The following is a 95550-nucleotide window of genomic DNA, read 5'->3' as shown; positions in this document are numbered from 1 at the left end:
GAGCAGACCATCACCGGCACCCCTGATCGCTTCGACGGTGTGGAGGTTCTCGGCGTCGACGATTCCCCCGCGCGCTTCGCTCCCGTGCGGGAGGTGCCCCCTCTGTGTGGTGCCACACCAGGCGGGGCGACCGGTACGTCACCGTGGTCATTGACCTGACCCCCGGTACGCGACCGCAGTGGTCCGGCCCGGCTGCTGGACGTGGTCCCGGGCCGGTCCAAGAAGGTCTTCAAGACCTGGCTCTCCCAGCGCGACCAGGACTGGCGTGGGCGGGTCGAGGTGGTAGCCATGGACGGGTTCACCGGGTCCCGAGAGCGCCGCTGGCGAGGAGCTCCCACAGGCCCGGGCGGTCATGGACCCTTTTCATGTCGTGTCCCTAGCAGGAGACAAGCTCGATGAGTGCCGCCGCCGCATCCAGAGGGCGATCACAGGGCGGCGGGGCCGGGCGGGTGACCGGCTCTACCGGGCCAGGCGCACCCTGCACACCGGGGCCGGCCTGCTCACCGATGCTCAGGCCAGGCGTCTCGAGGCTCTGTTCGCTGATGATCGCCACGCTGCGGTCCAGGCCGCCTGGGGCGTCTACCAGCGTCTCATCCAGGCCTACAGGGTCGAGGACCCGGGCCTGGGAAAGTACCTGATGCAACGGCTCATCAACTCCCTGAAACAGACCATCCCCAACGGGCCCGAGGAGATCCAGACCCTGGCCAGAACCCTGACCAGCCGCAGCCAGGACATTCTGGCCTACTTCGACCAGCCCCGCACCTCCAACGGCCCCACGCCAGGCCATCAACGGACACCTGGAGCACCTACGCGGCATCGCCCTAGGATTCCGCAACCTCACCAACTACACCATCCGCAGCCTCATCCACACCGGACGCCTCAAAGACCACCTGACAACAACCACCTAAACCAGCCGACAAGCCCCACCTACCACACCCCCAAACACGAAGAGCCGCTTTCTGACCCCCGCCTCTGGGAGCGGCGTCGTTACGCCATTTCCAGGGGCTGGAGCGCCACCGGCTCCGCAAGCGCCCTGCGGGACCGGACGGCAGCGCTCCTATTTAAACACTTTTCGGCGTCCTGGCGTCAAGCGCCACCGACTCCACCTCAGGCACCTTCAGCCACCAGCTTCCAACGACGTCAAGCCAAAAGATCGACGTTCCCGCCTGTGACTGCGGGCACATCCTGGTGTGGTGGTGGAGGAGTCGGGCCCGTGCGACATCGGGAGCGCTTCCTCCGCCGAGCCGTCTGGCCGCTCAGCTCGTAAAGGAGATGAGGGTGGACTGTAAGTCCCGTCAATAGGCCTTCTGGTGCTGGGTGCTTTCTGACTGGATGTTTCTGGGACTCATCAATGCTGTTGAGGTGAGTCTTAATGCACCTTCTGGTGCTGGGTGCTTTCTGACCTCCTGAATGCAGCTCGTATTCACGAGCTGGAGGGTCTTAATGCACCTTCTGGTGCTGGGTGCTTTCTGACCCAACAAGCCGATCACTCGACTGAATCTCCACCACGTCTTAATGCACCTTCTGGTGCTGGGTGCTTTCTGACCTGGGCTTACCGCCCTGGCCGAGCGCCACGCCGACAAGTCTTAATGCACCTTCTGGTGCTGGGTGCTTTCTGACTCCAAGCGGATGCGCCTCATGTCCGCCGTCGAGCCGTCTTAATGCACCTTCTGGTGCTGGGTGCTTTCTGACCCCCTGCTTCTGGGAGTGGCGTCGTTGCGCCACTTCTAGGGGTTGGAGCGCCACCGGCTCCGCAAGCACCCCGCGGGACCGGCCGGCACCGCCCCTATTTAACCACCTTTCGGCGTCCTGACGCCAAGCGCCACCGACGCCCCCTTGAGTACCTTCAGCCACCAGCTTCCAACGACGTCAAGCCAAAAGGTCGACGTTCCCGGCTATGACTGCCGACACATTGTGCTTCCGTGGCTCGACCGGCGCGCCGCCGGCTCTCGTCCTCTCCGCCTCCTCCTGGCCGTCGATGCTGAAGAACGTCGACCTCTCGAACTCCCCGTACAGGCCGCCTCCCCTCCGGTAGTGTCGCCAGAAAGAATGAGGTAGACGGCCTTGCGCCGGCCTCCCGCCACCAGCCGGCGCCGCCGTCGGCCTGCCTGCCGCACCCACCACACATCACGCCGCAAAGGAGCCCCGTCGAGTGCCCGCCACCGTATTCGTCCGCTTCGATGCGCCCGGCCCGGTCGAGGCCACCCCCCGTCGCCTTCACGCCGCCTGGGGCAGAGTCCTCGACCTCCCCGAAGGAGTCAGCCCCGAGCGCGCCGCACGCCTGCCCGCCCTCGCCCACCGCCCACCCCACGGCCAGCCCGGCCCCAAGCCCTACTGCCTGGGCGACATGACCCAGACCCCGGACGGCCTCGGCGTCGAGTTGCGATTCCTCGACGACCGCCTCCTGGACACGCTCGACGCCTGGCTCGCCTGGGGCGGAGTCCTACCCATCGGCGACGGCGGCGAGACCACCACCATGCTCGCCGCCGTCGAGGCCCAGGTCCTCGAACAAGCCGACTGGGAGAACCTCGCCGCCCAGACCGCCTCCACCGCCTGGGACATCCGCCTGCTCACCCCCACCGTCTTCACCTCCCGCGGCCACCACGTCCCCGAGGTCACCGCCGCCTCCCTGGCCACCAGCCTCCACGCGCGCTGGCGCCGCTGGTGCCGCCCCCTGGCCCCCGAGCTCCCCGAGCGCGAGCGCCTCACCTCCGTCCTCATCACCCAAGACCGCACCCGCCGCACCGTCGTCGGCCTGGGCATGCCGCGTGCCGACCGCCGCGGACGCCTCTCCAGTCGCCGCATCCCCGCCAGCGTCGGCACCCTGCGCATCAGCGCCCCCGCCGCCGGCTCCATCACCGCCGTCTTCTCCCAGCTCATGGCCCTGGCCCGCTACACGAGCGTCGGCTCCCACAGCGCCTACGGGATGGGCGTCATCGACGTCGTCGCGGACGCACCATAGGGGGCGCGGGCGCACCTCCGGGCCGCAGTCCTCGGGCCCAACGGTGCGTCCTCGCGGCCGGGGAACCTCCAACCGGCCGGCACTCCCGGATCTTCCCGGCCACGCCCGGCGCGAACGTGAGCAAGCGCAATGGGACCTTTGCCGTGCTATCCGCTAACGTCTGAGGAATCAGTATGTTGAAGGGACCTACCGCACGATGAAAGATTCTGGGCGCGAGCCCGGCCGCAAGGACTCGGGGAAGCCGGGCAAGGCCGGTAAGAACGACCGCAGCAGGCGCGACCGCAAGCTCCGCGACACCCTGGGCAACCCGTTCCTGTGGTTGGTGCCCTTCCTTCTGGTCGTCATCCTCGGCTGGGCCGTCTTCTCCTCGATGTTCGGCTACCGCACCATCGACACCTCCGACGGCCTGACGCTCCTGCGGGACAAGCCGGACACGATCAAGTCGATCACCGTCATCGACGGCAACCAGCGCGTCGAGCTGGACCTCACCACCACCTACGTCCAGCCCAAGAAGAAGGGCATCGAGTCCCGCCCGGTGGGCAAGAAGGTCGAGTTCTCCTACACCGACGCCCAGGCCGAGCAGGTCGACCGCCTCGTGCAGGCCGCCGCCCCCAAGGAGGGCTTCAACTCCGTGGTGCCCACCACCAGCTGGTGGGCCTCCCTCATCCAGCTGCTCGTCCCCGCCCTGCTGCTGGGCGGCTTCATGTGGTGGCTCATCAGTCGCATGGGCGGCGGGCGCGGCGGCGCCATGGGCTTCGGCCGCTCCAAGGCCAGGGTCGGCTCCAAGGAGATCCCCGACGTCACCTTCGACGACGTCGCCGGCGAGGACGAGGCCGTCGAGGAGCTCCAGGAGATCCGCGAATTCCTCTCCGAGCCCGAGAAGTTCCGCGCCGTCGGCGCCAAGATCCCCAAGGGCGTCCTCCTGTACGGCCCGCCCGGAACCGGTAAGACCCTCCTGGCCAAGGCCGTCGCCGGCGAGGCCGGCGTGCCCTTCTTCTCCATGGCCGCCTCCGAGTTCGTTGAGATGTTCGTCGGCGTGGGCGCCTCGCGCGTGCGCGACCTGTTCGACCAGGCCAAGGAGAACGCCCCCGCCATCATCTTCGTCGACGAGATCGACGCCGTCGGCCGCCACCGCGGCTCGGGAACCGGCGGCGGGCACGACGAGCGCGAGCAGACCCTCAACCAGCTCCTGGTCGAGATGGACGGCTTCGACGCCAACACCAACGTCATCCTCATCGCCGCCACCAACCGCCCCGACGTCCTGGACCCGGCCCTCCTGCGCCCCGGCCGCTTCGACCGGCAGGTCAGCGTCGAGGCCCCCGACATGGCCGGGCGCGCCGCCATCCTCAAGGTCCACGCCCAGGGCAAGCCCCTCAACGACGACGTCGACCTCGACCTCGTGGCCAAGCGGACCCCCGGCTTCACCGGCGCGGACCTGGCCAACGTCCTCAACGAGGCCGCCCTGCTCACCGCCCGCTGCAACGCCCACCTCATCGACAACCGGGCCCTGGACGAGGCCATCGACCGCGTCATCGCCGGCCCGCAGAGGCACTCCCGGGTCATGCGCGAGCACGAGAAGCGCGTCACCGCCTACCACGAGGCCGGCCACGCCCTGTGCGCGGCCGCCGGCGCCTACTCCGACCCGGTCACCAAGGTGACGATCCTGCCGCGCGGGCGCGCCCTGGGCTACACGCAGGTCATGCCCCAGGACGACAAGTACTCCACCACCCGCAACGAGCTGCTCGACCAGCTCGTCTACGCCATGGGCGGGCGGGCCGCCGAGGAGATCATCTTCCGCGACCCCACCACCGGCGCCTCCAACGACATCGAGAAGGCCACCGCCACGGCCCGCAAGATGGTCACCGACTACGGCATGACCAGCGCGGTGGGCGCCGTCAAGCTCGGCACCACCGAGAGCGAGACGGTCCTGGGTCTCAACGCCACCAGCCGCGACTTCTCCGAGCAGGTCGCCGCCACCGTCGACGACGAGGTCCGCAACCTGCTGGACACCGCCCACCGGGAGGCCTGGGAGATCCTCACCCGCAACCGCGCCGTGCTCGACAAGCTGGCCGAGGAGCTCCTCACCCGCGAGACGCTCCTGGAGAAGGACCTGGAGAGGATCTTCGAGGGCGTCATCAAGCAGCCCGAGCGGCCCCTGTGGCGCAGCGACGAGTCGCTGCCCGTCGTCGAGGCCGCCTCCGCCGATGACGGAGCCGGCGAGGAGTCGGGCGACTCCCACAGCAGCGACTTCTGGGGCTACAACCGGTGAGCCGAACCGGGCCCCGGCGGGCCCGGCAGGCGCAGAGAGACAGGGGCTGACCATGAGCTACGACGCCGAGGGCGTGCGCCGCGCGGTGCGCGACCTGCTCGTCGCCATCGGGGAGGACCCCGAGCGCGACGGGCTGCGCGACACCCCCGAGCGCATGGCGCGCGCCTACGCGGAGATGTTCGCCGGCCTCGGCCAGGACCCGGCCGAGCACGTCGAGCGGGTCTTCGACGTCGGGCACGAGGAGATGGTCCTCGTGCGCGACATCCCCATGTACTCGGTGTGCGAGCACCACCTGCTGCCCTTCCACGGGGCGGCGCACGTGGGCTACATCCCCAGCGCGGACGGGCGCGTCACCGGTCTGTCCAAGGTGGCGCGCCTCGTGGACGGCTACGCCCGGCGACCCCAGGTTCAGGAGCGCCTCACCCGGCAGATCGCCGACGCTCTCGTCGAGCGCCTGGGGTGCCGGGGTGTGCTGGTGGTCGTCGAGGCCGAGCACCTGTGCATGTCCATGCGGGGCGTGCGCAAGCCCGGCTCCAACACGGTCACCTCCGCCGTGCGCGGCATCATGCGCAACGCCGCCACCCGCTCCGAGGCCATGAGCCTGGTCCTGGGCCGGCGGTCCTGAGCGCGGGCCGCAGCTATCGCCCCTCACTCTGGACGGTCTTGGGCCGCCGCCGGGAGTGCTGGGGGATGTACTGCTGAGATCTGAGAGTGTTCCTGGCCGGCACATGGCGCACTTCACTCGGGCTGGCGATTGCGCTGCGCGCTCGATCCCTGGTTGGCAGGGCCGGAGAACCGTGAAGTGAGGGGCTGAGGCTCTCGCCCAGCAGGCAGCACATCCTGAGTCTCTGTCTGCGGTCGAGGGCTACACTCCTAGAATATGATGAGGAGCGCTGATCGTGGTGAAGTCGATGTGGACGCCCGCGTGTACCGTTCTAAGGTGCGGATCGCTGAGGCGCTCTTTGAAAAGCTTGCGGTTTATGAGCTTGATGAGATCTCTGTATCAGAGGTAGTGGCCAAGGCGGGTGTATCTAGAAATACATACTATCGCCACTTCTCCACGAAGAGGTCCGTCTTGACATTCTATATTGAGGAGTTGTTGAGAGAGTATCTCCAAGGTGTTGAAGAGCGCGGCATATCGGATGTTGAGGGAATTCTCAACTATTATTTCTCCTTCTGGGGGGATCGCAAAGAGTATGTTATCCTATTGAGGAGGCGTCAGCTTTTGGATCTGGCGCTTGATGTGCAGCGAAAAAAGTTCCTAGAGGCGCTGCCGCACTCCGACCTTCCCTGGCATGGGGTCTCCGGAGTTGACGAAACTCTCGTGGATCTGCTGTTCGTTGGTGGAATGTGGAATATTCTCCTGCATTGGCTCGATCGTGGTATGGACCCGAAGGCTTCGGAGGTTGTCCGGACATTTCTCGAGGAATTGTCGGTTTACGCTGAATGCTTGCCATAGTCGACTCCATCCTGAGGTCTTGACGCCTGTGAGCGGCCCGCATTGAGAGGTGAGCTTGACATCCCTGTTATGTGGTACAGATTCTGCGAATCTGTACCACAAGTGCTGTGTGAGTGGAATGGGGCGTGATTCCCGCATACAGTCCTCATCGACTGATGGGTCATCACTGGGAGGAAGAATGTCGTTTCTGCTCGGCTACTGGGCGCTGCCGATCCTGTTTATTCTGCACGATTTTGAGGAGATGGTGTTTCTGCCTCTGTGGAAGCGGCGGTCGAAGTTTCGGGCGCTCCCCAATCAGGCAGATTATTTTGGGGAAACCAGAGATGGTTCGGCGTTTACGGTGGGGGTGCTGGAGGAGTTTGTTATTCTGTTGACTGTTTCTTATGTGTGTTCGTTGACGCGAGGTGACGAGTTGTACTTGTGCTTCTGTGTGGCGTACAGCCTTCACTTTCTTATCCACTATAGAATGTGTTTCCGGTTCAGGGGGTATGTTCCGGGGGTTGTGACTGTCACTCTTCAGGTTCCGCTGATGTGGTTTATTATCTCCCACTACTGGAGGGTCAATATATTGACAGTAGCATGTTTCATGCTGGTGATGGTGGTGGTCTACGGGAACCTGTACGTAATGCACCGTTTGATGCCGAGAATCGAGCGGCGCTTCGTCGGATACGCCCAGGGTTAGTCGACGAAAATGTCGCCACAATGTAGGGATGTATGTATGGGCTCCACGTATAAGAAATTGCTGGTGGCCGTCGATGCCGGGCTGCTGCTCTACTGGGCGGCCGTCTTCCTCAATCTCATTCCCGAGCACCTGCGTTTCAAGGACTACTCCAACCAGGTCATCCAGGCCTGGAACTGGTCCTTCTTCCCGCTCGACGTGGCCGCCGCGCTGACCGCCTTCCTCGGCGCCCACCTGACGCGGGTGGGCAGCAGGATCGGGGACCTGGTGCTGACGGTCGGACTCATGCTCACCTTCTGCGCCGGGTTCATGGCGATCTCCTTCTGGTCCTTCTACCGTGACTTCGACCCGCTGTGGTGGGGGCCCAACGCCCTGCTCATGATCGTCCCGGCGCTCGCCTTCGGCTCCATGGTCTGCCGGCGGCTCGAGACCGCGGAGAACCGGGCGTGACGGTCAAGGACGTGCTCTGCCCATCGACGTGGGGGAGCGTATGCCGCCCGGGCGCGCCCACAGGCCGGATGGTGCTCGGTGCGCTGAAGGAGCACCCGGGGACAGCGGGCCGTGGCGTGTGCGCCTGGCCGGCTCTCGGAGGCGCCATCGTCTCCGAGGTATTGGCGACCCTCGCCCTGCGCCAGGCCCTCAACCATCCGGGCTTCTACGTCATGGTTGGGATCGGGTACGCGCTGGCCTTCATCCTCCTGTCGCTGACGCTCAAGGCCGGCATGCCGCTCGGCGTCGCCTACGGGCTCTGGGGCGCCCTGGGTGTGGTGCTGACCGCCGTGCTGTCCATGCTTGTCTTCGGTGAGCCGATCACGGTGATCGTCGCCCTCAGCATTGCGCTCATCATGGCCGGAGTGCTCCTCGTTGAGGTCGGGGCGCAGCGAGCAGGCACGCAGGACAAGGACGGTGAGGCGTCATGAGCGGGGTCTACCTGGTGGCGGCTATCGCCTCCGAGACCACCGGCACACTCTCGCTCAAGCTCGCCTCCGACGGCAGAGGGCTGCGATGGTACGGCACCGTCATGGCCGGCTACCTGGGGGCCTTCGCCATGTTGACTCTGGCCCTCAAGGAGGGGCTGGGGCTCGGTGTCGCCTACGGGATCTGGTCGGCCGGGGGAGTGGCCGTCACGGCAATCGCCTCAAGGTATCTCTTCGGTGAGCCACTGACCCGCACCATAGTGGCCGGCATCGCGCTCATCATGGCCGGGGTGCTCCTCGTCGAGCTCGGCAGCGCGCACTGACAACGCACCGAAGGCGATCACGGGCCAGAATGTCCAAATCGGTGACAAAGGGCCGTCGGCACTCCTTGGCCGTCAATATGAACCGCGGAATCATGCGGTTTTCTTTCGTCAGTGTGTGTCCGTTCCGAGCCTTTGTCACCGATTTGGACACGATCGGCTCGTTCCTGTCCCGCGCGGACTGGCCGAGCAGCTCCTGAGGTACGTGGCGTGGGCAGAAGGCTCTCTCGGCCGGGGACACTCGACATCGATGGGCGCAGTCCACGCGTCCGGGGACAGGACGGTTGTCCCCGAACGCGTGACATGTCCTCGGCCGGAGTGGTTTGCACTCGGCCGCGCGGAACGTCCTCGCCGGTGCCTCAGTCGGTGGGCATTGGGGATGTGGGTTGGAGGGGGATGGAAAAGATGGTGGTCCAGCGGCCCCGCCCTGACTCACGCTCAGGCTGGCGCCCATGGCCTTCATACGGCGCTGCGTCCTCTCCATGCCCGGCTGAGGAGGCCACGGCAGCGACGAGGTCGGAGAAGTTCAGCGCCCTTGCGGGGCTAAGACGAATCCGAGCTGGTCAGTATCTTGCCAGATGCGAGTCGATGTTGAGAATGCTCTTGCGGATACGGCATGAAAAGGCAGTTCCCTTGATGTCGCCCAGTTTCATGTGGGCGACATCAAGGGAACGTCCTTGTGAGATGTTGGTCGCTATTGCATGTGGTTCGAAAACGAACGATGATCGACTAGTTGCGAATCGCCCCTACTTCTTAAAAAATGGGGTTTCGGCTAGTTGGTAATACGGGTCAGCATATGGAGTATATATTCAATATTTTTACGCAAGTAAGTTTCGTCGACATTTGAAAGGTGGTGGGTTGTTGATGGGCATGCGTGTAGGCGGGGGCTGCCTGTGAAGGCGAACACAAAAGCAAAGCTCCTCCGAGGATGGCGGCGGAGAGGATGGGGGAAACGATCTTACGCATACTCGACTCCTTGTGGTGGTGAGGTGATGGCTTGAGTATGGCCTGTCTTGCGAGGTTCCGGTATCCTTCTTATGGATGAAATCACATACGACTTTCTGTGGATGTCAGTCGCTCCGGTGCGCTTAAAGGTGGAGGAGGCTGGTGGGCCGGTCGGGGGCGATGGGTTTGGCACGCATGCGCTCGAGGGTGTTGTCGTCGGTCTCGATGATGAGGATGGTGGTGCTGGAGGGGTATGTGTTTGGCCGCGTTGTTGATGAGTTAGACAGTGAGGCTTATTCACAACATCCATCGAAAGTGCTGTGACCTGCGCGGATGCCAGCGTCGGCTAATGCTGTGAATAAGCCTCAGTGTGTGCGCGGGCGTGATGATGTCTACGGGGTCTGGAATGGCCAGGGCGATACAGCGCAGGATGAGGCTGGTAGCGCCGGACGTGGGGTAGCGTGAGGCGAGGGGGATGGGTGCGACCGTGGCGCCGGGCGGCCTTTCAGGAGACCGCCTGGAAGGGGACGCTGAAGACCGTGGTCCAGCGGCCCTCGCCCTGGCTCACGCTCAGGCTGCCGCCCAGGGCCTCGACGCGGCGCCGTGCCCCCTCCAGGCCCAGGCCCGAGGAGAAGGCGTCATAGCCCGGTACGCCACTGCCCGGCGCGCCGCCGCCGGCCCACACACCGCCCACCTGCCCCGGAAAACCGATGTCATTGCTCGCCATCGCCTCCAGGGAGCGCCCGTCGGACTCGATGACCAGCCGCGCCCGCCCCTGCGGGGCCGTGTACTTGGAGATGTTCGACACCAGCTCGCCCAGCACCCGCAGCAGCTGGAGGCGCACGCCCGGTGGAATTACGGGGATCCCGAGCAGCTCCAGGCCCTCGACCTCCAGACGCGCTCCCCGCTGCCCCAGGATGGCCGCGGCATCGGAGATGACCGCCTCCAGGGGGCGCGGCGCAGAGGTCGCCTCGATATCCAGCCGCTCGCCCCCGCGGATATCACTCATGGCACGCAGCGCGTGCCGCATTTGCTCCACCGCCGCGCGCACCGCCACCGTCATCGCGTCCAACTCGGGCGCCAGCGCCGCGTCCAGGGGATGCGCGAGCCGGGCCTGCTCAGCCGTCATCACCGCGTGGGTCAGGTCGCGCACCACCGTGTCATGCAGCTCGGTGACCACCAGGAGACGCTGGCGCTCCATGCTCTCGCGGTAGGTGTGCAAGGAGCGCTCGGCCTGGTCGCGCGGGCTGCGGATGAGCTCTGCCACAGTGATGGCCCCGCCCCCGATAAGGAGCGAGACCTGCAACAGCGAGTACCAGGTCGTGCTCGCTCCGTTCCACTGGATGTCGGCGATGACGATCACCAGCGAGAAGACCACCAGGCTGTAGGCGGGCATACGCGAGAATCCGCGGGCCACGAGGATCGCTGTGCACAGCCAAGGGATGATGCCCGGAGAGAAGGGAACGTCGGTCAGCACCACGGTGGCGGTCCAGGTCACCGCAGCCCCCAGCGCCGCCCCGGGCCACGGGAAGCGGCTACTCAGCGCCAGCGCCAGCCCCCCGGCGATCTCGAAGAGGACCGCGATGAAGGACAGCGGCCAGGTCATCGCGATCGAGAACAGAGTAATCAGCACGGCCAGGAAGGCGTGTGCCAGGTGCAGCCGCCAGGTCGGCCGCCACGTCGTGTACCGCGTGGGCTGCATCAGATTCGCTGCAACAGCGGACACCATCTCACCACCTTCCCCTGAGCTGATCCGGATAATATCCTTCCATGACGGTTCCCAACGTGACTGATGGTTCGGCTGCCCCCTCGCAGGTCCTGCGCGTCGCCATCGTCGACGACGACCCCTTCGTCCTGCAGGCGCTGCGGGCCTATCTCAGCTCGGACGAGCGCATCGAGGTGACCAGCACCTTCTCCCGCGCCGCCGATGCCCTGGCCTTCCTCCACAAGATCCGCGTGGACGTCCTGCTCACCGACGTGCGCATGCCCGAGATGGACGGCCTGGAGCTGCTCACCCGGGTGCGCCGCCAGTGGCCCCGCACGGCCGTCGTCGTGCTGACCTCCTTCGACGACGACGAGGCGATGGTGGCCGCGCTCGCCCAGCACGCCAACGGCTTCCTGCTCAAGGACGCCTCGCCCGAGGAGATCATCCGCGCCGTCATCGCCGCCAGCGCGGGCGGAACCACGATCTCCCCGGCCGCCACCTCTCGGCTCGTCACCCGCCACCTGCGTTCCCCGCAGACGGCCCAGGCCCCCGACGTCACCGAGGCCGAGCAGGCGGTCCTCACCCTCCTGTGCGAGGGCTACTCCAATGCCGAGATCGCCGAGCAGCTCATCGTCGCCGAGTCCACGGTCAAGACCCACGTCTCCCACCTCATGAAGAAGTACGACGTCCCGTCCCGCCTCAAGCTCGTCGTCGCCGTCCACAAGACCCAGGGGGCCTGAGTCCGCCGTCCCGGTCACTGGAGCAGCCCTCACCGCAGGTCTCCTCACTCCTCGGACAGGGCCATGACCGGCGGCACCGAGGCGGCTCTCCTGGCGGGCCTGAGTGAGGCTGTCATGCCGACGAGGAGGGTGATGATACTAATGCCGATTAGGGCGAAGTAGGGAATGCTTACTCGCACTCCATATGATTCGTCGATGACCGAAAGTGCTCCTGCTGCGCCGAGAGCAGTTCCTATGGTGAGCCCAAGTATTCCGCCGACGAATGCGAGCAGTGTTCCCTCGGTGACGATGAGGTTTCTGATCTCTGAACGAGGGCTGCCGGTGGCGCGCAGGACCCCGATCTCTCGAATGCGTTCCAGGACCGAGACGTCCGTGGTGTTGGCCAGACCGGACAGGGCGATGACCAGGGCAGCGCCCAGCACCAAGTAAATGACAAGGGATAATTTATTGAACATGGTTGACATCTGCTCGCTGGCGGCGGCGCTTCCACTCACCATCATTCCTTGACCGCGGATGGCCGCAGTGAGCGCGTGCTCGGTATCGGATGTCATGGAGTTGCCGGTGGAGCGAACCCACATGGTGGCGTTGGTGGGAGTGTCGCCATTGAGGCGATGGGCCACTGCCGGGCTGACCACGGCTCCCCACCCCTCCTGGACGCGAGCCTTCAGCTCAACACTTCCGGTTGCCCCAGTCAGGGTGACTGTGGAGCCATCTGGAATGTCATAGATACCGCCCACGATGAGGGTCTTGTCGTCGAGGCCCTCCAGGCCGCTGGTGGACCGTGCAATAGGCGCGATACTGCCGGTGTCGATGACGTCGACAGTGATGTCCTTCGATTCTCCGTCGACGGTCTGGGTCAGGTCGAGGGAGGGAACATAGGTGACATCCTTGATGCCGTTGACTGCTTTGACCTGCTTCGTCAGATGCGCGGTATCGGTTTGCGGTGTGACGCCTAAGATTCTGGCGTCCACGGGTGAGCTGTGGCCGAGGATGTCGTCGAAGGAGGCGTTCAAGGAGGACAGGCCGACGAAGAGCACTGACCCCACCAGGACGCAGACGAAGAGCGTGGCGGCGGTTGCGGCGGACCGTCCGGAGTTGCGGGCCAGATTGCGGGTAGCCAGCTGCAGCACCGAGAATCGAGTACCGCCACTGACTCTGCCGATGAAGCCGATGATGGCGGTAACGAGCAGAGGAAGGCTGAGGACAGTGCCAACGACGACGACGGCGCTTCCGATGGCCGTGATAAAAATTTCTGCGACGTGAATACCTAAGGTGACGATGGCCGCACCGATGATGGCAACGATGACTCCGACGACGGCGACCCATATCCTTCTGCGTCCGGCCTGCTTGGTGCTCGCGACCTGTCCTGTAAGCGCCACGAGCGGTGAGATGCGGGTTGCCTTGCGGGCGGGGCGGAGCACGGCGATGAGGGTGACTAGCGTCCCCAGGGCGACGGTGAGCCCGAGCGACACCGGCGAGATGGTGAGCTGATCCGCCTTGAGGTCCGCGAAGGTTCCCGAGGACACGGCGATGGCGCCGAGACCGGTCCCGAGCGCCGTGCCCAGGACGGAGCCAACCAGACCAGTCATGAGCCCGGTGCGCAACACGGCGAGCATCACCTGACGGCGACTTGATCCTATGCACCGCATGAGACCGATCGTGCGGGTCTGGCGCGCCACCAGCGTGCTGAAGGTGGTGGCGATGACGATGATGGAAACGGCCGCACAGGCCGGGGCCAAGAGATTGAGGATAGTTGAGATGTTCTCCCCACCTGCGGTCTCCGATTTAGTACGCTGGACGATTACTTCGTCGGCGCTCTGAATGATTGCAGATGGCTGGGTGGCCAAGATGGTGTTGGAGACGCTACTCATCAGGGAGCTGGTGTTGAATCCTGGTTTGGCGTTGATGTACAACCTATAGTAGTTAGTTTGCGCTCCCATGGCCTGGAGTTGCTCGGCGGTGGCGTAGAGGGCGCCGGTGCCGGTCTCCTTGCTGTCGGCCCCGGCGGAGATGATGCCGACGATCGTGGGGGATGAGTGGATGGCGTTATCCTTGTCGTTGTTCTTCATTTTGATGGTGTCGCCGACGCTCAGGCCCTGCTGCTCAGCGAGCATGGTGTCGATGGCCACCTCGCCGGTTGCTTTGGGGAGTCGGCCGCTGCTCAGGGTGGTGAACTTGGTGAGTGCAGGGACGTCCTGCGCGACGACCTGGGCCCCGTTTCGTAGTTGCTTGGGCACATCGAGCCAGAGTAGGTCCCAGTGGACACCGCGGACGGAGTCGACGCCGTCGAGGGCGGAGATCTTCTTGATAAGGGAATCGTCCAGAGCGCCTTCCGTATTATTCGCTCTACGACCGTTCTGGACAACGATGGCGGCGTCGCCTACGGATAGACGTGCGCTGGTCTGTAGCTGGGTGCGGAAGGAGTCGGAGATGATGAAGGCGAAGGCTATGAGGGCGGCGCTCATGGCCACGGCCACGAGGGCGGAGATGGTTCGCCGCAGGTCGAGGAGGGAGGGCATTAGCGGGCCTCCATTCCTGTGGCGTAGGGGCTGCCGAAGCCGAACATCTGGGTTGCGCTGGGAGCTGCGGCGTGGCGGGCGCTGTAGACCGCGGCGGGACGGGGCTCGGGGGCGACGGGGGTGGTGCTCACCCTGGAGGTGCGGCGGGGTTCTGGTGCGGTCGCCGGGGTGATGGCCCGGCGTGCCGGCACGGGGCCGGCCGGGGTCGTCACGGCGTCGAATCGTGCAGTGGGGTCGGGGTGGGTTGCTGGTGTCGTCATCGGTGGTGCGGGAGGAGCCGCCTGAGCGGGGGCGGCAGGGGCCTGCTGGGCCGGGCGGGTGGTTGGTGTGGTGTGGGTGCCGGGGGTGTGGTGGACGGTGTCGTCGTTGGTGATGCGTCCGTCGCGTAGGCGGATGATGCGGTTGGTGGTGGCTGCGGCTTGTTCGTCGTGGGTGACCATGACGACGGTCTGGCCTAGGTGTTCGCACATGTGGGCGAGGGTTTGTAGCAGGTTGGCGGCTGAGGCGGTGTCCAGGGCTCCGGTGGGCTCGTCGGCGAAGATGACTTTGGGGCGGCCTATGAGGGCGCGGGCCACGGCTACGCGCTGCTGCTGTCCGCCGGAGAGCTCGTGGGGCCGGTGGGACAGGCGGTCGCCGATACCCAGGGTGGAGATGATGGCGTCGTACCAGTCCCGGTCTGGTTTGCGGTGGGCCAGGCGCTGGGGCAGGAGGATGTTCTCCTCAGCGGTCAGGGTGGGCAGCAGGTTGAAGGACTGGAAGATGAAGCCGAGCTGGTCGCGGCGTACGGCGGTGAGCTGTTTGTCGTTCATGCCTGACAGGTCCTGTCCGGCGATGAGGACGTTGCCGGAGGTGGGGGTGTCCAGGCCGGCCAGGCAGTGTAGGAGGGTGGATTTGCCTGAGCCGGAGGGGCCCATGATGGCTACGAATTCGCCGCGTCCTACTACCAGGCTTGCTGAGTCCAGGGCGAGGACCTGGGCCTCGCCCTCGCCGTAGACCTTGGTCAGACCACGGGCCTCAACGACCCGCATCGGTGCGGTGGCCGCGGGAGTGATGGGCGCCGTCGGCGCTCCCGGGGTGGCCGGGGCCGCCTGGGGGAGCGGCGTGGGACGGGAGGGGTGGCCGAAGGCCTGAGGCTGGGATGGATACGTCATCTCATGACCCTTCTCGGTGACTGACTCGGGTGGCGGGCGGAGCCGACCACTGGTATCGCGCTGCGTCCCGCACCGCCCTGGTGATGTGAAGAAGCCTAGAAATGGCGCCATCGCGCCGGAATGCGTCGAAGGGACGGACTAGGGCCAGTGTCTCCACCTTTCGAGGGAGGCCCGCTGCCGCCGACAGTGGTGTGGCTCCGTCACTTCGACCAAAACTTCATCAACGACACGGCTCCGCGTCTTCTATGAAGTTTTGGTCGAAGTGAGCCGCCCTGACCCCGGCGGATCGTGTCTCGGCTCTCAGTGTGAGGTGGGTTGAAGATGTTTCGGTCCTCCCGCTGCGGCGGGCCAACCGTTAGCCTGGCCCCGTGACGATTCTTCCCGCCGCCGCCCCGGCCCCCCTGCCGGGGTGGGTGCCCCGTGACCGGACGCTCCTCATGGGCGTCCTCAACGTCACCCCTGACTCCTTCTCCGACGGCGGCCGCTGGGCCGACCCCGAGACGGCCGTCGCCCACGCCCGCGAGCTCATCGCCCAGGGCGCCGACATCATCGACGTCGGCGGGGAGTCCACCCGCCCCGGCGCCCACCGGGTCGACGTCGACACCGAGATCTCCCGGGTCCTGCCCGTGGTGCGTGCCCTCCTCGCCGACGGGGTCGGCGCTGCCGACGGGACAAGCCCCGCCGCCAGCGCCATCATCTCGGTGGACACCATCCACGCCGCCACCGCCGAGGCCGTCATCGACGCCGGCGCCCACATCATCAACGACGTCTCCGGGGGCCTGGCCGACCCCGCCATGCACGGCCTCATCGCCCGCACCGGCGTCGTCTACGTCTGCCAGCACTGGCGCGGCGACCCCGAGACCATGGACCGGCTCACCGACTACCCCGGCGGCGTCGTCGCCGGGGTCGAGGCCGAGCTGCGCGAGCGCCTGGGCGAGCTGGACGCCGCCGGGGTGGACCGCGCCCAGGTGGTCCTGGACCCCGGCCTCGGCTTCGCCAAGACCCACGCCCAGTCCTGGGAGCTGCTGGCGGCCACCTCCCGCCTCATCGCCGACCTGGGCCGGCCCCTCCTGGTCGGCTCCTCCCGCAAGCGCTTCCTCGCCCAGGCCGCCGAGGCCGAGGCCACCCCCGTCCAGCGCGACGCCGTCACCGCCGCCACCACCGCCCTGGCCGCCGCCTCCGGCGCCTGGGCCGTCAGAGTCCACGAGGTCCCGGCCAACCGGGCCGCCGTCCGCACCGCCTCCCTCTGGAAGGAACACCAGTGAGCACCACCGTCTCCGCGACCACCGACCGGATCAGCCTCATCGGCCTGTCCGCCCGCGGCCACCACGGCGTCCTGCCCTTCGAACGCGAGGAGGGCCAGCTCTTCACGGTCGACGTCATCCTCGACCTGGGGCAGCGCGGCACCGCCGTGGCCGCCGTCACCGACTCGGTGACCGACGCCGTCGACTACTCCCGCGTGGCCAACGGCATCGTGAGCATCATCGAGGGGGAACCGGTCAACCTCATCGAGTCCCTGGCGGACCGGATCGCCGAGCGGGTCCTGTCCTTCCCCCGCGTCGTGGCCGCCGAGGTCACCGTGCACAAGCCCGAGGCGCCCCTCGACGTCGCCTTCGAGGACGTCTCAGTGACCATCCACCGGGTGGCCGACGCCGCAGCCGGCCACGGCGGCGCCCCCGCCACCAGCCAGGCCGCCTGGGCCGCGCAGGCCGAGGCGCCGGTGGCCGTGTCCGCCCAGCCCTACGCCTCCCCCTCCTCCTCGGCCTCCCCGGTGGCCGCCGCCTCACCGGCAGCGCCCGCCTACGAGCCCCCCGCCGCTCCCGCGGCCCCCCTCGTGAAGGAGGTCCCGGACTTCTCTGGCGCCTCCTTCGCGGGTGGCGACGCCGTTCCGGTGGCGTCGACCCCCGAGCCTCCCATCACCCCGACGCCCTCGCCGGTCTCGCCGATGGAGGCTCCAGCCCGTTCGCCCTTCGCGGCTGCCGCGCCCTCGGTGCCCACGCCGATGCCGGCCGAGCCCGGCTCTGTCGGTGGGGGCGCCGAGTCGACCCAGCCGTGGGCTCCGGACTGGGCCACTGAGAGCGCGGACTCCTCCGTCTCATCGGCCCCCTCCTGGGCTCCGGAGGCTCCCCAGGCCCCGGAGGACTCCAGTCTGCCCTCCAGCGAGGCGGCCGGTTCCTATGCCGCGTCGAGCGCGCTGGACGCCCCCTCGACCAGCGCCCCCACCGCGGCCTCCGCAGGCAGGACCGCCGGCGCCGACGGGTTCGTGAGCCTGGCGGCCGACGCCCTGGGTGCGGCGCCCGCCCCCAGTGAGCCGGAGCCCAGTGCCCTCAGCTACGCCGAGGAGGTGGCCGCCGACGCCTCGGCAGCAGCCTCGTCCGAGCCGGCTCCCGCCGCCGGTGGCCTCGCTGTTCAGCTGCCCCGCGAAGGGCGCCACGTGGCCTCCTCCGAGGAGGGCGAGGACCAGTCCGCCCCCGCCGTCGAGGACTCCGCGGACCTGCTGAACGGGCCGGTCGCCTTCGACGAGTCCGGCTCCTACAGCGGAGTCGCCTCCAGCCAGGCCGGTGACGCCGGGGACGCCGCCCCCGAGACGGCGGGCGCCGACGCGCCCGGCTTCCCCTTCCCCCCGCTGGGCGCCGACGCCCCCGCCCCCGGGACCGCCGCTGACGGTTTCATTGACGCCTCCTCCGTCCCAGCCTCCCAGCCTCAGGGTGAGCCCGGGCTCAGCCCCTTCGCCGGCCCCGGTGAGGTCCCCGGGGCCGTGAGCCAGGAGGCAGCGGCACCGGCCTACTCCGACTCCTCCTACTCCCAGCCCTCCGTCTCTGAGGACTTCTCCCAGCCCGCTGAGCACTCCCTCGCCGCACCGTCGGCGCAGCCCGACGTCCAGGGCGCCGCACCGGCTCCCGCCGCGCCTGAGGCCCCGGCGGCGCCCGCCGCTCCGGCCGACCCGCTCGCCGAGCGGCCCACCCGCCCCGTGGGCGTCGTCTTCGGCCTGGGCGCCAACGTCGGCGGAGTCGTGGACTCCCTGCGCACGGCCGTCCAGAGCCTCAAGGCCACTGAGGGCATCGAGGTCACGCAGGTGGCGCCACTGGCCCGCACGCTCGCCGTCGTCGCCGAGGGCGCCGAACCCCAGCCCGACTACCTCAACACGGTGGTCACGGCCATGACGACCCTCTCCCCGCGAGAGCTCCTCGAGGTCTGCCAGTCCCTGGAGGTCGCGGCCGGGCGCGTGCGCACCGAGCCGTGGGGCGTGCGCACCCTGGACGTCGACCTGATCGACGTCGAGGGCGTCACCTCCTCCGACCCGGCCCTGACCCTGCCGCACCCGCGCGCCGCCGAGCGCGCCTTCGTCCTGGTGCCGTGGAGCCAGGCCGATCCCTTCGCCGAGCTGGCCGGGCACTCCGTGTCCGAGCTCGCCGAGAACGCCCCCGACCGCGGAGGCCTGCGCTGGCTGGCCTTCGACTGGCTGGACTCCGAGGCCCTGCCGGACAAGCCCACCGGCCCCTACGTGGAGCCCCCGGTGGCGCAGGACGCCGCAGGATCCGAGCCCGGGCTGGTCTACGACGCCACCCGAGACGAGTCCTCCGTGTCCTCCGTGGCCGACGCCTCCCTGTCCGCCGACTACGCCGGCAGCATCTCCGAGGCCTCATCTCCCGCCCCGCAGCCGGCCGCCCCCGCGCAGCCGCTCGGTGACCAGGTGCCGGCCGAGTCCTCCCCCTTCGGGCAGTCGCCCTTCGACACCTCTAACGAGGCGAGCCCCTGGGCCGAGCAGGCCCCGCAGATCGACTCGCCCTACCAGGCGGCCTCGGCCCCCGAGGCGGCCGGGCCGCAGGGCACCTACGCCCCCGGTCGCACGGCGGGGCCGGATGGGGGCTCCCACGGCCAGCAGGATGACGCCGCTGGGGGCGCCTGGAAGTCCCCGCTCCAGTGGAACGATGTCATCGGTGGTGGCGCCCAGGGGACAGGTCCCCGCCAGGACGCCTGATGCGGCGCACCCGCTGGACCAGTGCCGTCACCTGGTTCATAGCCGCCGCGGTGACCTCCTGGGTGGTCGGTGACCTCCTGCTGCGCCACGTCGGCTGGGTCCCGGTCCTCTCCCCCTGGGGGGCGGTGACCGCGCTGGTCATCGCCGGCATCGTCCTGGTGGCAGGTCTGGCGGTCAGGCGCCTGCGGGCGCGCGAGCGCACCTGGATCACCCCGACCGGCGCCGCCACCACGGCGGCCGCCGCCCAGGCCTCAGCCATCGTGGGGGCGGTCCTGGGCGGTGTCTACGGCGGCGGGATCATCCTGGCGCTGGTGACGCCGCGCTCGCCGGCCATGACTCACCTGGCCTGGACCTCGACCGGGTGCCTCCTGGCCTGCCTCCTGTGGTGCGTCGTCGGCTTCGTCGTCGAGCAGTGGTGCTCCATCTCCAGTGACGGCGACGACGACGGTTCGGCCGGTCCCTCCGGGCGGGCACCCGAAGGACCAGGAGCCCCCGCATGACCAGTTCCGGCCCTCTCCCCGGCGTCGTCCCGGCTGCACCTGCTGCACCTGTCCGCGCCGGTGAGCCGGCTGCGCGAACCGCCGGCGCCGACCCCTTCGCCCCTGACGGCGTCGTCTTCCACCCGGTCTCGCCCCGCCTCATCACCGCCCGCATCCTGGGGGTCGGTCTCTTCTGCGCCGTCGTCATCATCGGTTTCGCCGTCCCCGGGGTGCTCGTCTCCTCCGGATACTTCATCCCGGCGGGGATTTTCGCGGTGCTGTTCGTCTGGCAGCTCTGGCTCATTCCGCGCCAGGTGCGGGCCATGGGCTATGCCCTGGCGGACAACCACCTCCTGTGGCGCCACGGCGTCATGTTCCGCTCCATCACCGTCACCCCCTACGGGCGCATGCAGTTCGTGGACACCTCCCAGGGGCCGCTGGCCCGCTGGCTGGGCATCGCCGAGGTCAGGCTCCACACGGCCTCGGCCAGCACCGACGCCACGATCAACGGGCTACCGGTGGCCGAGGCGGAGCGCCTGCGCCAGGTCCTGTCCCAGCGCGGCGAGGAGAGGATGGCCGGGCTGTGAGCCCCGGCTGGGACAGCGGGACGGAGGCCGCCCGCAAGGCGAGGACGGACGCGCCGGGGGACAACGGGCCTGCCGCCTCCCGAGACCTCCCCCTTCCCGAGAACCTCACCTGGCACCGGGTCAGGCTCATCACGCCGCTGCTGGAGGGTTGGAAGATCGTCACCGGCGTCCTGGCCTTCGTCATGGCTCAGAACCTCGACGACCTGGAACGCGCCTACCGCTTCATCTCCGAGCAAGGCTTCTCCTTGGCCGGCCAGGTCGGCTACTACCTGCTCGGCCTGGTGGCGCTCCTCGCCTTGTGGGTGGGGCTCGGGCTACTCAGCTGGTGGTGGCGTGCCTACGCCGTGGACGCCGACGGCGTCTACCTGCGTTCGGGCATCCTCAGCCGCAGGCTGCGCACGGCCCGTCTGCCGCGCATCCAGTCCGTCGACGTCGTCCACCCCCTGCTCGGACGCGTCTTCGGCGTCGGGAGGCTGACCGTCGAGGTCGCCGGTGGCCGGGACTCGCGGGTCGTCATCGGGTTCCTCACCACCCGCGAGCTCCAGGCCCTGCGTGACCGCATCCTCGACCTGGCCGCTGGGCACATCGACCTGCCCGGTCCCGCTTCGGAGGAGGGCGCCGTCGGGGCGAGCGCAGCGGGCGACGACACCGGCAGCATCGGCGACGCCGTGTCCGCTTCCCGACCCGAGGGCCTCACGCCCGAAGGGGCCGCCGACTCAAAGGCCGCCTCCGCGCCGCGCTCCCCAGGCCTGTGGGCCTCCCACTTCCAGGAGCACCCGCTCTACAGCGTTGACGGTGCCACCCTCCTGGGATCCCTGCTGCGCAGCGTCCTCCTTTACATGTCTCTCATCCCGCCTATCACCCTGATCGTGGCCGGCATCGTCGCCTACGCCATCGGTGACCCGCCCAGGGGCGGGGTGCTCGCGATCGCGACCACCTTCGTCAGCACGGTCGCTGGTGTCGTGTCCCTGGCATGGTCCCGATTCAACAACGCCTGGAACTTCCAGGCCGCCGCCACTCCCAGCGGTATCCGCATGCGTTACGGGCTCACCTCCGACACCTCCCGCACGCTCCCGCCCGGGCGGGTCCACGGTGTCGGGATCGCTCAGCCGATCCTGTGGCGCGGCAAGGACTGGTGGAAGGTGAATGTCACCGTGGCCGGCCGCGAGGACCGGTCCCAGGACGGGCAGAACCGGCAGACCAGCAACCTGTTGCTGCCTGTGGGGACGCGCGACACCGCCCTGCGCGCGCTGTGGCTCGTGGTTCCCGACCTGGGCGTGCCCGACCCGGACAGGCTGCTCGCCCAGGCCCTCACCGGCCGCGACGATGACGGCGTCGGCGATCCGCAGGCCCCGGCGGGCTCGGCGGAGCGCGGCTTCGTGCGCATCAGCCGCCGCGGGCGGATCTTCCGCCCCCTGACCTGGCGGCGCGCGGCCGTCATCCTCACCGACACCTGCGTCATCATCCGCCACGGCCGCTGGCGGCGGCGAGTGGCCGTCTTCCCCTACGAGCGCATCCAGTCCCTGCGCGTGCGTCAGGGGCCGCTGGCGCGCCGGCGCAGCCTGGCCGCCATCGGCTTCGACATGGTCGCCCGTGAGGTTCCCGCCTCGATCACCAACCTCGATGCCGCCGACGCCAAGGCCCTGGCGGCGCGGATCAGTGAGTGCGCGCTGCGCCGCGCCCGTGCCGAGCAGCTCGACCGGTGGCTCGCGCGCGCCGTCGCCGCCACCCGGGCCGGGAAACCCTCATAGTCAGCCCTCGGCCTGCTCCGGGTCCAGGAGCTCGCGCAGACGCAGGGCCTGCTCGGCGGTCAGGCGCCCGGTGGCCTCGCAACGCTCAGTGGTAGCGGCGGCCAGCTGCCGGTAGGAGGCGACCACGTCGTCGAGACCCCGCCCCTGGCTGTCGCGCAGCGAGGAGAGTGCCTCCAGGTGGGCGGCCACCGTTCCGGCGTCCCCCCGGGAGACCGGCCCAGTCAGACCCGACTCGCCCTCGTGCAGGGCCCGGTCCAGGGCCGCCGTGAGCAGGGGGCCGAGCGTGGCCGCACCGTCCTCGACCCCTGCGGCCGCCAGCACCCGCACGGCCTGCGTCACCACGGTCAGCAGGTGGTTGGCGCCGTGGGCGAGGGCCGCGTGGTAGGCCGGGCGCGCCGACTCCTCCAGGACGAAGGGCTCCCCTCCGAGCTCGACCACCAGCGCCTGCGCGATCGGTAGCACCGCGGCCGGCGCGGTCACGGCCATCGGGCAGCCGACGAGCCGGGCCACATCCGTGGAGAACCCGGAGAAGGTCATCGCCGGGTGGATCGCCAGCGGGATCGCCCCGCAGCGCTGAGCCGGCGCGAGCACGGCGGCGCCGTAGCGCCCCGAGGTGTGGGCGACCAGCTGGCCCGGCTGCCAGCGCCCCAGGTCCGCCAGGCCCTGGACGAGCGGCTCGAGCGCGTCATCGGGGACGGCCAGCAGCACCAGCTCGGCGCGCTCGACGATCTCCTCGACCTCCAGGACCGGCACACCGGGCAGCAGCAGCTCGGCGCGCTCGCGCGACTCCTCCGAGACCGCGTGGACGCCGACGACCTGGTGCTCCACCGCCCGCAGCGCGCAGCCCAGGACCGCCCCGACACGCCCGGCGGAGATGATGCCGACGCCCAGCCGACCCGGCCTGCTCGGGCTGGCAGGGGCGGCCGGGACTCGGCCCGCGTGCTCGTCGCCGCCCGCACCTGGACCCGTGCCATCGATGTCGCTCATGCCCCGATGCTCTCATGCTCGCGCCCCTGGCGGCGCCGCGGGCAGCCGGGATCCGGTCAGTGGAGCGACGATCCTCGCCGGCTCTTGTAGTGGTGCAGGGCGGTGGGGGTCGGTGACTGCGTTCTCCCTCCAGGACGTACTTCTCCTACAGGCGGCGTGGTTCGGACTCCAGTCGTCTGTGGGATGACGCAGTCCTCGAAAGACAAGTACGTTCCCGTGCGGCTGTGCCGTTCGCCGTCTCCGGCCTTGAGGGAGCCATCAAGGCGAATCTGTCAATTTTGGCGACTTTTCCGCCGGCCGCGGGCAGCCTCTCCTTCAGGCCGGCCCCTCTGACCTGCGGAAACGCGAATCCAGACGGCTTCGGTTCTCGGATTCGGCTCGGAAAAGTCGCCACCGTGGACACTTTCACCTTCCCGTGCCAGCTTGCGACCGGCGGATTCGGTACCGCCCAGTGGGGCGACTAGCGTGGGGCACGTGAGCACTGAACCCGCACCGACGCCCGTTCCCGCCCCCCGATCCGCCAGCGCCGCAACCGTCCTGGCCCGCAGCCGCGCCGACCTCGCCGCCGCCCTGGCCGAGGCCCCCGACCCCCGGGCGGTCGTCATGACGATGGGCGCCCTTCACGAGGGCCACTTCGACCTCGTGCGCGAGGCCGCCCGTCGCGTCGGGCCGGCCGGCACCGTCGTGGTCACCATCTTCGTCAACCCCCTGCAGTTCGCCCCCACCGAGGACCTCGACGCCTACCCGCGCGACCTCGAGGGAGACCTGGCCGGACTGGCCCGCACCCTTACCGGCGCCGACGGCACCCTCGGTGTGGGACGGCTCATCGTCTTCGCCCCCACCCCGGAGGTCATCTACCCCTGCGGGCAGCCGGCGGTGCGCATCGACCCCGGCCCCATCGCCACCGTCCTGGAGGGGCGCACCCGCCCCACCCACTTCGCCGGCGTGTGCCAGGTGGTGCTCACCCTCATGCACCTGACCGCCCCGCGCTGGGCGCTGTTCGGCCGTAAGGATGCCCAGCAGCTGGCGATCATCGAGTCCATGGTGCGTGACCTCGCCGTCCCCTTGGAGATCGTGCCGGTCGACATCCGCCGCGAGAGCGACGGCCTGGCCATGAGCTCGCGCAATGCCTACCTCAGCCCCGAGCAGCGCCGCCAGGCCCTGGCCCTGTCCCGCGCGCTCCAGGCCGGCCGGGACGCCGCCGCGCAGGCCACCGGCTCTCGGCCCGACCCCGCCGCCATCCGCCAGGCCGCCCTGGCCTCCCTGGAGGCGGCCGACGGCGTTGAGATCGACTACGTGGCCCTCGTCGCCCCGGACAGCTTCGAGGACCTGACGGGCGCCGGCCTCGGCCTGCCGCGCAGCGAGCCTGCGGGGGAGGATGAGGGGAAGGAACTGCCCGCCGTGGGTCTGTTGGCCGTCGCCGCGCGCGTGGGCACCACTCGCCTCATCGACAACACCCTCATCGACCTGTGCCCCTGAACGGTCCTACTCAGACTCGCCCTGGGCGCCCGGCCCGTCCGGGCACTTGCGCGAGCCCTGGCGCCGCAAGCCGTTCCGGCCCCGCGCGAGGACGCACACGCGTCCCCGAGGACGCACCCTCAAGCGACAGACCCGGCGCCCGTCGGCGCGTTCTCGGGGACCGGCGGGCCGGCGCAGCTCCGCAGGGTCCTGAGCGCCCCGCGCAAGCCCGCCCCTGAGCGCGCCGGTCAGCCCAGCCTGTCAGGTCGCTCACCCTGTGCCGCACCGTACAGTGCGCCCGGCCCGGCGCCGTCTACGCTGTGCGGCGATGAGCTCCCGCACCCGGACGATGATGACGTCCAAGATTCACCGCGCCACCGTGACCCAGGCCGACCTCGACTACGTCGGCTCCATCACGGTGGACATCGCCCTGCTCGAGGCCGCCGACCTGCTGCCCGGCGAGCGCGTCGACATCTGCAACTGCACCAACGGCAACCGCCTGTCCACCTACGTCATCCCCGGCGAGCGCAGCGCCGGCGAGATCTGCGTCAACGGCGCCGCCGCCCACCTAGTCAGCCCCGGAGACGTCGTCATCCTCATCGCCTACTCCCAGATGTCCGACGCCGAGGCCCGCACCTACCTGCCCCGGGTCGTCTTCGTCGACGCGGCCAACCGGATCGTGGAGCGGGGCACCGACCCCGGCCAGATCCCAGCCGACTCCGACGTCGCCCGCCTCCAAGGCCTGCGGCCCACCGGCATCCCCCTGACCGACGCCCGCGCCTGACCTCTCCGCGCGCCGGGGCCGCCGCCCTACCAGGCCATCCCGAACCGCCCCCACACCGCCGTGCTCCGATAAAGTCCGGAAGCATGCTGGGGCAGATCAAGGACGAGGACATCTACGAGCTCTACACCACCCGAGAGCTGACGATCGAGGGCGTGCGCACGGCGCTGCCGGACCTCACCGTCGAGGGCAACGACGGGGACGGAACCCACCTCCGCCTCCGCGACGGTCGCCTGCTGGTCCTCGAGCTGGAGGAGACCTCTCTGGACGTGCAGCTCGACTTCGTCGACTACGTCAAGGAGGTCTCCGGCTACCCCGATCTGCCCTACTGCTACCGGCTCACCTGGCCCAAGAGCTGGTTCCGAGGCAGCTCGGCCACCAAGAGGGCCCTGGCGCCGGCGCAGACCCTCGCCCGCTGGAACGACGGCGTCGTGGCCCTGTTCTTCGAGCGCGTGGTGCGGCCGCAGGGAGCCCCGCCCGCACCCGACTTCAATCCCGACGTCTACGAGAAGGACTGGGAGCGGCTCGACGAGGACGTTCAGGTGGTCAAGATGCGGGCCTATGTGCGCGAGTCCGTCTGCCCCGATCCGGTCGAGGCCTGGATGCGCGCCATCTCCCGGGTGGCCCCGCACTGGAGCCCCACCGAGTACACTGGCCAGGCTCGCATGCTGCCACTGAACGAGGCCACGATCGAGGCCGCCGATGATCGCAGGTACGTCGACGACGTCGGGGTCTTCCTGACCGGACCTGCGCCGATCAGTACGGCGACATTTTTTGCCCGCGAGGAGGATCCTCACGGCATGTACATGGTTGAGTGGGTGGCCGGGCTGGCGCCCCTCAGCGTCAGTGACCTGGACCTCCTGCACGAGCTGCTGCTCGAGACCTGTGACGAGCTCGGCGCCGACCTGGCCTGGGCGCAGGTCCTCGATAGATGGAAGTACTCCTACGCCGGTGATGTCAGACCGCACTACTACAACGGTGAGCAGCCCCAGTCCTTGGCCGCCGACGGCGTCATCCTGAGCGGGCTTCCCTCCATCCCGGTCCCGTGGTGCTACCTCGGGCCCGACTACACCAGGCTGCTCTCCGCCTTCCTGACTCGCACACCACCCCAGTGGGAGCAGCGCCCCACGGCCCGCGGCACCGCCCTGCGCCTGAGCCGGGTTCCGGTCAAGGGCGAGGCCCTGGGCCCCGCCTGGTTCCCGGCCGAGTACTGCGTGTCTGTGCGCCGCGGCAGGAAGGGTGAGGAAACGGTGACCGGGGCCGCCGTCGTGCCCACCTGGACCTGACCTGAGGAACCGCCGCCCGGTGTGACCAGGATCGGAGGCGGATCGGGCGTCGTCGGGCCCCGGGGAGCGACCGGGGAGGGCGGGCGCCGTTAGACTCCTTCACGTGACAGACGAGAGCACCCCCAGTCCCGACCCGACCGCCACCGACGCTGCCGGCACCCAGCCGCAGAAGTCGGCTCAGCCCAAGCAGCCCAAGGCCGACCCGGGCCCGGGCGAGCAGTTCGAGGTCCGCGCCGGCAAGCGCGAGCGCCTGCGCAGCGAGGGTTGGGACCCCTACCCGGTCTCCGTGCCCGTCACCACCACCATCGCCGCTGTGCGCGAGGGCTACGCCCACCTCGAGGCCGGGCAGGAGACCGACGACGTCGTCGGCGTGGCCGGCCGTGTCGTCTTCCTGCGCAACACCGGCCGCCTGTGCTTCGTCACCCTTCAGGACGGGGCCGGCACCACCCTGCAGGCCATGCTCTCGGCCAAGGCCCTGCCCGCCGAGGGCCACACCGCGCTCGCGGCCTTCAAGGCCGACGTCGACCTGGGCGACCACCTCTTCGTCCACGGCCGCGTCATCTCCTCGCGCCGCGGCGAGCTGTCCGTCATGGCTGAGCCGGTCCTGCGCGAGGGCGCCGAGGCCGCCTCCGCCGGGGACGACGACGTCGAGATCCCCGCCTGGCGGATTGCCTCCAAGGCGCTGCGCCCCCTACCCAAGACCTGGACCAACGAGGCCGGCGAGGCGGTGACGCTCTCGGAGGAGCAGCGCGTGCGCCGTCGTGAGCTCGACCTGCTCACCCGGCCCGCCGCCCGCGACATGGTGCGCACCCGCGCCGCTGTTGTGCGCTCCATCCGCGAGAACTTTTTCCGCCGCGACTACCTGGAGTTGGAGACCCCCATGCTGCAGGTCATTCACGGCGGGGCGGCCGCGCGCCCGTTCATCACCCACATGAACGCCTTCGACATGGATCTCTACCTGCGTATCGCCACGGAGATCTACCTCAAGCGCGCCGTGGTCGGCGGCGTTGACCGCGTCTTCGAGATCAACCGCAACTTCCGCAACGAGGGCGCCGACTCCTCCCACTCCCCGGAGTTCACGGCCCTGGAGGCCTACGAGGCCTACTCCGACTACGACGGCATGGCCGAGCTGACCCGCAACCTCATTCAGCAGGCGGCCCGGGACGCCTTCGACCTGCCCGAGGGCGGGGAGGTCGTCACGCTGTCCGACGGCACCGAGTACGACCTGTCGGGCCAGTGGGACAAGATCGACCTCTACACCTCCGTCTCGGAGGCCCTCGGTGAGGAGATCACCGTGGAGACCCCGCGCGAGCAGCTGGTCGCCCACGCCGAGAAGATCGGCCTGGAGATCGACGACTACGCCGTGGCCGGCAAGGTCGTGGAGGACATCTTCGAGGAGCTCGTCGGCAACAAGCTGTGGGCGCCCACCTTCGTCTACGACTTCCCCGAGGACACCTCGCCGCTGACCCGCTACCACCGCAGCAAGCCGGGCCTGACCGAGAAGTGGGACCTCTACGTGCGCGGCTTCGAGACCGCCACCGCCTACTCCGAGCTCGCCGACCCCGTGGTCCAGCGCGAGCGCTTCGAGGCCCAGGCGCTCGCGGCCGCCAAGGGTGACCCCGAGGCCATGGTCCTGGACGAGGACTTCCTGGTGGCCATGGAGCAGGGCTTCCCGCCCAGCGGCGGCATGGGCATGGGCATCGACCGCCTCCTCATGGTGCTCACCGGTCAGGGCATCCGCGAGACCATCACCTTCCCCCTGGTCAAGCGGAACTGACCCTACTCGGCCTCCCGCAGCCTCCCGCTCCGGCCGGTCATCGCCGCCTTCGGGCCGACGGTGACCGGCCGGCGCTTCGTCATAGCAGCCCGGCTGCCTCAACCTCGGCGCTCGAATAGTGAGGTCAGGGCTATGAGCTTTGAGTTTTGGGAAAAAACTTCCCAAAACGAGTTGCTCGCACTAGGGTGACGGTATGTTGCTGGACTTCACCGTGGCGAACTACTGCTGCTACGCAGAAGAGGTGACCCTCGATCTCACTCGGAGCTCGCTCAAGACTCTGACGCCGCGCGGCGGCTCCTCCTGGCAGGAGCAGACGTGGCGTGTGGCGGCGATCTTCGGCGCCAACGCCTCAGGCAAGTCGACCCTCCTGGACGCGCTTGACTGCCTCCACCACGCCGTCGGGGGGCAGCGGGACATCCTGTACCAGCCCTTCAGCCTGGATCGCGACCATGTGACGCAGCCATCCCGTTTCTCCATTGGTTTCACTCACGAGAACGAACGCTACAGCTACAGCGTCGAGGCGCATCGCTGGGGAATCTCGCGTGAGGAGCTCTGGGCGGCGGGACAGCGCTGGCGCAAGGTCTTCGTGCGCACCCAGGGGCCCGAGGATGACAAGCCCGTGATCGAGGCCGGCACCACCCTCAAGGGCGCCACGACCGAGGTTGGTCGGATCACGACGCTCAAGGACCTCTTTCTCGCCGTGGCTCTGAGGTACGAGCACGCCACGCTCGCCCCGATCGCGCGCAGCCTGCGAGCCATGCGCTTCATCCACCACAGTGATGAGGAGCGCAGTTCGCGTCTGCGATGGGTGATGAGTCGTCTCGCAGAGGACCCCGCGCAGTGGGCTGGTATCGCGAACGCCATCGCTCAGGCCGCAGACCTTGGTGTTGTCGGTCTTGAGCTTGAGGAGCAGGAGGTTCCTCAAGAGGTGCTTGACCTCCTGCGACGGTTTCCGTGGAGCGAGGACGAGGATGCTGAGGTCCCCGCCGAGGTGCTCAAAGAGCTTCAGCGTCACCTCGTCCTCCGCCACCGCGGTGCCGACGGTGAGGAGTATTCATTGGCGAGTAGCCAGCAGAGTCAGGGCACTCTCACCTGGTTGGCGACGGTCGGTCCCGCCATGGACGCCTTGCGACTGGGCCAGGTGCTGTGTGTCGATGAGCTCGATGCGAGCCTCCATCCGACGCTGACCGCCACGCTGGTGGACATGTTCAAGGATCCGGATCTCAACACCCGGGGAGCCCAGATCGTCTTCACAACCCATGACACGGCGCTCCTGGACAATTCCCCCGTCCAGCTCCTGGAGGCGGGCGAGGTGTGGATGACGGAGAAGTCCCTCTTCGGTGCCAGTGAGCTCTTCTCGCTTGCGGACTTCCCCTCCAACCGCAAGGGCACGAACAAGCAGCGCCGCTACCTCGCCGGTGCTTTCGGTGCCATTCCTCGGGTGGACACCTCCAGCCTCCGCCGGTACCTCTTAATACCGGCGGAGGCGAAGTGAGATGACACCACCGAGAAGGAAGCAGCGCAGTCAACGAGCTGTACTGCGCACCGTTCTCCTCGTGACCAACGGGCGAGTCACTGAGTACGCCTATCTGAGTCAACTCTGCCGACGTGTGGACCATGGCAGGATCTCAGCCAAAGTGAAGGTCATCGAGGGTGACCCGCTCACCGTCATCAAGGAGCTCAGCGGCCCTCGGTCAGACCTCAGCGAATACAGGGAGGTGTGGGTCGTCGTCGACCACGATGGCCAGGACCGTCATGGCTTTCTGGCCGCATGCCGAAGACTGAGCAGCAAGCGGACCGTTGTGCACGGTGTTGTTTCCGTACCCTGCTTCGAGATCTGGCTCAACGCCCACTACGCCCCCGTGAAGAACTACCAGAACCAGGCAGACGCTCAGGCGCACTACCGGGAGCTGACGGGCCTGAGCAGTAAGGACGCCAAGACGCTACCGGACGACTTCCCCTGGGACAGGGGAGTGCAGGCCGCGGCCAGGTGCCATCTGCCGACGGACAGCCTCCCCGAGCCCGATACTCAGGGGCCTTGCCCATCGACAACGATGCCCCACCTGCTCCGCAGCCTCGGTCTCCTCTAGTACCCGGTGGTCCCCAGGCGGCGCTGGGCCGCCTCGAGCTCGGCGCGCAGGTAGGCGTTCTCCTGCTGGAGCTGGGCGATGTACTGGTCGCGCTGGGCGATCGCCTCGGCATACTGAGCGCCACCGGCTCCGGCGGCCCCCGGGGCGTACCCGGCCTGGGCCGGGTTCGTACCATAGGCTGCTCCGCCGTACGCCCCACCGGCGCCGGGCTGGCCGGCGGAGGAGCCGGCGTTCAGCTGCGCCTCAAGGGCCTCCATAGTCGAGACCACCTGAGTGAGGAAAGCATCAACCTGGTCGACGTGGTAGCCCGACCACCGGGTGGTCGAGAACCGGATGTTCCTGATGGCCTCGGACGTCAGGAGGCTCTCGGCCCGTCGGTGCGAGGGGTCCGAGGAACCTCGTGACGTGCCGAGCCGCTCCTCGAGCTCCCGCATCGTGGTGGTTATCTCGTCGAGGAACTCGTCGACCTCATCCTGGTCGTAGCCCTCCTTGAATGAGGAGACCTCGAACTTCACGTTGAGAACGTCGTCGGCTGTCAGTAACGTCATGCTCTTGTACTCCTTGTCGTCGCATGCTGTACATGGTCCCGGTCCTCGACCTGCAGTCCCAGCTGCTGCGCCAGGAGCGGCGCGAGCTCACTGAGCTGCCCGCTGCTGACGGTCGCCCCGGCCAGGGAACCGACGCCGCTGACCACTGTCATCTCCAGCCCGCGCAGGTCGACGTCTCTCAGGCTCCCGCCGTGCAGGCGCAGCGTGCCCACCCGGCAGTCCTCGAAGCGAACCCGCTGGGCGTCGATGCCGCTCAGGTCCAGCTCGTCGATCCGGGTGGCCCGGATGAGGAGGTCGCGCACAGCGGTCCCGGCGAGGTTCGTGAAGCCCAGGCGGCAGTCCTCAATGAGGACGGATTCGACGTCGGCGTCGTAGAGCTCCCAGGCCCCGATACGGGAGTCGAGCAGCTCCACCGTGCGCCAGGTGGAGCGTGGACTGTGAAGGTAGGTGGCGCTCAGGCGCTCCAGGCGGCAGTCGACCAGCCGCGCCGCGGCCAGGTCGGTGTCGTTGGCGAAGACCTCCGAGAACCGGCAGCTGAGCAGACTGATCGCAGACAGGTCGCCGCCGCTGAGGTCCGCTTCGACCAGCTCCAGGTCCTCGACCATCTCACCGGCGGTGAGCTCATCGGCCTCGCCGTCGCGCAGGCGACCCAGGTCCGGTGCCGCGAGGACCGGCGGCCTCGGTGCGACCAAGGGGGAGGCGTCCTCGGCCGTGTCGGTCCGTCCTGCGGTCATGGTCCTTTTCTACCGCAGATCACCTGGCGGGACCGGGGAATGCGCTCCCCGGTGCCCGGGTGCGCAGGAGGGGTGCGTGTCCAAATCTGAGACAAAGGGGCTGCGAGGCCGTCCGTCCGCCGAGAGGAACCGCGGAATCATGCGGTTTTCTTTTCTGCGACTGAGCCCGGTCAAGGCCTTTGTCACAGATTTGGACACTGTGGGCCGTTTCTACTCGAATCGGACGGTGGTGCCGGCCAGCATGCGCCGGCCGTAGCGGGCACTGGCCAGGGTCGCCGCCACCACCAGCGCCAGGCTCGCCCCCAGCACCAGCCAGTAGCCACCTCCGGGCCAGCCGATGCGGCGCCCCGAGACCCCACCGATCAGCGACCATGCGGTCAGCCAGCCCAGGCCGATGCTCATGACCAGGGCAGTGGCCGTCGGCAGCGCCGCCTCGTAGGCGACCATGGAGCGCAGCGTCGCCGCCGGCATGCCGACCAGCCTCAGCAGACCGAGGACCCGCCGACGCCCCAACAGCGCCGCCACCGTCGAGACCCCGAGCGAGACCGCGGAGATGCCCGCGGCGATGAGGATGCCGATGTAACCCAGCTGGGCGAACTGGTTCTCCATGGCGCTGCCCTGGAGGGCCTGGATCGAGCTGGGTGAGGTCGGGGCGGTCCCCAGGGTCAGCCCGGAGGTGGCCAGGGCGGTGCGGGCCCGATCGATGGCCCCGGGGCTGGTCGGGTCGGTGGCCGCCAGGATGATGGGCGCGCCGTGCTCACGGGCGCTCGCCAGCTCCTCGGCGCTGACCGGCGACGGCGAGGCGGCCGCGTTCTCGTACAGCCACCGGGCGCTGATGGCCACCGCTCCATCTGGGGCCGCCACGTGCGGTGCCCCGAGGGCCTCGGCCTTGTCGGCCTCGAGGATGACCTGACTGTCCTGCATGCTGTCCCCGCTGATCCTCCCCACGGCGACCGTCGTCACCCCGGGCACGGCGGCGAGCCGGTCGACGGCGCTGTGCAGGGTGCCCTCGTCGCTGACCGCCGGCGTCGCCCCGAGCGTCGTGGGGCTCAGGTGCCCACCGCCCTGTGTGACGTCGCGGGTCCCCGCGGCGGCCGTGATGGCGACGGCGAACACCGTCATGGCGTAGACGGCGATGACGACGCCAGCCACCGCCCGGAAGACCGCCCGGGGGTGCTGAGTGATCCGGTTGAAGCCGATGACCTGCGCCGCGGAACGGGCCAGGGCCCTGCCGCCTCGTGCCACCCACCAGGTCAGGACCGGTCCGGCCCACACCAGCCCCAGCATCGCGCACAGGAAGGAGGCGGGCAGCAGGTAGATGGTCAGGTCGGAGTCCTGGCGGGCCACCGTCGGGGTGCTGACCAGTCCCGCGGTCCCCAGGATCACGGGTGCCAGCGAGATGAGGCGGGGACGGCGCTCGGTGCGTTCACGGGAGCCGCCCAGCGGGCCGAGGTCGGCCCGTCGCGTGCGCCACCAGGCCACGGCCGCCGCCCCCGCCGTGGTCACGACGACGGCGAGGACCGCGTTGACCGGGGAGCGCAGCAGGTCGGAGTAGTAGAAGCGGCTGGTTCTCAGCGTGATCTGCGCGGCCAGCGGGATCAGGGCCAGGTAGAGGGCCACGCCCGCCAGGGCGCCGACGAAGGTGGTGGCCCCGATCTCCAGGGCCGCGGTGCGGGCGACCTGCTGGGGCGTGGCCCCGATGAGGCGCAGCGTGGCGAAGCGCTCGGCCCGCTGCGCCGCCCCCAGGTCGGTGACGATCCCGACGAGCAGCAGCGCGGGCACGAGCACCGCGATGGCGCCGATGAGCGTGGCGATCCGATACGCCTCGTTCTCGTAGGGGATGCCCTGGAAGGAGGTGACCACCTGGGGCGGGATGTAGAACTCGGAGGCGGCCACGGTCCCCAGGTCCGTCCCGACGACGGCCACCAGCGAGTCCGGACCCTCAACGGCGTCGGGTGACAGGACGCCTACCTGCTTGCCGTAGCGGTCACCGAGCTGGTCGGCGGGTAGGGAGGCGATGCGCTTGGCCAGGGCCGGTGAGGCCAGGTACTCGCCGCGCTTGGGGACGACGTCGGCCCCCGGGATTCTCACCGAGGTGGTGCCCGACTCCGGCAGGGCTACCCTCAGGATGGTGATCGGTTGGTTGTCGACGACGTCGAAGTTGCTGGCGACGGCCAGCTCGCCGTCGGTCAGGGCATGGTCGGGCTGGAGGTCGGCGTGGTTCGACTGCTCGGAGAGGCCGGGCATGAGGGCGGTGGACGCCCAGCTGGAGCGCATGCTGCGTTCGGGGAAGGCCTGGGCGGCGGCCAGCAGCATGAGGAACAGGGCCACCCCCACCATGACGCCGGCGACGATCCCGGCCAGGCGGCGCCGGGCGGAGCGGTCGTTGGCGACGAGCAGTCGGGTCAGGGCGATGCGGCTCATGACCGGCCCCTCTGACTGCCCGGACTGCCCGGACTTCCTGGGTGTCCCGGCTCGGCGTGCCTCGGTCGGTTCGGGCCGGTTGCGGCCTGCGTGGCCCCGGGACTGATGCGTCCGTCGCGCACGGTGACCTCCCGGTCGGCGTAGGCGGCGACGCGCGCGTCATGGGTGATGATGACCAGGCCGGCGCCTCGGGAGCGCACCGAGCTCAGGAGCACCTCCATGGTCCGTTCGGCGGCCAGGGAGTCCAGGGAGCCGGTGGGCTCGTCGGCGAAGAGGAGTCGCGGGTTGGTCACCAGTGCCCGCGCGACGGCGGCCCGCTGCGCCTGCCCGCCCGAGAGCTGGGTGGGGCGCTTGTCCAGGTGCTCGCTGAGCCCCAGCTCGCCCAGGGTCTCGCGGGCCTGGGCCAGTGCCCGCCGGCGCGGGGTGCCCGCCAGGAGCAGGGGGATGGTGACGTTGTCCAGGGCGGAGAGGTCCGGCAGGAGCTGGCCGAACTGGAAGATGAAGCCGAACTCTGTCAGGCGCAGGCGGCTGCGGGCCGCCTCGTCGAGGGCTGCGATGTCCTGCGTCGTGTCGCTTCCGTGGTAGTCGACGCGCCCGGTGTCGGGCACGAGGACCCCGGCCATGACGTGCAGGAGCGTGGACTTGCCCGAGCCCGACGGGCCGGTGACGGCCAGGACCTCACCGGTCAGGATGTCCAGGTCGACGCCGCGCAGCGCGTGGGTCTGCCCGAAGCTCATCTCCAGGCCGCGGGCGCGCATGATGACCTCGCCCGGCGGGTCAGTCTCGCCCCGACTGGGTGCGGGGTCGGCGCCGGCGGGGGTGACGCCGGCGGCCGTGACGGCGGTGGTGTTCATGAGCGCACCTCCTCGCGCAGCTCGCTCAGGCGGGCCGCGGTGGTTTCCATCCAGCGCAGGTCGGCCTCGATGTGGAACAGGGCGTGGTCAGCCAGCAGCACCGTGCGCAGGTCGCCGTCCTGCTTGAGGCGGGTCAGCTCGCGCATGCGCGCCATGTGCTCGGCGCGCTGGAGGTCGAGGAGGCGCCCGGCGTCGTCGTCGAGCATGAGGGCGATGACGGTCTTGGCGAAGATGTCGGCCTGGACGTCACCGGCCGGGGTGACCGGGGTCAGCAGCCACTGCTCGACGCTTTGGCGCCCGGCGTCGGTGACCTCGTAGCGCTTGCGCTCCGGGCCGGCGCCGGGCTCGGTTTCGACCTGCGTGATGAGCCCGTCGCGCACCAGGCGGGCGAGCGTGGCGTAGACCTGGCCGTAGGCCAGCGGTTTGGAGGCCGCGAACCAGTGGTCCCAGGAGCGTTTGAGGTCGTAGCCGTGCCCCGGCCCGGCGCTGAGCAACCCAAGAAGAGTGAGTCTGGATTCCATGCCAGCAACTATACGCTGAGTGTATACACTCGCGATATACTCCGCGAGGAGGAGAAACCGAGCCTTGTTCGTGAGGCTGTGTCGAGTCGCGCGTTCGTAGGGTAGCCCTCGCGTTCGTACCTTTACCCTACGAACCCGCGACTTAACCCACGAACTCGCGGCGCCCCAGCCGCGCCTAGTCCCGCACCGTGACCCCGACGTCGGCCATCTTCCGCTCCGTCCACGGGGCGACGATGAACAGGATGATGGCCACGGCGACCGTCACGGCCCCCAGGCCGTAGTAGTAGGTGGAGTTCGCGACGTTCTCCGTCCTGGAGATGATGAAGCCGGCCAGCCCCTGGCCGGTGGCCGTCGTCAGCAGCCACAGGCTCATCGTCTGGGAGGCGAAACTCTTGGGTGCCAGCGCCGACGTCGCGGACAGGCCCACCGGGGACAGGAAGAGCTCGGCGACGGTCTGGATGATGAAGACCACCGCTAGGAACCACCAAGGGGACAGCTTCGCGTTGCCCGGCCAGATCTGGAAGCCGTAACCCAGGATGAAGGCCGATCCCCCGATGATGAGCACCGAGATCGCGAACTTCATGATGGTGGAGGGGAACCTGCCCGCGCGCCGGGTGAAGAGCCAACCGATGAATGGTGCCAGGATGACGATCGTGGCCGGGTTGATGGACTGGTAGGTCTCGGGGGTGATGGCCCAGCCGAGCCACGGGATAGTGCCGTCGGTGTTGTCCTTGGCGAAGGTGGCCATCTTGCCGGCCGCCTGCTCGGAGATCATGAAGAACAGGACCGCGCCGATCCACAGGGGGATGTAGGCGCGCAGGTGGGTGCGCTCGCGGGCCGTGACCTTGGGGGAGCGGAACATGAGGATGAAGTAGCCCAGGGCGGCGCCGGCCGGGATGATGAGCATGGTCGTGGAGATGGCGTCGAGCAGGCTGCCGGTCAGGGCGCTGAGGACCGAGACGAGTGCGGCCGCGGCCACCACGGTCAGGAGCGAGGCGAGTACGAAGCTCCGGCGCTCCTGGGGGCGGATGGGGTTGGGGACGGTGAAGGCGAAGGCGGAGAGCTTGTGGCGGCCGTAGATGAAGGCGATCAGGGCCACCCCCATGCCGACGGCGGCTGAGAAGAAGCCGGCGTGGTAGCCGTAGTGCTCGCGCAGCCAGCCGGTCACCAGTGGAGACGCCAGTGATCCGAGGTTGACCGACATGTAGAAGAGCTGGAATCCGGCGTCGCGCCGCGGGTCGTCGTCATCGTAGAGACCCCCAACGATCGTGGACAGGTTCGGCTTGATGAAGCCGGTGCCCACAGCCACCAGCACGATCCCGGTCCAGGCGAGGGCGGGTGAGGGGATGGACAGGCAGATGTGGCCCGCCATGATGACGACGCCGCCGTAGAGGGTGGACAGCCACGGTCCGATGATGCGGTCGGCGAAGATGCCCCCGGGGATGGCCAGCAGGTAGACGGCCGCACTGTAGGAGGCCAGGATGACCTGCCCGGAGTTGGCGCTCAGGCCCAGGCCGCCTTCGGCCACGGTGTCGGTGATGAAGTAGAGCAGGATGGCGCGCATGCCGTAGTAGGAGAAGCGCTCCCACATCTCCACGTTGAGCATCCAGGGAAGTCCCCGGGGGTGGCCGAACAGCCCTTGGTCCTCCTTTGATGGCGTCGTGCGCAGGGTGGTGGGGCGCCACCGGCTGGTGATCATCCGACCGGTATCGAGACCGTCCTCGACGGGAGCCGGGGTCGTTGACATGAGACTCTCTCTTCCTGTGGTCGGGTGAGGTGTGCCGCCGGACCGTCAGTGTCCGGCAAGAACCGCAGGTACCTGTGCACCCTACCCTGACCGTGCGATTACTTCGGGAGGACGCGAGGGCGGCTGCGCTAAGCGACCAACGAGGTCGGTGAGTCCGGGATGATGCTCATGGACCCCCCTCTGGGCTCCGCTGGCGGTACCTTTACCCTACGAAGCCGAGGGCTAACCTACGAACTCGCGGCGCTCCAGGTACGGCTCGTCCAGCCGCGCCTAGTCCTGCGCGGTGAGCTCGACGTCGGCCATCTGCCGCTGGGTCCACGGGGCGACGGCGAACAGCACCAGGGCCATGAGCAGTGTGGCCACGCCCAGGCCGTAGTAGTAGGTGGCGTCGGAGGCGTCCTCGGTCTGGGCGATGACGAACCCGGCCACGCCCTGTCCGGTGGCGACGCTGAGCCACCACAGCCCCATCGCCTGGGAGGCGAAGCTCTTGGGGGCCAGGGCGGTCGTCGTGGCCAGCCCGACCGGGGTCAGGAAGAGCTCGGCGACGGTCTGGATGACGTAGACCAGCGCCAGGAACCACCAGGGGGACAGGTGCTGGCCTCTCGGCCAGACGGCGGCGGCCCCGGAGAGGTGGCCGCAGGGGGGGGCGCTTCTCCGGGGCCGCCGGGTGCCGCCGCGCTGGGCGGATGACGCGGACTCCTCCGACGCCGGGCGCAGGGATCGGGCCGGTAGGGTCTGCGCGGAGCGGGGCCCTCCCCTCAGCGGGCCAGGGCGTCGGCTGCGGCCTTGACGTTCGGGCGCACCGGGGTCAGGCGGGTCAGCTGGGTGACGTGGCGCGGCTCGAGCTCGTCCAGGCTGGAGACCCCCAGGAGCTTCATGGTGCGGATGACCTCGTCGGAGAGGATCTCGATCATGCGGTCCACGCCCTCGCGCCCGCCGGCCATGAGGCCGTAGAGGTAGGCGCGGCCCACGAGCCCGAACTTGGCGCCCAGGGCGACGGCGGCCACGACGTCGGCGCCGTTCATGATGCCGGTGTCCACCATGATCGTGGCATCCTTGCCGACCTCACGGACCACCTCGGGCAGGAGGCGGAAGGGGACGGGGGCGCGGTCGAGCTGGCGCCCGCCGTGGTTGGACAGCAGGACGCCGTCGACGCCCAGGTCGATGAGGCGCTTGGAGTCCTCAAGCGTCTGCACGCCCTTGATGACGATCTTGCCCGGCCACATGGAGCGGATGACCTTGAGGTCCTCGTCGCTGATGGTGGGGTCCATGGCGTTGTCGAGCAGCTCGCCCACGGTGCCGCCGGTCGACTTCAGGGAGGCGAACTCCAGCTTGGGCGTGGTCAGGAAGTCGAACCACCACCACGGGCGGGGGATCGCGTTGAGCACGGTGCCGGCCGTGATCTGGGGCGGGATGGAGAAGCCGTTGCGCTTGTCGCGCAGGCGGGCCCCGGCCACGGGGGTGTCCACGGTGAACATGAGGGTGTCGAAGCCGGCGGCCGCGGCGCGCTCGACCAGCCCGTAGGAGATCTCGCGCCGGCGCATGACGTAGAGCTGGAACCAGTTGCGCCCGTGAGGGTTGGCGGCCTTGACGTCCTCGATGGAGGCGGTGCCCAGCGTGGACAGGGTGAAGGGGATCCCGGCGGCGCCGGCGGCCCCGGCCCCGGCGACCTCGCCCTCGGTCTGCATGAGGCGGGTGAAGCCGGTGGGTGCGATGCCGAAGGGCATGGCCGAGCGTCCGCCCAGGATCTCGCAGGAGGTGTCGACGTCGATGGCCGGGTGCAGGATGTCGGGGTGGAACTCGATGTCGCGGAAGGCCTGGCGGGCACGGCGCAGGGAGATCTCGCCCTCTGCGGCGCCGTCGGTGTAGTCGAAGGCCGCGGCCGGAGTGCGGCGCTTGGCGATCTTGCGCAGGTCCCAGGTGGTCAGTGCGGCGTCGAGGCGTCGACGCCTGGGATTGAGCTCGGGTGTCTTGAAGTGGAGCAGCTCGAAGATCTCGCTCGGGTTGGGCAGCTGGCGCTTGACCATAGGAACCTCATCGGTGAGTCGGATTCTGGACGCTCCGCGCAGCGCGGAGTGCTCGTGGGGCGCGACCGGCACCCGTGGCCGGCCCTGAGGTCCACGAACCACCTCATGCTATGGGACAAAGGTCACTGAAGCAAGGTTAGCCTAAGCAACCTTGGTGGTGGGCGTAATCTCTGCGGAGCGTCAGTCTCCGGTGCAGCGGCGTCGGTTCGACGGCGGGGGACAATCCACGCGATGGGGTGCGCGTGGCTCCGACCGCAGGACGGCGGCCGGGGACGACAGTCCGGGCTAGGCCGCCCGGGTGCGGCCGGCCAGGGCGCGCAGACGCGCTCGCGCACCCTCACGCCGCAGGGCATCCAGCTCCTCGACGAAGGTGCGCCGGAAGCGCTCGTTGGTCGCCAGGTCCCCGAAGACGCCCTCGTGGGAGATGAAGGCCGTCTCGTGGCCGGACTTCTGCGCGGCAGCCAGAAGTAGCAGCTCGTCGGCCAGCGGGTCGTCGACGACGATCTCGCCGCCGTTGTCGTCGACGCCCTCATCGCCCAGCGCCCAGGCCGCCACCATCGCGGTCCCCAGACGGATCGGCCCGCCGGCGGTGAGGTTGTCGCGCACGGTGCCCAGGACGAACTTCGGCATCCGGCTGGAGGCGTCCTGGGCCAGGCGGAACAGCGTGTCTGCGATCGCCTCGTTGGTGAAGCGCTTGAAGAGCGTGCTGATGTAGTCGTCCAGGTCGATTCCCGGCACCGAGCGCAGTGTCGCGCGCGCCTCCCGCTCAAGATAGGCCCTCACCCAGGCGGCGATATCCGCATCGGCCGCGGCCTCGTGCGCGTACTCGATCCCCAGCAGCCGCCCCCAGTGGGCCAGCCCGTGGTGGGAGGCGTTGAGCAGACGAAGTTTCATGAGCTCGTAGGGGACGACGTCGTCGACCATGTGCACCCCGACCTCCTCCCATGGGGGCCGCCCGGTGGGGAAGTCGTCCTCGAGCACCCACTGGGTGAAGGGCTCGCAGACCACCGGCCAGGCGTCCTCAACACCGAGTGCCTGCCGCAGCTCGGCGATGTCGGCCTGCGTGGTGCGCGGGGTGATGCGGTCCACCATGCAGTTGGGGAAGGCGACGTTCCCGTCGATCCAGTCCGCCAGCTCAGGGTCGCTCATCGCGGCCTGGCAGACCACCGCCGTGCGGGCCACCTTCCCGTTACCGGGCAGGTTGTCGCAGCTCATGACCGTCAGCGGCGGGATCCCTGCCTCCCGACGACGCCGCAGCGCCTCAACGACGTAGCCGAAGGCGGTCGTCGGCTCGCCCGGGTGCTCGGCGTCGTGGGCGGCTCCGGGTGCCTCGGTGCGGAACGCGCCGGTGGCGTCGTCAACGTTGTAGCCGCCCTCGGTGACCGTCAGCGAGACGATCCGGGTGGTCGGCGCGCTCAGGAGGGCCAGGACGGCCTCGGGGTCGTCGGGGGCGAAGAGGTAGTCGTGGATCGAGCCGATGACCGCCGGATCGCGCAGCCCACCGGGGTGCTTGCGGATGAGGGTGTAGAGGTGGTCCTGAGCCGCCAACACGTCGCGCATCCGGGCGTCACCGGGCAACAGGCCGACGCCGCAGATCCCCCACTCCAGGCAGGAGCCGCCCGGTGCGGTGGCCCGCCCGCCGCCACGGGGACCGGACCCGGCGCGTCGGCGCATGAGCCTGTCGAGGTAGGCGGCCTCGTGGGCGCGGTGAAAGCCGCCCACACCGATGTGGACGATCCCGGTGGTCATGGCGGAGCGGTCGTAGTCGGGGGCCAGGGGCGACTCAGTCAGTGAGATGGTCAAGAAGAGGTCCTTTCCGCGCTGCCACCAGTGGCCTTCAGTCAACTACTCCTTCATGGAAAACTGATGTGCGTCTGCCCCGAGCGGCTTCACCCGCCCGTCCTGCTCCCCGCCTCAGCTCGCCGACATCCTTGCGGGGGCAGGGAAGAGCCGACAGGGCTCCGCGCCGCCCGAGCAGTGAGCAATCGGGCGACGCGGAGTGTGGGCGGGCTTGATGAACCTCAGTGGGCGATGACGACGCGCAGGTTGCGCGGGCCGTGCACGCCGTTGACGCGCACCAGCTCGATGTCGCTGGTGGCCGAGCCGCCGGCGATCCACGTCATCGGGCGCGTGGGGTGCTTGCCCAGGACGTCAACGGCCTGCGGCACCGTCGGCATGATCGACTCGCGCTCCAGGACCACGACGTGCTTGTCCGGCACCAGCGAGATGGCTCGGCGGCCCTGGTCCGGCTCGCCGTCGAGGATGATCGTCCCCGAGATCGAGATGCCCACACGCGAGCAGGTCAGCACGGCGTCGATCTCATTGAGGTCGAGGGTGGCGATGGCCTCCTGACGGGAGTCCTCCACCACGGTGCGGCCGTTGCGGGCCGCCGCCTCCTTGTAGGACTCAGGCAGTCCGGCGGGGACGACGACGGAGCGCGCCTCACCGAGCAGCTCATCGATGGCATCCAGGATCGCCGCGTCCTTGGGGGCGACGATGACCTCGGCCGAGTAGTCCTCGAGCTTCTCGATCATCTCGTCAACCACGGGCTTGGAGCCGGGGGGATTGTCCCCGGAGCGGATGTAGTTGCGCGGGATCGGCCCCACCGGTCGGGTCTGGGACCGCGAGATCGCGTCGCGGGCGCGGGCCAGGATCGCGGACTTCGCATCCATCACAGCTCCTCCTCGCTGGTCGAGCCGGCCGGGGCCTGGGGGGCGGATGCCTTCGGGGCGATCGGCTCAGGGTTGTTGATGGCCGAGCGTGCGTCCAGCGCGGCCGGGGTGGGCTCGCCGTCGGCGCTCGCGCTGCCGGACACCGGCTTTCCGGAAGACGGCGGCGCATCGGCCGGGAAGCCGTCCGCGTGACCGCGGCCGGTCTGGGCGCCGGCGACCTGGCTCAGAGGGGTCTCGCCCTCGGGGTGGGTGCGCCTCCACCACTGGCGGAAGGTCTCCGAGGGGGCCACCGGAAGGTCTCGCGCCCCGGTCCACAGGGAGGCCGGGAAGGGCAGGGCGCCGATCTTGCCGTCCTTGCCGCCCAGCAGCGCCGAGGCCTTGACCGTCTGCGAGGCGGCCTCCCACAGCGAGCTCTTCGACATCACCGGGGCCGAGACGTTCATGGCCACGTCCCACACGTCCGGCACCATGCGGCGCTTGACGTCCACGGAGCGGGCCCGCAGGTGGACCAGGATCGTGGGGATGTCGATCTTGACCGGGCACACCTCACCGCAGGCCCCGCACAGGGAGGAGGCGAAGGGCAGGGTGTGGACCGGGTCGTCGTCGGCCAGCCCCTGCGTGAGCTGAGGGGTGATGATCGAGCCGATCGGGCCGGGGTAGACCGAGCCGTAGGCGTGTCCACCGGTGTGCTGGTAGACGGGGCAGATGTTCATGCACGACCCGCAGCGGATGCAGGCCAGGGCCTGGCGGCCCACCGGGTCGGCCAGGGTCTTGGTGCGCCCGTTGTCCATGAGCACCAGGTGGAACTCCTTGGGGCCGTCGCCCTCGGTGACGCCCGTCCACATGGAGGTGTAGGGGTTCATGCGCTCACCGGTGGCCGAGCGCGGCAGGAGCTGGGAGAAGATCTCCACGTCCTGGAACCGGGGCACCAGCTTCTCGATCCCCATGAGGGTGATGAGCGTGTCCGGCAGGGTCAGGCACATGCGCCCGTTGCCCTCGGACTCGAAGATGGAGACCGTGCCGGTCTCTGCCACGCCCATGTTGGTGCCGGAGACGGCCACCGAGGCGTGCAGGAACTTGTTGCGCAGGTGCGAGCGGGCCGCGGCCGTGAGCTCCTTGGGGTCGTCGGACAGATCCGCGGGGGCGTCCTCCATGCGGTCCAGGAAGATGCCGCGCACCTCGGAGCGGTTGCGGTGGATGGCGGGGACCACAATGTGCGAGGGCATGTCATCGGCCAGCTGGACGATCATCTCGGCCAGGTCCGTCTCGTGGGCGGTGATGCCCCGGTCAGCCAGGTACTCGTTGAGGTTCGTCTCCTGGGTGGCCATCGACTTGACCTTGACGATGTCGTCGACGCCCTTGGAGGCGATGATGTCGGTGATGATCCGGTTGGCCTCGGCGGCGTCACGCGCCCAGTGGACGATGCCGCCGCGGGCGGTCACGTTGGCCTCGAACTGCTCCAGCAGCTCGGGCAGGCGCGAGGCCACCTCGAACTTGACGGCCTCGGCGGCGTTGCGCAGGTCCTCCCAGTCGGGCATCTCGGCCACGCGCTGGGCGCGCTTGGAGCGGATGGTACGCGTGGCGTGACCCAGGTTGCGGCGCATCTGGGTGTTGGCCAGCGTCTTGTGCGCGCCCTCGGGGAAGGTGGGCCCCCAGCGCAGCGTGTCCTCGGGCTGCTCGACCTCGGTGCGCCACCCGCCCGTGTGGGGCATGCCGAGAAATACCTGTGTCATCGTGCCACCGCCTGTGTGTGCTGAGAGTTACCGGTGTGCTGGACGTGCCTGGGGGCGAAGGAGATGTTGCCTTCGAAGGGCGCGTCCTTGGTGGAGGCCAGGATCTCGGCCAGGTGCATGATGCGCACCCCGGAGTTGACGCGGGACAGGCCACCGCCGATGTGCATGAGGCAGGAGTAGTCGCCGGCGCACAGGACCTCGGCGCGCGTGGACATCACGTTGCTCATCTTGTCGGCGAGCATCGCGGTGGAGGTCTCGGAGTTCTTCATGGAGAAGGTGCCGCCGAACCCGCAGCAGACCTCGGCGTCGGGCAGGTCGATGAGGGTGAGGGCCTCGACGGCCTTGAGGAGGCGGTAGGGGCGGTCGGCGACCTTGGCGATGCGCAGCGAGTGGCAGGTGGGGTGGTAGGTGACCGTGTGGGGGAAGTAGGCGCCCACGTCCTCGGTGCCCAGGACGTCGATGAGCAGCTCGGTGAGGTCGTAGGTGTGTGCGGCGATCTGCTCGACCCGCTTGGCCAGGGCCGTGTCACCCACGTGCTCGGCCACGAGCCCCTGCTCGTGACGGGCCGCGCCGGTGCACGAGCCCGAGGGGATGACGATGGCGTCCCACTCGCCGTCGAGCACGGGGGAGAAGGTCTCCACGTGGTTGCGGGTGATCTTGGCGGCCTGCTTGAAGTAGCCGGTGTTGGCGTGCATCTGGCCGCAGCAGACCTGTCCCTCGGGGAAGCAGACCTGGTGGCCGAGCCTCTCCAGGATGGTGACGGTTGCCTGTGCTGCCTGCGGGAACATGGTGTCCGCAAGACAGGTGGCGAAAAGGGCGATTCGCACGATATGCCTCCACGACGTCGTAGCTGAGACTGTCACGAGGACCGCCCTGACTCACCTGCGTCGTAGCAGGACGTGATGCGGCCTCGGCTGCGCCTCAGGCTACGGCCCGGAGGTGGCACTCATCTGACGACGACGCTCTCCCGGTCGGTTGGTTCCGCTCTCGGAGGTGGGTTTTCCCTTGAAGCGGTGCGGATCTGCGTGGGGTCAAGGTGAGCTGGGCGGGGGACGCCCTCGGCGTGTGGGAGGTAAGTCCTAGATGTAGATTGCGTCATGCATCACTGCCCTTATCCGTGGTGGGGGTCGGGGATGCCTCGGCGGGAGCGTGGCCGACGCCGTCGAGAGCACCTTCACCGCGAGGACGTACTTTCGCGGCGAGGACTGCGCTTGCCGCCAGAATGTGAGTGCTGGGGCGCAGTCGTCGGTGGGAGAACGCAGTCCTCGGGTGGGAAGGACGTCCTCGATCCGACGCCGCTGGCGCGGTTACACGCACGGCGCCCCCGGAATCGCGAAGAACCCGGGGGCGTCCACCGCGGTTGAGGCGATGGCCAGGTTCTGTGGGGAGACGATCTTGCCCAGGCCGCCTCCGATGGTGTTGGCGGCCAGCAGGATCTTCGGGTCGAGGCCGGCCCCTTGGGCGGCGGTGGCCTGCAGGTTGGCGAACAGGGCACCCGTGGCCGCCAGGGCCACACCTGGTGACGGCCCTCGTCAACGGGCTGGCCCTCGACCTGCTCAACGCTCCACCGACGGGGCCCGACGGCGTGATCGGCCGGCTGCGATCAGGGCCGGGCCTGGTACTGCGCGGTCTGTAGGACCTGCGATGCCCGCGAGGACGTCGGCGACTGCGTGAGATGCACGAGACCCAGAGGGAATGTGCAGGTACGCGGCCCGCAACTGCGGTAGGGCCGAGCTCAGGACGTCAGTGCCGGTTGGCATGATTGGGGCGCCTCCCTTCGGCTCCTTCCCCCGGAACGTTTGCAGTGTCCTGGCCGGGGAGGAGAGGAGCTGGGAAGGAGGTGAGGGCCGTGTCCAAGCCGAAAGGCCGGAACGCGAAAGTCCGCCGGGGCAAGGTAACGGCCCGGAAGGTGAGCGAAGCTTTGACCTCTATCGCTCGCCTGATCCGGGCCGTCGGTGTCCTGGTGAATGCCCTGAGCAAGTGGTTCAGCTGAGGCTGACTGCTTGCTAGGGGAGTCGCCCGGCTAGCACCCGGGTGGCTCCCTGCCATTATGACTGGCGCCGCTCCGCCCTGTCCACAGCGCGATGAGACTCATCAGGAGCGCCCGCGAAGGAGAATCGGTTCCTCACACAGAACTGCCCGCGACGTCCGTGGACCATGCTGGGTTCAGGCGAGGGGCCAGGCGTCGACCTCGAACTGTCCGTGGCTGTTGCTGCCGCTGCCACCGACATCGAGAACGTACTTTCGCGGCGAGGACTGCGTTTGCCTCCACAATGCGCGCGCTGGGGCGCAGTCGTCGGTGGGAGGACGCAGTCCTCGGGTGGGAAGGACGTCCCCGATCCGACGCCGCAGGCGCGGGTGCGCGCACGGCGCCCCCGGAACCGCGAAGGATCCGGGGGCGCCGCAGGTGAGAGCCAGGCTCCGGTGGCCTCAGATGCCCAGCCCCACCTGGGAGGCCAGGAACACGAGCGTGCCCAGCACCAGCAGCAGCCCGATGGAGTAGGGCGCCGCCTTCTTGAGGATCTCGGCGTCCGTGCCGGGGGCGTCCACCGCGGTCGAGGCGATGGCCAGGTTCTGCGGGGAGACGATCTTGCCCAGCCCGCCACCGATGGTGTTGGCGGCCAGCAGGATCTTCGGGTCGAGGCCGGCCCCTTGGGCGGCGGTGGCCTGCAGGTTGGCGAAAAGGGCGCCCGCGCTCGTCGCCGAGCCGGCCACGGCGGTCCCCACCCAGCCCAGGGCCGGGGAGAGGAAGGCGTAGGCGGCGCCCGTGGCGGCCAGGGCCGCACCGATCGCGGAGGTCTGGCCGGAGAAGTTCATGACGTAGGCCAGGGCCATGACGGCCGCGATCGTCAGGATCGCCATGCGCAGCGTGTAGCAGGTCTTGGCCAGCGTGGCGAAGCCCTTGCCCACGCTCATCTCGAACTTGCCCGGCACCGAGCGCGCCGCGTAGATGAAGGTGACGATGATGGCGGTCAGGAAGATCCAGGTGCCCGGGTTGGACAGGGTCTGAAGCGTGTAGATGGCGCTCTTGGAGGCCTCGCCCTTGGCGTTGAGGAGCTGGCCGTACACGCCGGGCCACTTCAGTGGCAGGTCGGTGGCCTTGAAGGCCTTGTCGAGGTTGACGCCCAGGGTCCACAGCTTGGTCGTGGCAATGATGACCACCACCAGGACGTAGGGCAGCAGGGCCAGGATGACGCGCTCGCGGTCGGGGGCGTCGTCGGCGGCCACCTGGGAGCGGTACTCGTCAGGGGTCGTGGGGGTCCACACCAGCAGCAAGATGTAGGAGGCGGCCAGGCCCAGCAGGGAGGCCAGCACGGCGGTGAGCTCGTAGGAGATCGAGGGGGTGAAGAAGTGACCCACCCCGGTGGCCAGCCCCGCCACGATCGCCAGCGGCCACAGCTGCTTGACGCCGCGCGCGCCGTCGAGGATGAACAGCAGCAGGAGCGGGATGAAGGCGCAGAACACCCAGGTCAGGTGCCCCATGGCGGTGGCGACGCTCACCGGGTCCTGCTTGCCGAGCTGGCCGGCGGTCGTGGTGGGGATGGCCATGGCGCCGAAACCCACGTTGATGGCGTTACCGACCATGACGACGACGGCCGCCTTGAGCTTGGGCAGGCCCAGGGTCGCCACCATGGCGGCGGCGATGGCCACCGGGGCGCCGAAGCCGGCCAGTCCCTCGAGCAGGCCGCAGAAGGAGAAGGCCACGATGAGGGCCTGGGCGCGCATGTCGCCCTTGCCGATCACGTTGAACACGGCCTTGAGGTCCTTGGAGCGCCCCGAGACGTCAGTGAGGTTGTAGAGCCACACGGCCGCGATGATGATGTAGATGATCGGGACGAATCCCAGCGCCATGCCCTGGGTGGCGCTCATGACCGTCATGCCCACCGGCATGTGGAACAGCGTGACCGCGGTGACGGCGGCGATCACCAGGGAGATGATGGCGCACCAGTGGGTGGCCACCTTGAACACGCCCATGAGGACGAAGAACACCACCAGCGGCAGCAGACCCACGGCGGCGGTGAGGTAGACATTACCTCCCACGGCGGTGGTCGACGGCGTGAAGGCGGCGGGCAGCCCCGCTAAGGCTGGGGCGAGCGGTGCCGGATGCATCGGCAGGGCTGACAGGACGGCTGGCGTCATGGCTACTCCACTGTGAGTACTAATGGGGTCGTCCAGGTCGCGAACAGGGCCGGGCTGGCAGCCGCGCTGCTGCGTCCTGGGTACTAAGGCCCAATGATCATGCCATGGAGACGGTGAGTTGTGCACTATATAGGCGGCCACGTGCCGTTTTCGCGCGGCCTTCCGGGTGAAAGCGGGCTGGTGCGGTGTGGCGCCCGGAGCAGCTCGGAGCGTCATGGTGCTCCAAGACGGGCGCACGAGGAGCCGACGTCGTGGACCGCGTCGGTGGCCGGCCGACTCAGCGCCTGCGGGTGCGGCGGGGCACCAGTCGGGCCGAGTTGAGGATGAAGGCCGATTCGGAGACGACGTGCACGAGGGCCGCGGCCACCGGCCCCAGCAGCCCCAGCCCGGCGGCGATCATGCCGACGACGTCGACCACCACTGTGCCCACGAAGTTCACCATGATGATGCGCCGGGCCCTGCGGGCCACCCGCACGGTCTCGACCAGGTCGGCCGGGGCTGAGCCCACGAGGACCACGTCCCCGGCCTCGCGGGCCACGTCCGTGCCGGTGCCCATGGCGATGCCGACGTCGGCGGCGCCCAGGGCGGGGGCGTCGTTGACGCCGTCGCCTACCATGGCCACCCGCTTGCCCGCCAGGCGCAGTGAGTCGATGACCTCCTCCTTGTCGGTGGGCAGCAGGTCGGCGCGCACCTGCTCCTCGCTCAGGCCGAGCAGACCGGCCACATGGCGCGCGGAGGCGGCCGAGTCACCGGTGAGCATGAGGATCTCCAGGCCCATATCACCCAGGTCCCGCACGGCGGTGGCCGCGCCTTGGCGCAGCCTGTCGGCCAGGGCGATGGTACCCAGGAGCTGTCCGTCGGCCCGCACCTCCACCACTGAGGTGGCCGACGGCGCCTCCGGGTCGGACTCGGTGCTCGCGGCGGCCTCGTCGCCGCAGCCGTCAGTGTCCCGCCCCGGTTGGTGCCCCTGCCCCCGGCAGCGCCCCACGGTGATCCGGCGCCCTTCGACGTGGGTGCTCACGCCGGCTCCGGGGGAGTAGGCGACGTCGCCGGGCACCGGCACTGTCAGGTCGCGCACGGCGGCCTCGGCGTAGATGGCCCGGCCGATGGGGTGCTCGGAGTTCCACTCCGCCGCGGCCGCCAGGGCCAGCACCTCGTCCTCCCCGGCGGCGGCCTCGGTGGGGCGGACGCTCACGACCCGGGGCTCCCCGACGGTGAGGGTCCCGGTCTTGTCCACCACCACCGTGTCCACCGCGGAAAGCTGCTCCAGGTGGGTGCCGTCCTTGACGAAGGCCCCGCAGCGGGCGGCGCGGGCGATGGCCGCCAGAACCGCCAGGGGAGTGCCCGCGGCCACCCCGCAGGCCCCGGCCACGATGATGACCGAGATCGTGGCCCGCACGTCCCGGGTGACCAGGAAGGTGACCAGGGCCGCCGCCAGGGCCAGGTAGACGATGCGGGCCGCCAGCCGGTCGGCCAGGCGCTGGACCGGCGCGCGCGATGACTGGGCGTGACGCACCGCTGCCACGATCCGCCCGTAGGAGGACTCCTCGCCGACCCGCTCCACCTCGAGCTCCAGGGCGCCGCGGGTGATGGAGCCGGCCGGGACCCGGTCACCCGGCCCGACCGGCACGGGCAGCGCCTCCCCGGTGATCCGGGACTGGTCGACGTCGGCCCGGCCGCTGCGCACGACGCCGTCGACCGGTACCCGGCCCCCGGGACTCAGGGCGATGACCTGCCCCAGGCGCACCTCGTCCAGGGGGACCTCAGTGACCCCGGAGGACTGCGAGGACTCGGCGGAATCAGCGGCCTCAGCGGCCTCGGGGGCTCCCACCACCCGCGCGGTCTGCGGCAGGAAGGACATGAGGTCGGTCAGGGCATCGCGCCCCCGATCCATGGACAGCTCCTCCAGGACCTCGGCGCACAGCGCGAAGACGGTCACGGCCAGGGCGGTCACCCACTCGCCGATGGCGGCGGCCGCCACGATGGCCAGCAGCATTGAGAGCTCCATGCTCATGCGCCGCTTGCGCAGGTCGCCCGCCGCCTCGATCAGGAGCGGCCAACAGCCCACCGCCAGCACCACCGCCCCGACGGCGCCCACCACCCAGCCGGGCGTGCCCGCCGCTTCCGCGATACAGGCACCCAGCGCCGCCAGGCCCACCGCCGCGATGCGCACGACGTCGGCCCACTCGATCTGCTCGAGAATCCGTGCGCCCGCGGGGGCGCCGGCCGAACCGGTGGTGCCGCCGGCACCGGAGAGCTCGTCGGAGGCATCGACGGGCAGTGCCGGCGTCGAGGCCGATGGTGCCGAGGCGGGTGGGGACACGTGGGCAGCGGGTGGGTGAGCCGTCATACAGGGACTCCTCGCAGGGGACGGGAAGGACTCCCCGGGGCGGGCCGGGGAGCGCCACCCAGGAATCTACCGGCCATTCAAGCGGCTCGACAGTGTATGAGAGGACTAGTGACGCGCAAGGACGCCGCCGACGGGCCCGTGGGGAGGCGGGCCCGTCGGCGGCGTCCGGGATACTGGGAACTCAGGCGGCGGCTAAGCCGGCGACCACCGCATGAGCTCTGCCGAACGCGGTCCCTACTCGATCACGTCCTCATCGACCCAGTCCAGGGTGCGCTGGACGGCCTTGTTCCAGTTGCGGAAGAGCCGCTCGCGCTCGGCCTCCTCCATGGTCGGCTCCCAGCGCTTGTCCTCGGCCCAGTTGTCAATGACGTCCTGGGTGCCCGACCAGAAGCCCACCGCGATACCGGAGGCGTAGGCGGCCCCCAGCGCCGTGGTCTCGGCGACCTTCGGGCGCACCACGGGCACACCCACCTGGTCGGCCTGGAACTGCATGAGCAGCTCGTCGCGGGTCATGCCGCCGTCGACCTTGAGCTCGGTCAGGGCCTGCCCTGAGTCGGCATTCATGGCCTCGAGGACCTCGCGGGTCTGGTAGGCAGTCGACTCCTCCACGGCCCGGGCGATGTGCGCCTTGTTGACGTAACGGGTCAGACCCACCAGGGCGCCGCGGGCGTCAGGGCGCCAGTGCGGGGCGAACAGTCCGGAGAAGGCCGGCACGAAGTAGGCCCCGCCGTTGTCCTCGACGCTGGAGGCCAGGGCCTCGATGTCCTTGGAGTCGGCGATGATGCCCAGGTTGTCGCGCAGCCACTGCACCAGCGAGCCGGCCACGGCGATCGAGCCCTCCAGGGCGTAGACGGCCGGCTCGTCCCCGATCTGGTAGCACACGGTGGTCAGCAGCCCGTTCTCACTGCGCACCGGGGTGGTGCCCGTGTTCATGAGCATGAAGCAGCCGGTGCCGTAGGTGTTCTTGGCCTGGCCCTTCTCGAAGCAGGCCTGCCCGAAGGTGGCCGCCTGCTGGTCGCCGAGGATGCCGCTGATGGGGGTGTCCACCAGCAGACCGTTCTTGCGGCCGTATCCGAAGACGCCCGAGGAGGGACGGATCTCGGGGAGCATGGAGACGGGGATGCCCATGTCCGCGCAGATCTCGGGGTTCCAGTCCAGGGTGTCGATGTTCATGAGCATCGTGCGCGAGGCGTTGGTGACGTCCGTGGCGTGCACCCCGCCGTTGACCCCGCCGGTGAGGTTCCACAGCGTCCAGGTGTCCATGGTGCCCATGAGGAGGTCGCCGGCCTCGGCGCGCTCGCGGGCGCCCGCGACGTTCTCCAGGATCCAGGCGACCTTGGGGCCGGCGAAGTAGGTGGCCAGTCCCAGGCCGACGCGGTCCTTGTACTTGTCCGGGCCGTCCTCGCCGGCCAGGCGGTCGCAGACCTTCTGGGTGCGGGTGTCCTGCCAGACGATGACGTTGTAGACGGGCTCGCCGGTGTTCTTGTCCCACACGACGGCGCTCTCACGCTGGTTGGTGATGCCCACCGAGGCGATCTCGTGGCGGTTGATCTGTGCCTTGGCGAGCACCTCGCCGACGACGGAGCGGATGTTGTCCCAGATCTCGTTCGCGTCGTGCTCGACCCAGCCGGCACGCGGGAAGATCTGCTCGTGCTCCTTCTGGTCGACGGCGACGATCTCGCCGTCGTGGTTGAACAGGATGGCGCGTGAGGAGGTCGTGCCCTGGTCGATGGCCAGGACGTACTTCTTCTCGTCGCTGTCAGCTGTGCTGTTGGGGCTCAAGGAAATGTCCTTTCACTGCGTTGTGAGGGGCTGTGACTGTGTATGAGGGGAGGAGCCGGGCTCAGAACAGTCCGGCGATGTGGGGGACGATGAGCCCGGCGGCGACGGCGCCGATGATCGGGCCGACGACCGGGACCCAGGAGTAGGCCCAGTCCGAGTCGCCCTTGCCGGGGATCGGCAGGAGGGCGTGTGCGATGCGCGGGCCCAGGTCACGGGCCGGGTTGATGGCGTAGCCGGTGGGGCCGCCCAGGCTCAGACCGATGACGACGATGACCAGGGCCACGGCCAGCGGGCCCAGGCCCGAGGGGGTCTTGCCCGAGGCGATGATCCAGGCCAGCAGCACGAAGGTGCCCACGGCCTCGGTCACGACGTTCCATCCGTAGGAGCGCACCGCCGGGCCAGTGGCGAACACGCCGAGCTTGGCGGCGGCGTCGGCCTTCTGGTCGAACTGCTTCTTGTAGGACAGCCACACGGCGGTGGCGCCCAGGATGGCGCCCACCATCTGGGCGGCGAAGTAAACCAGGATGGTGGTCGCCGAGGCGGGGATTCCCTCGGCCAGGTCCCGTCCGGCGACCGCCAGACCGATGGTGACGGCCGGGTTGAGGTGTGCGCCGGTCTTGTAGGCGGCGTAGACGCCCACGAAGACCGCCAGACCCCAGGCCATGGTGATGACGATCCAGCCGCCGTCCTTGGCCTTGGAGCCGGGCAGCGCGACACCGGCGACGACGCCGCAGCCCAGAAGGATGAGAAGGAATGTCCCCAGGGCCTCCGAGGCGAAGATCTGGGTCAGGCTCGCAGACATGTGCGGCTCTCTTTCTGCACGACGGTGTGCGGGTTCAATCGGGACTGCGAGGTCCGGTTCGTCGGCGGTGGTTGGGTGGTCGCGGTGCCCGCCTCCGCCGGAATCTGCGGGCACCGCGGGGAGCCTGTGGGTCGAGCGGCACCGGGTGCGGTCCGCTCGGCCCATAGGAGACTAGATCGGCTCAGTGATGTGCGCCACCGCGGCGGCGTCGGTCAGCTCGGCCTCGGCCGCCGCGATCTGGGCCACGCGCTGAGCGTAGGCCTCCTTCTGGGCGGCGACGTCCTTGTCCGACCAGTTCAGCAGCGGTGCCATGATCGCCAGGATCTCGTCGGCGGCGGCCAGGCCCCGGTCGCGGTGCGAGAGGTCCAGGCGCACGCGGCGCAGCAGGACGTCGTCGAGGCTCTCGGCGCCCTCGTGGGTGACGGCCCAGACGACCTCGGCGCGCAGGTAGGTGGGGGCCTCCGCCAGCGGCTCGCCCAGACGCTCCTCGGGATCGGCGGCGTCGATGGCCTCCAACAGGGCAGGGGTCTCGTCGCCGTAGCGGTCCAGCAGGTGAGTGACCCTCTCCAGGGTCCAGCCGCGCTCACCGGCGATCCGCCCGGCCCGCTTGGCCAGGGCGTGGTAGCCGGCCGCACCCACCAGGGGCAGCTCCTGCGTGGCGCAGGGGTGGGCGTGGGACAGGGCCTCGCCCAGGGCGTGGTCGACGGCGTCGGAGGCCATGACCCGGTAGGTGGTCAGCTTACCGCCGGCGATGGCGGTCAGCCCCGGGGCGATCCGGGTGACCGTGTGCTCACGGGAGACCTTCGTGGAGGCGGCCTGAGCGCCCGGCTTGAGCTTGGGCTGGAGCAGGGGGCGCAGGCCCGCGTAGACGCCGATGATGTCATCGCGGGTGATGGGCCGCGACAGCACGGAGTTGGCGTGCTCGAGGATGTAGTCGACGTCGGCGGCGGTGGCCACGGGCTTGGAGACGTCCAGGTCCCAGGGGGTGTCGGTGGTGCCGATGACCCAGTACTCGGGCCAGGGGATGATGAACAGGACGGACTTCTCGGTGCGCAGGAAGACGCCGGTCTCGGCGTCGATGGCCTCCTTGGGGACCACGATGTGGATGCCCTTGGAGGCCAGGACCTTCAGGCCGCCCGCGTCGGTGGCCAGGTCCTGGACGTCCTCGGTCCACACGCCGGCGGCGTTGATGGTGCGCTTGGCCCGGATCTCGTGGTCGGTGCCGGTGGCCAGGTCGGTGACGCGGGCACCGTGGACGTGGCCGCGCTCGTCGGTGAGGAAGCCGGTGACCTTCGTGCGGTTGGCGGCCAGCGCCCCCAGGCCGACGGCGGTGCGCACCAGGTCGATGACCAGGCGGGCGTCGTCGACCCGGGCGTCGAAGAAGCGGATGGAGCCGGCCAGGCCGCTGGTGTCCAGGGAGGGGGCCAGGGCGGAGGTGCCCTTGCGGCCCAGGTGACGCTGGATCGGCACGGTCTTGCGGCCGCGGGCGCCGGCCAGGGCCAGGGCGTCGTACATGCCCACGCCGACGGCGGAGTAGGAGCGCTCGTAGTGGTGCTTGAGCGGCCACAGGAAGGGCTGGGCCTTGACCAGGTGCGGTGCGGTGGTGCTCAGCAGGCGGCCGCGCTCGGTGAGGGCCTCGTGCACGAGGGCGAAGTTGAGCTGGTAGAGGTAGCGTAGGCCGCCGTGGACGAGTTTGGAGGACCACGAGGAGGTCCCCGAGGCCCAGTCGCCCATCTCCACGATGCCGGTGCGCAGGCCGCGGGCCGCGGCGTCCAGGGCGATGCCGGCGCCGGTGACGCCTCCGCCGACGACGAGGACGTCCAGGCCCTCGGCCGAGGTCATCTCCTCCAGTGCGCGCTCGCGCTGGGCGGCGTTGAGCGCGGTGTCCTGGATGGGTGCGGGGTAGGAGGGGGCGGCGGGGCCGGCCGGGCCGGAGCTGCGGGAGGGGGTCTTCTTGGAGGAGGGCTTGCGGGTGGAGGTCATGGCTCCTGGGCTCCTACGTGTCGTGAGGTCGAAACTGGTGAGGCTGTGCGGGGCCGGTCGGCGTTGACCGGGGTGCCGGGTCGGATGCAGGTCGGGGCCCGGCTTCCGGCGCCGGGGCTCGACGTGTTCCGTCGCGCTCGCACGGCCCGTCTGTGGTGTCGGACACCACTGTCCGCCGCGTGTGGGAGAATGCGCAAGGTGCGTGCACGAATGTGCAGACGGCTTTTGAGGTATCCACAAGAATGTCCGCTGATCTGTGCGTACAGTCCTCCTCGCCGGGACGTCTGATGTCGTGTCCGGGAGGCTCGTGCCCTCCCGCCGCACGGGACGGCTGTGTGGAACGCCGCCGTCGTCGATAAGAGGAGAAGGAGGATGACGTGACTGGCAGAACCGCTTCTGACGCCGTCGGGGGCGCGGCGAGTACCGCCGACCCCGGTGGCCTCCTGCGCGCCTACGAGGCGGCCTCCATGTACTACGTCCAGGGCGAGACGATGGAGGTGATCGCCCACCACCTGGGGGTGTCCCGCTCCACCGTCTCCCGGCTCCTGGCGCGTGCCCGCCAGGAGGGGGTCGTGCGGGTCAGCCTGGTCCAGCCCGGTGGCGCCGGCTCCCTGGAGGGGCGGATGGCGCAGGTCTTCGGGGTCCGCACGCATATCGTCCCGGTGCGCGAGGGCACCACGGAGATCCACCGCCTCCAGCAGGTCGCCTCCGTCGCCGCCGCGCACATGGTCGACCTCATCGGGGCCCTGGCCGAGCAGGGCGGGGCCGAAGGCGCCGGTGCGCCTGAGTCGGGTGGCCCCGAGGGCGAGAACCGCGGCGCGGCCGGCGGGGCGGGCCGGGACGTCGGCGCAGGAGGCGTCGTCGTCGGTGTCGCCTGGGGCACCACCATGTCGGAGGTCAGCGCCGCCCTGCCCTCGCGGCCCGTTCCGGGGCTGACCGTCGTCCAGCTCAACGGCGCCTCGGATCCCATGCGTGAGGGGCCCAGCGCCGGTGAGGTGCTCTCCCAGATGCGCATGTCGCTGGGGGCTCGCACGATCTCCTTCCCGGTGCCGGCCTTCTTCGACCATGTGGCCGCCCGTGAGGCCATGTGGTCGGAGCGCTCGGTCAAGCGGGTCCTGTCGGTGGCGCGGCGCGCGAGCCTGGCCGTCTTCGGCGTCGGCGCCCTCGATGCCCTCAACGGGGCCCTGCCCTCCCAGGTCTATGAGGGTGGCCACCTCACGGCCCGGGACCAGGCCGTCCTGCGCCGCCAGAACGTGGTGGGGGACGTGTGCACCGTCCTGCTGCGTGCCGACGGCTCCTGGCGCGACGTCACCCTCAACGCCCGGGCCACCGGCCCGACTCCCGCCCAGCTCGCCCGGATTCCGCGCCGTCTGTGCGTGGCCGCGGGAACCGGCAAGGCCCGTGCCCTGCTGGCCGCGCTGCGCGCCCGGACCGCCACCGATCTCATCGTCGACGACGCCACCGCCCGCGCCGTCCTGGAGCTCGCCGAGGTCCGGGGCCAGACGGGAGGCGGTTCTCGATGAACCGCGAACGTGGCAGGATGTGGGCCCGGATCGCGCTGCGGTCTGCTCGCGGCTCCGGCGTCGCCGGTGGAACGCCGGCTCACGGGGCCCAAGACCAGAACTGAGCCCTAACTGAATGCGGACAACGATGAACAGCACTGCTGTCATGACACATGAACACCTGCTCGCCGGCCGGACGACACGTCGGGCCGAGGTCTACGGGGTCGACGACTCCCGCCGCGTCCTGCGCCCGGCGCGCCCGGCGGACGTGCGCCCCATCGCTGAGCTGGTGCGTCCCTACGCCGAGCGGCGCGTCCTGGTCTCCAAGGACCTCATCTCCTACTTCGAGGACATCCAGGAGTTCATCGTCGCCGAGGAGATCCCCGGCGACGCCGGGACCGGTGGGGCAGACGGCGGAGAGGCGCCGGCCGAGCCCAGGATCGTGGGCTGTGGGGCGTTGCACGTCATGTGGGATGACCTCGCCGAGGTGCGTACCCTGGCCGTCCACCCCGACGCCGTGGGGACCGGACTGGGCTCGGCCATCCTGCGTGAGCTCATCGCGCAGGCCCGGGAGATGGGGCTCAAGCGGGTGTTCTGCCTGACCTTCGAGGAGCCCTTCTTCGGGGCCCACGGCTTCGTGCCCATCGAGGGCACCCCGGTGGGTATGGACGTCTTCGCCGAGATGCTGCGCTCTCACGACGACGGCCTGGCTGAGTTCCTCGACCTGGCCCGGGTCAAGCCCAATACCCTGGGCAACGCCCGCATGCTCCTGCACCTGTGAGCTGATCGCCCTGGGTGGGCCGGGTGCGCTTCGCTGCGGCGGGCCGCGGTCCCGTGTGATCTCATGGTCGGGTGCGATCCTGTTGGACAAGCAGCCGACAACTGTGCGGCAGCCATGCGATAACCGTGGAGGAGCACCCATGATCCGCAACGTTCACGAACGCGTCATCAACGCTTCGCTCGAGCCCCTGGGCGCCCTGCTCAACGGGCTTGGGCAGAAGGACGATCGACTCTGGCCCTCGCGGTACTGGCCGCCGATGGTCCTGGACCGGCCACTGGCGCTGGGAGCCGACGGCGGCCACGGAGCCATCCGCTACTACGTCAGCGAGTACGAGCCCGGCCGGCGAGTGCGGTTCACCTTCCGTCCGCGAACAGGGATCATCGGTGCCCACGAGCTGAGCCTCGACGCCCTGGACGAGAAACGCACCCGCATCCGCCACGTCCTCATCGGCCGTACCCGTGGCGCCATGCGGCTCATGTTCTCGGCCGTGGTTGAGCCCCTGCACGATGCCGTCGTCGAGGACCTCTTTGACAACGCCGAACGTGAGACCACGGGCACGGTCGTCCGTCCCGCGACGTGGTCCCCGCGGGTGAGGGTGCTGCGCCGTCTCACCGGTGGCAGATAGCCGCCGAGGGCGGCCAGGAGACGATGGGGAGTTCTGCCGGGGCTGCATCGGTGGGGGCGTCGCGGTAGCCTGACGAGGTCTTGTCGTAATTCCCGTACATCCAAGAACCTGTGAGGAAAGTGCTCATGAGCCAGCCACCGGTCAACGGCCCCTACAGTCAGCCCGGTCAGTACGGCCAGTACGGTCAGTACGGCGATCCCGCCCAGCAGAACCAGTACGGTCAAGCCGGTGTCCCCGGGCCTCAGGCTCAGTACGGCCAGACGAGTCAGACCGCTGCCGGTCAGTACGGTCAGTACGTCCGGCCCGGAGCGGGTCAGCCGGCTTCCTATGACGTTCCGGCTGGCCCGCAGTCCTCCTCGGCCCCTCAATCCGGTTACCAGCCCTCCCAGCTCGGCCCCATTCCCGTGGATCAGGACAGGCTGGTTCTCAAGTCCACGACGACGACCGCCAGCCGTATCCAGTTTTTCGTGGGCGGCGGTTTTGGGCTGGTGTGCCTGATTGCGGCGGTCAAGGAGCTCCTTGCCAACGGGGCGACGGTCGGCTTTGTCGTTCTGCTGCTCCTCGGGTTGTTCCTGCTGCTCGGCATCCTGTTCCTCATGTCGGTGCGTACGGTGTTCGACGCCACCGGCATCCACATCGGGGCCGGCGGCAGGGGCCGCGACGTCCCCTGGCCCCGCTCGCGTACGGGGCTGTTCGTCAAGGTCTCCGGCGCACCGGCGGCCCTGAGTGCCGCCGCAGGCAGGGTTCGGATCCGTCACGCCGAGGGTCACGTCGTCGACCCCGACGGCAGGGCCGTCACCCTGGCCGGTCTGACCTGGTCCGGCGTCAGTGGCCAGGCGCTGGAGGCAAAGGGCACTGCCGAGCTGGACCGCATCTGGGAGTGGGCCGTCGCGCGCGGATACACCCAGGAGACGGGCGAGTACGTTGAGCTCAACGGCGTCCTGGGTATCCAGCAGGGGGCCCGGGAGCGTCAGGAGCGCCGTCAGGGCCTGAACCGCCCCTGACTCGGGGCGGGCACGGACGTCGAGGACGCGCAGCGTCCTCCAACGTTCTCGGTCCATGGGGAGGACTGGCCCCTTGGAGGCGGTGCGGTCGCGGTCGGTGTGGAATACGCTCACGGCACCCCACCGCCCGCGATCTGGTGCGAACCGCCTTGATGAAGAGGTTCCCATGACGCAACCACCGACAGGCTCTTCCTACGGCCGGCCCGCTCCCTGTCGCCAGCCCGGGAGCCGACCCTCCCCCTACGGTGGGGCCACTCCTCAGGGGGCACCCGGTCAGTACGCCTCGGCCGGGTACGGCCGGGTTGATGGTGGTCGATCGAACGACGGCCGATCGAGCAGCCAGCAGCCATCGGCCCCTCCGGTCCCCGTTCCCGTCGCTGCGCTCCGGGGAGTCCCCGAGGCTCAGACGCCTACGCTGCCAGCGCGTCGTCCCGGGCGAGCACCCGCTGCGCCGGTGACCGACAGGTTGGTCCGCCGTACCGCCGCAACCGGGTCCGGCTGGATCGTGCTCGTCCTGTGTGGCGCCGTCGGGCTGCTGCTCCTGGCGTCCGGACTCAAGACGATCGTTGGCAGCGGGAACGATTCCACGCTCGGCTTCACCATGCTCGTCACCGGGCACGCCCGTGCGTTCGTAGGTTAAGTCTTGGGTTCGTAGGGTAAGGGGACGAACTGGAGGCCTACCCTACGAACGCGTGGGAGTGCGACGATTCTCGCCGGCTGGTGACGAAGGTATCCGGCCCCGCCCAAGGTCTTGCCGCTATGGTGTCCCCCGTGCCCGCCCGCCCCACCCTTGACGACACGCTCACTGCTGCGACCTCGGCCAAGTCGGCGCCGCCTGCCGATCCGGCCGAGCCCTCGGCGCAGGACGTCATGGCCTGGTATGACGCCCACGCCCGCGACCTGCCGTGGCGCCGTCCTGGTACGACCCCGTGGGAGGTCCTCGTCTCGGAGGTCATGAGCCAGCAGACCCCGGTGACCCGTGTCGTCCCCGCCTGGCAGGAGTGGATGCGGCGCTGGCCCGGCCCCACCGAGCTCGCCCAGGCCCCCACCGCTGAGGTGCTGCGGGTCTGGGGACACCTGGGCTACCCGCGCCGGGCCCTGCGGCTCATCGAGTGCGCCCGCAGCGTCGTCGAGCAGCACGGCGGCGTCCTACCCGATGACCTGGACGCCCTTCTGGCTCTGCCCGGAGTGGGGGAGTACACGGCCGGCGCGGTCCTGGCCTTCGCCCACGGCCGGCGCGCCCTCGTGCTGGACACGAATGTCAGGCGGGTCCTGGCCCGCGCTGTCGCAGGTCAGGCCCTTCCCGCCCCCAGCCTCAACCGGGCCGAGCGTGAGCGGGCACTGCGCCTGCTGCCCGACGACGACACCACCGCCGCTCACTGGTCGGTGGCCGTCATGGAGCTCGGCGCCCTGGTGTGCACCGCCCGCGAGCCGGACTGCGAGGCCTGCCCGTGGCGGGCGAGCTGTGCCTGGCTGGCTGCCGGCCGTCCCGCGGACATCCACGCGGGCCGACGTCGCACTCAGACCTGGCACGGCACCGACCGCCAGGCCCGCGGGCTGGTCATGGCCCGCCTGCGCAAGGCCCCCGACGGGCGGTGCGTCGAGGCCGGTGAGCTCATGGCCTGCGCCGCCAGGGCGGGGGCGCGAGCCTCCGGCGGAGCCCCCGATCCCCAGCAGCCGGTGCGCGCCCTGGCCACCCTCCTGACCGACGGGCTCATCGCCACCGACGACGACGGCGCCACCTACCGCCTCCCCTAACCGCCCACCGATCCGCGTGCCGCCCCGCCGGACGGCCGGGGACGCACAGGGCGGTGGGGGACCGGCCCTCGGAACCCGTGCGGCGCCGGGCAGCCGGCGTCGGCCCCGCGCGGACAACGACGAAGGTCTCACGGGCCTGGGGTCGTGGCGCCGGTAGAGTCGTGACCATGGCCAAAGGACGCGGACGCAACCATGGGGAAAGCGCAGGACGACGAGGCTCGGCCCGTCGCGGCGCAGGCTCCTCATCGGGGCGTTCGTCCTCGGGCTCCCAGTCCCGGCCCCACCGGCAGGGTGGTTCCGGCGGCGGGCCGCGGTCGGGTGCCGGACAGTCGGCCTCAGCCCGCTCCGGCGGGGCGCCCAGATCCTCCCAGGCCAAGGGACGAGGCGGCCGCGCTTCAGGCGCCAAGTCCACCGGACACCCCCTGCACTCGGGGCAGACGGGCAGGCCCACCGGCGGGCACTCGGGTACGCCGGCCCAGGCCGGTAAGAACCGCAGGTCCCCCCAGGGCGGCCAGGGGGCCTCGACGTCCCGCTCACGGCAGGCCGCTCCGGGAACCGCCCGCTCCGCCCGGACGAGCTCGACTCAGGCCGCCCGCTCCGATCGTCGTCGAAAAAACGGCTGGGGTGCGGGCCTCCAGTGGGCCCGCATCGGCGGCGGGCGACTGACCGGCGCCCCCGACTCGATCCCACAGAGGCCGGACCAGCCCCGCAGCGGGCGCCTGCGCAAGCCGGTCCCGCCACAGCCCCGCTACGGTCTGCGCCGTGCCCTGGTACTGGGTGGAGTCCTGCTGATCCTCCTGCTGCTCATCGTGACCATCGTTGTCGGCTACCTCTGGGCCCGCAACACCATCCGCACCCAGGATGAGGAGCGCGCCGCCGCTCAGGTGCACACCGTCTACCCCACGCCGGGTAAGTGTGACCCCTCGGCCCTGTCGAGCACGGTGCAGGGGCCCGAGTCCGTCGGTGTCGGCGCCGGGGCGACCTTCTCCATCTCCCTGGTCAACAGCGGCCAGGCGCCCTGCCTGATCGACGTCGGCAGCCAGACCCTGGGGGTGAGGGTCTCCTCGGGCTCTCAGCAGGTGTGGGACTCCCTGACGTGTCCCGTGGGCCAGACCGAGCGGGCCCTCCTCCTGCCGGCGGGCAAGGGCGCCGAGGTCACCGTGACCTGGAACGGCAACGCGGCCACCTCCGACTGCGCGGCGGCCACCGCTGCACCGGCCTCTCCGGCTGCTTCGGCCGGCGCATCGGCCTCCCCGACGTCGAGCCCGAGTGCCACTGCCTCCTCTGCGAGCCCTTCAGCGGGCCAGGCGCAGACCGCCCCGGGCAGTGCCGCGGGGGCAGGGACCTACCGTTTCCGCTTCGTCATGGGGGGCAAGGACCTCACTGAGGACCGGGTCTTCGTCGTCAGCTGAGGGCCTTCTGCGGCCGGGGGGATCCGGGCGGGGCGTCAAGGCCTCGCCACCGGGCGGCTCAGGAGTAACGCTCGACGACGGAGATCTCCGCCAGCCGTGACAGCCCGTCGCGCAGGGTCCGGGCCCGCTGCGCGCCCACGCCATCGACGGCCTCGAGCTCCTCGATGGTGGCGCCGAGGACCCCCTGCAGGGACCCCCACTGCTCGACGACGGCGCGCGCCGTCACCACGGGCAGACGCGGGATCTTGGAGAGGATCCGCAGGCCGCGCGGGGAGACCTGAGCGTCCAGGTCCTGGCCGTCGATGCCGCCCAGGCCCATGGAGCGCGCCACCATCGCCAGGTCCAGGAGGGCGGGGGAGCCCACCCACTTCAGGCGCGCATCGACGGTGGCCGTGTCCAGCCCCTCGGGCAGGTAGTCCTCCAGGAGGAAGCCGTGCTCGGCGAGCAGGCCCCGGGTGAGCTCCTCGACCTGGAGGGCCAGGAGGCGCCCGTCGGTGCCCAGCTCCAGGACGTAGGAGTCGATGTCGGCGGAGATGCGGCGAACCATCTCCATGAGCTGAAGCACCGAGGTGACGTCACGGACGGTGACGAGGTCCTCGATCTCCAGGGAGTCCAGGCCGGCGGAGGTCTGGTCGAGGCGGGCCTTGTATCGCTCCAGTGCGGACAGGGCCTGGTTGGCGCTGGCCAGGATCGACTCGCTGGGCTCCAGGACATGGCGCTTGCCGTCGACGTACAGGGAGATGATCCGCATGGACTGGCTCACGGAGATGACCGGGTACCCGGTCTGGCGGGCCACGCGCTCGGCGGTGCGGTGACGCATACCCGTCTCCGAGGTCTGGATCGAGGCGTTGGGCAGCAGCTGGACGTTGGCACGCCGGATCCGGGCGGTATCCATGTCGACGACGACGCCGCCGTCCATCTTGGCCAGCTCACGCAGGCGGGCCGCGGAGAGCTCGACGTCGAGGTGGAAGCCGCCCGAGGAGATGGCCTCCACCACCGGGTCGAAGCCCAGCACGATGATCGCCCCGGTACGTCCGCGCAGGATCCGCTCCAGGCCGTCACGAAGGACGGTGCCGGGAGCGACGAGCGCAAGCGTCTCGTGCAGCTGGCCAGCGGCCTCGATCATCATCTCTCCTGATCTCGCGGTGTCCTGGGGGGAGGGATCGCACAGTGAGCCCGCCGGGGCGCGGACCGTGCTGAGGGCCTTCGGGTCTCACAGCATTCAGGTGAGCGCACGCCCCGGTGCTCACGCTCCCATGGTATCGGCAGGCGGGCCGACCTTCGGAGAGGGCCTTCCCACACTGGACCAGTCGGTCTGTTGGCGGCGCCTGGCCGATCCATGGCGGTCACGTCACCTGCTCGGCACCCTGTCCGCCCCTCACCCCGGGGTTTGCCTGCGTTGCCTGCGTTGGCCGTGCTGCCCATGTTGGCCGTGCTGTCCTGTCAGCCGCGCGGGAGCGCCGCCCCCATGGCCTCACCCACGTGCGCCACCGGCAGCACCTGCATCCCGGCGACCTCGCGCAGCTCGGCCGAGCCCGCCAGCGGCACGATCGCCCGGTCGAAGCCGAGACGAGAGGCCTCCGCCAGGCGCCGCTGGATGCCGACGGTGGCCCGCACCTCACCGGTGAGCCCCACCTCGCCGAAGGCCACCAGGCCGGCGGGCGTGGGCAGGTTGCGCGCGGCCGAGACCACGGAGATGGCCACGGCCAGGTCCGTGGCCGGCTCGACGGCGCGCGCCCCGCCCACGGTGGAGACGTAGACGTCCGCGCTGGAGGTGTCCACCCGCAGCCGGGCGCTGAGGACGGCCAGCGCCATGGCCGTGCGCGAGTGGTCCACCCCGGAGGTGGTGCGCCGCGGCGAGCCGGCGTTGGTGGGGGCCACGAGCGCCTGGATCTCCACCGGCATGGGGCGGCGCCCCTCCAGGGTCACGGTGGCGCAGGTGCCCGGCACCTCGGAGCGGGCGGCGGACAGGAACAGGCCCGAGGGGTCCGCCAGCCCCACGATGCCCCGCTCACCCAGGTCGAAGCAGCCGACCTCATCGGTGGGGCCGTAGCGGTTCTTGACGGCCCGCAGCAGCCGCAGGCGGGCGTGGCGGTCCCCCTCGAACTGGGTGACGACGTCAACCAGGTGCTCCAGGACCCGGGGCCCGGCGATCCCGCCGTCCTTGGTGACGTGACCCACGAGCAGCACGGGGATATTGCGCTCCTTGGCCACCGCGATGAGTGCGCCGGTCACGGCCCGCACCTGAGTGACGCCTCCGGCACTGCCCTCGACCTGCGCCGAGGCGATGGTCTGGACCGAGTCCACCACCAGCAGGGAGGGACCGGCCGCCTCCACGTGCCCCAGCAGGGCCCCGAGCTCGGTCTCCGCGGCCAGGAGCAGCCCGGGATCCAGGGCGCCGATGCGCTCGGCCCGCAGCCGCACCTGCGAGGCCGACTCCTCCCCGGTGACGTAGAGGACCGGCCCGTCCCCGCGCTCGCGCGCCACGGCGGCGGCCTTCGCGGCGACGTCGAGCAGCAGCGTGGACTTGCCGACCCCGGGCTCGCCGGCCAGCAGCACGACGGCGCCCGGCACGATCCCGCCGCCCAGGACCCGGTCCAGCTCGCCCACCCCGGTGGGACGGGCCCGGGCCTCCGTGGCACTGACCTCCCCGATGGGGCGGGCCGCCACCGTCGGTCGCACGGCGCCGGCGCTCAGGGCTCCGCCGGCGTTCCCGCCCGGGGAGCCGGAGACCTGAGTCTCCTCCAGGGTTCCCCACTCGCGGCACTCGCGGCACTGGCCCATCCACTTGGGGCTGGACCAGCCGCACTCGGTGCAGCAGTAGGAGACCTTGGGGGCCTTGGGACTCTTTGATGTGGGCATGGCTGGAGAGTATCGGGGTCCACCGACATCTATTCCCCACACGTCGAGCCGGGCATTTTTCGCGTAGCCCTACGGTTTTTCTGTAGGGCTACGCGAAAAATGCCCGGCTCGGTGCTGGTGGGGCGGCGTGCGGGCTGGGCGTCAGCCGTGGGTGCGGGCCAGCGCCTGGCGGGCCCGCTGGGCGACGTCGCGTCCGGTGAAGCCGTACTCCTCGAACAGGGCGGTGCCGGGGGCGGAGGAACCGTAGTGGTCGATGGAGACGATCTCGCCGGCGTCGCCGACGATCTCGCGCCAGCCCAGGGCGATGCCCGCCTCGATGGCGACCCTGGCGGTGCCGGCCGGCAGCACCTGGTCCCGGTAGGCGGCGTCCTGCTGGGCGAACCACTCCAGGCAGGGGGCGGAGACCACCCGGGTGGGGGTGCCCTCCTCCTGAAGGATGTCCCGGGCGGCCACGGCCACGCCGACCTCGGAGCCGGTGGCGATCAGGACGACCTCGGGGGCCGTCTGGCGCCCATCGGCGTCGGTGGCCTCGGCCAGGACGTAGGCGCCGCGGCGCACGCCCTCGGCGGCGGCCTCGGCGGAGGCGTTCACGGTGAGGTTCTGACGCGACAGGGCGATGCCGGCCGGCTCGTCGTGACGGCGCAGGATCTCCGCCCAGGCCGCGGCGGTCTCGTTGGCGTCCCCGGGGCGCACCACGGCCAGGCCGGGGATCGCGCGCAGCGCCGCCAGGTGCTCGATCGGCTGGTGGGTGGGGCCGTCCTCACCGACCCCGATGGAGTCGTGGGACCACACGAAGACCGGCCCGATCCCCATGAGCGCCGCCAGGCGCACGGCCGGGCGCATGTAGTCGGAGAACACCATGAAGGTGCCCCCGTAGGGGCGAGTGAGCCCGTCCAGGGCGATCCCGTTGAGGATCGAGCCCATGGCGTGCTCGCGCACACCGAAGTGGAGGGTGCGCCCGAAGGGCCCATCGCCCTCGGACTGCGCCAGGGATGCGGGCAGGAAGGAGGGCTCTCCGGCCATGGTCGTGTTGTTCGAGCCGGCCAGGTCCGCCGACCCGCCCCACAGCTCGGGCACCACGCCGGCCAGGGCGGAGAGCACCTTGCCCGACGCCGCACGGGTGGCCAGGGACTCGCCCACCTCCCAGGTCGGCAGAGCCGCCTCAAGGCCCTCGGGCAGGCGGTGGGCCTCAAGACGCTCCAGCAGCGCGGCACCGGCGGGGTTGGCCCGCTGCCAGGCCGCGAAGCGCTCCTCCCAGCCCGCTCGGGCGGCCCGGGCGTTGTCAGCGGCCCGCGTGCGGGCGTGGGAGACGACGTCCTCGGGAAGGATGAAGCTCTGCTCGGGGTCCAGGCCCAGGGCCCGCTTGAGCCCGGCGATCTCCTCGGCCCCGAGCTTGGAGCCGTGGGAGGAGGCCTGCCCCTGCTTGGTCGGGGCGGGCCAGGCGATGACCGTGTGCAGGCGGATCAGCGACGGGCGCGCGCTCTCGGCGCGGGCCGCCACGATCGCCTCGTGCAGCGCCTGGAGGTCCTCCGCGTAGCCGTCGGGGCCGGTGCGCCAGTCGACGTCGAGCACCTGCCAGCCGTAGGCCTCGAAGCGGGCCGAGACGTCCTCGGTGAAGGCGATGTCCGTGTCGCCCTCGATGGAGATGTCGTTGTCGTCGTAGATGGCGATGAGGTTGCCCAGCTGCTGGGTGCCGGCCAAGGAGGCGGCCTCCGAGGTCACGCCCTCCTGCATGCAGCCGTCACCCAGGACCGTGTAGACGAAGTGGTCGAAGACCGACTCACCCAGCGCGGTGCCGGCGTCGAGCAGCCCGTGCTCGCGGCGCGCCGCCATCGCCAGGCCCACCGCGTTGGCGAAACCCGCCCCCAGCGGGCCCGTGGTGGTCTCCACCCCGGCAACCTCACCGAACTCCGGGTGACCCGGCAGACCGGCCGGGGTTCGGAAGGCCGTGAAGCCCTCCAGGTCAATGTCGTAGCCGGCCAGGAACAGCTGGATGTACTGCACCAGCGAGGCGTGCCCGATGGACAGGACGAACCGGTCCCGTCCCAGCCAACCCGGGTCGAGCGGGTCGTGGACCATCTCACGCTGGTAGAGCAGCCACGCCACCCCCGCCAGGGAGATCGGCGTACCGGGGTGCCCCGACCCCGCCTTCTCCACGGCGTCGGCGGCCAGGGCCTTGGACACCGCGATGGTCTGACGGTCAAGGTCGGTGAGCAACGGCTCAGCGCTCATAACGGAGGACTCCTTGTGCATGAGGGTGCGTCTTGCCCGTGGCCACGGGCGCCGTGACGGTGGTGCATCGCGGTGCATCCATGGGCGGGTATCAAGGGTGATCCTTCCCGCTTCCGTGGGGGCGGGCAAGTACAGGCGTGAGCGCGTGTGTCTCTCACACTCGGGGCCTGTCCCCGGACGCGGCCGTCCTTGCCCGTAGATTGGGTCGCATATGGGCACAGCAAGAGGACGCGCGACGCCGTCGGTGGAGCACGGCAGCGCTTTGGAGCAGATCGACTCCCGGCCCCTGACGGGCCATCAGCGAAGCATCATCGCTCTGGCGATTGTCGCCAACGTCTCTGAGTTCTTCGACATGTTCCTCATCGGCTTCGCCGTCGTCCAGCTCCAGAAGGAGTGGAGCCTGGGCGGATTCGAGACCGGTGTCATCCTGGCGTGCTCCGGGCTCGGGACGGTGCTCGGCTCGGTCCTGTGGGGCCGGGCCGCCGACCGGATGGGCCGACGACGCACCTTCTTCTGGTGCGTCCTGCTCTTCACCGTCTTCACCCTGGCCTCGGTGTTCACCCCCACCGGCTGGTGGATGATGCTGGCCCTCCTGCGGGTGCTGGTCGGCGTGGGCGTCGGGGGCCTCAACATCGTCTCCATCCCCTTCGTCCAGGAGTTCGTGCCCACCAGGCAGCGGGGTCTGCTGGCCGGACTGGGCTCGGTGTTCATCCCGCTGGGGCTCTTCCTGGGCTCCCTGGCGCAGCGGGTCCTGCATGACAACTGGCGCGGTCTCATCGCGCTGGGGGTCGTCCCGATCCTCCTGCTGGCCTGGATCCGGCTCGTCCCGGAGTCGCCCCGCTTCCTGCTCTCCCAGGGCCGCGAGCGCGAGGCCCGCGAGTCCATCGCCTGGGCCCTGGAGCTGAGTCCCGACGCCGTCGGAGCCCTGCCGCCGGTGCGGACCGGGCCGCGCGTCGCCTACCGAGAGCTGCTGCGCAAGCACCTGCGGGCCCTGCTCATCGTCTCGGCCGGCTCCTTCTGCTTCATCCTGGGCTCCTTCACCGTGCAGTCCTGGGGGCAGACGCTCCTGGAGGTCGGCTTCACCGACATCGGCGCCGACGCCGTGGGGACGCTCTTCATGGGGGTCTCCCTGGTGGATCTGCTTGGGCGCCTGGCCTCGGCCTGGCTCGCCGACCGGATCGGGCGGCGCTGGACGTTGTTCTCCTTCGGGATCCTCGGGGCGCTCGGGGCGGTCATCGTGGCCTTCTCCGCCCACTGGGAGACCTCGTGGGTCGTCTTCTTCACCGGCATCTGCATCACGATGGGCTTCGGCGACGGTGCCTTCGGGATCCTCAACGCCTTCGGCGGCGAGCAGTTCCCCAACGACGCCCGGGGGACCGGCCTGGGCCTGGGCTACGGCATCGGTGCGAGCGCCAAGATCCTCGGGCCCCTGCTCATGGGGGCGATGATCGGCTCCGGCAGCCTCCAGGAGCTGGCGCACCCGCTGGCGGCCGTCTTCCCGGCCTTCCTCTTCTTTGCGGCCATGCTGGTCCTGGGGGGCTTGGTCTACCTGCTGGCCCGTGAGACCAAGGGGGAGACCCTCGAGGACATCTGAGCGCCCTGGTGCTTCGAGGCCGTCAGCGGCCGCGGGCCGAGGCGGGCGAGCCCGTCGCCGCACGTGCTGGTGCTGGTGACCTGTCCGCTGCCGACTCTGAGCAACGCGAGCGTGCTACGTGGCCGGGTGCGGGCGGTGGAGACGTCCCGCGCCCGGCCACGTGGATGCCCTCTCGGTCTGTGGCGCTTCAGCGTCAGTGCGCCGGCTGCTCGACGACGTCGACCGGGTCCCCGCCGTCACGGCTGTCGCGCTCGGCGTGGTCGGCGTCGTCGGTGGGGGCGTCCGAGCCCGGCAGGTGGCCGCCCACCATGTCGGTCAGTCCGGTACCCACGAGGCTGCGCAGGATGAGATCGAGCTGCTCGACGTTGTTGGCCACCGCCTTGGGCAGGGCGGAGGCGCCCTCGGTGGAGATGATCGACAGGTCTCGCACGCTGGCCAGCGGCTCGCTCAGGGCCCGTGCGATCTCGGGGGCCTTGTCCAGCAGCATCTGGCGGGTGGCGGCCTCGCCGTACTTGGCCAGGGCGTCCGCCTTGTCACTCATGGCCTTGGCCTCGGCCTCACCGGCGGCGCGGATCGTGTCGGCCTCGGCTTGACCCCGGGACGCGATGGCCTCGGCCTCGGCGCGGGCCCGGGCCGCGGTCGCCTTGGCCTCGGCCTCGGCGCGGGCCACGGTGGCCTGGGCCTGGGCCTCGGCGTCCAGACGGGTGCGCTCGGCCTCGGCCTGGGCCCGCAGCAGCGCCTCGGTCTTGGAGGCCTGAGCCTCCTGCTCGCGCTGGTAGCGGGCGGCGTCGGCGGGCTTGCGCACCGTGGAGTCCAGCTCGCGCTCGGTCAGGGCGGCCTTGGCCTCTGCGGCCTCCTGCCCGATGATGGCGATCTCGCGCTCCTTGGCGGCGCGGGCGATCGGGCCGGCGGAGTCGGCGTCGGCCTGGGCCTTGTCCGTCTCGGCCTTGAGCTGGGCCTGACGCAGCGACAGGTCGCGCTCGCGCTCGGCGATCTGCTGGCGGGAGGTGACCTCGGCGTCGCGGGCCTCGCGCTCGGCGTTGGCCCGCGCGATGCGGGCGTCCTTCTCGACGCGCTGCTGCTCGGGCACGCCCAGGGACTCGATGTAGCCGCCGGCGTCGGTGATCTCGGAGACCTGGAGCATGTCGATCTCCAGACCCATGTTGGCCATGATGCTCTTGGCGTCGTCGAAGACGTTGCGCTGCAGGGCGTCGCGGTCGGAGATGAGGTCGGTGACCGTCATGTGGCCGATGATCGAGCGCAGGGAGCCGATGAGCGCCTCGCGGGCGGAGTCGGCGATGGCCTGGTCCGTGTTGGGCTTGCCCAGGAAGCGTTTGGCCGCGGCGCGCACCTGCTCGTCGGAGTCGCCCACCTTGACGGCGGCCACGGCGGCGACGTTGACGTTGATCTTGTTCTCGTCCTCGGCGGTGACCTTGAAACCGATCGTGGTCTGGGTGAAGGGCAGGTACTGGATGGACTGGATGACCGGCAGGACGAAGTCGCGCCCACCGGGGTGGATGATCTTGACCGTGCCCCGGTTCGACCCGGAGATCAGGCCGGTGAGGTTGGAGGGGACGACGACGATGCGGCTGAACAGGTAGGCGACCGCCGCCAGTACGATGATGACGGCGACGACGATCAGGCCGATGACTGATACGTCCATGCGGGGTTCCTTTCTGTGCGGGGAGATGGGATGAAGGAGGACGGCGGGCAGGCGGCGCGAGCAACGGGCGGGGCGTGCGGTCCGTCAGCGGCCCCTGGTGGGCTCAGCTGCTGACCTGCTCCCAGGGGACGATGTCCAGGGTGGAGTCGACGGCGTCGAGCACCCAGGCGCTCTGCCCCGAGTGCAGCGGCTGCTCGGAGCGCGCCGGCAAGGTGAGCTGGTTGCCGCGCGTGATGGCACGAACCTCGCCGCTGCCGTCCTTCCACCACAGGACGGTGACCTTCTCACCGACCAGCTCCGCGGCGGTGGGCGGAGCCGTGTCCAACGGCATGGAGCGCCGGAGCCGGTTCCACAGCCAGCGCATGAGCGCGCCGGACGCGACGGCCGCCGCGGCGGGAACGCCCCACAGCACCGCCGCCGGCACCTGCGTGGCGGCCGAGCCCGTCGCCGCCGTCACCCCCATGCCGATGGCGCCGAACACGGCCACCGGCAGCGCGAGGATCGGTACGAGCCCATCGGGGAGGAAGGCGTCCAGCAGCCCGTCGAACAGGATGCCGGACACCAGGACGGTGCAGCCGATGATCGCGCACCAGGCGAAGATGCCCACACCAGCTCCCTTCCGCGCAGGCCCCTCGGCCTGCGACACCTGGATTCTGCCACGCGGGCCGGGAGGTGAAGCCGTGTTTGGGTGGGAAGAACAATCCGGTTGGACTCAGGCGCCGCGGGCTTGTGGCAGCCGACCGGAGTCCTGTAGGGACGGCGCAGTCGAGGACCAGGACGTCGCCGTCGGGATGGCCGTCGCAGCAGAGGGGTTGGTGGGAATGGTCATGGTCTCCTGCATGGCCGGATCGACCTCTTGATCAGAGTCGGCCGGGGCGGCTGTGCGCGCAGTGCCGGCAGCGCTGTCAGTGCTGCTAGCCATGACCGCTGCCGCTCGGTGAGCTCCGACGGCGTCGGCGGGCACGGCTCCGGCAGCAGCCACTGCGGAGGACTGGTCAGCATGCTGGGACGCAGTGAGGATGGGCGGGCCGGACGGGTCGGGTACGGGACGGTCGGCGCCTCCCGGCGCTTCCGCGGGTGCCTGGGGCGCGCCCTGAGGCGGGAGGAGTCCGTAGCCGGACGCCCCCGTCGGGCCTGCGGCCGTGGCCGAGCCCGCAGTGGCGGGCACCACCGGGGACGGCTGGGGGCCTGTGGCCACCGCGACGGTCTGCACGGACACCGCCGCGGCCCTCACCGGTGACACGTCCTGGCGTGCGGGCGGCGGGCCCGCCTGGGCGAGGGCGTGCTCGGGGTGCGGCTGGGCCGGCTGGGGCCTGGCCGGTGCAGCGCTGGTGGACGCAGCCGCTGCGGCCAGTGACGCGGGCGCCTCGGTGGCGTGGCGCCCGGCCGGCGTCTCGGAGGGGATCGAGGCGAGGACCGGTTCGGTCTCCACGGTGTTGGCCGAGGCCGTCGATGCACCCGAGGTCGGAACCATGGAGGCGGACAGGGGCGATGCCGTCACTGTCCCCGAGACCGTCACCGCATCGGGAGCCGCGGCCGCCTGCATGGATGAACCGGTCAGGGCGGCCTGGGCGCGTCGACGCCGGGAGATGCGGCTGGGGGTCGGATCCTCGAAGACTCCTCTGCTCGCCTGGGGGGCCCGGTGACTCGTCGGGCCCGCCGGGGACTGCTGGGACTGGCCCTCACGTGCCGAGGTCTCCCGGGGCGGTGCCGGCTGGGCGCCGGCGGTCTGTGACAGGGCCTCGGCCAGTGAGGCGGTGGACGGCCCCGAGGGCGCGTCGGGCTGCAGCTCCCCAGGGAGCGCGGCAGCCGCCGTGTCCGACGGCTGCGCGCCGCCGGGCCGCTCGCCCAGGGCGGCGGCCAACGAGGATGGCTCGGGCACCGGCGTGTGCGAGGGGACGGTGACCGTCGTCGTCGCGGCTACTGCTGGCGCCGCCGGCCGGACCGGCTCGGGAACAGCCATGGGGCCCGCCGCTGCTGCGCGCCCGCCCCGGCGCCCGGGGGTAAGCGGCGGCCACACGACATCGGCGTCGGACAGGACAGTGGTGGCCTGCCCGGAAGGCACCGCCAAGGCCTTCCGTTCCAACCGGCTGCGCGCCCCCCGCGAGCGCCGCCGGGGCTCTGAGCCAGAGGCGCCGGGACCGCCCGCAGCGGGCACGGCTCCAGCGGCCCCACTGGCCCCGGCGGGGGAGGCGGGACTCGGGTAGTCGGCGAACTTGACGATGTGGTCGAGGTCGTAGTGGGTCGGGTCCTGCCCGGCGTTGCGCAGCACGTCCTCCAGGGGGCTGAGCAGGGCCAGCCGGAAGGCGGGGTCGACGCAGCGGGCGTTGACGGCGCCCCAGATCTGGTCGGCGGTCAAGGACTCCTCGGAGGAGCCCAGGTCGTTGCGGATCGCGGTGACCAGGTCCGACTCCAGGCGCGCGTAGGCCATGGCGTAGGCGCTGGGCCACGGGGCCTCGGGCCGCTGGGTGCGCAGGAGGGCGAAGTTGCGCATGGCGCGCAGCACCTCGTCCGAGCCGCCCACCAGGGCCCCCACCCGCAGGCGGTCCAGCGCCTCGTTCTTCATCGTCCCGGTGCCCTCGGGGCCCAGCAGGTGCTTGGAGTCCTCGACGACCTCGCGCAGGAAGACCCGGTAGGCGGCGACGCTGTCGGGGGTCGTGCGCTCCTTGGTCATCGAGCGCAGCCGCTCGGCGGCGTGACGTGCCGCCAGACGGGCCGAGCTGGCCTCGGACTGGACCTCGTTGATCCGCGAGATGCTCGCCCGGGAGATCCGTGAGGCCTCCTTAAGGGCCAGGTCCGCATGCGCCGTCGAGCGCCGGGCGGCGAAGACGGCGGCAACGGCGACCAGGACGGAGACACCGGCTGCGATAGTGGCCACGACGGCGACGACGGACAGATCCATACCCCTATCCTGCCCGTAATCGACTCAGTGGTGCCGCGAAAAAAGGACCTCCCCAGATAGTCCCCAGAATCTCTGCGGGTGACGCTCAGGCCAGGTGGTGGCCGCGCTCACGTTGAGGAAGATGGGAGGCGGTGCCGACGGGGCGGTGCATCGGCAGGCCCCGTCTCCGGGAGATGCCCGCCCCGGGCGCTGGGGCGCGCATTCGCTCCTGCGTGACCACCCTGGGCTGCACCGATGTGCACGGGGCGAGGTCCTCGGTGCCTGAGGCGCCCCATGCGGGCCCGTGGCGCGGTAGCGTCAGCGCCATGAAGAAACTCATCAACGCCGTTGACAACGTGGTCACGGACGCCCTGCGGGGCATGGCCGCGGCCCACCCCCACGAGCTCGCCGTCGACCTCGACCAGCACATCGTCTACCGCCGCCAGCCCAAGGAGCAGGGCAAGGTCGCCATCATCTCCGGGGGAGGCAGCGGGCACGAGCCCCTCCACGGCGGCTTCGTGGGCACCGGCATGCTCGACGCCGCCTGCGCCGGCGAGATCTTCACCTCCCCGGTGCCCGACCAGATGGTGGCCGCCACCAGCGCCGTCGACCGCGGAGCCGGCGTGCTGCACATCGTCAAGAACTACACCGGCGACGTCATGAACTTCGAGATGGCCGCCGAGATCGTCGGCGCAGAGTCCGGCATCCAGGTCGCCAGCGTCGTCACCAACGACGACGTCGCCGTCGAGGACTCCCTCTACACCGCCGGACGCCGCGGCGTGGGCGTGACCGTCATGGTGGAGAAGATCGCAGGCGCCGCCGCCGAGCAGGGGCGTCCGCTGGACGAGGTCGCCAGTATCGCAGCGCGCGTCAACGCCTCCGGCAGGTCCATGGGCATGGCCCTGACCTCCTGCACCGTCCCGGCCAACGGCAAGCCCTCCTTCGACCTGCCCGACGACGAGATGGAGATCGGCATCGGCATCCACGGCGAGCCCGGACGCCACCGCGAGAAGGTTGCCCCCGCCGCCGAGATCGCCGAGCGTCTCGTCACCCCCGTCCTGGCTGAGCTCACCGCGCTTACCGAGCTGGAGGGTGCCGGCGCCGACGAGGGCGTCATCGCCATGGTCAACGGCATGGGCGCCACCCCGCTGCTCGAGCTCTACCTCATGTACGGCGAGATCGCCCGCCTCCTCCAGGGCGCCGGGATCACCGTGGCCCGTAACCTCGTGGGCAACTACATCACCAGCCTCGACATGGCCGGCTGCTCCCTGACCCTGGTGCGCGCCGACGCCGAGCTGCTGAGCCTGTGGGACGCCCCAGTCAACACGCCCGGCCTGCGCTGGGGCGTGTGAGGACCTGGCACAATCGGGGTGCCCGGATCGCGTGCGGGCACCCCAAGAAGACTGAAGGAGAAGCGACATGACCGCAGACGCGGGAGCCCTGAGCCACTCGCTGAGCGTGGCGGACCTGGCGACCTGGGTGCGCCACAGCGCGGCGCTCATCGCCGAGCACGCCGAGGAGCTCACCGAGCTGGACGCCGCCATCGGTGACGCCGACCACGGTACCAACATGAAGCGCGGCCTGGCCGCCGCCGCCGAGGCGGTGCAGTCCGGTAGCTTCGCCAGTGCCGACGCCCTGCTCAAGAAGGTCGGCACCACCCTGGTCTCCACCGTCGGGGGCGCCTCCGGCCCCCTGTACGGCACCTTCTTCCTGCGTGCCGGGGGCGCCGTCGTCGGCCTGGAGGCGCTCGACGCCCAGGCGCTCGCGGGCGCCCTGGAGGCAGGGGTCGGCGGTATCGCCGCGCGGGGGCGCGCCACCACGGGGGAGAAGACCATGCTCGACGCCTGGAGCCCGGCCCTGGAGGCCCTGCGCGCCCATCCCGGCGACCTCGCCGCCGGTGTCGCGGCCGCCGCGCGGGCCGCAGCCGAGGGGCGCGAGGCCACCAAGCCCATGGTGGCCACCAAGGGACGGGCCTCCTACCTGGGGGAGCGCTCGGTGGGGCACATCGACCCCGGTGCTGCCTCCACCGTCCTGCTGCTGACGGCCCTCGACGACGTCGTGGCCGGGAGGGCGTCGTGAGTCCGGTGAGTGTTGGCATCGTCCTGGTCTCCCACTCCCGTGCCCTGGCCGAGGCCGCCGAAGACCTGGCGCGCCGGCTCATCGTGGCCGTCGACGTGCCGGTCGAGACGGCTGCGGGCCTGGCCGACGGCGGGCTGGGCACCGACCCCGGGGCCGTCGTCGAGGCAGTGGAGCGCCTGACCGAGCGCTGTGAGGGCGTCCTGGTCCTGGCCGACCTGGGCAGCGGGATCATGAGCGCCGAGATGGCCCTGGAGATGCTCGATCCGGCCCTGGCGGAGCGGACGCGCCTGTCGGCGGCGCCCTTCATCGAGGGGCTGCTCGGCGCCTACGGCGCCGCCGGGATCGGTAAGGATCTTCAGACCGTGGCCACTGAGGCCGACGGCGCCGCCGAGGCCAAGCGCTCCCAGGTGGCCGCCTTCTGACGTGCCTCTGGCTGTGTTGTCTCATGACTTCTGAGAGTTTCGGATGTCATGACATCTGAGACACTGGTGGGGTGGGTCTGCCGGAGGGGAGAGCTGCTGCTTGGGCCTGTCGGAGGGGGCCGGCCCGGTGACTGTGGTGGCTGCCGGTGTCGTCTGGATGTACTGCACGAGGGTGGGGTGCTGCTGGAGGAGGGGTGGGGGTACTTCGGGTGGGTGGGGCCTTCGTGCAGTACGCACAACCCGTGTTCAGTGGATCCCGACCCTCGTGGAGTAGACCGACTCGGGGCAGGAGCGGGGCGGAGCCGGTTCGGTGCGGGCGGGGTCGGCGTTGAACCATGGCCTGCGGGCCTTCGCGCGGGCACCGGATAGAGCTCGATGTTTGAGGTCATGACGTTGGTGACGTGTGATGGGCCCCAGGTGGCGGGGGCTGGGTGCGGCAGACGACGCTGGGTCGGAGGCAGCCGTGGCGGTGGTTCCACACCGCGGCAGCGCCGGGCTGTGCCACCGAGAACCCCGGACTCGCTCCTGCGAGGCCTGGTGTCCACAGCGCTGACATGAACGAGCCTGCCGCCAATGTTCCCAGCGGGGATCGTTGGAATACTGCGGTTCTTCCTCGGTGCGCAGCACCGATGCAGGGTTGATGTCAGCGCTGTGGACACCCACACCCCGTCATGCCCCGCCTTGAGGCCACCCTCACCTCCAGGACCACCAGTACGCCCCCGGGTTCCCGTCCGAGCGAGTGTCTCAGAAGTCATGACACTCACATGTCTCACAAGTGAGGAGACAGCACATGACGTGCCTCTGACGAGGGCCGTTGCGTCGGGGGGCCGCCCGGCCGGCTCACGCGCGGTTGGCGAAGCGCTCCAGAAGGGCGGCGTCCCCGCCGACGACGAGCACGTCCTCGGCCGAGACCAGAGTGTCGGGGGTGGCGTACTCGAAGGGCTCGCCCGGGCTCATGAGGCCGAAGACCGTGATCCCGTAGCGCGAGCGCACCTTGGACTGGCCGATGGTGAAGCCGTGCAGTTCCGTGGGCGGACGCATCTTGACGATGGTGAAACCGCCCTTCTCCATCTCGATGTAGTCGAGCATGCGACCCGACACGAGGTGGGCGGCGCGCTGCCCGGCGTCGAACTCGGGGTAGACGACGTGCTGGGCGCCGATACGGCGCAGGATGCGGCCGTGGGCACGGGAGATGGCCTTGGCCCAGATCTGGGGGGTCTCCAGGTCCACGAGGTTACCGGTGATGAGGACGGAGGCCTCCAGGGAGGTCGCCACCCCCACGACCGCGGTGCCGAACTCGGTGGCGCCCAGCTGCTCGAGGGCCTCCACGTCCGTGGCGTCGGCCTCCACCAGGGGGATACGGCCGGTCCACTGGCGCACGATCGCGGGATTGGCCTCCACGGCCAGCACCTCGCGTCCCAACCGGTCCAGGGTGGCGGCCACGGCCGAGCCGAAGCGCCCCAGCCCGATGACGAGCGTGGAGTCGGTGCGCGAGAGCGGGGCAGGCATGAGGTCTCCTGAGGTCGGCCGCGGAACAGTGACTCCTACGCTACCGCGTGCGGCGACGTCGGATGCTCAGGCCGATCCCGCAGACCACCAGGACCGTCGCCGCCCCGGCCAGGATCCAGGCCATCATCGTGAAGCCGCCGGAGTAGGCCTCGATCTGCGCCCGGTCGATGAGCTGGGCCTTGAGGGTCTCGACGATCTGCTTGCCCGCGGGCGACTGCGGCAGGGCCTGGGCCCGCATCATCGCCTCCATGGCTGCCACCTTGACCCCAGCGGCATGATCGGTCACGTAGTCCTCGGCGTGCTGGGTGGCGTAGGAGGTCATGAGCGCCACCCCGAAGGACCCGCCGATCTGCTGGGCGGCGCTCAGGATCGCCGAGGCCAGTCCGGTCCGCTTGGCATCCACTCCGCGAGTGCCGGAGTTGAAGGTGACCGGCATCGTCAGTCCCAGGCCCATCCCGAAGGCGATGAGGCCGGGCAGCGCCACCTGCTCGTAAGTCGATTCCGTGGTCATGCGCGAGAAGATGAGGAAGGATCCCGTCAATACCGCCAGCCCCAGCGGCAGGGTGCCGCGCGCCCCGAGCCTGGGCACGATGACGCGCCCGGCCGGGATCGCGGTGGCGATCAGCGCAAGGACCATCGGGAGGAAGACGACCCCGCTCTTGAAGGGCGAGTAGCCGAAGTGGTTCTGCATGTAGTAGGTCAGGTAGATGATCGCCCCCATCTGGGCGGCGCCGGCGACGAACTGCGTGGCGTAGGAGGCTGCGCGCACGGGCAGTGCCATCATCGACAGGGGCAGCACCGGGCGGCTCGCGAAGCGCTCGCGGACCACGAACAGCACCGCGGCGATGCCGCCGAGTGCCAGCCAGCTGACGGTGGACGTGGATGTCCAGGAGGTCTGCTGGGCCCGGTCGAGCCCGTAGACGGCGCTGAAGCAGGCCCCGCATCCCAGGACCAGGCCGGTCAGGTCGTCAGTGATGCGTGAGCCGCGGTCGCGCTGGTCGGCCGGTGGGAGGCTGCGCTGCCCGATGAGCAGGGAGGCGCCGGCCAGGAGAATGTTGATGTAGAGGGCCCAGCGCCAGCTGAACCAGTCGGTCAGCGCCCCGCCGACGAGCAGTCCGACGGCCGCTCCCAGGCCGCCAGTGGCGCCGAAGATCGCGAAGACCCGCTCGCGCTCACTGCGCTCGGTGAAGGTCACGTTGAGCAGTGACTGCGAGGTGGGGGCCAGCAGGGCGCCGAAGCAGCCCTGGGCCACGCGGGCCACCAGCAGGATGGGGAAGGTGGTCGCCATTCCGGCTGCGAGGCTGGCGATCCCGAATCCGATCAGACCGACCTGGTAGGAGCGGCGGATGCCGACCACGGCGCAGAGCCTTCCCCCGAAGAGCACGAGGCCGCCGAAGGCCAGGCTGTAGCCGGTGACCGTCCACGGGCTCTGGGACACGGTCATTCCCAGGTCCTCCTGCATGTGCGGCAGGGCGATGGCGATGATCGTCAGATCCAGGACGATCATCAGCTGGGTGAGGACGGCGCTGACCATGACCGCGCGGCGATTGGGATGCCGTGCAGTCACGGGGGTCTGCTCCTGCGTCTCCTGTGCCGGTTCGGTCTGTCTGAGAGTGGATGTCGCTGTGAGTGTCATCGCGGACCTCCATATCAAAACTGTCGTTTTCGTTTTCGTTTGGGAGTCTAGGCTTCCCTGCGATGTCTAGTCAACAACGATCGTTTCGATTTGCGGTGTCTCGGGTCACCTATGCTGGGGGCATGCCACGAGTGAGCGCCGCCTACCGGGAGCGTCAGTCCGGCCGCATCCTGCAGGCCGCCGAGGAGTGCTTCGCCCGCAACGGCTTCCAGGCCACCTCCATGGACGAGGTCATCGCAACGGCCGGGATGTCGTCGTCGACCGTGTATCGCTACTTCCCCGAGGGCAAGTGCTCGCTCATACGCGAGGTCCTGATTCGGCGGATGGGGCCGCTCGTCGAGCGGATCAAGCAGCTCGCCGAGTCCGAGGCACTGCCGGACTTCAAGCAGGGATTCATCGAGACGCTCGTCCTGCTCAACTACGAGCGCGACGACATTGAGCAGCACGCCGGCGAGGCCGACTCCGCCTCGCGGGGGGCCTCCGCTGGGCGAGGCGAGGTTCACAAGGACGCTGACGACGTCGGACTGAGTGCCTGGGCGCCACTGGCCTACCACGCCTGGGGTGAGCTGACTCGTGATCCCGAGATGCGCGTCATGGTCCAGGAGAACTACCAGGACATCCGCAGCGGCCTCATCCGCCTGTGCCGCAACGGACAGAGGGTGGGGACGATCTCCTGCCGCCTGAGTCCCGAGCAGCTGGCCTCCCTCATCCAGAGCGTCTCCTTCGGACTCATCGTTGAGCAGCTCATCACCGGCCGCGCAGATGTGGAGAGTGCGGCCGCGACCCTCGGGCACCTGCTCGCCCCGGACGAGCCGGGATCCGAGGGGAGCTGATCGTCCCCGCTGGTGTCTGCGGGCTCTCGGGTGAGCAGGTGCGGACAACGGGGTGACGGGCGCTAGCCGATCATCGGGCTGGCCTCGGGCATTCGGATGACGCGGCGCCGCTCGCGCAGCGCCAGGGCGCTGGCCGCCGTCATCGTGCCCACACGGCCGACGAACATGAGCGCCACGATGACGTACTTGGCCCCGTCCGGCAGGGAGGGCGTGATGCCCGTGGACAGGCCCACGGTCGCGAAGGCGCTGATGACCTCGAAGAGGATCCGGTCCAGGGACAGGTTGGTCATCTGCAGGAGCAGGAGCGTGGCCAGTCCGATGATGCTGGATCCGATGAAGGCCACCGCCACGCTCAGGCGCACGGTCGAGGGGGTGATGCGCCGTCCGAAGGCCTCGATGTCCTGGTCGCCGCGGGCCTCGGCGAGGATCGCCAGCAGCAGGACCGCGAAGGTCGTCACCTTGATGCCGCCGGCCGTCGAGGCCGAGCCGCCCCCGACGAACATGAGGGCGTCCTGGAGGAACCAGGTCGCCTCGTGCATGTGCTCGGGCGGGATCGTGGACAGTCCCGAGGAGCGGGCGTTGACGCCGTTGATCAGAGCGGTCATGATCTTCCCGCTCGTGGGCAGGGAGCCGTAGGTGAGCGGGTTGTTCCACTCGAAGGTGGCGATGGCGAGGGTCGAGGCGACCGTGAGGGCCAGGTAGGTCGTCAGGGTGAGCTTGGTGTGCAGGCTCCATGTGCGGGGGTGGCGGCGTCGGCCCATGATGTCCAGGATGACGGGGAATCCGACGGCGCCCATGAAGGTCCCCAGGATGATCGGCAGGCCGATCCACCAGTCGGTGGAGTAGGCCGCCAGTCCCTCGGGCATGATGACGAAGCCGGCGTTGTTGAAGATCGACAGCGCCATGAAGAACGCGTACCACAGGGCGTGGCCCACATCGAGACCGTGACTGAGGAAGCGGGGCAGCAGTATGAGGATGAGGAGGAGCTCGCAGCCGGTGGCTGTGTAGATGACGGCGCGCAGCAGCCGGCCCACCTCGCCCAGGCGCGACTGGTTCTCCGAGGTCGCCAGCATCCGCTGGGTCAGTCCTACGTGCCGGGACACCGCCAGGGACAGCAGTGAGGCCAGGGTCATGACGCCCAGCCCGCCCACGGCCGCGGCCAGGATGATGACGACGTGCCCGAAGGTGGACCAGTAGGTCGCCGTGTCCACCGTGCTCAGGCCGGTGACGCACACCGCCGAGGTGGCGGTGAACAGGGCGTCGAGGAAGTCGGAATGCTTTCCGCTCGCCGTGGCGATCGGGAGGCTGAGCAGAAGCGTGACCACCATGATGATGGCCGCGAAGACGGTGACAGCCAGCCGGGCCGGGTAGAAGCGGGCGGCCCGTGCGATCTGGCTGAGTGGCTCGATGTGCCTGAGCAGGCGGCGCAGCCCGGTGGGCTCCGTGCCCGGCAGCGGGGGGAGGGGTGACGGCTCCTCGAGGGGGCCGGCTCCCTGTCCGGTGGCCGGGTGCTTCTTGCGCCGCTTCCACGGGCGGCCGACGACGCCCACGAGCGGGGCGTGCCAGTGGGCCTGACGGCGCCTGCCGGCCTGGGAGGAGCCATGCTCCCCGGCCGGCTCCTCGCTGCGGGGTTCGCGGCCGGGCTCCGGCTCCTGGGCGGTGTCTGTCTGGGGCACGGTCGCCATTGTGGTCCCGCTGGTGCGACTTCGCCACGTCTGCCAGCGTTGTGAGCCGGGCGTGTTCGGGCGGAGGCGGTGCCCGGGACTCGGTGCTCGCCGCAGTGGCGGCCGAGCTCTGAGGTGGATCAGTGAGGTTGCGACAGCGACCATTGGTGTCCGAGTGTGAAATGCGACGCCTGTGGCGAATGGTGCCCGAGAAACCCTGTGCGAAGGCTGGTGCGGAGATATATTGGCGGTGTTCCTGCCCCGACGGGGCCACCCGCGACGAACGGACCTCAAGCTCATGGCACCGGGCCTTCCCACATCCCCCAGCGCCTCCGGCGCCCCCTCGTTCCTCACCGTGGCTGAGGTGGCGGCGATGCTGCGCGTGTCCAAGATGACCGTCTACCGGATGGTGCACTCCGGCGACCTGCCTGCGATGCAGGTCGGGCGCTCTTTCCGCGTCCCTGAGCGCGCCGTTCACGACTACCTGTCTGCGGGGCTGGGTGACTGGGGCCACGACGCGTCAGAGGCATCAGGGTCCTAGGAGCCGCTACACTCAGGCGGTCACCTGCGTGGTCGGCCGCTGAGCCTCACGCGCCGACCAACCGCCCCATGGCATAACCCTCGCCGGCCTGCCTCGGCCCGCAGGGAGGGTCTGCGGGCACTAGAAGCGAACTGCGAGGAGATCTCATGGGATCCGTCATCAAGAAGCGCCGCAAGCGCATGGCCAAGAAGAAGCACCGCAAGCTGCTTCGCAAGACGCGTCACCAGCGTCGCAACAAGAAGTGAGACGAGCGGCCCGTCCGCGTCTCGGGGCTCCGTGCACACCGCTGGTGTGAGCGGGGCCCTGCTTGTCTCACGAGGAACTGATCAGGAAGAGCGGAGACCTTCGTTGACCACCACCCCAGATGATCGCACCCCTGCTGAAGCCCCGGCAGCGCCGTCAGCGCCGTCGACCGAGCCGCAGTTGGTGGAAAGCGACTGCACCGTCCCACTGAGCGTCGACGTCGACCCGTCCGCCTGGCCCGCACCCGTCCAGGCCCTGGCGCACACGCCCGGCTCCGGCGCCCGGCCGACCACTCTGGCCGAGCTGACCACGCTTCGTGTGGGCGGCCCGGTGGGCAGCTACGTCGAGGCCACCACGCAGAGCGAGCTGACCGAGGCGATCCGCGAGGCCGACGCCGCCGAAACGCCCGTCCTCGTCATCGGCGGCGGCTCCAACATCATGGCCTCCGATGCCGGCTTCGACGGGCTCGTCATCCGGGACGCCCGCGCCGAGGTCTCACTCGTCTCGGACTCGGTGTGCGGCGGCGTTGAGGTCACTGCCACCGCCGGCACCACCTGGGACGACCTGGTGCGCGAGGCCATCGCCAGCCAGTGGGCCGGGTTCGCGCCCCTGTCCGGGATCCCCGGCACGGTGGGTGCCGCCCCCGTGCAGAACATCGGGGCCTACGGCGCCGAGGTCGCCGAGCTCATCGCCAGCGTGCGCGCCTGGGACCGACTGCGCAACCGGGTGGTCTGGCTGGCCCTGGGCGAGCTGAGGCTGGCCTACCGGGACTCGCGCCTCAAGCAGTCCCTCTCCGACACCGAGGTGGGCGGCGGACGCCTGTGGGGGCCGACCGGACGCTGGGTGGTCCTCGACGCCACCTTCGCCGTGCGGCAGGGCTCCCTGTCCTCCCGGATCGCCTACTCCCAGCTGGCCGGGACGCTCGGTGTCGAGCTGGGCGAGCGCGTGCCCGAGCACGAGCTGCGCGAGGCGGTCCTCGAGCTGCGCCGCTCCAAGGGGATGGTGCTGGACGGCACCGACCATGACACCTGGTCGGCCGGATCCTTCTTCACCAACCCGATCCTGACCACGGCCGAGGCTGAGCACCTGCCCGAGGAAGCGCCCCGCTTCCCGGTCACCGACCACTCGCAGGTGGTGCTCGGCACCAAGGCGGCCCCCGTCATTGAGGGGCTGGTCAAGACCAGCGCCGCCTGGCTCATTGACCACGCGGGCTTCACCAAGGGCTTCGCCGTGGAGGCCGGCGCCCCGGCCGGACTGTCCACCAAGCACGTTCTGGCGCTGACCAACCGGGGCGGCGCGACCGGAACGGATCTGGCGCGGCTGCGTGACGCGGTGGTGGCCGGGGTGCGTGAGCGCTACGGCGTCACCCTCGTGCCCGAGCCCGTCCAGGTCGGCTTCTAGGCCGTCACTCCAGAGCCGCGTCGGCCCCGGGGTGACCGGGGTGGACCTGGCGCGGCTGCGTGACGTGGTGGTGGCCGGGGTGCGTGAGCGCTACGGCGTTACCCTCGTGCCCGAGCCCGTCCAGGTCGGCATTTAGGTTGCCTGTCCAAAGCCCCGGCAGCCCCGGTAAGTGTCAGTGCGTCCCGGGGCGCGTCGCGCGAAGACGCGGTTCGCGGCGGATGCCCCTGGTCCTGGGCGGCGGGCACTGCCCGCGGGCCGGGCTGCGTCAGCGCGTAGAGGCGCCCCGCGTTCGGCCAATGCTCGCAGCCGGTTCTAGCCCCTAGCGCGCAACCGCGCGAGACTCGAGGTCGCTGGTCTCCGGACCGTCGGGCTGTGCTCCCGGAACCTGGTCGGGTGCCGCCAGCCAGGCGTCCACCTCGGCCAGCCAGGCCCGCTTCGCCGTCGGTGAGGCCAGGCAGGCGCGGATCGACCCGCGGGCCAGCTCGGCCAGCTCGGCGTCGTCGCAGCCCAGGGCCCGGGCGATCTCGTACTGGTCGACGAGCCGGGACTGGAAGAGCAGGGGGTCGTCAGCACTCAGGGCGATCTGCGCCCCATGGCTCATGAGCGTACGCAGGGGGACGTCGTCGGGGCTGTGATAGACGCCCAGGCTCACGTTGGAGGCGGGGCAGACCTCAAGGCTGATGCCGGAGGCGACGATCGCATCCAGTAGGGCGGGGTCCTCACCGGCGCGTACCCCGTGGCCCAGGCGTGTGGGACTGAGTGCGGAGACGACCTCGCGCAGGTGGTCGGGCCCTAAGAGCTCCCCTCCGTGCGGCATGGAGGCCAGGCCGCCCCGGCGGGCGATGGCGAAGGCTCGCTCCCAGGAGGAGGTCTGCCCGGCGCGCTCATCGTTGGACAGGCCGAAGCCGATCACCTCGCCCGGCTGATCCCCGGCGTAGCGCACTGCCAGGCGCGCGAGCGTGCGGGCGTCCAACGGGTGACGCATCCGGGAGGCCGCTACGATGACCGCCACCTCCACTCCGCTCAAGGTCGTGGCCTGCTTGGCGGCATCAAGGATGATCTCCAGGGCGGGGGTGATCCCGCCGACGAAAGGGGCGTAGCTGGTCGGGTCGACCTGGATCTCCAAGCGGCGCGAGCCCTCGGCGGCGTCATCCAGGGCGGCCTCCAGGACGATGCGGCGCATGACCTCCTCCGTGCGCACCAGGGCCCGGGCCGTGTCGTAGGCGCGCTGGAAGCGGAACCAGCCGCGCCGGTCGGCGGGGACTCGTAGGGGGTCGCCGTCCAGGAAGTTCGAGGGCAGGCGCGTGCGCGCGCTGGAGGCCAGCTCGATGAGGGTCTCCAGGCGCATCGACCCCGTGAAGTGCAGGTGCAGGTGCGCCTTGGGAAGGGTGGCGAGGTCTCGCATGGGTGGATTCTTCCACGCGTTCGCACCTCACCGGCAGCTCTCCCACGCGAGGCGGGAGCGGGAGGCGCCGAAATGTCACGATTGGCGACTTTTCCGGCGGGCTCCGACAAGCTGTGACAGGAGGGAAGGCTTGGACCTGCGCAGATAGGGGTAGGGGCCCGGTGAACCCTTCCCGCCTCCATCTAAAAGTCGCCAGGAGTGACATCTGGGTGGATTCCGAGACGACGCGCCACCGGGGAGACGATCCGCACCGTCTCCCGATCCAGTACCTGGTTGCTGGTGAGGCGCAGCGGGGCGAGACCGCGCGCGAGAGCGGCCTGATCGCGCAGGTGGTCGCACTGCCAGTCCGGGCGGGAGGAGTGGTAGGTGTAGCCGTCGGTCTCGATGAGCAATGCAGGGCAAGCCGCTGCGGTGAGGACATGCGTGCCATCCGCCGGTCCGGGAACGATCGCCTTGGGCCTCCGGCTGAGAACCAGGTCCACCTCGCCGACCCCGTCCACGCTCACCGCCGCGACGGGGCGGTACCCGGCCTGCTTCAGGTCGTAGCGGGCGATCGTCTCCAGCAGGGAGCGAGCCCCCGGACGGGCCTGGGAGAGCAGGGAGCGCAGCGGTGCGTTGCGCAGGCCAGGCAAGGCGGATGCCAGCTGCGCGCGGGTCGTGTATCCCAGGCGCAGGGCCGCATCGAGTGCGATGAGGGCATCGAGCTCATCGGCGCAGCGCATGTAGCAGATGAGGGCCTGCTCGACCTGCGCCACTGGTGGCTGGGTGTCCTCGGAGAGCGACAGCCCCCTGACGCGGTGGACCACCGTGCGGCCGATCGCATCGGGAACGCGGCTGCGCTGCGCCGAGATGGCGACATGGAGAACACCGGGTGATGTCCTCATCGGGATGCCGTAGTGCTTCATCGCGTGTCCACAGCTCACCACGCCTCCCAGTCGGCGGCAGGTGATGACGAAGGCCTTGGCCGACGGCAGGGCCACGACGTGACCGGGGTGGGAGGTCAGCGCCTTCTCAGACAGCATGCGTGCCACCGTTCTGCGCTCTGATCGGGTCAGGCTCAGCGACGAGAGTCGGGCTGCGCCGTTCCTGGCCAGTAGCCGGGCGCGTACATCGCTGCGGCAGGCATCATCAAACATATTTAAATCATGTCAAACAGCGTTTCGAGGTGAAAGGCGTGAACCGGCGCTGTGGATAACTTCGGGCTTGCCTCGGTGTTGTCAGCGCCGTCGGTGTCACGATTGGCGACTTTTCCGGCAGGCGCGGCAGCCTGTGTCAGGAGAGGAAGGCGCGGATCTGCACAGATAGGGGAGAGAGGCCCGGTCACACCCGCCTTGCTCCACCTAAAAGTCGCCAGGAGTGACAGATCTGTGCACCTGCACGTACTCGACCTCGGTCGCCCAGTGCATCGCCCCGGGGGCAGGTGGGCTTCCGCTGTTGTCGAACACCGGGGGTCGTTTTGGAGGCGAACCACCAGGTGGGTGGGGCAGACTAACCGCTATGAACCACTCGTCGGCGTCCCAGGAGCCCGAGGAGGTGGCCCTGCTGACGGGGCCGCGTGCCGCGTCCGTGCTCTCCGCCGCCCTCGCCCCGGCTGGCCAGCGTCTGGCCAGCTGGGAGGTCCACTCAGTCCACCATCGCCCCGGAGCAGGGGTGTCCGTGGGGTACACGGCCGTTGTCGTCGCACCCAACGGGCGTTCCACCACCGAGTACCTGTGTGCCACGACGGCTCGCCTGTCCAACCCGCACGCACCGGGACTGACCCGGGTGGCCCCCACCGGCGGGGACGGCCCCGCGGTCCACGTGTGGCGCCACCCGGCCGACCCCGAGCTTCCCGGCCTGGTAGTTGCCTGCACGCCCTCGCTGCTCTCGGCCCGGATCGGCACGCAGGTCAAGGCCACGATGGTCGCCTACCGGCCCACCCGTCGAGCGGTCGTGCGCGCCACCTTCCCGGATGAGACCACCGCCTACGCCAAGGTCCTGCGCCCGAGCCAGGCTCCGTCCTTCGCCCAGCGCCACCGCCTGCTGACGGCCTCAGGCGTGCCCGCGCCCGAGGTCCTGCGGGAGGACCCCGATGGGCTCGTCCTGCTGTCCACGGGTCGAGGAGTGGCCCTGTCCGGTCTGCTGTCCCAGGGTATGAGCGTCTCGCGCAGCGAACGCGTCTTCAACGGCCTCATCTCGCTGCTGGACGCCCTGCCGGCCAGCGCCATGCAGCTGCCGGCGCACGCCGCCTGGTCGGAACGGGCCCGCCACTACGCGCACGCCGCCGCCACGGTCCTGCCCGAGCACGCCGCCCGCGCCCGGGCCGTGGCCGAGGGGGTCGAGCAGCTCATGGCCGCCTCCGACGCCGGCCGACCGGTCCCGGTCCACGGCGATTTCTACGAGGCTAATGTCCTCATGGAGGGCGAGTCGGTCACCAGCCTGCTCGACGTGGACTCCCTGGGGCCCGGCTACCGGGTCGACGACCTGGCCTGCCTGCTGGGGCACGTCAGCGTGCTGGACCACCTGGCGCCCGCCTCCTACCCGAAGCTGCGTCCCATCCTGGAGACCTGGACCCGCATGGCCGAGCAGCAGGTGGATCCGGTCTCCCTGCGTGCGCGCTGCGCTGGCGTGGTCCTGTCCCTGGTGGCCGGTGCCCGCCGCGAGGACGGCGGCCCGTGGCGCCCCGACGCCGAGGGCCGCCTGGCCCGCGCCGAGACCTGGCTGGCGCAGGGCCGCGAGATCCAGGCCCGCCGCGGCGCCCACTGAAGCCCGCCGATCGCACGCCGAGCCGGGCATTTTTCGCGGCGCCCTACAGAATTTCTGTGGGGCGCCGCGAAAAATGCCCGGCTCGGGGCACTCAGAATCTGACGTGCGACTCCCTGGAGATGGTGAAACCGCGGCCGGTGATCGTGTTCCAGCAGGTCATCCCCTTGGACTGTGAGGTGCAGGCGTAGTCGGAGAACGTCGTGGTCTCTCCGTACTGCAGCGTGTGGAAGGTGTCCCCAGGCTGTCCCAGGTACTCCTCTCCGCAGCGGACCTCGGTGCGACCAGCGAGGGCCACGATGGAGAACTCCCGGTTGGGGCAGTCCTGCATCCCGGAGGAGGTGTAGCTCCGTTCCAGGATTGAGCAGCCCACCCCCTCCTCGTAAAGGATGCAGGAGATGTTCTTCGACGGGGTGTCCACGTACTGGTAGGAGAAGGTCTTGGCTGATGGGGGAAGAGTCGGTCCCTTGTCGGGTAGCGGTGTTGCTTCGGCCTCGGTGGCGTCTGCGGTCGGTTGGGCGGTCTGCCCCGCCGATGTTCCTGCCGTCTGGGTGGGGACCGGTGCGGTGGAAGCGGCGGAAGCCGCTTCCGTTCCCGACTGTCGATCCCGTTTCGCCAGCAGCATCCCGGCGAAGGTTCCGGCGGCGGCGACGGCCAGGACCAGGGTGGTGACCAGGGCGGCTATCAGCCCGGTGCGGGACCCAGTGCGGGAGGCCGGCCGGGGCTCGGATGGTTCGACGGGCGATGTCTGAGCAGGTGCCGGTGTGGCTGCCAGCGTCGGCATGGCCGGTAAGGTCTTGAGGACCTCCGTGCGAGGATCTGCCTGCACTGTCGCTCTCACAGGAGCCCCGGTGTGCGGTGAGGCGGCGTGCGGCGAGATGCTGTAGTCGGTTGTCGTGATCGAGGGCAGGGCCGCGGTCTCGGCCGTCCTGAGGTGAGTCGAGTCGGACGCTGTCGCCGCGCTCACCGGGGTTGCGGGTGAAACCTGAGACAAGTTGCCCAAGCCCATCTGGAGAATCTGCTCGCGCAGCACCGCGGGAAGCGCTGGATTGGCGGCGACGACCGGTCGCAGATCTGGAAATGCCTTGGCTAGGTACTCCAGCACCTCAGGCTCGGTACTGGGATCGGTGGCGCGACGTTCATCGTCGGGAGTGTGAGCTGGCACGAATCGGATGATAGGTCCCTGAAGGATACGGAATGCCCGTCCGCAACCACATTGGTATCAAACGCCGAGCCGGGCATTTTTCGCGGCGCCCTACAGAATTTCTGTGGGGCTACGCGAGAAATGCCCGGCTCGGTGGAGGAGGCGGAGGAGAGACGGAGCCTCAGGCGCTACTCGACCTCGGCCAGCAGCTTCTGGACCCGACCCACGCCCTCGACCAGGTCGTCATCGCCCAGCGCGTAGGACAGTCGCACAAAGCCCGAGGGGCCGAAGGCCTCACCGGGAACGACGGCGACCTCAGCGTGCTCGAGGATGAGTGCAGCCAGCGTGGCCGAGCTGTCGATCGTGGTACCGCGCAGCGTGCGCCCCACGAGTCCCTCGATGCTGGGGTAGGCGTAGAAGGCGCCGCGGGGCACGGGCACGGTCAGCCCCTCGATCTGCGAGAGCATCTTCACCATGGTGCGCCGGCGCCGGTCGAAGGCAGTGCGCATCTGCTCGACGGCGGTCAGGTCACCGCTGACGGCCGCCAGCGCCGCGCGCTGCGAGACGTTGGCGACGTTGGAGGTCAGGTGCGACTGGAAGTTCGTGGCCGCCTTGATGACGTCGCTGGGGGCGATCATCCAGCCCACGCGCCAGCCGGTCATGGCGTAGGTCTTGGCCACGCCGTTGAGGACGATCGTCTGGTCGGCCAGCTCGGGAACCAGCTTGACGACGTGCGCGGCCTGGGCGCCGTCATAGAGGAGGTGCTCGTAGATCTCATCGGTGATGACCCAGATGCCGTGCTCCAGGGCCCACCGGCCGACGGCGGTGAGCTCCTCGGGCGTGTAGACCGAGCCGGTCGGGTTCGACGGCGAGCACAGCAGCAGCACCTTGGTGCGCTCGGTGCGTGCGGCCTCGAGCTGGTCGACGCTGACCTTGTAGTCCTGGTCGGCACCGGCGAAGACCTCGACCGTGGTGCCCCCGGCCAGGGCGATGGCCTCGGGGTAGGTGGTCCAGTAGGGCGCGGGCAGCAGAACCTCGTCGCCGGGGTCGACGAGTGCGGCGAAGGCCTGGAAGACGGCCTGCTTGCCGCCGTTGGTGACCAGGATGTCGTCGGGGGAGACCTCGTAGCCGGAGTCGCGCAGCGTCTTGCCGGCGATGGCCTCGCGCAGGACCGGCAGACCCTTGGCTGGGGAGTACTTGTGGTTGACCGGGTCCTTCGCGGCGGCGACGGCGGCCTCAACGATGTAGTCGGGCGTGGGGAAGTCGGGCTCTCCGGCGCCGAATCCGATGACGGGGCGGCCGGCGGCCTTGAGGGCCTTGGCCTTGGCGTCGACGGCCAGGGTGGCGGAGGGGGCGATGGCGGACAGGCGGGCGGAAACGCGGTGCGTGGGTGCAGGTGTCACCCGACTATGGTCCCACGGCCTGCAAGGCCTGCACGTCTGAAAACATGTCTGATCCGTCAGCGATGGCACCGGGGCTCCTCCGGAACCGCGGCAGGGCGGCAACGCCCCGGATGGCCCCGGCGTGGCGCACCCCACGGCCAGTGGTTACCGCAAAGGCCTTCTCGTATGGCAAACTAGAGCACCGCTGAAGGGCAGTGGCGCAATCGGTAGCGCACCGGTCTCCAAAACCGGCGGTTGTGGGTTCGAGTCCCGCCTGCCCTGCTGAGAACGGCGGATCTGTCGGGAGATCCCGTCGGTTTCGTCTTCTCCCCGCTGTGCGGGAACTGACCTGACCGTCGACCCTGAGGACCCAGATTCATGAGCGAGAGCGCACGCGCTGCGACAGGCAAGTCGGCCACGAAGCGCGGCTTGTTCGGGCGCATCGCCCTGTTCATCCGCCAGGTCATTGACGAGCTGCGCAAGGTCGTCTGGCCCACCATGAACGAGCTGTGGACCTACTTCACAGTGGTGGTCGTCTTCATCATCGCCATCATGGCCTTCACCGGGGTGCTGGACTTCGCCTTCAACCGAGCCGTCATGTGGCTCTTCGCCTGACCTCCCGGCTTCCGCGGCCGCGCCCTCACCGGGGATGCGCGGTTGCGCCCCTGACCATGTCTACTCCCGACGCCGCTGCTGCTCGCGCGGCCTGTCGCATCCGCTCGTCTCACGCCACTGGAAAGCAGGTACACCATGTCTGAGGATGTCTCCTCGCAGACCACCCCCGACGACGTCGAGGCCCTCGCCTCGCTCGCGGCCGACGACGCCGGTGACGCCGTCGAGCCGGTTGAGGCCGCCCAGGCCGATGCGACCGACGCCGCCGCTGAGCCGGCCGTGCCGGCCGAGGAGGCGCCCGTCGTCGACCCGCTGGCCGAGTTCCGCCGCCAGATGTCGGCCCTGCCTGGGCAGTGGTACGTGCTGCACACCTACTCCGGTTACGAGCGCCGCGTGGCCGCCGACATCATGGCCCGCGCCGAGAACTTCGAGGTCGAGGACTACATCTTCGACGCCACCGTCCCCATGGAGACGGTCATCGAGATCAAGAACGGCAACAAGAAGAAGGAAGTCTCCCGGGTGCGCATTCCCGGCTACGTGTTCGTGCGCATGGACCTGGATGACCCGGAGACCTCGGACAAGGTGTGGCGCACCATCAAGGACACCCCGGCCGTCACCGGCTTCGTGGGGGACCGCTACAACCCGGTGCCGCTGACCTTCGAGGAGGCCGTCGCCCAGCTCGGCCCCACGCCCGAGGAGATCGCCGCCAAGGAGGCCGCTGCCGCGGAGGCCACGGCCCCCGAGTCCGGTTCCGGCACCCAGATCACCACCGGCGGGCAGGTCTTCGAAGTCGCCTTCGAGGTCGGCGAGTCCGTCATCGTCACCGACGGCCCCTTCGAGTCCCTGCCGGCGACGATCGCCGAGATCCACCCCGAGACCCAGAAGCTCCAGGTGCTCATCTCCCTGTTCGGTCGCGACACCCCGGCCGAGCTCTCCTTCACCCAGGTCGCCAAGATCTGAGGCGGGCCTGAGGACAGGCCCCGTCAGCCGGTGTGGCCCGACGACGCGGAACAGCGTCGTCGGGCCACAATCGTCCGGGTCGCACGAGCGGCCACGGTGCGGGAGCCGTGAATCACAGGCCGATGTCCTGTGATACCGCGCACCGGGCGCCCTGCTCGGCCCGGCAGCGGGCTACGATGAGCGCTTGTGTGTGCGCATGCACCCACGGCTGCACGGCAGGCGTGCAGCACATCCGGACAAGTAAGAAGGACCCATTCCTATGGCCCCCAAGAAGAAGGTCGCCGGGCTGATCAAGCTCCAGATCCAGGCCGGCCAGGCCAACCCCGCTCCGCCGATCGGCCCCGCCCTGGGTGCCCACGGCGTCAACATCATGGAGTTCTGCAAGGCGTACAACGCGGCGACCGAGTCGCAGCGCGGCAACGTCATCCCCGTGGAGATCACCGTCTACGAGGACCGCTCCTTCACCTTCATCACCAAGACCCCGCCGGCCGCCGAGCTCATTAAGAAGGCTGCGGGCGTCCCCAAGGGCTCTGCCACCCCCCACACCGTGAAGGTGGCCTCCCTGACCCAGGCTCAGGTGCGTGAGATCGCCGAGTCCAAGATGCCCGACCTCAACGCCAACGACATCGAGGCCGCCGCCAAGATCATCGCCGGCACCGCCCGCTCCATGGGCATCACCGTCGAGGCCTGAGGCACTCGCCGGCCCACCGGCTCTCTCAACTCAATCCCATACGAAACCGTGGAAGGGCCTCGCGCGGCCCGAACACCACGACTGCAAGGAGAAGCAGATGACCAAGCGCTCCAAGGCCTACCGCGCCGCGGCAGAGAAGATCCAGTCCGGAGTCCTCTACACCCCGGCCGAGGCCGTTCACCTGGCCAAGTCCACCTCGATCACCAAGTTCGACGCCACCGTGGACGTCGTCTTCCGCCTGGGGGTCGACCCCCGCAAGGCGGACCAGATGGTCCGCGGCACCGTGTCCCTGCCGCACGGTACCGGTAAGACCGCCCGCGTCGTCGTCTTCGCCCAGGGCGAGCGGGCCGAGCAGGCCCTCGCCGCCGGCGCGGACGAGGTCGGTGGCGACGAGCTCATCGAGAAGGTCGCCAAGGGCTACACGGACTTCGACGCCGCCGTGGCCACCCCGGACCTCATGGGCAAGGTCGGCCGCCTGGGCCGCGTCCTGGGCCCCCGTGGCCTCATGCCCAACCCCCGTACCGGCACCGTGACGATGGATGTGGCCAAGGCCGTCTCCGACATCAAGGGCGGCCGTATCGAGTTCCGCGTGGACCGCGCCTCCAACCTCCACTTCATCATCGGTAAGGCCTCCTTCACCGAGGAGCAGCTGACGGAGAACTTCCAGGCCGCCCTGGAGGAGGTCCTGCGCCTCAAGCCCTCGACCTCGAAGGGCCGCTACATCCTCAAGGCCACCATGACCACCACCATGGGCCCCGGCATCCCGATGGATGTCACCAAGGCCTGAGGCCGCTTTCTTCGCGACGGCGTCGGCCGTCTCCTCATGTGTGGGAGGCGGCCGACGCCGTTCTTCGCCTGCGGGTTGTCCGGGGAGTCCTGGGCCTGCCCGGGAACTCCCCGGGGACTGCACGAGCCCTCCACGGGGGCATCTGCCCATGGTCCGCGAGGTGCCGGGCTGACTACGGTGAAGCCGTCGGTGGAGCTTCCAGATGGCGGGGGAGTGGAGAAGCCGGTTGTCCCCGTCCTTGTCTCTCCCTCTCGCAAGGACGGGGACGACCTCTCCGCCTTGAAGTAGGCCCGGATGGGCCTCAGCTGTTCTTGACGGGGATGTCGGTGAGACGGAAGGCGAGGTCGGCGACTTCCTTCCTGGGTGCTGCGTGGTCGAGGGCGACAGTGTCGCCGCCGGGGTCGGGCCAGACGACGCAGACGGTGGTGGTGCCGGCCTTGATGAAGGGGCCGATTCCGAGCTCGGTGAGAGGGACGTGGGCCTTGAACTCCGCGTCGAGGTAGTCGGCGGGGTAGATGCGCTCGCCTCCGGCCAGGAGGGTCAACCCGTTGGAGGCGGTCCGGATAGCGTCGTTGCCGGCGGTCTCACCCCGAGAGCTGGTGAGGGGGGACTCATCGTCCTCGAGGAAGTTGTAGAGACCTGGGGTGGAGTCCGTCTTTGCGCTGATGGTGGTGTGGAGCTGTCCGAGGAGGTAGCCACCTTGGCGGGTGACGTGGTCGACGGTGACGGTGAGCTGGGCGCCACTGTCATGCTTGACGGTGACGCCTTCAGGGCACTTGGCGACCGGTCCCTTGGTCTCGGGCAAGGAACCGGTTCCGGTGGACGGGGTAGCGGTCTTGGTCGTGGTGCCGCCGGTGGGGGTCAGGGTGATCTCGACGCGTCGGTTGACGGCGCGGGCCTGGTCGGTCGTGTCGTTGATCTTTGGCTCGGACTCGCCCTTGCCGGACACGGATGTCTGCCACTTGTCGAGGTTGGTGAGCTGCTCGAGCCTGGTCTTGACGGCGTTGGCTCGCTTCTCGGACAGGGTCTGGTTGTAGGCGTCGTCCTGGACGTCGTCAGTGTGCCCCACAATCGTCAGCGTCCCACCCTCGGGATACTGACCGAGTTGGCCGGCGACGGTCTTGAGCTGGGCGTCGGCGGCAGGGGCCAGGTCGGCGGAGTCGGAGGCAAAGGTGACGTCTGATGCAAGCGTGACGGTGACCTTCTGATTGTCAGCCAGGGTGCTGGTGGAGTCATCCAGGGCCTGGGTGTAGCGCTCGATGGTGACTGGGGCCGCCAGCGCCTGGTCGGGCTTGGACTCGTCCCGGGAGTAGCTGATGACGTCATCGAAGGCCTTGTCGACGGCTTTGAAGTCGACGCCGGAGGCTGCTGCGGCACTGCTGTCGAGGACATTGACGGTGACGAAGCCGGCCTGGGGAACGAAGACGGTGACCTGCTTGGCGTCCACCGCCCCGAAGAGTACGAAGCAGCTGGTGGACTCACCCGGCTTGAGGGAGAGGTTGTTGTGGTTGTCCTTGGCCTTGTTTTCCACGCCGGTGGTGGCTACCCACACCCGGTTGGTGGACAGGTCCAGCAGGCGCACCCCACCTGCAGCCGGTTCATAGGTCCTGTTGCCGCCTTGACGTGCCAGCGGCCGAGCCGCCTCGAAGACGTTACTGCCGTGGTCGTTCAAGGAGTCTGAGACCTCCTTGACTGCGGCGTCGTCCTTGGCCCGAGTCAGCTTCATGGCCAGCACGGTGGTCTTGTCGTCGCGGCGCACCAGCGGCGAGACCTGGATCCCCAGGTGGTGCCCCATGACGTGAGCGTCGAGCTCCTGCCAGCCCTGCGGTGCCGCCGACGCCGCAGGGCTGGCCGTCCCTGACGCCCCACCTGCCGACGCCGAGGCCGAGTTGGCCTGACGCTTCGACCGCCAGGGAAGCTTGCACCCGGTCAGCAGCGGCAAGCCCACACCGGTCAGGATCGCACCAGACAGAAACACACGACGACGCATCACGATGGGTCCTTTCAGCTGTTCTTGATGGGGA

At 69.8% G+C, this 95550-nt stretch carries 74 protein-coding genes, 1 tRNA gene, 4 pseudogenes and 1 CRISPR repeat array; of the genes and pseudogenes, 42 read left to right on the top strand and 37 right to left on the bottom strand.

Annotated features, from left to right (window positions below):
* The 9 genes and pseudogenes from BKH20_RS03965 to BKH20_RS03925 form a co-directional block, all read left to right on the top strand.
* Nucleotides 1-908: pseudogene (locus tag BKH20_RS03965) on the top strand (ISL3 family transposase); the annotation flags it as partial.
* Between the two features lie 458 nt (nt 909-1366).
* Nucleotides 1367-1693: a CRISPR direct-repeat array (repeat unit 38 nt; unit sequence GTCTTAATGCACCTTCTGGTGCTGGGTGCTTTCTGACC).
* A 459-nt stretch (nt 1694-2152) separates the two neighbouring features.
* A complete protein-coding gene (cas6, locus tag BKH20_RS14910; protein ID WP_075390019.1) occupies nt 2153-2962 on the top strand; it encodes a CRISPR system precrRNA processing endoribonuclease RAMP protein Cas6 in 810 nt (269 codons plus the stop codon).
* A 196-nt stretch (nt 2963-3158) separates the two neighbouring features.
* Complete coding sequence (ftsH, locus tag BKH20_RS03955) at nt 3159-5231, top strand: ATP-dependent zinc metalloprotease FtsH (RefSeq protein ID WP_075390018.1); 2073 nt, start codon at nt 3159-3161, stop codon at nt 5229-5231.
* Between the two features lie 52 nt (nt 5232-5283).
* On the top strand, nt 5284-5856 hold the full coding sequence (gene folE / locus BKH20_RS03950) for a GTP cyclohydrolase I FolE (RefSeq protein WP_070658123.1): 573 nt from the start codon (nt 5284-5286) through the stop codon (nt 5854-5856).
* Nucleotides 5857-6171: 315 nt separating this feature from the next.
* Nucleotides 6172-6690: a TetR/AcrR family transcriptional regulator gene (locus BKH20_RS03945; RefSeq protein WP_198498108.1), complete on the top strand. Its 519-nt coding sequence runs from the start codon at nt 6172-6174 to the stop codon at nt 6688-6690.
* A gap of 178 nt (nt 6691-6868) precedes the next feature.
* Nucleotides 6869-7372 (top strand): HXXEE domain-containing protein, encoded by a 504-nt coding sequence (locus BKH20_RS03940; protein WP_075390016.1) that lies wholly within the window; start codon nt 6869-6871, stop codon nt 7370-7372.
* 36 nt (nt 7373-7408) lie between these two features.
* Nucleotides 7409-7819, top strand: a complete 411-nt coding sequence (locus BKH20_RS03935) for a YvaD family protein (protein WP_075390015.1) — start codon at nt 7409-7411, stop codon at nt 7817-7819.
* 68 nt (nt 7820-7887) lie between these two features.
* Nucleotides 7888-8289 (top strand): DMT family transporter, encoded by a 402-nt coding sequence (locus BKH20_RS03930; RefSeq protein WP_430793343.1) that lies wholly within the window; start codon nt 7888-7890, stop codon nt 8287-8289.
* Nucleotides 8286-8609: a DMT family transporter gene (locus BKH20_RS03925; protein WP_075390013.1), complete on the top strand. Its 324-nt coding sequence runs from the start codon at nt 8286-8288 to the stop codon at nt 8607-8609. Before BKH20_RS03930 ends, BKH20_RS03925 begins: the two co-directional genes overlap by 4 nt.
* A gap of 1447 nt (nt 8610-10056) precedes the next feature.
* Here the strand turns inward: BKH20_RS03925 and BKH20_RS03920 are convergent.
* Complete coding sequence (locus tag BKH20_RS03920) at nt 10057-11253, bottom strand: sensor histidine kinase (RefSeq protein ID WP_256693024.1); 1197 nt, start codon at nt 11251-11253, stop codon at nt 10057-10059.
* A 68-nt stretch (nt 11254-11321) separates the two neighbouring features.
* On the opposite strand from BKH20_RS03920, the gene BKH20_RS03915 reads away from it, so the two are divergent.
* Nucleotides 11322-11996 carry a response regulator gene (locus BKH20_RS03915; protein ID WP_075390012.1) on the top strand — a complete coding sequence of 225 codons (675 nt, stop codon included), beginning with the start codon at nt 11322-11324 and terminating at the stop codon, nt 11994-11996.
* A gap of 44 nt (nt 11997-12040) precedes the next feature.
* Here BKH20_RS03915 and BKH20_RS03910 read toward each other — a convergent pair whose 3' ends face one another.
* Nucleotides 12041-14515 carry an FtsX-like permease family protein gene (locus tag BKH20_RS03910; RefSeq protein ID WP_075390011.1) on the bottom strand — a complete coding sequence of 825 codons (2475 nt, stop codon included), beginning with the start codon at nt 14513-14515 and terminating at the stop codon, nt 12041-12043.
* Between the two features lie 352 nt (nt 14516-14867).
* Nucleotides 14868-15543: pseudogene (locus BKH20_RS14560) on the bottom strand (ABC transporter ATP-binding protein); the annotation flags it as partial.
* A 491-nt stretch (nt 15544-16034) separates the two neighbouring features.
* On the opposite strand from BKH20_RS14560, the gene folP reads away from it, so the two are divergent.
* From folP to BKH20_RS03880, 5 genes are read left to right on the top strand one after another with little or no spacing between them, the layout of a single operon-like run.
* Entirely contained in the window at nt 16035-16931 is an 897-nt protein-coding gene (folP, locus tag BKH20_RS03900; RefSeq protein ID WP_075390010.1) for a dihydropteroate synthase, read from the top strand.
* Nucleotides 16928-19648, top strand: coding sequence for a 2-amino-4-hydroxy-6-hydroxymethyldihydropteridine diphosphokinase (folK, locus tag BKH20_RS14905; protein WP_075390009.1), 2721 nt, complete (start codon nt 16928-16930; stop codon nt 19646-19648). The genes folP and folK overlap by 4 nt, the downstream gene beginning before the upstream one ends.
* Nucleotides 19648-20148, top strand: coding sequence for a DUF3180 domain-containing protein (locus tag BKH20_RS03890; RefSeq protein WP_075390008.1), 501 nt, complete (start codon nt 19648-19650; stop codon nt 20146-20148). Before folK ends, BKH20_RS03890 begins: the two co-directional genes overlap by 1 nt.
* Nucleotides 20145-20714 carry a PH domain-containing protein gene (locus tag BKH20_RS03885; RefSeq protein WP_075390007.1) on the top strand — a complete coding sequence of 190 codons (570 nt, stop codon included), beginning with the start codon at nt 20145-20147 and terminating at the stop codon, nt 20712-20714. The genes BKH20_RS03890 and BKH20_RS03885 overlap by 4 nt, the downstream gene beginning before the upstream one ends.
* Complete coding sequence (locus BKH20_RS03880) at nt 20711-22465, top strand: PH domain-containing protein (RefSeq protein WP_075390006.1); 1755 nt, start codon at nt 20711-20713, stop codon at nt 22463-22465. The genes BKH20_RS03885 and BKH20_RS03880 overlap by 4 nt, the downstream gene beginning before the upstream one ends.
* Here the strand turns inward: BKH20_RS03880 and BKH20_RS03875 are convergent, their stop codons facing one another.
* Nucleotides 22466-23452, bottom strand: a complete 987-nt coding sequence (locus BKH20_RS03875) for a Rossmann-like and DUF2520 domain-containing protein (protein ID WP_075390005.1) — start codon at nt 23450-23452, stop codon at nt 22466-22468.
* Nucleotides 23453-23917: 465 nt separating this feature from the next.
* On the opposite strand from BKH20_RS03875, the gene panC reads away from it, so the two are divergent.
* The 6 genes from panC (at nt 23918) to BKH20_RS03845 (ending at nt 30844) form a co-directional block, all read left to right on the top strand.
* The gene (gene panC, locus BKH20_RS03870) at nt 23918-24931 is read left to right on the top strand and encodes a pantoate--beta-alanine ligase (protein WP_075390004.1); all 1014 of its coding nucleotides are present in this window, start codon (nt 23918-23920) and stop codon (nt 24929-24931) included.
* A 307-nt stretch (nt 24932-25238) separates the two neighbouring features.
* A complete protein-coding gene (gene panD, locus BKH20_RS03865; protein ID WP_075390003.1) occupies nt 25239-25694 on the top strand; it encodes an aspartate 1-decarboxylase in 456 nt (151 codons plus the stop codon).
* Nucleotides 25695-25777: 83 nt separating this feature from the next.
* Nucleotides 25778-26977, top strand: a complete 1200-nt coding sequence (locus BKH20_RS03860) for a hypothetical protein (protein WP_075390002.1) — start codon at nt 25778-25780, stop codon at nt 26975-26977.
* A 103-nt stretch (nt 26978-27080) separates the two neighbouring features.
* Nucleotides 27081-28754 carry a lysine--tRNA ligase gene (gene lysS / locus BKH20_RS03855; protein ID WP_075390001.1) on the top strand — a complete coding sequence of 558 codons (1674 nt, stop codon included), beginning with the start codon at nt 27081-27083 and terminating at the stop codon, nt 28752-28754.
* Between the two features lie 193 nt (nt 28755-28947).
* Nucleotides 28948-30249, top strand: coding sequence for an AAA family ATPase (locus BKH20_RS03850; RefSeq protein ID WP_075390000.1), 1302 nt, complete (start codon nt 28948-28950; stop codon nt 30247-30249).
* Nucleotides 30250-30310: 61 nt separating this feature from the next.
* The gene (locus BKH20_RS03845; RefSeq protein WP_075389999.1) at nt 30311-30844 is read left to right on the top strand and encodes an RloB family protein; all 534 of its coding nucleotides are present in this window, start codon (nt 30311-30313) and stop codon (nt 30842-30844) included.
* Here the strand turns inward: BKH20_RS03845 and BKH20_RS03840 are convergent.
* The 18 genes and pseudogenes from BKH20_RS03840 to BKH20_RS03750 form a co-directional block, all read right to left on the bottom strand.
* Nucleotides 30841-31392, bottom strand: a complete 552-nt coding sequence (locus tag BKH20_RS03840; protein ID WP_075389998.1) for a DivIVA domain-containing protein — start codon at nt 31390-31392, stop codon at nt 30841-30843. The two genes, BKH20_RS03845 and BKH20_RS03840, sit on opposite strands and share 4 nt — an antisense overlap.
* Nucleotides 31389-32126, bottom strand: a complete 738-nt coding sequence (locus BKH20_RS03835) for a pentapeptide repeat-containing protein (protein ID WP_075389997.1) — start codon at nt 32124-32126, stop codon at nt 31389-31391. Before BKH20_RS03835 ends, BKH20_RS03840 begins: the two co-directional genes overlap by 4 nt.
* A 210-nt stretch (nt 32127-32336) precedes the next feature.
* Nucleotides 32337-34550 carry an FtsX-like permease family protein gene (locus BKH20_RS03830; protein ID WP_075389996.1) on the bottom strand — a complete coding sequence of 738 codons (2214 nt, stop codon included), beginning with the start codon at nt 34548-34550 and terminating at the stop codon, nt 32337-32339.
* On the bottom strand, nt 34547-35404 hold the full coding sequence (locus BKH20_RS03825) for an ABC transporter ATP-binding protein (protein ID WP_075389995.1): 858 nt from the start codon (nt 35402-35404) through the stop codon (nt 34547-34549). The genes BKH20_RS03830 and BKH20_RS03825 overlap by 4 nt, the downstream gene beginning before the upstream one ends.
* Nucleotides 35401-35925, bottom strand: a complete 525-nt coding sequence (locus tag BKH20_RS03820; RefSeq protein WP_070658526.1) for a PadR family transcriptional regulator — start codon at nt 35923-35925, stop codon at nt 35401-35403. The genes BKH20_RS03825 and BKH20_RS03820 overlap by 4 nt, the downstream gene beginning before the upstream one ends.
* Before the next feature lie 175 nt (nt 35926-36100).
* On the bottom strand, nt 36101-37672 hold the full coding sequence (locus tag BKH20_RS03815; RefSeq protein WP_075389994.1) for a peptide MFS transporter: 1572 nt from the start codon (nt 37670-37672) through the stop codon (nt 36101-36103).
* Between the two features lie 270 nt (nt 37673-37942).
* Nucleotides 37943-38284 (bottom strand): annotated as a pseudogene (locus BKH20_RS03810) (peptide MFS transporter); the annotation flags it as partial.
* Between the two features lie 146 nt (nt 38285-38430).
* Nucleotides 38431-39699, bottom strand: coding sequence for an alpha-hydroxy acid oxidase (locus tag BKH20_RS03805; RefSeq protein ID WP_075389993.1), 1269 nt, complete (start codon nt 39697-39699; stop codon nt 38431-38433).
* A 285-nt stretch (nt 39700-39984) separates the two neighbouring features.
* Nucleotides 39985-41448 carry a mannitol dehydrogenase family protein gene (locus tag BKH20_RS03800; RefSeq protein WP_256693031.1) on the bottom strand — a complete coding sequence of 488 codons (1464 nt, stop codon included), beginning with the start codon at nt 41446-41448 and terminating at the stop codon, nt 39985-39987.
* Nucleotides 41449-41720: 272 nt separating this feature from the next.
* A complete protein-coding gene (locus BKH20_RS03795; protein WP_075389992.1) occupies nt 41721-42371 on the bottom strand; it encodes a LutC/YkgG family protein in 651 nt (216 codons plus the stop codon).
* The gene (locus BKH20_RS03790) at nt 42371-44104 is read right to left on the bottom strand and encodes a LutB/LldF family L-lactate oxidation iron-sulfur protein (RefSeq protein WP_075389991.1); all 1734 of its coding nucleotides are present in this window, start codon (nt 44102-44104) and stop codon (nt 42371-42373) included. Before BKH20_RS03790 ends, BKH20_RS03795 begins: the two co-directional genes overlap by 1 nt.
* On the bottom strand, nt 44101-44931 hold the full coding sequence (locus BKH20_RS03785) for a (Fe-S)-binding protein (RefSeq protein ID WP_075389990.1): 831 nt from the start codon (nt 44929-44931) through the stop codon (nt 44101-44103). The genes BKH20_RS03790 and BKH20_RS03785 overlap by 4 nt, the downstream gene beginning before the upstream one ends.
* A 513-nt stretch (nt 44932-45444) precedes the next feature.
* Nucleotides 45445-45603, bottom strand: a pseudogene (locus BKH20_RS03780) (L-lactate permease); the annotation flags it as partial.
* Nucleotides 45604-46534: 931 nt separating this feature from the next.
* Nucleotides 46535-48244: an L-lactate permease gene (locus BKH20_RS03770; protein ID WP_075389988.1), complete on the bottom strand. Its 1710-nt coding sequence runs from the start codon at nt 48242-48244 to the stop codon at nt 46535-46537.
* A 277-nt stretch (nt 48245-48521) separates the two neighbouring features.
* The gene (locus BKH20_RS03765) at nt 48522-50594 is read right to left on the bottom strand and encodes a heavy metal translocating P-type ATPase (RefSeq protein ID WP_081381585.1); all 2073 of its coding nucleotides are present in this window, start codon (nt 50592-50594) and stop codon (nt 48522-48524) included.
* 234 nt (nt 50595-50828) lie between these two features.
* Nucleotides 50829-52376, bottom strand: a complete 1548-nt coding sequence (glpK, locus tag BKH20_RS03760; RefSeq protein WP_075389987.1) for a glycerol kinase GlpK — start codon at nt 52374-52376, stop codon at nt 50829-50831.
* A 61-nt stretch (nt 52377-52437) separates the two neighbouring features.
* Nucleotides 52438-53178 (bottom strand): MIP/aquaporin family protein, encoded by a 741-nt coding sequence (locus BKH20_RS03755; protein WP_070662921.1) that lies wholly within the window; start codon nt 53176-53178, stop codon nt 52438-52440.
* Between the two features lie 171 nt (nt 53179-53349).
* Nucleotides 53350-55161: a glycerol-3-phosphate dehydrogenase/oxidase gene (locus BKH20_RS03750; protein WP_075389986.1), complete on the bottom strand. Its 1812-nt coding sequence runs from the start codon at nt 55159-55161 to the stop codon at nt 53350-53352.
* Between the two features lie 377 nt (nt 55162-55538).
* On the opposite strand from BKH20_RS03750, the gene BKH20_RS03745 reads away from it, so the two are divergent.
* From BKH20_RS03745 to BKH20_RS14545, 7 genes are all read left to right on the top strand, one after another.
* Nucleotides 55539-56684, top strand: a complete 1146-nt coding sequence (locus tag BKH20_RS03745) for a sugar-binding transcriptional regulator (protein WP_075389985.1) — start codon at nt 55539-55541, stop codon at nt 56682-56684.
* 127 nt (nt 56685-56811) lie between these two features.
* Nucleotides 56812-57444, top strand: coding sequence for an amino-acid N-acetyltransferase (locus BKH20_RS03740; RefSeq protein ID WP_075389984.1), 633 nt, complete (start codon nt 56812-56814; stop codon nt 57442-57444).
* Between the two features lie 139 nt (nt 57445-57583).
* On the top strand, nt 57584-58069 hold the full coding sequence (locus tag BKH20_RS03735) for a hypothetical protein (protein ID WP_075389983.1): 486 nt from the start codon (nt 57584-57586) through the stop codon (nt 58067-58069).
* A gap of 125 nt (nt 58070-58194) precedes the next feature.
* Nucleotides 58195-59073 (top strand): hypothetical protein, encoded by an 879-nt coding sequence (locus tag BKH20_RS03730; protein ID WP_081381584.1) that lies wholly within the window; start codon nt 58195-58197, stop codon nt 59071-59073.
* Nucleotides 59074-59527: 454 nt separating this feature from the next.
* On the top strand, nt 59528-59713 hold the full coding sequence (locus tag BKH20_RS13935; protein ID WP_143224936.1) for a hypothetical protein: 186 nt from the start codon (nt 59528-59530) through the stop codon (nt 59711-59713).
* Nucleotides 59714-59832: 119 nt separating this feature from the next.
* Nucleotides 59833-60831, top strand: coding sequence for an A/G-specific adenine glycosylase (locus BKH20_RS03725; RefSeq protein ID WP_075389982.1), 999 nt, complete (start codon nt 59833-59835; stop codon nt 60829-60831).
* 167 nt (nt 60832-60998) lie between these two features.
* Entirely contained in the window at nt 60999-62243 is a 1245-nt protein-coding gene (locus BKH20_RS14545; RefSeq protein ID WP_256693023.1) for a hypothetical protein, read from the top strand.
* 58 nt (nt 62244-62301) lie between these two features.
* On the opposite strand, the gene disA is transcribed toward BKH20_RS14545, so the two are convergent.
* From disA to tkt, 3 genes are all read right to left on the bottom strand, one after another.
* Nucleotides 62302-63372 carry a DNA integrity scanning diadenylate cyclase DisA gene (gene disA / locus BKH20_RS03715; RefSeq protein ID WP_141759123.1) on the bottom strand — a complete coding sequence of 357 codons (1071 nt, stop codon included), beginning with the start codon at nt 63370-63372 and terminating at the stop codon, nt 62302-62304.
* Nucleotides 63373-63686: 314 nt separating this feature from the next.
* Nucleotides 63687-65105 carry a DNA repair protein RadA gene (gene radA, locus BKH20_RS03710; RefSeq protein WP_075389981.1) on the bottom strand — a complete coding sequence of 473 codons (1419 nt, stop codon included), beginning with the start codon at nt 65103-65105 and terminating at the stop codon, nt 63687-63689.
* Nucleotides 65106-65246: 141 nt separating this feature from the next.
* Entirely contained in the window at nt 65247-67337 is a 2091-nt protein-coding gene (gene tkt / locus BKH20_RS03705) for a transketolase (protein ID WP_178388542.1), read from the bottom strand.
* 211 nt (nt 67338-67548) lie between these two features.
* On the opposite strand from tkt, the gene BKH20_RS03700 reads away from it, so the two are divergent.
* Complete coding sequence (locus tag BKH20_RS03700; RefSeq protein WP_075389979.1) at nt 67549-68931, top strand: MFS transporter; 1383 nt, start codon at nt 67549-67551, stop codon at nt 68929-68931.
* 193 nt (nt 68932-69124) lie between these two features.
* Here BKH20_RS03700 and BKH20_RS03695 read toward each other — a convergent pair whose 3' ends face one another.
* The 4 genes from BKH20_RS03695 to BKH20_RS13930 form a co-directional block, all read right to left on the bottom strand.
* Nucleotides 69125-70594, bottom strand: a complete 1470-nt coding sequence (locus BKH20_RS03695; protein ID WP_075389978.1) for a flotillin family protein — start codon at nt 70592-70594, stop codon at nt 69125-69127.
* A gap of 103 nt (nt 70595-70697) precedes the next feature.
* The gene (locus BKH20_RS03690; RefSeq protein WP_075389977.1) at nt 70698-71201 is read right to left on the bottom strand and encodes a nodulation protein NfeD; all 504 of its coding nucleotides are present in this window, start codon (nt 71199-71201) and stop codon (nt 70698-70700) included.
* 105 nt (nt 71202-71306) lie between these two features.
* On the bottom strand, nt 71307-73496 hold the full coding sequence (locus BKH20_RS14540; protein WP_256693022.1) for a hypothetical protein: 2190 nt from the start codon (nt 73494-73496) through the stop codon (nt 71307-71309).
* Nucleotides 73497-73581: 85 nt separating this feature from the next.
* Nucleotides 73582-73803, bottom strand: a complete 222-nt coding sequence (locus BKH20_RS13930; RefSeq protein ID WP_075392632.1) for a hypothetical protein — start codon at nt 73801-73803, stop codon at nt 73582-73584.
* On the opposite strand from BKH20_RS13930, the gene dhaK reads away from it, so the two are divergent.
* From dhaK to dhaM, 3 genes are all read left to right on the top strand, one after another.
* Nucleotides 73802-74827, top strand: coding sequence for a dihydroxyacetone kinase subunit DhaK (dhaK, locus tag BKH20_RS03680; RefSeq protein WP_075389976.1), 1026 nt, complete (start codon nt 73802-73804; stop codon nt 74825-74827). The genes BKH20_RS13930 and dhaK overlap by 2 nt on opposite strands.
* Before the next feature lie 67 nt (nt 74828-74894).
* Nucleotides 74895-75554 carry a dihydroxyacetone kinase subunit DhaL gene (dhaL, locus tag BKH20_RS03675; RefSeq protein WP_075389975.1) on the top strand — a complete coding sequence of 220 codons (660 nt, stop codon included), beginning with the start codon at nt 74895-74897 and terminating at the stop codon, nt 75552-75554.
* Nucleotides 75551-75976 carry a dihydroxyacetone kinase phosphoryl donor subunit DhaM gene (dhaM, locus tag BKH20_RS03670; protein ID WP_075389974.1) on the top strand — a complete coding sequence of 142 codons (426 nt, stop codon included), beginning with the start codon at nt 75551-75553 and terminating at the stop codon, nt 75974-75976. The genes dhaL and dhaM overlap by 4 nt, the downstream gene beginning before the upstream one ends.
* Nucleotides 75977-76816: 840 nt before the next feature.
* On the opposite strand, the gene BKH20_RS03665 is transcribed toward dhaM, so the two are convergent.
* Nucleotides 76817-77485: a potassium channel family protein gene (locus BKH20_RS03665; RefSeq protein WP_075373694.1), complete on the bottom strand. Its 669-nt coding sequence runs from the start codon at nt 77483-77485 to the stop codon at nt 76817-76819.
* Between the two features lie 40 nt (nt 77486-77525).
* Nucleotides 77526-79121, bottom strand: coding sequence for an MFS transporter (locus BKH20_RS03660; RefSeq protein ID WP_075389973.1), 1596 nt, complete (start codon nt 79119-79121; stop codon nt 77526-77528).
* Between the two features lie 122 nt (nt 79122-79243).
* Between BKH20_RS03660 and BKH20_RS03655 the strand changes: the two genes are divergently transcribed.
* Complete coding sequence (locus BKH20_RS03655; RefSeq protein WP_075389972.1) at nt 79244-79954, top strand: TetR/AcrR family transcriptional regulator; 711 nt, start codon at nt 79244-79246, stop codon at nt 79952-79954.
* Between the two features lie 62 nt (nt 79955-80016).
* Here the strand turns inward: BKH20_RS03655 and BKH20_RS03650 are convergent, their stop codons facing one another.
* Complete coding sequence (locus BKH20_RS03650) at nt 80017-81639, bottom strand: TrkH family potassium uptake protein (RefSeq protein ID WP_075389971.1); 1623 nt, start codon at nt 81637-81639, stop codon at nt 80017-80019.
* A gap of 277 nt (nt 81640-81916) precedes the next feature.
* Here BKH20_RS03650 and BKH20_RS03645 point away from each other — a divergent pair, with 277 nt between their 5' ends.
* From BKH20_RS03645 to BKH20_RS03635, 3 genes are all read left to right on the top strand, one after another.
* Nucleotides 81917-82159, top strand: coding sequence for a helix-turn-helix domain-containing protein (locus tag BKH20_RS03645; protein WP_003789249.1), 243 nt, complete (start codon nt 81917-81919; stop codon nt 82157-82159).
* Between the two features lie 146 nt (nt 82160-82305).
* Nucleotides 82306-82404 (top strand): 30S ribosomal protein bS22, encoded by a 99-nt coding sequence (locus BKH20_RS03640; RefSeq protein WP_003792170.1) that lies wholly within the window; start codon nt 82306-82308, stop codon nt 82402-82404.
* Nucleotides 82405-82507: 103 nt separating this feature from the next.
* On the top strand, nt 82508-83803 hold the full coding sequence (locus BKH20_RS03635; RefSeq protein WP_075389970.1) for a UDP-N-acetylmuramate dehydrogenase: 1296 nt from the start codon (nt 82508-82510) through the stop codon (nt 83801-83803).
* Between the two features lie 319 nt (nt 83804-84122).
* Here BKH20_RS03635 and BKH20_RS03630 read toward each other — a convergent pair whose 3' ends face one another.
* Together BKH20_RS03630 and BKH20_RS03625 are read right to left on the bottom strand one after the other, a co-directional pair.
* Nucleotides 84123-85208 carry an adenosine deaminase gene (locus BKH20_RS03630; protein WP_075389969.1) on the bottom strand — a complete coding sequence of 362 codons (1086 nt, stop codon included), beginning with the start codon at nt 85206-85208 and terminating at the stop codon, nt 84123-84125.
* Between the two features lie 182 nt (nt 85209-85390).
* Nucleotides 85391-86230: a hypothetical protein gene (locus BKH20_RS03625; protein ID WP_256693021.1), complete on the bottom strand. Its 840-nt coding sequence runs from the start codon at nt 86228-86230 to the stop codon at nt 85391-85393.
* A 475-nt stretch (nt 86231-86705) separates the two neighbouring features.
* On the opposite strand from BKH20_RS03625, the gene BKH20_RS03620 reads away from it, so the two are divergent.
* Nucleotides 86706-87953, top strand: coding sequence for a phosphotransferase (locus BKH20_RS03620; RefSeq protein WP_060956678.1), 1248 nt, complete (start codon nt 86706-86708; stop codon nt 87951-87953).
* Between the two features lie 91 nt (nt 87954-88044).
* On the opposite strand, the gene BKH20_RS14535 is transcribed toward BKH20_RS03620, so the two are convergent.
* Together BKH20_RS14535 and BKH20_RS03610 are read right to left on the bottom strand one after the other, a co-directional pair.
* The gene (locus BKH20_RS14535; RefSeq protein WP_256693020.1) at nt 88045-89115 is read right to left on the bottom strand and encodes a serine/arginine repetitive matrix protein 1; all 1071 of its coding nucleotides are present in this window, start codon (nt 89113-89115) and stop codon (nt 88045-88047) included.
* Nucleotides 89116-89282: 167 nt separating this feature from the next.
* The gene (locus BKH20_RS03610) at nt 89283-90497 is read right to left on the bottom strand and encodes a pyridoxal phosphate-dependent aminotransferase (protein WP_075389967.1); all 1215 of its coding nucleotides are present in this window, start codon (nt 90495-90497) and stop codon (nt 89283-89285) included.
* A gap of 188 nt (nt 90498-90685) precedes the next feature.
* On the opposite strand from BKH20_RS03610, the gene BKH20_RS03605 reads away from it, so the two are divergent.
* The 5 genes from BKH20_RS03605 to rplA all read left to right on the top strand — a co-directional run bounded on the left by BKH20_RS03605 (nt 90686) and on the right by rplA (nt 93526).
* A tRNA-Trp gene (locus tag BKH20_RS03605) sits at nt 90686-90758 on the top strand.
* 96 nt (nt 90759-90854) lie between these two features.
* Complete coding sequence (secE, locus tag BKH20_RS03600; protein WP_070662944.1) at nt 90855-91091, top strand: preprotein translocase subunit SecE; 237 nt, start codon at nt 90855-90857, stop codon at nt 91089-91091.
* 135 nt (nt 91092-91226) lie between these two features.
* On the top strand, nt 91227-92048 hold the full coding sequence (gene nusG / locus BKH20_RS03595; protein WP_081381582.1) for a transcription termination/antitermination protein NusG: 822 nt from the start codon (nt 91227-91229) through the stop codon (nt 92046-92048).
* Nucleotides 92049-92307: 259 nt separating this feature from the next.
* Nucleotides 92308-92739: a 50S ribosomal protein L11 gene (gene rplK / locus BKH20_RS03590; RefSeq protein ID WP_003789267.1), complete on the top strand. Its 432-nt coding sequence runs from the start codon at nt 92308-92310 to the stop codon at nt 92737-92739.
* Between the two features lie 97 nt (nt 92740-92836).
* Nucleotides 92837-93526 (top strand): 50S ribosomal protein L1, encoded by a 690-nt coding sequence (gene rplA, locus BKH20_RS03585; protein ID WP_009405977.1) that lies wholly within the window; start codon nt 92837-92839, stop codon nt 93524-93526.
* Between the two features lie 301 nt (nt 93527-93827).
* Here the strand turns inward: rplA and BKH20_RS03580 are convergent, their stop codons facing one another.
* Nucleotides 93828-95516 carry an OmpA family protein gene (locus tag BKH20_RS03580; protein WP_075389965.1) on the bottom strand — a complete coding sequence of 563 codons (1689 nt, stop codon included), beginning with the start codon at nt 95514-95516 and terminating at the stop codon, nt 93828-93830.
* Between the last annotated feature and the right edge of the window lie 34 nt (nt 95517-95550).

This window comes from Actinomyces oris, from assembly GCF_001937445.1.
GTDB lineage: Bacteria > Actinomycetota > Actinomycetes > Actinomycetales > Actinomycetaceae > Actinomyces > Actinomyces acetigenes.
Note: the sequence above shows the minus strand (reverse complement) of the source record. Positions and strands in the feature narration are given on the sequence as shown.

Bases quoted from the DNA above. Each gene is read 5' to 3' on its own strand.
- nusG (WP_081381582.1), top strand. From the start codon at position 91,227: ATGTCTGAGGATGTCTCCTCGCAGACCACCCCCGACGACGTCGAGGCC.
- BKH20_RS03860 (WP_075390002.1), top strand. From the start codon at position 25,778: ATGCTGGGGCAGATCAAGGACGAGGACATCTACGAGCTCTACACCACC.
- BKH20_RS03920 (WP_256693024.1), bottom strand. From the start codon at position 11,253: ATGCAGCCCACGCGGTACACGACGTGGCGGCCGACCTGGCGGCTGCAC.
- BKH20_RS13930 (WP_075392632.1), bottom strand. From the start codon at position 73,803: ATGGCGCTGACGCTACCGCGCCACGGGCCCGCATGGGGCGCCTCAGGC.
- BKH20_RS03800 (WP_256693031.1), bottom strand. From the start codon at position 41,448: ATGACCACCGGGATCGTCCACATCGGTGTGGGCGGCTTTCACCGCGCC.
- BKH20_RS03910 (WP_075390011.1), bottom strand. From the start codon at position 14,515: ATGCCCTCCCTCCTCGACCTGCGGCGAACCATCTCCGCCCTCGTGGCC.
- secE (WP_070662944.1), top strand. From the start codon at position 90,855: ATGAGCGAGAGCGCACGCGCTGCGACAGGCAAGTCGGCCACGAAGCGC.
- disA (WP_141759123.1), bottom strand. From the start codon at position 63,372: ATGATGATCGAGGCCGCTGGCCAGCTGCACGAGACGCTTGCGCTCGTC.
- radA (WP_075389981.1), bottom strand. From the start codon at position 65,105: ATGCCCACATCAAAGAGTCCCAAGGCCCCCAAGGTCTCCTACTGCTGC.
- BKH20_RS03935 (WP_075390015.1), top strand. From the start codon at position 7,409: ATGGGCTCCACGTATAAGAAATTGCTGGTGGCCGTCGATGCCGGGCTG.
- BKH20_RS03725 (WP_075389982.1), top strand. From the start codon at position 59,833: ATGGTGTCCCCCGTGCCCGCCCGCCCCACCCTTGACGACACGCTCACT.
- BKH20_RS03925 (WP_075390013.1), top strand. From the start codon at position 8,286: ATGAGCGGGGTCTACCTGGTGGCGGCTATCGCCTCCGAGACCACCGGC.
- BKH20_RS03825 (WP_075389995.1), bottom strand. From the start codon at position 35,404: ATGAACACCACCGCCGTCACGGCCGCCGGCGTCACCCCCGCCGGCGCC.
- BKH20_RS03840 (WP_075389998.1), bottom strand. From the start codon at position 31,392: ATGACGTTACTGACAGCCGACGACGTTCTCAACGTGAAGTTCGAGGTC.
- BKH20_RS03805 (WP_075389993.1), bottom strand. From the start codon at position 39,699: ATGGTCAAGCGCCAGCTGCCCAACCCGAGCGAGATCTTCGAGCTGCTC.
- BKH20_RS03940 (WP_075390016.1), top strand. From the start codon at position 6,869: ATGTCGTTTCTGCTCGGCTACTGGGCGCTGCCGATCCTGTTTATTCTG.
- BKH20_RS03630 (WP_075389969.1), bottom strand. From the start codon at position 85,208: ATGCGAGACCTCGCCACCCTTCCCAAGGCGCACCTGCACCTGCACTTC.
- BKH20_RS03915 (WP_075390012.1), top strand. From the start codon at position 11,322: ATGACGGTTCCCAACGTGACTGATGGTTCGGCTGCCCCCTCGCAGGTC.
- BKH20_RS03625 (WP_256693021.1), bottom strand. From the start codon at position 86,230: ATGCTGTCTGAGAAGGCGCTGACCTCCCACCCCGGTCACGTCGTGGCC.
- BKH20_RS03700 (WP_075389979.1), top strand. From the start codon at position 67,549: ATGGGCACAGCAAGAGGACGCGCGACGCCGTCGGTGGAGCACGGCAGC.
- BKH20_RS03620 (WP_060956678.1), top strand. From the start codon at position 86,706: ATGAACCACTCGTCGGCGTCCCAGGAGCCCGAGGAGGTGGCCCTGCTG.
- dhaL (WP_075389975.1), top strand. From the start codon at position 74,895: ATGACCGCAGACGCGGGAGCCCTGAGCCACTCGCTGAGCGTGGCGGAC.
- BKH20_RS03820 (WP_070658526.1), bottom strand. From the start codon at position 35,925: ATGGAATCCAGACTCACTCTTCTTGGGTTGCTCAGCGCCGGGCCGGGG.
- BKH20_RS03815 (WP_075389994.1), bottom strand. From the start codon at position 37,672: ATGTCAACGACCCCGGCTCCCGTCGAGGACGGTCTCGATACCGGTCGG.
- BKH20_RS03750 (WP_075389986.1), bottom strand. From the start codon at position 55,161: ATGACCTCCACCCGCAAGCCCTCCTCCAAGAAGACCCCCTCCCGCAGC.
- BKH20_RS03580 (WP_075389965.1), bottom strand. From the start codon at position 95,516: ATGCGTCGTCGTGTGTTTCTGTCTGGTGCGATCCTGACCGGTGTGGGC.
- BKH20_RS03765 (WP_081381585.1), bottom strand. From the start codon at position 50,594: ATGACGGCTCACCCACCCGCTGCCCACGTGTCCCCACCCGCCTCGGCA.
- BKH20_RS03770 (WP_075389988.1), bottom strand. From the start codon at position 48,244: ATGACGCCAGCCGTCCTGTCAGCCCTGCCGATGCATCCGGCACCGCTC.
- rplA (WP_009405977.1), top strand. From the start codon at position 92,837: ATGACCAAGCGCTCCAAGGCCTACCGCGCCGCGGCAGAGAAGATCCAG.
- BKH20_RS03735 (WP_075389983.1), top strand. From the start codon at position 57,584: ATGATCCGCAACGTTCACGAACGCGTCATCAACGCTTCGCTCGAGCCC.
- BKH20_RS03790 (WP_075389991.1), bottom strand. From the start codon at position 44,104: ATGACACAGGTATTTCTCGGCATGCCCCACACGGGCGGGTGGCGCACC.
- BKH20_RS03645 (WP_003789249.1), top strand. From the start codon at position 81,917: ATGGCACCGGGCCTTCCCACATCCCCCAGCGCCTCCGGCGCCCCCTCG.
- BKH20_RS03890 (WP_075390008.1), top strand. From the start codon at position 19,648: ATGCGGCGCACCCGCTGGACCAGTGCCGTCACCTGGTTCATAGCCGCC.
- BKH20_RS03875 (WP_075390005.1), bottom strand. From the start codon at position 23,452: ATGAGCGACATCGATGGCACGGGTCCAGGTGCGGGCGGCGACGAGCAC.
- BKH20_RS03660 (WP_075389973.1), bottom strand. From the start codon at position 79,121: ATGACACTCACAGCGACATCCACTCTCAGACAGACCGAACCGGCACAG.
- dhaK (WP_075389976.1), top strand. From the start codon at position 73,802: ATGAAGAAACTCATCAACGCCGTTGACAACGTGGTCACGGACGCCCTG.
- panD (WP_075390003.1), top strand. From the start codon at position 25,239: ATGAGCTCCCGCACCCGGACGATGATGACGTCCAAGATTCACCGCGCC.
- BKH20_RS03835 (WP_075389997.1), bottom strand. From the start codon at position 32,126: ATGACCGCAGGACGGACCGACACGGCCGAGGACGCCTCCCCCTTGGTC.
- BKH20_RS03730 (WP_081381584.1), top strand. From the start codon at position 58,195: ATGAGCCAGCCACCGGTCAACGGCCCCTACAGTCAGCCCGGTCAGTAC.
- folE (WP_070658123.1), top strand. From the start codon at position 5,284: ATGAGCTACGACGCCGAGGGCGTGCGCCGCGCGGTGCGCGACCTGCTC.
- ftsH (WP_075390018.1), top strand. From the start codon at position 3,159: ATGAAAGATTCTGGGCGCGAGCCCGGCCGCAAGGACTCGGGGAAGCCG.
- BKH20_RS03650 (WP_075389971.1), bottom strand. From the start codon at position 81,639: ATGGCGACCGTGCCCCAGACAGACACCGCCCAGGAGCCGGAGCCCGGC.
- BKH20_RS03885 (WP_075390007.1), top strand. From the start codon at position 20,145: ATGACCAGTTCCGGCCCTCTCCCCGGCGTCGTCCCGGCTGCACCTGCT.
- BKH20_RS03930 (WP_430793343.1), top strand. From the start codon at position 7,888: ATGGTGCTCGGTGCGCTGAAGGAGCACCCGGGGACAGCGGGCCGTGGC.
- BKH20_RS03755 (WP_070662921.1), bottom strand. From the start codon at position 53,178: ATGTCTGCGAGCCTGACCCAGATCTTCGCCTCGGAGGCCCTGGGGACA.
- BKH20_RS14540 (WP_256693022.1), bottom strand. From the start codon at position 73,496: ATGGATCTGTCCGTCGTCGCCGTCGTGGCCACTATCGCAGCCGGTGTC.
- BKH20_RS03640 (WP_003792170.1), top strand. From the start codon at position 82,306: ATGGGATCCGTCATCAAGAAGCGCCGCAAGCGCATGGCCAAGAAGAAG.
- rplK (WP_003789267.1), top strand. From the start codon at position 92,308: ATGGCCCCCAAGAAGAAGGTCGCCGGGCTGATCAAGCTCCAGATCCAG.
- BKH20_RS03795 (WP_075389992.1), bottom strand. From the start codon at position 42,371: ATGGATGCGAAGTCCGCGATCCTGGCCCGCGCCCGCGACGCGATCTCG.
- BKH20_RS03695 (WP_075389978.1), bottom strand. From the start codon at position 70,594: ATGGACGTATCAGTCATCGGCCTGATCGTCGTCGCCGTCATCATCGTA.
- BKH20_RS03665 (WP_075373694.1), bottom strand. From the start codon at position 77,485: ATGCCTGCCCCGCTCTCGCGCACCGACTCCACGCTCGTCATCGGGCTG.
- BKH20_RS03850 (WP_075390000.1), top strand. From the start codon at position 28,948: ATGTTGCTGGACTTCACCGTGGCGAACTACTGCTGCTACGCAGAAGAG.
- tkt (WP_178388542.1), bottom strand. From the start codon at position 67,337: ATGAGCGCTGAGCCGTTGCTCACCGACCTTGACCGTCAGACCATCGCG.
- BKH20_RS03655 (WP_075389972.1), top strand. From the start codon at position 79,244: ATGCCACGAGTGAGCGCCGCCTACCGGGAGCGTCAGTCCGGCCGCATC.
- BKH20_RS14545 (WP_256693023.1), top strand. From the start codon at position 60,999: ATGGCCAAAGGACGCGGACGCAACCATGGGGAAAGCGCAGGACGACGA.
- BKH20_RS03740 (WP_075389984.1), top strand. From the start codon at position 56,812: ATGAACAGCACTGCTGTCATGACACATGAACACCTGCTCGCCGGCCGG.
- BKH20_RS03830 (WP_075389996.1), bottom strand. From the start codon at position 34,550: ATGAGCCGCATCGCCCTGACCCGACTGCTCGTCGCCAACGACCGCTCC.